The sequence below is a fragment of the Psychromonas arctica genome, from assembly GCF_036697365.1.
In the GTDB taxonomy this organism is placed as follows: Bacteria; Pseudomonadota; Gammaproteobacteria; order Enterobacterales; family Psychromonadaceae; genus Psychromonas; species Psychromonas arctica_A.
On the sequence record NZ_JBAHZA010000005.1, the window covers coordinates 173,015 to 288,357 of the forward strand.

The window sequence follows — 115,343 nt, forward strand, 5'->3', positions numbered from 1 at the left end:
TACAGATTATACCGATAACTAATGCTATTTTGTTTACGTTCATACTTACCTTCTTTTTATTATTATTGTGTTGAATACTTTTCATTATTTTTAGCTAGATTGATTTTTCATTGTAGCATTTAATAACTGCGCTAAATATATTAACGATTTAGGTCATTTGTAAAATGATGTATGACAGGTTTTCCTTCCACCTTTTTAAAACCAAAATTAGATAATTTAATCGTTTTATTACCCTTCTTCCAATAAACCTCAGCTCTGTGATTTCGTATTTCATGCATGATCACATCGTAACTTAAGCTTAATGAAAACGGTGGCTCCTGCGGTACTTTTTCGGCTAATAATTCCACAGCCAAAGAACGAAAATGCCCAAGATGCTGATTGTACACCACATCTATCTCAGCCTGCTGCGGTAACAACTTTAACTTTTCAGTTCCACTTAACATGAACATATGCGCTTGAAGATACTGGCTCAATTGCTTTAGTAATTTCGGAGGTATCTTTTGCTCAACATCAACCTTAGCTAACACTTCAAGTTCGGGAGCTGCGATAATAAGATCTTCTAAAGGAAAACTAATCTCTACTTTTAATGCACCATATTGCTGTTCCGATAATGTAATAACACTCCCAGGAAGTGCGTGGGCGTTCACAGTTGAAGAAATACTAAATAGACATAATAATGCAAATAAACCTACTCGTATTGTCTTGTTTAACGTCGCCCAAACAAACATAAACCGGTTAAAAATCATTCCTGTTGACCACCGTAATCATCAGTTTTATCTCGCCATACAGAGTGTGGGTGATTGCCTTTTTCATTAGTTGATTTATTAGATTGTAGCGAAAACTCAATCCATAAAGATGGACCATCTACACGCACATAGTCGTCTTCACTATTTAAATCGGTTGTACCTGAATACCCGATCACTGTTTCTGACAATTGCGAGCGGTATTTATCCATGTATTTCTTCGCATCTGCAGCATTAAGGTCTTCTACATAGGTCGCGATCGCTTTTAACAGCAATACCTTTTGAGTATCACTAAGTTTTTCGACACTCATCCCTTCCTGTTGTTCAGGGATAGCATCGTCAGCCTGTGGCCCAGCTAAAATATCGCGATAAGTACCTTCTAGCTTGGCTTCTTCTAGCTGCGCAGGTGTTAAGGAGTTAAGTAAAGCAGCAAAAGTATCTCGTTCTTGCAACATTGGAATATTCGTTCTGCTATTCATTTCAAAAGCATGAAAAGGCTCTATCCCCCTGAATGAAGGAGTTGCTCCGATTAACTCTCCATCCTTATAGGTATTTGATAAAGCTAAGTGATGACCTCCATAATACAGTTCCCAAACACCTGTTTTTGAAGGTGTACCTAAGAAAGCAAGTTTAGAGTTAAATGAGGAGTAACCTGCTTTGTAATCATCGCTTACTGTACCAATATAATCATCAGCATTTAGTGTTTGCAATAACTCATCAAAGCCTTCATTTTCTTTGAGGCCAGTCGCTTCCATTAGAATTGCTTTTACCACACCACGTTGCTCAACCTTTAACTCACCTAAAAATACACCAGGTCTAGAAGGAAAAGCTCCCGCAGGCAGATTGCTCCATTTTTTAGCTTCCGCAACAGAGTAATCTAACTGCATTAACGCTAAAACGTCATCAGAGACGCTGGTTTTCAACAAATCAATTAAACAAAGTAAACGTGTGACACCAGGTTGCTCCCCACAACTTTCCACAGATTCTGGAATAGCAATGGTTCCCATTAGAGTACTTGTATCGCCCAGTCGAGCTTGTATAGCTGCATTTTCAGCACTATTCTCAGGCGATGGAGGGTGGCCAGCTCCTGGACCATGCTCTTGGTCAGATTGAGAATAAGCGTTGGAACTACTTAACACACCAGTTAATAATGCCCCAATTAAAACTGATAAAGTCGTTTTCTTTCTGCTCATATATCTCTCCAATGATAAAGTAATCAAAGTATTTTTATTCACAACGTTTAAACGATATATTTTTCAGCAAGTTGCATTACCACTTCACTTGTAAGGTCTGATAACAGAGACTGATCAATAAAAGTAAAAGCCTCGGTACCAGCTTCTCCTGTGCCTATCCCAACAATATCAGGATGGGCATCTAAGATAATAAACATTAATTTTAGGTTACGTTTAATGTTGTTAATAGTCACTGCATTTGAAGCCTGTAGGCTTTGCTCTAATAACCCAACAGTACTAGATAGCTCTGGGTATTTTTCTATTAATAGATCATTTGTTTCTGCCACTAAGGTTAATAGCTGCTCAATATTTTTATCCAAGATAGTTCCTTTTTCTCTGTTATTGGTCAGCTAATAAAGCCTTTAGTTGCTCAATACGTTTTTTATTTGCACCAAAATCTTTACGTCCTACACGCGATGATGATCTGAAATGCAATTGTTGATCATTGGTTACTCTAAATTCTACGTCATCGACAAAACGAAAAATTCCCGAGCTAAAGGTGCTAGCAATGTAGGAAGAGTCGGACGTTACAATTTCGCCTCCCATTGTTCCAATAGCTTCCTTTAGTCTATCCATAAACACTGGCTTTGGCTCACTAAATATTAAGGGTTCGATGGTAGCAGAAGAGCCGTCAATATCTTCGCTGATTACGCAATTATCAGTGCTACTACAAGCTTGTAAGTGACCATCTTTTAGACCTAATGCTTTGCCTTTTTGGGAGATCATCCCCATCACAAAAAATGCAAGAATGATAATAACAGCAATAACAATGAGGATATAAAGTAACTTATTCATAATTTTAACCTTATTTAATATATTCAATGTAAATATGCGTATTGTTACATTAAAGATCATAGCTATGATCCTATTTTAAGCTGCCACTTTGAAGCATTTAGCACTTTTAAAAACGATTTCATCTTCTATGATTGATGCCTAACCTAAAAAATTTAAACTTTGTAAGCAATAGCCAGTTCTTTGCTCAGGTAAACAAACCTTAATTCTTATTATTCAAAAACGACTCTAACAAACAAAAAATAACGATACAATTCTGTGTTATTTCAATGGAAGCATAGAATACAGCCTAAAAATGATACTTTTATTTAAGTACAATTAATTTTTCTGACAAATGTTGTTTCATGAATTGGTTGGCTTTCCAAATATTAGCCAAATCATGACCCGTTGTAGGATGTACATGAGCATAGGGGAATGGGCCAAACTCAGGTGTGATAGTGAATGCTTCTTGTTCACGAGCTAATGCATTATCGATCACCTTCTGCCAACATTGAGTATGATTTATAAGGTGTTCTTGCCAACACGCTTGTTGAGGATCGGTTACCTGCGGCCCTTCCTCAAATCCCACTCGACCATGAATATGATGTACAGATTTAAATAACTTATCTAATCGTTCTTGTTGATCTGTTAAATCAGACTCATGTACAACCATCCAATGACTTATATCTAAATTTAACTTCAATTCAGGTAATGCATCAATAATTTGCTCTGTACCAAAGGTGCTAAAAGTGGGTCTAAAGCGATGCGTTTCATGCGTAATGGTAATGCCATATTTTTGCTCTAATTCAAGTGCCGTTTTAAATAAAGTGAGGTTATCCTCCAAACTAAAGATATCTCGTCCAGTATGACAGTTGATTAACTTAGGAAAAAATAATGATGCATACTCGACTTGCTCCACTAGACTCGCTATATGCGCTTGTATATCTTTCCCATCGGTTGCAATACCCGTTATGATATCCAACCCTTTCAATGCGTGTGCTTCAAGGGTTGTATTGAGATCTATATTATAAAAAGGTAAAAATAGCTCAGTTCCTTGATACCCTTCATCTTTAATAGCCGCTAAGTGATGGTATAATTCATTTGGATTTTTACACTCTACTTCCCAAAGTGATTTATGAAAATTAAGCTTCATGTTGAGCCTCTCTTGTTAATATTGATTTCTTTATCGTTTTAACTTTTCAGCTTAATTACTTTTCTCTTTCTGGTCGAAAAAACAATTAAATTCAAATAAGTAAGAATAGAATACCGTTGTTATCTGTTTATTTAATATTCCTATTTGGAAAAATGGATATTCGATTTACTCAATATTAGAAATGTTTGGTTAAGGTTATATTTGTTAAATAAAAGTAAAAGCCTACTCTATTTATATTGACCAATATTTGAATTTATCAGCAAGGAAATGACCTATGTTATCAGCGGAACAAATAAAACATTATAATGAGCAAGGTTTCATCGTGATGGATCAAGTGATTCCTTTAGATGAAATAGAGGCCATAAAATCACGTGCAAATGAAATGGTGGAACAATGGGCTGAAGATAGTCCAGATCATGTATTTACCACCAATGATAATGACCGCAGTGATGACTCTTACTTTTTAGACTCAGCTGAACAAATTAAATGCTTTTTTGAAGAAGAAGCATTTAATGAACAAGGTCAATTAGTACAAGATCGTGCATTATGCATCAATAAAATTGGTCATGCTTTACACGAGTTAGATCCTGTATTTAGTGCCTTTAGTCATCAAAAACTACTTGGTAATATCCTCTCAGATATTGGCATGATTACGCCACAAATTCGTCAATCCATGTATATTTTTAAACAACCGAATATAGGTGGCGTTGTTAATTGGCACCAAGATGCTAGTTTCTTTTTTACTACCCCTCAGAGTGTTGTAACGTTATGGTTTGCGGTTGAAGACGCCACCCTAGAGAATGGGTGTCTTTGGGTTGAACCTAGTGGCCATTTAGGTCCCTTGCGAGAACGCTTTAATTTAGAAGGCAAGCAAACCACCATGGTTCAATTAAATGATATGCCATGGCCAACAGAAAAAAGTGGAAAAAGTGTTGAGGTAAAAGCAGGTAGTTTAGTCGTATTTCAAGGACAGCTACCTCATTACAGTGCGCCTAATCGCTCATCCAAATCTCGCCAAGCATTTACATTACATGTGACAGATGGGGAATGTGAGTATGCAGCTGAAAATTGGCTGCAAGCTAAAACATTACCTTTACGAGGATTTAATACCAATCCCAATAAATAGCTGGTCTATTTTACTGGTTAAAGCGCCCCACTTCCTCGTTATAAATTTTGTAACGGGGACAGCAATTGAACAATTAATATCTTTTAGTTATATCAAGGTTTAATCTTGAAGCAGACTTTAAAACCTAACTTTACTTACTGGCAATAAGTGAAAAAAGTTAAGTTTTAAAGAGGCTTAATAACTGTGCTCTTAACCAACTGTGTGCATGGTTTGATTCACTACGCTGATGCCAAATCAACGAATAAACTACAGGCTCAGATGGACAAGGTAGATTAAGTTTAACTACCCCCTTAGACTTTAAAACCGAATTAGCCCAATTTTTAGTTGTGGTAAATACCAAATCGGAATGACAACATAAACTCGTTGCTGCATTAAAGTCAGGTACTTGTACTATCACATTTCTTTGAAAACCTAGTTTAGATAAAGACTGATCAAATATCGGTAACCCCAACTCATTATCTTTAACATGAATATGTTTACTATTTAAATAGGCCTGTTGATCCCACTTTTTTTGTAAAATAGGGTTTTTATCTCTTACTAAACAAACCAATTCGTCTCTGTATAACTCGTCAATATTAAGTTGGTTGTTTAAATTAATTTGCTGTCCAACATCATGAGGGATAATCACAAAATCCAAGCGGCCTTGGTTTAGTTGCTCAATACTAATATTGTCTTTAACCCAAGTATTAATTCTCATATTCGGTGCTTCATCTAATACTCGTTGCATCACTTTGGATAATACAAATTCAAAAGCACTTTCTTGCATCGAAAGATTAAAACTGCCTTTATATTCTTTAAGATCAAACTCAGAGGGAGAAAATATTTCGTTAATTGCATTAACCGCGAGATTTAATTTGGGCTCTAATTCTTGCGCTAATGGAGTTGGCATTAAACCGTGAGAAATTCGGTGAAATAAAGGGTCTCCAAAAATATGCCTTAATTGCGACAAGTTTTTACTAATAGTCGACTGACTTAAGTTCAATCTTATCGCCGCAGATGACGCATTTCGCTCCTGTAATAGGACTTGTAATGTGACTAATAAATTAATATTAATACGCGTTAACTGTGAAATTTCCATATTTTACTTCAACGACCTGATATTCAAATAAGTGAAATAGATTCTACAACCCATTATCTTTATGGACAATCCACAATACCATTGGTTGTATTATTGGCTTACCCACTTACTGAACATCAATTAAACTCAATAGTTACACTTCTGCTGGTGACGACTCAATTTGCTTTAATACTTCCACTGCTTTTGGAAACTGCTCGATATTAAATAGTTTATCTCTTACCTGCCAAAATCGTCCAACTTTATGTGCAATCACGATTTCTGGCGGTTGTAATCTATGTTCATTTTGAATCACCTTAGTTACTGACGAATCAGTAAAAGGACGGAAACGGTCAATCAAATGCGGCTGAATAAAGCGCTGCAAAAACATCGCTTTTTGCTTAGCAGTAGTTAGCTGCCAAAATTCACTGATTTGCCCTTGTCCGCCACGGTAGGTCACCTTTAATTGATTTTTACCGTGCTTATTTTTAGTCCCTTCAAGTTGCATATCGTCACAACGAATAATCATTGCATCTTTTAGTTTTAATGCTTCACGTAGTTTTTTATCTGGGTCAACGAGTACTGCTTCACAGTGACCACAAACTCGCGCAGCAATATCATTATCTAACCCACACTGGTCACAAAATTTAGCTCGAAAGCGATAATCACAATGGACACGTTCTTCAAACTTATTGCCCTGTTCATCTTCGGTTATTTTTAAAGAATATCCTTGGCATTTACGACCATAATGTTCAATCACAAAACCGGCTGGGTCGACTTTTCCCCAAAAGTTATTATTAAACTGGCAAGCAGGACAAGGAATAGTCACGATTTCACTACCACTCTCAGGCTTTTCTTGCCCTACTTCTGGCTGATATAAGTCGTAACAGTTCCCTGCAAACTCCATCACTAAACAATCTTCTTTACCTTCCGACAAGCGTAATCCTCGTCCGACAATTTGTTGATATAAACTAATTGACTCTGTGGGACGTAAAATAGCAATAAGGTCAACATGTGGTGCGTCAAAACCGGTCGTTAAAACGGAGACATTCACTAGGTACTTAATTTTTTTAAGTTTAAAATCTTGGATAATTTGGTCACGATCTTTACTGGCAGTATCGCCAATAATCAAAGCAGCACTTTGCTCTGATAAGTAGCCCATGATCTCCTGTGCATGTTTCACCGTTGAAGCAAAAATCATCACTCCTTGGCGATCTTCTGCATGTGCAATCACAGACTTAATAATTTCAGGTGTGGCACGGCCAGATTTTTCAATGACTTTGTTTAAATCAGATTCTTTATAAGCGCCAGTATTCGCTGGCGATATTTGTGAGAAATCATAACTTAATACCGCCATGTCCATCACTTTGGGTTCAGTTAAGAACTTTTCATCTAATAAGAAACGGATTGGTAAATCAAAGATACAATCACGAAAAAAACGGGGGGCTTCACTGCGTACTTGGCCACGCGTATGATATTGATAAATCCAACCTAACCCTAATCGATATGGAGTAGCCGTTAATCCTAAAACCTTTAAGTTTGGGTTGATAGATTGTAAGTGTTTAATCACTTTTTGATAGCTTGAGTCGCCCTGCATAGGTACGCGATGGCACTCATCAATGACTAATAGTGAAAAAGCATCGTCAAACAAATCCAGGTTATTCACTATCGACTGTACCGATGCAAACACTACCTGCTGTGATGTTTCTTTACGCCCTAACCCTGCTGAGAAAATAGAAGCTTCAACCCCATAGCTTTCATATTTAGCATGGTTTTGTTCTACCAGCTCTTTAACGTGAGCAAGTACTAACACACGCCCTTTGGCTATTCTTGCCAGCTCTGCAATGATCAGGCTTTTGCCCGCTCCTGTAGATAAAGCCAACACAGCCGGTGAACTAAAACGACGAAAATAATGCAAAGTCGCATTCACAGCATCTTGTTGATAAGGACGAAGTGTAAACATAAAGAACCGTTATAAATCCATTAATAAGGCGTAAATAAAAGAGAAGTTTACCATGATTTACTGCCCTTTAAATTAGCTTGGTATTAGCTGTTTAAAAGGCGAGTAAACACTTATTTATTCATTCTCTGCGAATAACTACTTGTGCTTCCATCACCACCTTTTGTTGTAACTGCGATTCAATACTGTCTTTAATCTTATCGAGTTTCTCGCTATTTAAGGTTTCTGGCGTCACAATTTTTAATGAGATTTCGATAGGTTCAATTGCCCTTGCATAAACTTCTCGAAGCACTACTTGCCCTATTTCTTTACCTTCTAACTGCTGCATTATTTTTGCTTCCTGGGATAAACGTAAGAAACTAAATATTAATGGTATAGATACTAATACAACGCCAATAAAAGCAATCATTAGGCCTTTTTTAGCTCGAGTAAAAGGTGCAAAGCCAAGCGCCAGAAAGGTTAACGCAGCAGCAAAAACGATACCTGCTAAGTTAGTTAAAAATAATAATAATGCTCCCCAAGCGACATGAGAATCTAGCCAGCCTATACCGATGCCAGTAACTGATAAAGGAGGAACTAAGGCAACGGCAATGGCAACACCAGCTAGGCTCTTAGCAGCCCCTACACGCGCATGAGCATAGGCACCCGCAATACCTGAAATAACTGCCACACCTAAATCTAATAAGCTCGGGCTTAATCGTGCTGCAATTTCAGGCGTGGTGATTTCCATAGGAATAATAAAACTAGCAATAGAAGAAAAACCTAAGGACACCAATATACCAATACTTAGGGTACGTGCACTTGCGGTTAATAGTGACGGGTCTTGTCGCGCAAGTGCCATCGATAATGAAATAATAGGCCCCATTAACGGTGCTAAAATCATCGCGCCAATGATGACCGGCGCAGAGCTAGCAAAAAGCCCAACACTGGCTAATAAGGTCGACAATGCCATTAAAGTTAAGAAAGCAGAAGATGCGGTCGCATTGTCTCTGAGCAATTGGTATAAATCTTTGAACTCATCAGTTGCCGCATGGGCAATAAACGCCAATGGTTTAGAGGCGATCTCAGAAACTGCACCACCTGATGGTAAACGTGTGGTTTTGATCTGTTCTTTTTTTGCACTTGAGGCATTAATTATTGGTAATGACTCACCCACTAGCAGTGTTAATTGTTCCGGTTCAGTTTCAATAGTAAGTGTTTCAGCTTTACGCGTTTGGCCATCAATTGAATATTCAAATTTATCGCCATTAGTAATCGTTAAGGTTGTGCTTTTGATTAAGCCTAAAAAGCTCGGTAAGGAATAGTATTTTATTACTGAGGTCATAATAAAAAAGCGCAATAATTCCATTACACTTCGCGGGGCAATAATCATTGCATGACACATACCATCGTTAATATGGCTATTAGGTAAAATATGTTTTGATAACCAAGAGTCATGAACATGGCCAGCAATCACAACACCTAATGCAGCAGTAGTCACAGTGCTTTCATTCGCTGTGATAAACGTCATCTTTTTAGGGCAAGCTTGACGAATTTTAGTGATGTTATGCCAACCAAGTTTAACTCTATCAATAAAACCTAAGCTTTTAGCGGTAGGGATTAAGTTAAAGCTTTCCCCTAACACTAATGAAGATAATAGAATATCACCATTACAGCGGACTATATCAACTTGTTTCGCTTCACTTTTTTCAGCATCTTGAATGGCTTTTTTTAGACTACTCTGAGCGCAAAATCCACGTTTCGCATATAGCGCATCTGGATGAGGCAAAATTGCTAAGTGCCAACCGCCTTCAATTGCAGCTTCAATTGCTGCAGGTACTTGTAAGTCACTAAGATAAGCGTATACACGACTACCTTCAGCAAAAGTTAGTGTTTGATCATCCCATGCTCTGGGTAGGATACTTTCTTCAAAATAAGGCAACACGTCATCAGCAAGCTGGTCTTTTTGTTGAATATCAAAAAGTAGGAAACTATCGGCCATCTTGTATTCTCACAGAAACAATTGATAAAAATACAGTATGCGTTTAGGTTTGGGGAAGTGCAAGTTAAGGAAATAAAAAGGGAATATGTCAAAAACACATCCCCCTTTTAATTTAGATCTTAAAAAACTTTTAGCCTTGCAGCTGTTTTTCTATATCTGCCACAATACTTTGTGGGTTACTCAAGTATTGAGCATGATTTAACAGTACGGCGTTATCATTGTGTACCAACAATAAAGCAGGGAAAGAAGCCGTTCCCATAAAGCCTTGTAATTCACTAATGTCTGATTGGACAAACATCGCATCTTTACTTAACTCTTCTTTAAATACTTTATTCGGTATAGACAGTTTTAACGTTTCAGCTAATTCCGTAAAATCGATTTTTTTACCTAAAGAGTTACCTTCAACAAAGTGAGCATGTTGTAATGCCTGTAATACTGGCAACAATTTCTCTGGTTGCTTAGCAGCAATCCAGGTTAATAAGTTTGCACTGATGATGCTATTTTTAGGGCTATCTACGAAACGTACATAATCCTGTGAAAAAGCAACATCACTCTCTTGCTCTACAGACTTAAGGGTATTAAATCCAACGCTGTTACCACCATCATAATGTGCACAGTGCCATGCATTTATTTCCATATCAGGAAATGCATTTTCCAGTGCAAGCACTAATGGTGTAGCAGCATAACTCCATGGGCAATGAGAGTCGTAAATAAAATATAGTTCTGAACTCATAAATATTACCTTTACCCGATACTTTATTGTTCGAGTTCTAAATTAATCTGGGTACAACCTTTACTACATTGTACGCCACTTTCGCCTTCACTGAGCACCGTCAAGGTTAATGGCTTATCACAGGCTTCACAAAGCACCGTCTGTCCTTTAGCGATACGTTTTATCACGTTACGTTGCTGATTAAAGGAATCAGCGGCAGTTTTATTAATCTGAGAAAAATCTATTTTAGTCATATTGATACCCATTCACTAGAAATACAATTAAGAAAGATCTAAGTTTGCTAATCGTTTCGGCGCAATTAAGCCATCATCGTTCATTTGCCCGACACCAATAAAGGTTTTTTGATCGCCGACTGTAATCCTAACAATTGTGTTATCTGGTGCACCAAAAACTTGAACTGGTTGACCATGCAATACATAAGCACCCATTTCATCTGAAATGTTCACTTCTGGATAATTTTTCACTGCTGTATCCATCTCTAATAAGAGAGGATCTAATAAGTCGTACGGGCTAATATCTTCTGTTTTCGCTTTTACAATCAATGCTTCAAGCTCTTCGATAGTGACCATGCGTTGATATGGGTAATCAGCAACTTGTGTTCTACGCAACATAGAAACATGTGCCCCACAGCCTAATAACTCCCCTAAATCATCTACAATGGTACGAATATAAGTACCTTTGCTTACATGTATATCGAGATCAACTTCATTACCTTCAAAGCGCAATTGGTTAATTTCATAAACTGTAATTGGACGAGCCGGACGATCAATGGTGATCCCTTCACGTGCATATTTATATAGAGGCTTACCTTCAAATTTCAAGGCTGAGTACATAGAAGGCACTTGCTCAATATCACCACGAAAAGTATCTAAAGCAGTATCAAGTTGCTCTTGCGTCACTGAAACAGGCTTTTCACAGACAACATCACCCTGTGAATCACTGGTATCGGTTCTTACACCTAATGTTGCGGTCACTGTATAACGTTTATCAGAATCTAATAAAAACTGTGAAAACTTAGTCGCTTCTCCTAAGCAAACAGGCAACATACCAGTCGCAAGTGGATCTAGAGCGCCAGTATGTCCTGCTTTTTGTGCAAAGAAGATACGTTTAACACGTTGTAATGCATGATTGGAACTGATGTCCGTAGGTTTATCTAATAAAACGATGCCATTAATCGGGCGACCCTTTCCACGTTTTGCCATTACTGTGCTTCCTCTTCTTGCTCGTCTTCACGACCCGCTTCTTTCAATTTAACTTTATCGTTTTTCACTGCACCGCTAACTAACTCTGAAATACGTAAACCTTCAGTTAATGTTTCATCAAAGGTAAAACGGATTTCCGGCACAATACGTAAACGCATTGCTTTGCCTAGTAAACGACGAATGTAACCAGAAGCAGCATTTAAGCCTTTTAGTGATTCTTCGTTTGTTTGGTCACCAATTGTTAAAAAGGTAACAAATACCGTTGCGTAAGCTAGGTCACGAGTGATATCTACACCAGAGATAGTCACCATGCCAATACGTGGATCTTTTACTTCTTGTTGTAGAATTCGTGCAAGTTCTTTTTGTACTTGCTGAGAAACTCGAGAAGTACGGCTATATTCTTTTGCCATTTGTAACTCCTAATCAGCACCCTTTTAAGTGCTGTTTAAATAAGAATGGAGGCAAAAGCCCCCATTCGTCATCATTATTCAGATATTAAAACTAAAGAGTACGTTTAACTTCAATAGTTTCAAATACTTCGATTTGGTCGCCTACGCGTACATCGTTGTAGTTCTTAACACCGATACCACACTCAACACCGTTACGAACTTCGTTTGCGTCATCTTTAAAGCGACGTAGTGACTCAAGTACACCTTCGTAGATAACCACGTTTTCACGTAGTACACGAATTGGGTTGTTACGTTTAATAGTACCTTCCGTCACCATACAACCAGCGATTGCGCCAATCTTAGGTGATTTAAATACTTCACGTACATCAGCAATACCTGTGATTTCTTGTTTGAACTCAGGTGCTAATAAACCACTCATTGCAGAGCGTACTTCATCAATTAGATCATAGATGATGCTGTAGTAGCGTAATTCAACCGCTTCGTTATCAATTAATTTACGCGCAGATGCATCAGCACGTACGTTAAAGCCGATTACGATTGCGCCAGACGCTGAAGCAAGAGATGCATCAGTTTCCGTAATACCACCAACACCACGACCGATGATGTTCACTTTAACTTCATCTGTAGATAGTTTGTTTAATGATTCACAAATCGCTTCAAGTGAACCTTGAACGTCAGACTTAAGTACAACGTTAAGTTCAGATACTTCACCCGCTTCCATGTTAGAGAACATGTTTTCAAGTTTCGCTTTCTGTTGACGAGCTAGTTTGATATCACGGAATTTACCTTGACGGTATAATGCAACTTCACGTGCTTTCTTCTCATCTTTAACAACTGTCGCTTCATCACCCGCTTGTGGAACACCTGATAAACCAAGTACTTCAACAGGAATAGATGGACCAGCAGACTCAATTGGCTTACCGTTTTCATCACGCATTGCACGAACACGTCCGTACTCAAGACCACATAATACGATATCGCCTTGTTTAAGTTCACCTTGTTGTACCAAGATAGAAGCAACTGGACCACGACCTTTATCAAGACGAGATTCAATAACCACACCAGATGCAGGACCTGTAGAAACCGCTTCCAAATCTAACATTTCAGCTTGTAATAAGATGCTGTCTAGTAATTCATCAACACCAGTACCTACTTTTGCAGAAACGTATGAGAAGATGTTTTCACCACCCCATTCTTCTGAAATAACATCATGTTGTGAAAGTTCCGTTTTAACACGGTCAAAATCAACACCTTCTTTATCGATTTTGTTCACTGCAACCATTAACGGTACACCAGCTGCTTTAGCATGTTGAATCGCTTCAACAGTTTGTGGCATAACACCATCATCTGCTGCAACTACAAGGATAACGATATCCGTTGCTTTAGCACCACGTGAACGCATTGACGTAAACGCCGCGTGTCCTGGTGTATCTAAGAACGAAATCATACCTTTATCAGTATCTACATGGTAAGCACCGATATGCTGTGTAATGCCGCCGGCTTCACCGTCAGCAACTTTTGCACGACGAATGTAATCAAGTAGTGACGTTTTACCGTGGTCAACATGACCCATGATAGTTACAACTGGTGCACGAGATGTTTTCGCTCCACCTTGTTGTGCTTCAGCTAGTACTGATTCTTCTAACTCATTTTCTTTTGTTAGGATAACTTTGTGACCCATTTCTTCAGCAACGATAGTCGCTGTCTCTTGGTCGATCACTTGGTTGATAGTTGCCATTGCACCCATCTTCATCATAACTTTAATAACTTCAGTTGCTTTTACAGCCATTTTGCTTGCTAGCTCTGCAACTGAAATTGTTTCACCAATTTTAACGTCACGTTCAACTTTGGCAGCTGGCTTTTCAAATGCTTGTTGAAGTGCAGAAGGAGTTGCTGTTGCGCCTTTCTTACCACGACGGTTGTTACGACCATTGCGACGAGAATAAGGTGTTTCAAGAGGCTTATCAGCTACTGCTTTCTTTTTCTTTTTACGGTGAGTTGGACCTTCCGCTTTTGCATCAACAGAATCTTCTGCTGCACGTGCTTCCGAAGAAGTTGTTACGTGGTAATCAGCGCCTTCAGCTGCTTTACGGTCAGCTTCTTCTTTTGCCCAACGCGCTGCATTTTCTTCAGCTAATTTTTTAGCGTTTTCAGCTTGTAATGCCGCTTCTTTCTCAACTTTAGCTAAAGCTTCAGCTTCTGCTTTTTTCTGCAAGTCAGCCGCTTCTTTTTCTAATTGAAGTTGCTCTTCTGTTTTAGTTGATTTAGATGCCGCTTGTTTTTGCTTGTTTGCTGCAGCTGCTGCTTTCGCTTTTGCTTCAGCTTCTTTCTTAGCTGCTAATTTTTCAGCTAGTACTTTTTCAGCTTGCTCTTTCTTCGCATCTAATTCAGCTTGAATTTTTGCTTCAGCTTCTGCTTTGATTGCTTGCTCTGCCGCTTTTTCAGCTTGAATCTCTTCATCAGTACGCTTAACAAAAGTACGTTTTTTACGTACCTCTACATTTACTGCGTTTGATTGACCTTTTACGTTTAACGTCGTTTTTGTTTTACGTTGTAAAGTCATTTTTTGTTTTTGCTCACCACCGTGTTGCTTTTGTAGATGAGTCGTTAATTTCTCTTTTTCTTCAACGCTTACTGTGTCGCTAGCTTTTTTAGTAATACCGGCAGCCGCAAACTGCTGAACTAACGCATCTTCAGATTTATTTAGGTCTTTTGCGAGGTCTTTTAATAGAATTTCTGACATTATTTATTTCTCCATACTGACGCTATTATGCATCTTCACTAAACCAACAGATGTTACGAGCAGACATGATCAGTGCCGCTGCTTTATCTGCATCTAGTTTTTCATCAATCTCTAGTAGATCATCAACAGCTTGTTCTGCTAAGTCTTCTAACGTAACTACACCTTTACTTGCCATTACAAATGCAAGGTGAGCTTCTAAGCCTTCAAGTGCTAATAAATCATCAGCTGGTTTTGCACCTTCAAGGCTTTCTTCTTCAGCAAGCGCTTTTGTTGCTAATACATCTTTCGCGCGAGTACGTAGCTCTTCAACCATATCTTCATCAAGACCGTCGATAGCTAATAACTCCTCAGCAGGAACGTAAGCAATCTCTTCTAGAGAACTAAAACCTTCCTCAACTAACACACCAGCAAAGTCATCATCAATCTCTAATGCAGATGTAAATACTGAAATAACATTATCAGTTTCAGCTTGATGCTTAGCTTGTAACTCTGCAACCGTCATTACATTTAATACCCAACCTGTTAGTTGTGATGCTAAACGAATGTTTTGACCATTACGGCCAATAGCTTGTGCTAGATTATCTTCTTCTACCGCGATATCCATACTGTGTGAATCTTCATCAACAACAATAGAAGCTACTTCAGCAGGTGCCATTGCATTAATAGCAAATTGCGCTGGGTTTTCATCCCAAAGGATAATATCAACACGCTCACCACCAAGTTCGTTTGATACTGCTTGAACACGTGCACCACGCATACCAACACATGCACCGATTGGGTCAATACGTTGGTCGTTTGATTTAACAGCAATTTTCGCACGAGAACCTGGATCACGAGCAGCGCCCATTAAATCAATCATCTCTTCAGCAATTTCAGGCACTTCCAAACGGAACAATTCAACCAAGACTTCAGGCTGTGTACGCGTCATAAATAATTGTGCACCGCGAGCTTCAGGGCTTACTTTGAATAGTAAACCACGTAGACGATCGCCCGGACGGAAGTTTTCACGTGGTAGCATTTCGTCACGGAAAATAACTGCTTCAGCATTGTTACCAAGGTCTAACAAAATACTATCACGAGTCATGCGCTTAACTACACCAGTGATTAACTCACCTTCTTTTTCAGCATACTGTGCAACAACTTGTGCACGTTCTGCTTCACGTACTTTTTGTACGATAACTTGTTTTGCCGTTTGTGTGGTAATACGGTCAAATGTTACTGAATCGATTTCATCTTCAATGAACTCACCCACTTGAATTTCTGGGTTATCGTATTGAGCAGCTTCAAAAGTCATCTCTTTTGCTGGGTTTTCCATTTCAGCATCAGTCGCAAGTACTAACCAACGACGGTATGTATCAAAATGTCCCGTTTCACGATCAATATCAACACGCACTTCAATTTCTAATTCGTATTTCTTTTTAGTTGCGATAGACAATGCACTTTCTAATGCTTCAAAAATTGCTTCTCTCGGTAAGCCTTTTTCATTTGAAACCGCTTCAACAACCAATAAAATTTCTTTATTATTCATTTTTAACGCCTTAATTAATCAAATTTTGGAACTATATTCGCTTTTTGGATATTACTCAGCGCAAAGCGCTCTTCTTTACCCTCAACAGAGATGGAAACAATTTCCCCATCCACATTACTAATGACACCTTTCCATCTGCGGCGATTTTGAATCGGCATACGCAATTGGATTTTTACTTCTTCACCTACAAATGCAGCATATTGAGCAGCATTAAATAGGGGTCTTTCCATACCTGGAGATGAAACTTCTAATGTGTATTCATTGGTGATTGGATCTTCAACATCCATAATCGCACTTACTTGACGACTTACCGCAGCACAGTCATCAACTAAAATACCTTCTTCTTGGTCAATATAAATACGTAACGTTGAATGCTTTCCTGCACGAACATATTCAATACCAACCAATTCGTAGCCAAGATCTTCCACACTTGGCGCTAACATTTCAGTTAGACGCTCTTCTAAACTTGCCAAATCTATCCCCTTTCAGAAACAAAAAAAGGGCATATAGCCCTATTTAAATAACAACTTATGTTTATTTTTCATAAACATAAGTTGTCAGTAAACGCACTTAAAAATAAATTTCAAATACGCAAATAACAAAAAAGCCCCAATAAATTGGAGCTTCATTCGTTTTGTTTGAATAAATCAAACAAGATATTGCCATTGAGCACTGCAATATCGAATGTAGTAATAAAGTAAAAACTTACTTTATTCACCTTAACAAGCTAATCATAAACTACCTTGTAGAAAGTGTTGCGAATGCAGGATTTAACCTACGACCTTCGCCAGTGTTTTATTAAGAGTTGAGCCCGACGAGCTTTTCTTAAAACATACACTAAAATGTGGTTGCGAGAGCTGGATTTGAACCAACGACCTTCGGGTTATGAGCCCGACGAGCTACCAAGCTGCTCCATCTCGCGTCCGAACTGTTGTTTAAACATTATAACAATATTCAAACTAAAATCTTTTATTCGAGGCTTAAAAAAAGAAACTTACATGCAGTTCTTTTGATTGCCTTGAAAACGCGCATAGTATAGCGAATCTGTAATATTAGCGCAATCAAAAAACATAATTTGGTGCGGATAGAGAGACTTGAACTCTCACGGCCTAAGCCACAGCCCCCTCAAGGCTGCGTGTCTACCAATTCCACCATATCCGCTTAAAAATATTACTCAGGAATTTGAGTAGAAGTATCAACTTCAACAGGCACTTCAGAAACCTGTTCAACTTCTAAGTTTGAAAACTCTTCGTTTGCTGATACGTGATGTGAAGACAAGTTACCTAATACTAAGCTAAGTACAAAAAATACTAACGCTAAGATACCAGTAGTACGAGTCATAAAGTTACCTGAACCACTTGCACCAAATACTGTGTTAGAACCACCAGAGCCAAAAGATGCACCCATGCCTGCTCCTTTACCTTGTTGGATTAATACAAAACCAACTAAAATAATTGAAACAATTAAATAAACAACTAACAGTATTTCATACATATTCACATTACCTAATTTATCTTATTAAAACTTCCTGTGCTCCCACAAAGAAGCGGACGAATACTACCCAATGCTGGTGCAGATCACAAGTGAATATTAATACAAATTAATTACTTGTTATTACAACAGACTAAACCGTTTAAAAAAACATCAAATAGCTTCACATATAAAACAAGCCTAATATAAATATGGTAATTAGGCTTGTTTAACTTCTTAGCTTAAACTTTGACTTTACTAGCAAGAGATTTAGCATAACCGAGTACTTTTTCTTCACTTTCATCAGCTTCAACCATGACTCTAAATACTGGTTCAGTACCTGATTTACGTAATAATACGCGGCCTCTTTCCCCAAGTAAGCCTTCGATTCTAGCTAATTCTTTTAATACATCTTCATCTTGCAATGGATCTATTTCATTATTATAACGAATACTTTCAAGTATCTGTGGGTACTTTCTCATGCCTTGACGCAAATCGTGTAAACTCATACGGCTACCTTGCATCGCGCCCATTACTTGCAAACCGGAAACAATGCCATCACCTGTAGCTAAATGCTCTGCACAAATTACATGCCCTGAGTTTTCAGCACCAATTGACCAGCCATTTTTCTTCATTAATTCCATTACATGTCGATCACCAACATCAGAGCGATCGAATGGAATGCCTAAGGTTTTAAGCGCTTGCTCTAGACCTAAATTAGACATTTTAGTACCTACTGCGCCGCCTTTTAACTTACCTTTACGTAATTTATCACGAGCAATAATATATAATAATTCATCACCGTCTAATACATGGCCAGTATGATCAACCATCATCACACGGTCTCCATCGCCGTCAAAGGCAACACCAAAGTCCGCTTTTTCTTCAATGACACGTTTTGCAATGGCATCCATACTGGTCGCACCACAATTAAGGTTAATATTAACGCCATTTGGCTCAACGCCCATGGCGATAACTTCTGCACCTAATTCACTGATCACTGAAGGGGCAATATGATAAGTAGCACCATTTGCACAATCGACAACCACTTTTAAACCTGCCAGGCTAAACTCAGAAGGGAAAGTACTCTTACAAAACTCTATATAACGACCTGCTGCATCATTAATACGGTACGCTTTACCCATTTCGCTGCTATCAACACACTTTAATTCTTTATCAATTTCAGCTTCAATTTCTAACTCTACTTTTTCAGATAACTTAATACCTTCATCAGAAAAGAATTTAATGCCATTATCATAATATGGATTATGAGATGCACTAATGACAATACCAGCCGTTGCACGGAAAGTATGCGTTAGGTAAGCAATAGCCGGGGTTGGCATAGGTCCCATCAATACAGGGATAATACCTGCTGAGGTCAAGCCTGCTTGTAAAGCAGCTTCTAACATGTAACCAGAAATACGTGGATCTTTACCTATGAGTACTTTTTTATTACCAGATTTAGCTAATACACGTCCTGCCGCCCAACCAAGTTTTAAAGCAAACTCAGGGGTAATTAAAGACTCACCTACTTTGCCGCGAATACCATCGGTACCAAAATACTTTTTATTCATAAAATAACTTTTACCATTATCGGAGATACCTTGCCTATTTGAAGGTATTTATTTGCTGTAATACTTTCATGACATCAACGGTTTCTCGGACATCGTGAACACGGATAATTTTTGAGCCTTGCTGCATTGCAATCATAGCCCCAGCTAGGCTTCCTGCTAAACGGTCATTTATATCACGATTTAGTAGTTGACCAAACATTGATTTGCGAGAAACACCGGTTAATACCGGAAATCCTAGATTAATAAAATTTTGAGTTGCATTAAGTAAGTCAAAATTATGCTCTAAAGACTTACCAAAGCCAAAACCGAGATCGATAATAATATGCTCTCGCTTAATACCTTGGTCAATGCACTGATTACTACGTTCAATTAAAAATGCTTTCACTTCTTCAACAACATCCTGATAATCAGGCGCACTTTGCATACTTCTTGGTTGACCTTGCATGTGCATTAAGCAAACAGGAACATCAGCTTCAACTGCTGCAGCTAAAGCCCCTTCTTCTTGCAGCGCTCTTACATCATTAATAATATCAGCACCCGCTTTTACTGCTTCACGCATCACTTGAGCTTTACTCGTATCAATAGAGATCCAACAATCTAAGTGTTGTTTAATAGCTTTAATAACAGGAATAACTCTTTCTAATTCATCAACTAATACCACATCATCGGCACCTGGACGAGTCGATTCACCGCCTATATCAATGATAGTGGCACCTTGATCAAGCATTTCTCTTGCACGTTCAACGGCAAGCTCTACATCAGCAAATTTACCACCGTCTGAGAATGAATCCGGCGTGACATTCAAAATGCCCATAATTTGTGGTTGGTTAAGGTCGAGGCGTTTATGTCGGCTAGTTAATATCATGGCTTCACACTTAATTTTTTAATAAAAAAAACCTAAGCAAGCTTAGGTTTTTTAGAGGGAGAGTAGAAACAATATAATTATTTATTGTCTTTGTCTTGCTCACTTTCTGTTGATTCTGTTTCAGTTGTCGTTTCAGCTTTATCTTGCTCAACAAAATCTTCAACTTTATCAGCAGTCACAGGATCTTTAACTGACTCTAACTCTTTCTCATCATCCCAATCACTTGGTGGACGAACAGTAACACGCGCCATCAAATCATCTACTTGCTCAGTATCAATGGTTTCATATTTAACCAAAGCATCTTTCATTGCATGTAAAATATCGATGTTATCTGTTAATAACTGGTATGCACGTTTGTAGTTAGTATCGATAAGTACTTTTACTTCATCATCAATCACTTTACCTGTTTCGTGAGAAACAACATTAGAACGCAAACTACCTTGCTCACCCGTTAATAAGATAGGACCTAGTTTTTCAGAGAAACCCCATTCCGTTACCATTGCTCGTGCAATTGCGGAAGCTTGTTTGATATCTTGTGACGCGCCGGTTGATACCTTTTGAGCGCCATAAATAAGTTCTTCAGCAATACGGCCACCATAAGCAACCGAAATACTACTTTCTAACTCATCTTTATTTTGCGAAATCTGGTCACCTTCAGGTAAGAACTGAGTTACACCAAGTGCTCGCCCACGAGGAATAATAGTTACTTTATGAATTGGGTGATGCTGCGGCACTAATTTAGCAACAATTGCATGCCCTGCTTCATGGTAAGCTGTAGACTCTTTATCTTTGTCTGTCATCACTAAACTACGACGTTCAGCACCCATTAGGATTTTATCGCGCGCTTGCTCAAAGTCTTCTCTTGAAACTGTGCGTTTGTTACCACGTGCAGCAAACAATGCAGCCTCGTTTACTAGATTTGATAGATCAGCACCAGAGAAACCAGGTGTACCACGAGCAAGTACAGAAGCTTTCACTGCATCATCTAGTGGAATTTTACGCATGTGTACTTTTAAGATTTGCTCACGACCACGTACATCCGGTAAGCCAACAACTACTTGACGGTCAAAACGACCAGGACGAAGTAATGCAGCATCTAATACATCAGGACGGTTAGTTGCGGCAATAACGATAATACCTTCATTACCTTCAAAACCATCCATTTCTACTAGCATTTGGTTTAATGTTTGCTCACGCTCATCATTACCACCACCCATGCCAGCGCCACGTTGACGACCTACAGCATCTATCTCATCGATGAAGATAATACAAGGTGCAGATTTTTTAGCTTGCTCAAACATGTCACGTACACGAGAAGCACCAACACCAACGAACATTTCAACAAAATCAGAACCTGAAATTGAGAAGAATGGTACTTTTGCTTCACCAGCAATGGCTTTTGCTAATAACGTTTTACCAGTACCTGGAGGGCCTACTAATAAAACACCTGTAGGAATACGACCACCAAGTTTCTGGAACTTGCTTGAATCTTTTAGGTAATCAACCAATTCAACAACGTCTTCTTTAGCTTCATCACAACCAGCAACATCAGCAAACGTTGTTTTAATTTGGTCTTCGCTCATCAATTTGGCTTTACTCTTACCAAATGACATTGCACCACCTTTACCGCCACCTTGCATGTTACGCATAAAGAAGATCCAAACACCGATCAGTAACAGCATTGGGAACCATGAAACAAAAATAGACGCTAAGAAACTAGTTTCTTCTGGTGGCGTACCTTCTACTTTTACGTCGTTTTTAATAAGGTAGTTAACTAAATCCAAATCTGGTGCTGGGATGTAAGTAACAAACGGCGTTTGATTACTTTTTAAGCCCTTAATTTCTTGACCATTGATTTGTACTTGTTGGATCAGCCCTTGGCTTACTTCTTTGTTAAAACTGGTATAGTCGATTTGTGATTTATTGGTATCGTCTGATCCAAAGCCTTGGAATAAAGACATTAAGACTACTGCGATGACTAACCACAATATCAGGTTTTTTGCCATATCGTTCAAGATGTAAACCTCATGTTTAAAATGAATAGAATATAATAGTAAATCAGATTACTACAGTTTAAAACCGGTCGCCACTAAATAAACCTCGCGAGATCTCGCTCTTGAAGAATCGGGTTTTCTTGTTTTAACTGATTTGAATAGTTTTCGTACTTCACTCAGGTAAGCTTCGTATTCCGCTCCCATGAAAACTTTGACGATAAAGCTGCCATCTTTCACTAAAACATCACGACACATATCCAAAGCAAGTTCAACTAAATACATTGATTTCGGTTGATCAATACCAGCATTACCACTCATATTAGGAGCCATATCAGATAACACAACATCAACTTTGTTATCACCAATACGTTGCAATAAAGCATTCAAGACCACTTCCTCACGGAAATCGCCTTGTAAAAAGTCAACACCCGCAATGGAATCCATCGGTAAAATATCACAAGCAATGACTTTACCTTTCATGCCCACTTTATCAACCGCCCATTGTGACCAACTCCCCGGTGCAGCACCTAAATCAACCACCGTCATACCTGGGCGGATCAGTTTATCTTTACCGTTAATTTCATCGAGTTTAAATACCGCACGAGAGCGAAGTCCTTGCTTATTAGCTTCTTTTACATACTTATCATTCACATGTTCCTGCATCCAACGTTTTGAGCTGCCTGATGCACTTTTTTTAAGACGATTTGTACTGTCTGGTTTTGCCACAATGACTTCCTTAGCGAACGAATATTAGGATAAATAATAATCTAAATAGTAAAGGTTAATATTTAAGGGTAGAATGAATCGTTTTCAACCCTTAATGAAAGATATTTGCATGAAATTATCAAACAAACAGAAACAATTTTTAAAAGGTTTAGCTCATCCTTTGAAACCAGTAGTACTACTAGGACAAAATGGCTTAACCGAAGGTGTATTAGCTGAGATCGAAAATGCGATCAGCTTCCACGAATTAATTAAAGTAAAAGTAGCAACGGATGACCGTGAAACTAAACAACTTATTATTGATGCCATTGTACGTGAAACAGAAGCGTTAGCGATTGCAAAAATTGGTCATATCGTTGTTTTATACCGTCCAAGCGAAGCTAAGAAGATAGAATTACCACGTAAATAATGACGTTTTAATCTTATTTTCAATAAAAAGCCCAGTAAATCTGGGCTTTTTATTATCTTGATTTTGTTCAGTTTTGTGAACTAAGCAATGTATTCAACTTTAGTAATATCGTAATCAACCACACCACCCGGTGTAGTAATTGAGATTTCATCATCTAATTTCTTACCGATTAATCCACGCGCAATAGGAGAATTAATAGAAATAAGATTACTTTTGATATCTGATTCATCATCACCAACGATTTGGTAAGTCACTTCTTCTTCAGTATCAACATTGACAATCGTTACCGTAGCTCCAAATATAACTTTACCGTTATTGGCAATTTTAGTTACATCGATTATTTGAGCATTTGAAAGCTTAGCTTCGATATCTTGAATACGACCTTCACAAAAACCTTGTTGCTCTCGAGCTGCATGGTACTCAGCATTTTCTTTTAAATCGCCATGTTCACGAGCTTCAGCAATAGCATGTACAATCTCTGGGCGTTTAACTGTTTTTAACTGCTCTAATTCAGCACGTAAAATTTCAGCGCCTTTTGCTGTCATTGGGTATTGAGTCATTAACCATCACCTTATTCTGGAAACAATGTTTCACTAACTATATTTAGAAAAGCGAGCATTTTACGCTAATTACTGACGTTAGTCATTTATTATAGAAAAAATGCTTTTGCTATTGTTATAAATTTGTTGTGCGATCACGTCTCGTGACTCTTCACGCAGAGCACATAATGCCTCAAAAATGACAGTTATATTCAAAGGTGAATTATGCGCTGATTGTTGCTTATAAATAGGCATGTCCGGCGCATCTGTTTCTAACACTAAGCTTTTTAAGGGTAAGTGCCTCAGTGTATTTTGTGTTTTCTTAGCAGTTGGATGAGTGATCACGCCACCAATGCCTAACTTAAAACCTAACTTAATAAACTCATTGGCAATTTCTTCACTGCCCGAGAAAGCATGGTAAACCCCACCATAAGAGAATTTAGTTTGTTTGAGTAGTTGTAAAATACGCGATTGAGTTTTAACCACATGCAAAATAACAGGCAATTGTAAACGCTGTGCGATAGCGAGCTGCGTTAAAAAAATAGCTTCTTGGGTTTCCATATCTGTTTCTATTAACTTATCTAACCCAATCTCCCCCAACGCGACACAATGACTTTGCCCCTGCTTCTGTAAGCGAGTCAGAGTCGACTCAAGTAATGCAAAATCCTCAGCTTCAACGTTCGCTAAAAAATGCGGATGAATACCTAACGCGAAATATAATCTAGGATATTGTTCACAAAGAGCCATTATCTCAGGCCAGCGTTGTGCATCAGTTGCAGGAATAATTACGTGATTGATATTAGCTTGATTCAAATCGGCTAATAAATGTGTGAAGCCTTCTTTAAAGCAATCAAAATTTAAATGGCAATGGCTATCTATAAACATATTTCTACGCCCTTTAAAACTTATAAAAAAAGCGCCCGAAGACGCTTTATTATAAACACTTAACACATAATATTAACGATTAATGCTCTCGTGTTTTACGGAATTTAACGTCTGGGTAACGTTCCATCGCTAGATTTAAGTTAACCATAGTAGGAGCCACGTAAGTTAAGTTGTTACTTCCATCTAATGCTAGATTGTCATACGCTTTTTTCTCAAATTCAGCCATTTTAATTGGATCTTCACAATCAACCCAAAGTGCTGTTGCTACGCTGATACCTTCATAAATAGCATCGACTTTGTATTCAGATTTTAAACGTTGAACAACTACTTCAAACTGTAGAACACCGACTGCACCAACAATCAGGTCATTACTACGTAATGGGCGGAATACTTGTACAGCGCCCTCTTCAGATAGCTGCATTAACCCTTTCAACAATTGTTTTTGTTTTAATGGATCTTTTAAACGAATACGACGGAACATTTCTGGTGCGAAGTTCGGAATACCCGTAAATTTCAGATCTTCACCAACGGTAAATGTATCACCGATTTGAATTGTGCCGTGGTTGTGCAAACCAATGATGTCGCCAGAGTATGACTCTTCAGATGCCGTTCTATCACCCGCCATAAAAGTTACAGCATCAGAAATGCTGACCATTTTACCTGTACGTACATGGTGCATTTTCATGCCTTTTTCATATTTACCTGAACAGATACGCATGAAAGCAATACGGTCGCGATGTTTTGGATCCATATTCGCTTGAATTTTGAAAACAAAACCAGAGAACACTTCTTCAGTTGGTTCAACTACACGTTGCACTGTGGCTCTTGGTAATGGTTTTGGAGCCCATTCCACTAATCCATCTAGCACATGGTCAACACCAAAGTTACCTAATGCTGTACCAAAATAAACCGGCGTTAATTCCCCTGATAAAAACATCTCTTCATCAAACTCATTAGATGCGCCTACCACTAACTCCATCTCATCACGTAGATCGTCAGCATGGTTTGGTAAGGCTTTATCTAATTCAGGATTATCTAGCCCTTTAATAATACGAACTTCTTGAATTGTGTGACCTTGACCTGATTCATATAAAATCACTTCATCGCGTAAAATATGGTAAACACCTTTAAACTCTTTACCCATACCAATTGGCCAAGTAATTGGCGCACATGCGATATTCAGGACTTCTTCAACTTCATCCATCAACTCGATTGGATCACGAGTATCACGGTCACATTTATTCATAAACGTGATAATTGGTGTATCACGCAGACGTGTTACTTCCATAAGCTTAATGGTACGTTGCTCAACACCTTTAGCGGCATCAATTACCATTAAACAAGAATCAACAGCTGTTAATGTACGGTAAGTATCTTCAGAGAAATCTTCATGTCCAGGTGTATCCAGTAAGTTTACTAGACCATCATTGTATGGGAACTGCATTACCGATGTGGTAATCGAAATACCACGATCTTTTTCCATCTCCATCCAGTCAGATTTAGCATGTTGGCCTGATTTTTTACCTTTTACTGTACCCGCTTTTTGTAACGCGTTTCCGAATAATAATACTTTCTCAGTAATGGTTGTTTTACCCGCATCAGGGTGAGAGATGATTGCGAATGTACGTCTAGAGTTGACTGCCTCTAGAAATTTAGCGTCTGCCATATTTAGTTTTCTCTTTATATACGCATCAAACTGCGCACAATAATTTTTCTACGAAATGAGTGATTTATAAATTTGGCAGAACTATAGCAAATTGCCTAGATGAATTCATTTCCTATTATCTTAATTAGCATAAATTTGTTGTTTGTATTTCACTCAAAAGACAATAGATAAGGTGTTAGATACCGAATTAAAATTACCGTTTACACCTAAACTAAGTTGCACTCGCCAAGGCTAGTTTTACAGCAAAGCCAACGAACCCAATACCTACACTACCACCAGAAATAGCACTGATTCTTTTACGCTTTTTAAAACCTTCAGCCAATGTTGAACCGGCATAAATTAAAGTTGCTAAATACAACAAACTAAAAGTTTGAATAGTAACTGCAAGTATTAAAAAAGGCACAACAGGTTGCGGATAAGTCGGATCAACAAACTGGGCAAAAAATGATAAGAAAAATAAAATGGCTTTGGGATTTAATAAGCTAACTAACAATGCTTTTCTAAAAGCTTGTGATGCACTGGTCTTCTTTATTTCAACGGCTTGCTTTAGATTGACCTGACCTAATTGACGCCAAGACTTTATTGCCCCACTAATAAGTTGATAACCGATATACACAAGGTAACCTGCTCCCGCATACTTAATAAACATAAAAACTGCAGGATAAGAGGTCAAAATAGTGACTGCCCCTAATGCAGTGGCAATAATCAATAACGAGTCACCAATTAATACAGCAGAAACCGCGGCCCAACCTATACGTCTACCTTGCTGTGCAGCCAAGGCCAAGACATACAAAGAATTTGGGCCTGGTAATAAAATAACAAATAATGCCCCAAAAAAATAAGTAATGTAATTAACTACGCCGAATGCTTCCATGGTCCCTCTTCACTTAATACCTTGCCAATAAATATATAACCAATCCAAATTGGTAATTGTTACCAATACATTATCTAATTACTTAATGTTTACACTCTTTCTTAAGCTTATATTATTTAAGCTATTACACTTTCTTCTGATAAATATCAGGTCGGTGTAATTCCATAAAAAGTTCCGGTGATGCTAAGGCAGAAAAGCCAAATTTTTTATATAAATTATGTGCATCACTAGTAGCAAGTAACATACGACGAAGTCCCTGTAATTTAGGATCATCAACAATAGCCTGTATAAGCCATTTACTTAAACCTTTACCGCGGTGTTCCGGTAACACAAACACATCGGCCAAATAAGCAGAAGTTGCATAATCAGTAATCATACGCGCAAAAGCCACTTGTTGACCTTCATCAGTAAAAATACCAAAGCAAAACGAGTTATTAACTGCGGTTTGCATTGTCGATAAAGGAACACCTTTCGCCCAATAAGAGCCAGATAAATAGCCATGTATAACAGATAAATCCATCTGTTTTGTATCAGAGCTGATTTTATATCCAGCTACCATAACGCTCTCCAATATCCATCACTCATTGTGAACAGGCTAGTTGCACATAATAATACTAGCTTTGTTTGCATCTAAGCTTCAGCTCTAGATAAAGCGATGCCCATCCCTATGAATAAAGTACCAAAGATTTTATTTACAAACTCCATTATCTTTTGGCTTGTTAAATAAGGTTTCATAAAAACACCCAATAAGGCATAACCAAGCATTACTAGGCTATCAATACTCACTACCGTTAGGCCTAATATTGAATATTGTTCAAATAAAGGTTGCTGTGTGCTAATGAATTGAGGCAAAAATGCAGCAAGAAAAACAATAGACTTCGGGTTCATTAAGTTAACCACAAAACCTTGTTTTATTAGTTTGCTGTAACCTTTAACGTTAGCGGCCTCTTGAATATCTAGCATTCCTTTATCGCGCCATTTTTTTATACCTAAATATATTAAATAAGCAGCACCAGTGTATTTAACAACCTCAAAAAACACCGCTGACGAAGCCAACAAAGCACCCAGACCACATGAAACAATAATAATGTGCAAAGCCAATGCTAACTGCAAACCAATTAACCCTTGAAGAGCAGACTTCAAGCCGCCCATCATTGAGTTATTAATTGAGGCAATAGTACCCGCGCCTGGCGCTAAACTAAATACGACACAAGCTGCGACGAACACACTCCAAATTCCTAAATCCATTTTAACTTCTCCATTTTATTACTAGCTATAATAAGAGTATTACTTGAAAACTAATGAATCATTTTATAGTTTAAGGCAAAAAATCACTCATCTTCGCGTTTTTTTAACCTTTTACTTAAAGCAGGTTGTGAAATGCCCAATATTCTAGCTGCCAATGATTGTTTACCTTCTGCACGCAGCAAAGCTTCTTCTATTAATAAGTTATTTGCTTGTTTTAAGGTTGGTAAAGTCGTTAAGTTTTGAAATAAAGGAGCTGTAAATGTACGAGGGAGTGAGCTTTGTTTGGCACCACCAATAATTTTCTCAAATGCATTAAGGGGCAAAGAGTCTACTTCACAAGTACTCATCGCATCATAAACCATTGATCTCAACTCTCTGACATTACCAGGGAAGTCATAGTTACTTAGTAAAAAGTGTAATTCAGATGAAACGGTAGGGCATGATTTAGAAAACTCTTCAGCAGCTAAGGTTAAAAAGTGCTCTAATAATAGAGAAATATCTGATTTTCGGTCTCTCAGTGCAGGTACTTCTATATGATGAATTTTCAGTCGATAATAAAGGTCATTGCGAAAATTATGCTCTTCTTTTTTCTTTTCTAAATCTTGATGTGTAGCTGCAATCACCCGGCTATTAATTTTTTTAGGTGTATCGCTACCAATCGGGTAATACTCACCTTCTTGCAACAAGCGTAATAGCTTAACTTGTGAAGCTAGACTTAAATCACCTATTTCATCTAAAAAAAGAGTACCACCAGAAGCCCTTTCGATCATACCTTGTCGACTTTGATTCGCTCCGGTAAATGCTCCTCTTCTGTGGCCAAATAACGTATCAGAAAACATGTTGTCATCTAATCCAGCCACATTAATGCATACTAGTTCGCCAGCACATTGGCTTGTTTCATGAATAGCTCGAGCAATTAGCTCTTTACCGACGCCACTTTCTCCAGTAACTAAAATAGGCTGCTTACTTTTTGAAATGGATTCAATATATCTAAAAATAGAGTGCATTTGGCTGTCTGCACTAATTATCTTGGAAAAAGCAGGATCTAAAGTTGTTTTATTGTTTAACAACTGTTGGCGCATTGCCTCATTTTCTATCCCTAGCTCTTGAAATTGAACCACCCTGAAAATACCACTAGCAAGTCGTTCAGGTTCTTCAGTTTTAACATGATAATCATAAGCCCCTAATTTAATACACTGAACGGCCGTTGTAACTTGGTTTAATCCGCTAATAATAATCACTGAAATATGGGGATAAAGCTCAATAATTTGTGGTAATAACTCTTCTCCAGAAATATGTGGCATATTTAAATCAAGTAAAACAACTCTAATATTCCCTTCAGCTAAATGCTCTAGTACCTTTCTGCTATCAGAACATTGAACGGTATTATTTATTCCACAATAACGCTCTATCGCAAAACTAATACTACGCAAAAACGTCGTATCATCATCACAAATTAATATTTGAAAGTTGGGGTATAAACTAACAGTCACGAATGTTCCTCTGTTTGTACTAAAGGCAAAGATAAGGTCACAGTCGTGCCTTTTCCTTGGGTAGATTTAAAATCAAGAGAGCCTTGATGGTCTCTTACTATACCTGCTGAAATTGAAAGACCTAAGCCCATTCCGCCTTGTTCTCTTTTACTGGTATAAAATGGATCTGTTAATTTACTCAAATCATTTTTATGGATGCCAACACCGTGGTCTTTGATAGTGAAAATCACAAGCTTTAATTCTTTCTGGTAATAAGTAGTAATTTTAATTTTTTGCTCTTTACCATCTAATGCTTGGCAGGCATTAAGGATTAAATTAATCAATACTTGTTCTATTCGTTGAACACTCCCCTTAATTAATGGCAAATCATCGCCGTAATCAACTGTAAAGTGATCTGTTGCATGTTTAATTTGATTGATTACTAAACGGATTGATGTACTGACAAGTTCATTTAAATCAACCATTTCATTTAACTCTAAATGCGCTTTATCATTACTTGCGAAGTGTTTCAGATCATCAACAATACCTCGTATTTTACGACTTGCAATATGCATATCATCTAGAATACTCGGAAAAACGTCTTTAAATTGTGTATACCTAACTCCAGCAATAGTTAAACTACCACTTTCTTTACCGAGTTCATCTATTAGATCGGTTAACTCCTCAGAAGCATCTTTAATAAATGGGAAATTCATAGTTAATATACCACAAGGGTTATTAATTTCATGGGCGACCCCTGATACTAATACACCTAGTGATGCCATTTTATCTGCATGTAATAACTGCAACTGCTGATCTTTTAACTCTTTTGTTCGTCTTTCTACCTTTTTTCGCAATGAACGATTCCAAATAATAATAACAATGCTAATTAATAAAGAAACAACAGCAACAACCCCAGTGAATATAACTAGTCTCGTCCAAGGAGATGCATTTAAGCCTCCCAACCACTTCTGATAAATAGCTTGTTGTCGCCCAGTATTTTTTAAAATGGCTAATCCCTGAGAAAACTTAGCTAATAGCTCTTCATTGCCTTTTTTTACAGCGTAACCGTATTTATTGCGCCCTTCTATATTAAAAACTGGCTTGATATTAGACAGCCCAAGCTCTTTACTTAGATACAAACCGGGTAAGTTAGAAACTAAGGCATAATCATATTGCCCTGAAGCTAATAGACGTAAAGCCGCAACGTGTGTATCGGTAGGGATTAACGTAATATCTTGACTAGTATTATTCAACAGGTCATACATTAACCCATTACGTTGAACAATCACTTGGTGACCATTTAAATCAGATAGTGAGTTAATACTCGGGGAGCCACTTCGCGCAAAGACAGACTGATCTACGTAAGTATAAGGACTAAAATCATATAAGTGTTCACGCTCTTTTGAATTAGCCATACCTTGCAGAATATCTACTTCTCCTGCATTTAAAGATTCTCTAGCTGAACTCCATTTATTTAATCTAATTTCAATTTCAAAGCCCATGACGTCAGCAATAGCATGACTTAATTCAACTGAGTAACCATCTGGCTTACCTTCTTTATTAATAAACTCATAGGGAGGATAATCATAGTCTCCTCCAATGATAATTACCTTATTAGTATTAAAATTATCTTCAGATAAAACAGAGGAAACAATACACCAAAAAAAAATGTTTATTTTTAATATAAAAATGAGAACCTTCGAATCTCTTCTATGCATTATTTTCACTAAGCAACTTTCCTTAAATCAAGCATAATACGAACAGTAAATCTGATTTTCTAAATAAAAGGGGTGGTGTTAAAAAGGTGATATGTTCAGATGTATTCGGTAAACCTTACAACTAAACTAATTGACTATTTTTGAGTAACTATTAAAAATAATTATTCAAAAAATTTAACAGTGCCACTACCAATAACTACGGATAATAACGTTTTTAATAGTTGTAAGGTGAATTTTTATAATGTTTCTGCGTGCTGTATAAGTTGGCTTGCCAATACCTTAGTTGCATCAAGGCAAGGAACTCCTTGATAAGTTTGGACTGTTATCGCTAATGGAATTTCAGTACAACCCAGAATAATGACTTCTGCACCTTTACCTATTAGCTCATCCGCAGCAAACAATAATTTTTGCTGCGCATTCTCAGTGACGGGGTTAGAGTACGCTTTAACACCATAATTAGGTGAGTAAATAGCAGGCATAACGTACTCTTCTTGTACACTATCACTAGGATGTATAGCTTGTAATCCTCGTTTTTCTAAAGCATCACGATATACGCTTGTAGAAATAGTGCCTGTCGTCCCTAACACTCCCACTTTTTTAAGGCTAGGATAATAAGTAACAATATGCTCTACAACACTATCAATTAAGTGAACGAGTACAACCCCTTTAGGCAGATATTTAATAACTTCATCTAAAATCGGTTTAGCATGGGCTGTATTACATGGGATGCCAATAATATTAGCCCCTTCAGAAGAAAGTCTTTCTATAATATCTAATATTCCAACACTTGGGTTTTCCTTTACCTTACCAATTAAAAATTCTGTTCTATCTATCATTTTATGAGGAGTAGAGATAAGCACCACAGGGAAATGTTCACTATCGCCTTTAACAGGCGTTAAATCATACACTTTACGCAATAGGTCTAATCCAGCATAGCTTCCCATGCCACCTACAATACCAATGGATTTTTTTGTCATTTTTGAAACCTTGAAGATAAGCTTTACTCAGCAATAGTGAGTATTTAATGAAAACTGAGCTTATGATGAGGTTAAAATAGCTTTTAACCTCATATAAACATCTAACTAATTGAGCTTTGTGAGGAAGTTAATCATTGATAGGTGCATTAGTTTGCTTATTGTTAAAGCGTTCTAGGTCAAGTTCACCTTCGCTCTTACCTATTAACAATGTCACCATTAAGTCACCAGTTACATTAACTGTTGTACGAGCCATATCTAGGATTCTGTCTATACCAGCCACGATAGCAATACCTTCTAAAGGTAAGCCTACTGTTGATAGAACAAGTGATAACATGATTAAACCAGCACCAGGAACACCCGCAGTTCCTATAGAGGCTAAAGTTGCTGTAGCAATGATAGTCAGATAATCAGCAGTAGAAAGATCTACACCAAACGCTTGCGCAATGAAAAGAGCTAAGACACCTTGATAAAGAGCAGTACCATCCATATTAATAGTTGCGCCCATTGGCAATACAAAGCTTGAAATACTACGAGACACACCTAAATTTTCTGTCGCACATTTAATACTCGCAGGCAAAGTACCTGAACTACTTGTAGTGGTAAACGCAATAACTTGAGCTTCAATAATGCCTTTATAGAATCTTTTAGGATTTAATTTACCAAACAGACCTACTAAACCGCCACCTAGGAATAAAACATGAAGAATACAACCTAAATAAACCAAACCGATAACTTTAATTAATGGTAGTAAAAGCTCTAAACCATATTTACCAGATACCCAAGCCATTAAAGCGAAGACTCCATATGGGGCAAACTTCATGACCAATTCAGTCATTTTATACATAGCTTCAGCTAAGCCTTCGAAAAACTTAACAACGGGCTCAGACTTTTCACCAACTAGGTTTAATGCAATGCCTAGCCCTAATGCAAATACTATTATTTGTAAGATATTTCCTGCAGCCAATGCACCAATAGGGTTTTTAGGGATTAAGCCAACGAGTGTATCCACTAAACTAGGAGAAGCCTTAACTTCATTAGTTGTAGAAGCAACCATGTTAAGCGCAGCACCTGGCTCAAAGAAGATACCTAAGCCAAGACCAATACTAATTGCAACAGCAGTCGTCGTAAGATAAAAAACAATTGACTTTAAACCAATACGTCCCATCTTAGTAGTATCCTTCATGGAAGTAACACCAACGACTAACGAACAAAATATTAAAGGAACGATTAACATTTTTATCGCACTGATAAATAAAGTACCAATAGGTTTGATTAGCTCTGAAGACTCTCCAAAAACAGCGCCTACAATGACACCAGCTACCATACCTATTAATATTTTAAACCATAGTGGCATACCCTTAGCTGAACTAACCCCATCTTTTATTTTATTTTCCATATATATCTATCCTTTTTATTTTTTATCAAATTGAGTAAAACAAAGGCTAACTCCAACATTACTTTTAAAAAAAGAACTAAACTGACATTTGATGTAGCCAAATCAGCATATTAAAAGAGCGCACCAACTTGATTTTGCATTATTAGTGCCAACCCAAAATAATATAAGCAATTGAAAAATAAGGAGATATTTTAAAAAAAAACACAAGGATTTATAACTTAAGTTCAAACTAACAATAAAAAAAACAAAAAAGAATTAAATATCAATAACTTAAAATATATAATAAAAGTTATAACAATTACTTTTGTTATAACTGTTTCGCTATTAAAATTTATTATCTATTGGAACAGTAATCATTGGTACTTCCTGTTAATATATTGGAAATTATTGATTAAGTGAGTTCCCATGAAATTATTAGTACGTAACCTTGCCAAGGCAACAACAGAAGACAAATTACTGAGTTTATTTAAAGAGTACGGCAACGTTCAATCTTGTAATCTTGTTCTAGATAAAGAAACAGGTGCATCAAAAGGTTTTGCTTTTGTTGAGATGCCTAAAGTAGGTGAAGCAAAAGCTGCTATTAAACAATTAAATAGCTATAAATTGGCAGGTAATATAATTCGAGTTAAAAAAGCAGATACAAAAAAAGAAGCGACACCTGAAACTCCAGCACCGAAAACAGAAACGGTAAAGAAAGCCGTAGAAACAAGCTCAACGGAGACTGCTGAAATGGTTGACCCGGCAAAAGTTTGGGGTGAAGTAAAAGAATAATTTAAACATTCGCTTTAAGCTCAGAGAACTTAATCGCATTAACTACCTAACCTTTAGCGCTATTAAGCTTAGCTTCATAGTATTGGCGAGATACTGAGTCGAATCGATGTAAACAGAGCTGGTATAAACCAGCACTGTTTATTTTACTTAACAACAAAGTTCCTTTCTCATACTCACTGTTAATATAAGCCCTTTCAACGTCATTATAAGCGCTATTTTCAGTTAAAGTAGTTTGTTTGATATCTTGATAATAATAAGCCATCACAGAATCACCTTCACTCTCAGCTAATTCCTGACATTTATCGTAATTAGCTAACGTATCACCAATCGCTTTTAAAGCTTCTTGATTCGGCAACATAGATTGCTCCTTTGCCAAAGCAAAGAAGCTAAATAAAGAAATTAACAATATAATAGAATATTTCATCAGCACCAAACAAAAAGGAACTTGCCCTTTATTGCTTAACCTAAAGCTTGTTCAAAGTCAGCAATGAGATCGGCGGTGTTTTCAATACCAATTGAACAACGGATCATATTTTCGCTAATACCCATCTCTTGGCGAAGTTTTAATCCCATTTCAAAATAAATAGTAGGCGCAACAGGTAATGCCAAAGTACGGTTATCGCCTAAATGTGTTGCACTAATCACTAGATTTAATTTATTCAAAAATTCACAGCAATCAACGCCATCAACTAAATCAAAACTTAAGAGAGCACCAAAACCACTAAATAACGATTTCGCGCGTTGATGTTGAGGATGATCACTTAAACCAGGGTAATACACTTTGGCAACTTTAGGGTGTGCTTGTAATAGCTCAGCTAAAGCCATGCTATTCACAGCTTGACGCTCCATACGTAGTTCCATGGTTTCACTGCCAACAGAGATAAGATGTGCGCCTTGAGAGCTCAAACAAGCGCCCATATCACGTAAGCCTTTTTTCTTAATTTGGCTGATACCCCATAAATTACTGTCACCTTTACGGTAACCTTCGTAAATATTTGGATATTTCTCCCAGTTAAACAAACCAGTGTCTGTAACTGAACCACCCAAAGCATTACCATGCCCAGCAACATATTTAGATAATGAAGTTACAATTAAGCTAGCTTTAACGTCTTTCGCATCAAATAAATAACTTGAAGTAATGGTGTTATCGATAACATAAACGAGCTCATTTTCTTCACAGAACTCACCAATTTCATCCAACGCACTTATTTGAGTAACAGGGTTAGCAATAGTTTCTACGAACACCATCTTGGTATTAGCTTTTAAAGCAGCACTTACGTCAGCAATATCTGTTGCATCAACTAAAGTCACTTCAATACCGTAACCTTCTAATGTACCCAATAAAGAAGTAGTATTACCAAACAAGAAACGGCTACAAATAAGGTGGTCACCAGATTTTAATAGGGTTAAGAAAGTAGCGACAATAGCGGACATTCCACAAGAGAAAACAGCAGTTGCAACGCCGTTATCCATCTTTTGAATTTTTTTACATAAAGCGTCTAAGGTCGGCGTTGAAGATCGTGCATATGCATGACCAGGTTGACCTTGGAAAACATCAATTAATCCTTGTACATCTTTAAACCCGTATGGGACAGAATTGTGTATTGGAGCATGAACTGCACCTGCTTCAAGGCCTAACTGATGATCTGAATGCACTATTTTTGTGGTAAAACCTAACGCTGTCATTTAAATTCCTTGCTTTTATTCTCAATAATGATCGCTTTGATCTAAAATGTCGTAAATTTAACGTATTATGCCTAATCTAGATGGATTTAGCATTAGGTGTATTAAGGAAATAAATTGAAGTCGAATATATACAGTGTTTTGGTCTTTTTATTAGGGGTTGCCTGCTCGTACCTTATCTCACTGCACCTGACTGAAAAAGAAAAAATACAGCAGCAACAAAACATACAGTTAGAGAGTAAAAGCATCGCCTTTAATATTCTCAATAGTATTGAGAGCAATGCAGAGCAAATTCAGCTATTAATCAGCCATTGGATTTCCATTGATGATCTTAATAGCCATTGGAAAACCGACACAAACTTACTTATTAATAGAAATCGCTTCATTAATACCATTAAACTATTTCCATTAGTCGACGACTCTTTATTCGATTTACCTCCTAAAACCTTGATTAAAGCTGATAGTGAAATAGAAAAAAGAAGGCAACTACGGGCTCGTGAGCACCTACCTAAAAATGCAAACCAAGTAATATCTAACTTTGTTTATACTACCCGAGCATCTTATCTCCCTGATAATAATATTGAGTTAAAATTACAGTTTCCCATTGTCATTGATAGACAACTTATCGCCTATGTAGAAGTGCCAATGAAGCTAGGTATGTTATTGAAACATAAGCTAGATACTTACCAAATTACTAAGCCATTTGCTATATCAGAGAATGGAACTGTTTTATTCAATTACTTACCTGAAAAGCTGCACATCAATAATATTACCAAAGAAACAACCATTCATGTTTTTGGGCACACTTGGAAACTGATGGTTTGGTCTAACATAGTACATCAAGAGAAAGGTTTATTTTTAATTCTGTCATTACTTGTCTCTTTACTGGCAGCTATTGCAGTTAAACTAGGTATGTTAAACCTTGATTTATATAAGAAGGATCTTAAGAATAAAAATTTAATAAGGAAAGTGGACGATGAGTGTAAAAGCAGTCAGGCCAAACTTATCCAATCAAATAAACTAGCGTCATTAGGAGAAATAGCCGCTGGAATTGCACATGAAATTAACCAGCCTTTACAAGTTATTTGTATTCATACGGACATTTGCCAAGAAAACATTAAAAAAGGTAATTACCATTTAATAGAAAAAAGCTTTAAGGCTATTACTGCACAAAGTGAGCGTATTGAAAATATCGTTAAGCAGGTAGGTAGTTTTGGGCGAGATAGTGAATTAGATAATTATCAGAAAGAAGAACCAAATCGTATCTTTAATAACGTTATTTCAATCGTAATTAATCAATACAAGCAAGACCAAGTAGAATTAAGACAAGTTATTCCAAGCTCTTTACCGTTATTGTTTTGTAATAAGACACAAATAGAGCAAGTATTAGTTAACCTCTTGATTAACGCTAAGGACTCCGTTGAAACTTCAGAAAGAAAAGTCGTATTTTTCAAAGCACACGCTCAAGATCATAAACTATATATTCAAGTTTCAGACTCTGGAACAGGTATTGATCCTACTAAAGTTAATGATATCTTCACGCCTTTCTATACGACCAAACCACTAGGTAAAGGTACAGGGTTAGGGTTATCTATTAGTTATTCGATCATTCATCAACATCAAGGACATATTAAAGTTTCCAGTGAAATAGGCCATGGCAGTGTATTCACCGTGATCCTTCCTTTCGATAAACCCAAAAAACATATAAATGAAAGCATATAAAAAATAGTAAAAACATCATTTGTAATGCTAGTGGATTTGAAGAAAAGCGTCTGAATAAAGTTGGCTCAGTAACGAACCAATCATCCTAATGAGCACAAATAGCTTTACTGATTATATGTTGAAACACATAACACAAGCATGTAATTAGGATGATTTGATTTGGGTATAGCTTGGAAAGAGTTGTTACTAGGGTAAATCTACAAATATATTTTTTACAAACGCATAAAAAAAGGCAAGTCATAACCTACCTTTTTTTCAATCAGAATGAGCATTTACATGCTCATCGAAGCAATATTAAAGAGCTACGATGTTTTCTGCTTGAGGACCTTTTTGACCTTGAGTTACAGTGAACTGTACTTTTTGGCCTTCAGCAAGAGTTTTAAAACCAGTGCTTGCGATAGCAGAGAAATGTGCGAAAACGTCAGGACCGTTTTCTTGCTCGATGAAACCAAAACCTTTAGATTCGTTGAACCATTTAACTGTACCAGTAGTAGTAGACATGTGTATATCCTAATATATTTGAGTAATTTAACCTTAAAAATTAAGGCAGTTGGCTAGAAGTGTTGCTATTACTTATGATGTATAGGATTCGGTACATAAATACGGAACAAAGAACATAAATATCAAACGAACTTTCAAGCTAAAAAATATTATATATAGGTTTATTTCGCTGTCAATAGCTATTTAACTTTAATATAAAAAAAACATTAATATAGATATCAACTTTAAAGCATTTCTATATATTTCAGTTAGTTAAGGTTAAAATTTAATTTAACGATTCATTAACACTTTAATATTTTTATAGTAATTACATTATATATATTGTCTAAATTTCGAACTAAAGGAACAGTTCAAATCAAAGATAAAGTTAACATAACTTACTGTTTACTTTGCTAAATATAAAAAAATACTAGACACTTTTTACAATTAAAATAAATCAGTTAATTAGCGTGATTGGTATTATCACTGCTATTATATTTCGACTATTAAAAACGAGGTAAATATGACAATTTGGATTGATGCAGATGCCTGCCCTGTGGCAGTAAGAGAAATGGTATTAAGAGCAAGTACAAGAACCCAAACACCATTGGTATTCGTTGCAAACTCCCCTTTACCCGTTCGAAGAACGCCCCTAGTAAAAACAATACAAGTTTCGCAAGGATTTGATGTAGCAGATAACTACATTAGCCAACATGTAGAACTGAAGGACTTAGTCGTTACTCAAGACATCCCTCTCGCGGCAGAATTAGTTGAAAAGGGAATAATAGCGCTTAACCCTAGAGGTGAGCTGTATACACCAGATAACGTTCGACAGAGGCTAGCAATGCGTAATATGGCTGAAGAATTAAGAAGTATTGGGCAAATCAGTGGTGGTCCAAATAAGTTTTCAGACAAAGATAAACAAAACTTTGCTAACTCACTAGACAAATGGTTACAAAAAGCAAAAAGGTAAGCGCTCGCTTACCTTTTAATAAAAGAAATTCAAATACAAACTTAGATGATGCGCGTTTCAGCTTGAAGTTTCTTTAATCTAAGTTCTTCTGCTTCCTTTTTCTTACGTGTATCGCAAGGATCCGGACAGTCACATTCTTTATCAATGCCGACAGATGCAAGTCCACCACAGCTACCGCCAATAGTCTTTTGATTGACAATATAACCGATTGCCATAGCAACGATAACTAATAAGAAAACAACAAAGGTAGCAATAAAATAGATCATTATTTTTCCTCTACAAGGTATTGTTCAAACTCAGGAGTGAAAGATTCAATAAATCCGTCGCCCTGCTTGGTCAATAAAAAAACAGGCTGCTTTAATTTAGTTGCAAATTCTAAGCCGTCTTTAGGTCCTAATACAGTAATCGCAGTAGCTAATCCATCTGCAACCATACTACTTTCGTCAATCACAGTTACAGATACTAACTTATGATTGATAGGACGACCAGTTTTTGGATCAATCGTATGGGAATAACGTATGCCATCTGCTTCAAAGTAATTACGATAATCACCCGAAGTAGCGATAGCACTATTACCAATATGTAACAAACGTTGTACATTTTGGCCGTTACCAGGACGTTCAATAGCGAGTGTCCAAGGCTGTTGATTTAACTTAGTCCCACTGGCTCTTAACTCACCACCAATATCAACCAGGTAGTTATTGATACCTTTTGCTTCCATAAACTCAGCAATGGCATCAACACCATAACCTTTAGCAATTGATGATAGATCAACATACAAATCAGGTTTAGCTTTGATCAGCTTGTTGCCTTCAATTGACAGATATTGGCTGCCAACACCTTGTTTGGTTTGCTCAATTAATTCTGCATCAGGTATTTTATTAGGCTTTTTATCTGGACCAAATCCCCATAAGTTAACCAAAGGGCCGACTGTTACATCAAAAGCACCACCACTTTGTTGATATATTTCAAGCGCTTTAGATACCACTTTAACAGTTGCATCTGATACTTCTAATGAAGAATTACTTTTATTAAATAAAGACAACTCAGAGTTAGGACGATAAGTTGACATTTGATCATTAACTAATTCCAATTGCAGATCAATTAACTCTTTTAACTCATTGCTTAATAGTTGTTTATTCGAAGTTTGTTCACTCGACAAAACATAAGTCACTTGATAATAAGTGCCCATAGTTTGCCCCTGAACTTTTAATAAAGCAGGCTCAGGTTTAGTGCACGATGAAATAAAAAAGGCTAGCCCTATTAAGGCTAGCCATTTAATCGATGCGTTAATCATCGGGGTTAACCGCCGAAGTCATCAAGTAAGATATTTTCGTCTTCTACACCTAAATCTTTAAGCATAGCAATAACCGCAGCATTCATCACTGGTGGACCACACATGTAGAACTCACAATCTTCTGGAGCTTCATGGTCTTTCAGGTAGTTTTCATACAATACGTTATGAATAAACCCTGTATGTCCATCCCAATCATCTTCAGGCTGTGGATCACTTAGTGCAACATGCCATTCAAAGTTTTCATTTTCAGCTGCAATAGCATCAAAATCTTCAACGTAGAACATTTCACGCTTAGAACGTGCACCGTACCAGAAACTAGCTTTACGTTTAGTATGTAAACGACGGAATTGGTCAAAGATATGAGAACGCATTGGCGCCATACCAGCACCACCACCAACAAATACCATTTCGTTTTCAGTTTCTTTTGCGAAGAACTCACCAAATGGACCAGAAATCGTTACTTTATCGCCTGCTTTCAGACTAAAGATAAACGAAGACATTTTACCACAAGGCAATGATAGATCACGTGGCGGTGGCGTAGCGATACGCACGTTCAACATGATAATACCTTCTTCACCTGGGTAGTTAGCCATTGAATAAGCTCGAATAGTCTCTTCATCAACTTTTGACTCTAAATCAAAAAACTTGAAGTGTTCCCAATCGCCACGGTACTGCTCTTCGATATCAAAATCTTTATATTTGATATGGTGTGCAGGCGCTTCGATTTGAATGTAACCACCGGCTTTAAATGGTACAGATTCACCATCAGGAATTTGTAGTTTAAGCTCTTTAATGAATGTAGCTTCATTTCCGTTAGAGATAACAGTACATTCCCACTTCTTAACACCAAAGATCTCTTCAGGAAGTTCGATATCCATGTCTTCTTTAACATTAACCTGACATGACAAACGCTCGCCTTCTTTTGCTTCACGTTTAGTAATGTGGTCAAGTTCTGTCGGTAAGATATCACCGCCACCTGATTTAATTTTCACACGACATTGGCCACAAGTACCACCGCCGCCACAAGCAGAAGAAACAAATACACCAGCGTTTGCTAATGCACCTAATAACTTGCCACCCGCTTGGGTTTTGATGCTTTTATCTGCATCATCATTAATAGAAATTGTAATATCACCCGTGCTTACAAGTTTTGCTTTTGCCGATAAAATAATAACGACTAGAGCTAAAACGATAATTGTAAACATGGCAACGCCGAGAAAGATTTCCATCGACTTTTTCCTTGTTTTGGGGAGGGAATAAATTCCCTCGAATTCATCTAAGCTAAAACAGTAACAACTACAGCTGGATACCAGAGAATGACATAAAACCTAATGCCATTAATCCAGCCGTTACAAATGTAATACCTAAACCACGTAAACCATCTGGTACGTCAGAGTATTTCATTTTTTCACGGATACCCGCTAATGCTACGATTGCTAATGTCCAACCAACACCACTACCCACACCGTAAACAACAGACTCTAATAAGTTGTATTCACGTTGAACCATAAACGAGACACCACCAAAGATGGCACAGTTAACGGTAATAAGTGGTAGGAAGATACCAAGTGCTTGGTACAACGCCGGGAAGTATTTATCTAAAATCATTTCCAAGATTTGTACTAATGCTGCAATAACACCAATGAAAGTGATAAAGCCTAAGAAGCTTAAGTCAGCATCAGGAAAACCTGCCCAACCAAGCGCACCAGGTGCTAGTAGGTTAAAATAGATAACTTGGTTAACCGGTACCGAAATACCTAATACCACTATTACCGCAATACCTAGACCGATTGACGTTTTTACTTTCTTAGAAACAGCAAGGAAAGTACACATGCCTAAGAAGAAAGCCAGTGCCATATTTTCCATGAAAATAGAACGCACAAATAAACTAAGATAATGTTCCATTCAAATTACTCCTTTGGCTCAACTTGTTCTGGTTTAATAACGCGAATAGCCCAGATAATGCCACCAATAATAAAGAAAGCACTAGGAGGTAATAGCAATAGACCATTACTTTGGTACCAACCACCATTAGATACTAACGGTAAGATCTCGAATCCAAATAAAGCACCTGAACCGAATAACTCACGGAAACCACCTACTAAAACAAGGATTAAGCCGTAACCTAAACCATTACCTATACCATCCATAAAGCTTGGGAATGGTGCATTTTTCATAGCAAATGCTTCAGCACGTCCCATAACGATACAGTTAGTGATAATAAGACCAACATAAACCGATAACTGTGTAGATAGTCCGTATGCATAAGCTCTCAATACTTGGTCAACAACGATTACCAACGATGCGATAATGGCCATCTGTACAATGATACGTACACTATTAGGAATATAGTTACGAATCATCGAAATGAACAAGTTAGAAAAAGCTGTTACAAATAATACAGCTAATGTCATTACCACAGCAGTTTGTAGTGTTGCTGTTACCGCTAAAGCAGAACAAACACCAAGAATTTGCAATGCTATCGGGTTATTACTTACAACCGGGGAAGTAAGTACTTCTTTTAATTCAGTTGATTTAGCCATTGTTTAGCGCTCCTTCACGAACTTTGCTAAGAAATGGACCAAACCCTTGCTCACCTAACCAAAAAGTAAAGGTATGCTCAACCCCAACACTCGTGAGTGTTGCGCCTGATAAACCATCAATTTTATGTTTAGAGCCAGCAGGTGCTTGACCTTTAACGATTTCAATAGCAGGGTCACCATTCTCGTCGTACAACTCTTTACCTTTGAACAGTTTAGTCCAACGAGGGTTTTGTACTTCACCACCTAATCCAGGTGTTTCACCTTGCTCGTAATAAGTAATCGCTTCGATAGTATTACCATCAGGTTGTACTGCAACAAATGCATACATAGTTGACCATAAACCAGCACCATGTACTGGTAAAATGATACGTTGCAGCTCACCTTGATCGTTAGATACTAAGTAAACCGTTGCAATATTTGCACGACGACCAATTTTAGCAACATTTTCATCTGCACTAAGCTTGATGCTTGTTTCAGGATCTTTTGCTGCTTTACGTTGGTCATAAGCTATTGGATCAGATGATGAAACAAACTCACCAGTTGCTAAATCAACTAACTTTGTTTCAATGTTAGAATTAAAAATTTCAGACACTGTTTTGTTAGTTGTTAAACCAGCAACATCAAGAATTTTGTTTTGTTTATCAATCGCTTTATTTTCGATTTGTAGCGGACGCAAACCAACTGCAGCCCCTGCAACAATAATTGAACAAACTAGACAAACTGCTAGTACAACAAGTATTGTTTTGCCGAATGTTTCCTGTTGATTAGACATTACGTGCTAGCCTCCGTTTGATGTTTCCTTGCACAACAAAATAATCGAATAACGGTGCAAACAGGTTAGCAAATAAGATAGCTAACATAATACCTTCAGGGAAGGCAGGGTTTACAACACGAATCAATACCGTCATTAATCCAATTAATATGCCGTATGCCCATTTACTTTTGTTAGTAAATGCAGCTGACACCGGATCTGTAGCCATAAAGATCATACCAAAAGCAAAACCACCCATTACTAAATGCCAATACCAAGGTAATTGGAACATGTGGTTAGTATCGCTACCAATCACATTAAATAATAATGACGTTGCAATCATACCGATCATGACACCAGCAATAATTCGCCATGAAGCAATACCAGTAATAACAATAAATGCACCACCGATAAGAATAGCCAATGTAGACACTTCACCAACACTACCTTGCATGTTACCGATAAAGGCATCCATCCAAGACATTTGTGATTGTAAAGCTTCTAAGCCACCTTGTGACATTACACTTAATGATGTTGCACCAGAGAAGCCATCTACAGCAGTCCATACCGCATCACCTGAAATATCAGTTGGGTATGCAAAATATAGGAATGCACGACCAGCTAATGCAGGATTTAAGAAATTACGTCCTGTGCCACCAAAGATCTCTTTAGCGACTACAACACCAAACGTAATACCTAAAGCAACTTGCCATAATGGCAGTGTTGCAGGCACGATTAACGCAAACAGTACAGAAGAAACAAAGAAACCTTCATTTACTTCATGTTTACGAACACTTGCAAATAACACTTCCCAGAAACCACCGACAACAAAAGTCACCGCATAGATAGGTAAGAAGTAAGCAGCACCAAATAACAAGTTATCAAAGATACCTGCACCGGAGCCAAGCGTTACGCCTAACATATCCAACAGTGCAACTCGCCAGTCTTCTAGAGCAGAGTAACCCGCAACAATCGCATCATTAGCTTGAACACCTGTGTTGTACATACCGTAAAACATTGCAGGAAAAGTTGCTAACCAAACAAAAATCATAATTCGTTTTAAGTCAAGACTATCACGAACATGTGTAAGGCCTTTGGTTACATAGCCAGGAGTATAGAAGAAGGTCGCAGCAGCTTCGTACAGAGCGTACCATTTTTCATGACGTCCCCCTGCCTCAAAATGCGGCTCCATTTTTTCAATTATATGTTTAAGACCCATGATTTAGCCTTCCTTCTCTATTTTGCTTAAGTTAGAACGTAAATATAAACCGTAATCATACTTACCAGGACAAGCATAAGTACATAACGCTAAATCCTCTTCATCTAACTCTAAGCAGCCTAATGTTTGTGCACTATCACTATCACCAACAATTAAGTCACGTAATAACAAAGTTGGCAGAATATCAAGCGGCATAATGCGCTCATATTGGCCAATTGGCACCATTGCTCGCTTACTTCCACCTGTTGTAGTTGTAAAGGCAAAACGTTTAGCTTTGTTTAAAACAGACAAGAATGCACGTGATACAGAGTGTTTATTTGTACCCGGAGCACCCCAGCCAAATAGTTCTTTCTCATAACCTTCTAGTAATGCAGAAACTTGGTTATGGTAACGCCCTAAATAAGCATGTGGACCAGTAGCAGTAACTCCGCAAAGTACAGAACCCGAAATAACACGTACTTGACCAGCAGCAAGTTGGTCAGCAGTTAGTTGAGCAATAGAAGCACCGACAACAGTACGAACTAAGCGCGGTTTTGTCACAGCAGGACCCGCTAAAGAGATCACTTTTTCACTGTAAACTTCACCTGATACAAATAATTTACCAAACGCAATGACATCTTGGTAATTGATTGACCAAACTTGCTTAGTAGCAGATACAGGGTCAATAAAATGTATATGAGTACCTGCTAATCCAGCTGGATGTACGCCAGTGAAGATCTTTTCTTCTACGCGCGCAACATCTGAAGTAGGTAATACTGTTTGATCTTTACAAACGTAAACCTTGCCTTCAGTTAACTGAGATAAAACAGCCAAACCGTCAGTGAATGCTTTTTGATTATCATTAATGATAAGGCTTGCATCAGCCGCTAATGGATTAGTATCCATTGCAGTAACGAAAATAGAAGCTGGCTGAGCATCAATTGCTGGCACTTTACTAAATGGTCGAGTGCGTAATGCAGTCCACGCACCTGATGCAACTAGGTTCTCAACAACCTTGCTTCGCTCAACGCTAGCTAGTTGCTGGCTTTCATACTTAGCAAATTGCACACTATCATTGCCTTGTATTGAAATAACCACAGATTGCAGCACACGTTTAGCGCCACGGTTAATTTCTTTAACTACACCAGATGCTGGAGCGGTAAAAAGCACACCTTCATTTTTCTTATCAGAAAATAAAGTTTGGCCTTTTTTCACCACATCTCCGACTTTGACAGCCATTGATGGGCGCATTCCAACATATTCTTCACCCAGTATAGCAACTTCTGAAATGGCAGGACCATTTTGAATGACTTGCTCTGGCGCTCCTGAAATCGGGAGGTCCAGTCCTTTTTTTATAGTAATCATATTCTCTTGCACTATGTTACGGGAGGAAAAAGTTAAATGCCTTTCGGCGATAAAACATTACACGCAATAAATTGAAGTTAACAATTGATTAACATGTACACTAAAAAATTCGGTGAAATATTAACATTAGAGAGGGGTTAATTGCTATATCAAATCAAAAAGCTTACTGCTGTTAGTTCAAATTTAAATAAAAAAGAAAACAAAGTTTACAAAAAGCATTTACATTTTAAATTCTAGTTACTTGATATAGTGATCTTACCATCTGTTGTTGCTATTTCTTACTTACTTTCCACCGCCTAAACATTTTGCTGATTCAGGCGAAGATTGACTTTTTTCTGCCCATTGAGTAGGCGTGTAAGTATGTAAAGCTAATGCATGAACAGGACCTGCAATTTCTTCTGCAAGCAGTTCATTAATTAAACGATGTCGCATAATTAAACGGACTCCCTCAAATTCATCACAAACAATTGTAACTTTAAAATGGGTCTCAGAATTTGGTGGAACAGAATGATTATGGCTTTCGTTGATAACTTGCAGGTAATCAGCTTGAAAGCGTCCTACCAGTTTATCTTCGATAATTTTTTGAACGATCATATTACCTCTATTGACGTGTACACCAGCCTAGGAAAAGCTAGATAAGTACAACTTAATTAGATGGGACACATATGTTACCGTATTTCTCAGTTTTTTTTCTACAAATTTAACATTTAATTTACTTATTAATACTCTATAAACAATTTCTATTGTACCGCCTACCAACAGGGTTAAATCTAATCGATATTAGCCACTCTATAAGCAATAAATAAGTACGTTAATAGACAAGTTAGACGAATATTATTACCCTTAATGAACAGTAGGCTCTGATTGCGTAGCGTGAGCCGATATCTTCTACTATCATTTTTAATTATAATAGGTAACGTGTGTCTCAAACCTCCGAACTTAAAGTTGGCCTTACTGCAGCCTTTCCTTGCTCTTATTTAGCAGATAAAGAAGAACAACTAATTATGTTGTTAGACCCGGAACAGAATGCAAAAGTCCATTACGCTTCTTTAATGGCAATAGGGTTTAGACGCAGTGGTGAGCAAGTATATCGACCACACTGTTCTGGTTGCGATGGCTGTGAGTCATTACGAATTAACAGTAATGACTTTCGATTATCTAAGAGCCAAAAACGTTTAATTAATAAAAATAAACATTTTACAACGGTTACTTCTAACGTCATTAGTGAAGCTTATTACCCTTTATACGAAAGATATATTAATCAGGTTCATCGAGATGGTGTAATGTTTCCAGCGACAAAAGATCAGTTTGATTCTTTTATCGCATGCTCTTGGGGAGATATTATGTTCGTTGAGGTTTATGATCAAGATAGGCTTATTGCAGTCAGTGTGACAGATGTATTAACTAATCGGCAATCCAGCGCATGGAGTGCTTTTTATTGCTTTTATGACCCTGACTATCACTATGCTTCATTAGGTAAATATGCCGTTTTGCAACAATTAGCCTTGGCTAAAAAACACAATATTGATTTTTTATACTTAGGCTATTACATTAAAAACTGTCAAAAAATGAATTATAAAAATCAATTTAATCCGCATCAACGTTTCATAAACCAGTGCTGGAAGGACTTTGATTAGCTTTTTAGTGTGAATTATGAACAACAATCCTTTACCACTCTCAATTATTCTGGCATTATGCGCCGATTGAAATTAGCACTACTTACCTATTACAAAGGATCCATCGCCAATGGCAAAAGAAGACAGTATTGAAATGCAAGGCACTATCTTAGATACGCTGCCTAATACAATGTTCCGTGTGGAATTAGAAAACGGTCACGTTGTTACTGCACATATCTCAGGAAAAATGCGTAAAAACTACATCCGTATTCTAACTGGCGATAAAGTGACAGTTCAGCTTACACCTTATGACTTATCTAAAGGTCGTATTGTTTTCCGTGCTCGTTAATTACTAGCCGGTAACAAAATCAGGCTTTTATTAGCCATAAAAAAACCAGCTTAATGCTGGTTTTTTTATACTCTAAACAAAATGAATAATTAATTACTCATTTCTAGTTTTTTCTCGTAATTAAACTCAATATCGTTACCATCGCTATTCAGGTTCACACGAACACTGCCACCGTCCTGCAAACTACCAAATAAGATTTCATTAGCTAATGGTTTTTTCAGTTTTTCTTGAATTAAACGTCCCATTGGTCGAGCGCCCATTGCTTTATCATAACCATGTTCTGCTAACCAATTTCTAGCATCACTGCCTACTTCAAGTGATACTTGTTTTTTATCCAACTGTACCTGTAACTGAACAATAAACTTATCCACAACTTGACTAATAACATTAAGATCTAAATGGTTAAACCAAATAATATTATCAAGACGGTTTCTAAACTCAGGTGAGAAAGTCTTATTGATCTCATCCATTGCTTTAGCGCCCTCTTTTTGTTCTTTGAAACCAATGCTCTGTTTCACCGTTTCTTGAACGCCTGCATTTGTTGTCATAACCAAAATAACATTTCTAAAGTCTACTTTACGACCGTTACTATCGGTTAACGTCCCGTGATCCATTACTTGTAACAAAATGTTATAGACATCGCTATGCGCCTTTTCTATTTCATCTAGTAACACTACAGAGTATGGGTGTTTAACAACCGCATCTGTTAATAGACCAGCTTGCTCGTAACCGACATATCCAGGTGGTGCACCAATTAAACGAGATACCGTATGTTTTTCCATGTATTCAGACATATCAAAACGCAATAACTCAATACCAAGCGCTTTTGCAAGCTGTTGTGTTACTTCTGTTTTACCTACCCCTGTAGGGCCGGCAAACAAGAATGAACCTATCGGCTTTAATTCATCCGATAAACCTGAACGATTTAAATGGATAGCATCTGTTAATGCATCAATTGCACTGTCTTGCCCAAATACAGTCATTTTCAAACGTTGATGTAACTTAGCTAATGCATCTTTATCTGAGCTAGAAACAGATTTTTGGGGAATACGCGCTATTTTAGCAATTATGTTTTCAATTTCAGTCACGCCAATGGTTTTCTTACGTTTGCTAACTGGTAACAAACGCATTTGTGAACCAGCTTCATCAATTACATCGATTGCTTTATCAGGTAGATGGCGATCATTAATATATTTAGCACTTAACTCTGCTGCTGCAATTAAGGCTTTGTTGGTATAACGAATATTATGATGCTCTTCGTAACGTGTACGTAGCCCTAATAATATTTGCCCTGTTTCTTTCACTGACGGTTCAAGTACGTCAATTTTTTGGAAACGGCGCGCTAAGGCATGCTCTTTTTCAAAGATTTGCCCAAACTCTTTATAAGTCGTAGAGCCAATACAGCGTAATTTACCGCTGCTTAGTAATGGTTTTAATAAATTTGCCGCATCGAGTTGCCCACCGGTTGCAGCACCTGCACCTATAATGGTATGAATTTCATCAATAAACAGAATCGCATTATCCTGTGACTGCAATTTCTTCAGTACATCTTTAAAACGTTGCTCAAATTCACCACGATATTTTGTACCTGCAAGCAATGCCCCCATATCTAATGAATAAATAATATGGTCTTCAATAACATCCGGCACATTATTATTTACAATTTGATACGCCAACCCTTCTGCGATTGCTGTTTTACCAACCCCAGACTCACCAACTAATAGTGGATTATTTTTACGACGACGACAAAGAATTTGAACACAACGTTCTACCTCTTTTTCACGTCCAATTAGAGGATCAATACTTCCAGCAACAACCTGTTCGTTTAGATTGACAGCGAAAGGCATTTCATTACTTTCTTGTTCTGCCATTTCAGCTTGCTCTGGCTCATGAAAAGTAATGCTATCAGGATGCTTCTCAGTACCGTGAGATAAGTAATTAACGACGTCTAATCGTGATAAGTTAGATTTTTTAAGCAGATAAGTCGCTTGTGATTCTTGCTCACTAAAAATAGCCACCAACACATTAGATGCACTAACTTCTGATTTACCTGATGATTGAACGTGGAAAATAGCACGCTGTAAAACTCGCTCAAAGGCAATGGTAGGCTGAACTTCTAGCTTTTCTGTTTTCACGTCAGACAGACTAGGATTAGTCTCTAAGAAATTAGTTAATTCGATATGTAAAGAAACGATGTCTACTGAACAAGCCTGCAGAATTTTTTTTACTTCTTCATTCTCTAATAAGGCTAATAGTAGATGCTCTAATGTCATGAACTCATGATATTTTTCGTAAGCAATTCGAAAAGCTAAGTCAAGGCTATGTTCTAAAGGTTTATCTAGCATGGAGACTCCTTATGAGAGTGTAAATGAATAATCTCGTAAAATTGTTAACTCTCTTTTTCCATTGTACATTTCAATGGATGTTGATTGTCTTTAGCGTATTGAACTACTTGCATCACTTTTGTTTCTGCAATCTCAGCTGTAAAGGTCCCACAAATACCAATCCCTTTATAGTGAACGTTCAACATAACTTCTGTTGCTGCTTCATGATCTAATCGGAAAAAACGTTGTAACACATCAATAACAAAGTCCATTGGCGAATAATCATCGTTATGTAGTAATACGTTATACATAGATGGCGGCACTAATTTTGTTTGTTCAGATTCAATTGTTGCCGATTCATTGTCCGTTTTTGGAGAATTTTTATCACTCATTTTTTAGTCTAGTCTTCATTATTAAGGTTGTTGAAATAATTAGTTTTTTCTTTCGAATAACGTTATGAATCTCTCAATATTAATCATATAAAAAGGCATAACGCTAGTCATTTATATGTCACACCAGTCATATTGAATATACGCAGTACATACGCATCAGGAAAGAAAAAAATGTTCTAAGTAAGTAATCTATTGATATAAGAAGTAATTCTTACTACCTACGACACTTACAAAGATCAGAGTAAAGCTTAATTCTATAGAGTGCAAATCACAGTGATTTAAACATTTGATAAGAAGAAATAAACCATCTAGCTCATGTAATTTAAATAAGTATACTTATAACTCTATTTTTTCTTTCAAGCGACTTTGTACGACTTCAACTAAACGGTCAGGCTGGAATTTAGACAAAAACTCATTACAGCCAACTTTTTCCACCATGGCTTTATTAAAGTCACCGCTCAACGAGGTATTGAGTACAACAAACATATCCGACATACGAGGATCATTTCGGATTTCAGAGGTGAGTTTATAACCGTCCATCATTGGCATTTCAGCATCAGTAATCACCATCAAAAGTTCATCTTGAATCTTTTTACCTTGATCTAGCCAACCTTTTAGTAGATTTAATGCTTCAAGACCATTCTTAGCTGGAACAATCTCAACACCGAGTTGCTCTAGCGTATTCGCAACTTGTTTACGAGCAGTATATGAGTCATCAACATGAAGAATACGCTGCCCCGCAAATTCAGACAGAATATTAGGGTCAACAATCCCCTCTGATATATCAACTTTATAATCCAAGATTTCCGCAAGCACCTTTTCAACATCAATAATTTCAATTAAACCAGTTAACTCACCTCTTGTTTCTTCTTTAAGTTTGGTAATAGCAGTTAAGTAATGGTGTCGACCTACCGTTGAAGGAGGCTCCATTATTTCGCCCCAAGTCATATTCACAATATGCTCAACTTTCCCAACTAAAAAGCCCTGAATGGTTCGATTGTATTCAGTAATAATAAGGTTAGACTCACTATCAGGTACTAAAGGCTGTAAGCCAATAGCTGCTTTTAAGTTAATTACAGGGATAGATTCACCACGAATCGCAACAACACCATCAATATGAGGGTGAGAGTTAGGTAGCTTATTAAAACGAGGTAATTTTACGACCTCTTTTACTTTAAACACATTTAGAGCAAAGAGTTGTCTTCCAGACAAATGGAATAGTAATAGCTCTAAACGGTTCTCACCCACTAAATTGGTGCGCTTATCGATATTTTCCAATAAGTTAGTCATTTTTATATCCCTATGAATCAAGTTATATATTTAATCATTATCACGTTTAATATAATCACTAAAATACAGAGATAATAAACGGTTTACTTATACCTATTATAATAATTAGGTACATCGAATAAGAGTAACTGCTATTAGCGTTTTATTTGGTCACTCTTTTTTTATGTTACGTGTTCATTTTTTGATAACCCACTTAACAAAGTAGATAATCGCTGTATTTTAACGTTTGATAGCTGCCTATAATCAAAATAAGGGCATACGATGACTCGTTGATTTACATTGATCGCAAACTCTTCATCTAGCCACAATAACGAATCTGTTAATTGCCCCGTTTTGATTAACTGCTTTGCATAAGTTCTACCACAGATAATATGCACAATTTGAACACTTTTTTTACTATTATAGTCGTTATCTATAGTTAAGCTTGTTGCATTAAACAGTAATGCTGTTTGACTACCTTCCTGCAATAGATATTGATCTCGATAAGCTTGCCACGTGGGTGCTGATAAAGAGAATTTAAAATATTCTTTATCTAAGGCGTAAAGTAATTTGGCATAAACATTAAACACCTTCCTCCAACCATTTCCGCATGCTTTACCAATGCTATCAACATCAGTTTTTTGCAGTGGAACCACCCTATTTAGTTCTTGCCATTGCGGCATATTAGGTTGATTTTGAATATATACAGCAAAAGTAAAATCCACATCTCCTAGACCAATACAAACCTGTTTTTTATCTAACACTTCATCGTTGTCCTATTAAACCAAAAAACCACTAAAAAAACACCTCATTAGAGATAGAAAAGAGACTTATAACAATGTTATTATCCGCGCAATTTATATCTATCCCATAAAGGTAGCCACACGCATTGATAATTTATTAATGCCAACTCTAACTTTCAAACCACTCAAGAGCCACTACATGTATCTTAACTTCAAAGGTCGAATCGTTTCTGCTGCAATTATAATGTTAACCGTTGCAACAGCTACACTCTCTTTTATTTCTTATACACAACAGTCAAACATTACTATAGATAATGTTGATCGTTACTCTATGCTAAATTTATCCAGTAACGGTGATAAAATTCATGAGTTTATCGATAAAATAAATAGAAGTATCAGTACATCAGCGGAGTTATTTTCCACCAGAAGTGACGATATAAATACCATTACTAATCTTATGTTATTGCAACGCTCAACAGAGGCATCTGCTATTGTAGTCGGTTATGAAGATGGCTTGGCCTTTAACAGCAATAAAGGTAAATATGCAGCTAGTTATGATCCCCGCACTCGAGGTTGGTACCAACAAGCAAAACGTAAAGGTGCAGCAATTATTACGGATATCTATACAGGAAGTAGCACAGGCCGATTAATGATCAGTATTGCAGCGCCCTTTTATTATAAGAATACGATACAAGGAGTATTACTGGCAGACGTGGAGTTAAACGGTTTACAGCCTATGGTTGATAACACCGTTTTTTCTGGCGCTACAGCAACGCTTTATACAGATTCAGGCTTAGTATTGGCCTCTTCTAATCGCACTTTAACAGCAGGTAAAAGTAGTATTGCAGATACCAAAGCTTTATTACCTTTTAAAAGCCAGCTATTGAATGACCAACAAGGCACATTCTCATTCCAAACCGATCATCAAAATAACGTTAATTACTTTGGAGCGATTCAAATTAATGACGCAACACATTGGCACCTATTAATTACGCTTGATGAATCAGTCGTATACCAAGTTGTTGACCAATCATTAAAAACTAGTTTACTTAGTACTATCAGCTTAATTATTATTGGCTCACTGTTTATATTTTTACTCTTGAGTTACACCTATAAACCAGTACTCGCGTTAAAAAATACCGTGCAAGCTCTTTCAAGTGGCCATGGTGATTTAACTAAACGTTTACCCGTAACAAGCCAAGATGACTTAGGACAAATATCCACAAACATTAATACCTTTATCGATAACCTACAGCATATGATGTTAGATATCGCAAAGGCATCTTCTCGTATTGATTCAAGTATTGATGGTTTACAAACATTAACAGAAGAAAACAAGCAGACTTTTAACCAACATAAAATTGAAACAGAGCAAGCGGTGACAGCTTTAGAAGAGATGAACGCAACCTCTCAAGATGTGGCTCAAAACACCTCTGGTGCAGTTGAATTTACTAGTAAAACCAATGCACAAACAGAACAATCAAAAATGGTCGTACGTAATGCAACACAAACGGTGACTGAACTAGTTGAAAGCGTTGATGATGTTTCACAAAATATCAGCGAGATGGGATTACAAATATCTGAAATTGCAAAAGTATTAAGTATTATTGGTGAAATAGCTGATCAAACAAATCTACTGGCATTGAACGCAGCAATTGAAGCAGCACGAGCGGGCGAACATGGTCGAGGTTTTGCAGTTGTAGCAGACGAAGTCCGTGCATTAGCATCAAGAACTCAACAAAGTACCACTGAGATTCAACATACTATTAATAGACTTACCGCCAGCGGTAATACAGTGACGCAAACAATGAAAGCTACAAGAACTAGTTGTGAAGAAACTTCATTACAAATTAATCTAGTCGTAACCGATCTAGATGATATTAGCTTATCCGTTGAAGAGCTAAACGCAATTAATGTACAAATAGCCACTGCAGCCGAAGAACAAAGTGCCGTATCCCATGAAATAAATAAGAATATGGCAAAGATTAGCGAAATGGTGGAGCGAATTGCCACAAGTGGTGATGATGTAAATCATGAGGCGGTTAACTTAGCCGACGCCAACTTACATCTCGCAGATATAGTTAAGAAATTCAAACTGCAATAAATAATTATTTAGTTTGATTAAATGAAAAAGAAGAGCTTATTAGGCTCTTCTTTTGTTTCTGCCACAGAATTATTTACAAGTAATGAATAACCTGGTTAGCACTGCCTCGCCAAGCCAATGAAGGATCAGCAAGATCTTTTTCAAACTTACCATCGATCAATACATCCACCAGCTCAATAACTTGTTTCTGTTTAACATTAAGTTCCGCTAACAAATATCCAGTCCACATCCAAATATCCTTACCTTCACATTCACGTTTGACTCGTTTTAAAAGTGCTAAAACCTGATCAACGTTCGCAGGGTGTAAGGGGTCTCCTCCAGACAAAGTAAGCCCTTGCTTTACAATACGTTGATCATTTAAATCATCAATAATCTGCTGCTCAAGCTGCTCGGTAAATAACTGCCCCGCAGTTAAAGACCAAGTTGATTGGTTGTAACAGCCTTTACACTGATGTACACAACCAGAGACAAATAAGGTACAACGAGTACCTTCGCCATTAACCACGTCGACTGGGTAATATTTTGAGTAGTTCATAAGCAATACTTAATATTTAGTTTGTTAATAACGAGTGCCTGCTTCGTAAAAGGTGATCGATACAGTAAGCACTACTTTTAACCTGTTTATGCTCACAGCCAGAAAACATCTAAACTGAAATACCTCGAAAATTAAACCGATTAAAAAGAAGTTTATGTATTAGGGAGAACCAACCATCATGACACCAAGTCCAGCTAACTTTATCAAAACAGGGTTCCTCGCAACCTTCCAATGCATAATCGTAAACACAATTCCCAATGGATATATAAAAACACAAGCAATTCCCCAAGCCACACTTGTTCGAAATACTTCGACAATATAAAAAATAAACCCAACAACAAAAATTAACATTCCAATCTTAAAAACAATATCCACCTTTAAACTTCCTTTTAATATTAATTACTTCTTAAGATAAATTTTCTTACCAAACATAATAACTAGACTAAATGGCTACGTGTCCTTCTCCATTGCGCTCTTCTGAATTAATGAAGCCTTCAAGCAAGGTAAGTGCTCGTCACAGGGATATGACTTCTTAACTGCACGTCAGAAGCCAGTCATTAATTCAGATTAAAAACGAATTGGAGCGATTTTTATTTACTTCTTTTTCCTTTGCTAGTGCAAAGAAAATGAAGTCGCCGTCAGGACGAAACACCAAGCAATGAATGATCAAACAGCTTCGATGAGCGTAGACGAAAGCAATTTAAGTTTTAATTACAAATTTTGCTCGCCTCAATTTTAAATTCACAACTATTTCGTTGTATATTTTTCCATAAGATTTGGTCCACCTTTGCATTACAACCAACATCTTCAATTAAGGCTATATCCTCATCACACAGAAGCAAAACAGCGTTGTCAGATTGAATATCAACTTTTATGTCATAACCAACAAAATCATCAACTTTATTAGGATATTCTTTTGAAACTAAATCTAAAAGTTCAGCGCCATCTTTAAATTCCATATCACTAAATTTCAAATAACCATCAACAGTTTGCGATAGATCTTTCAACTCAGATGCTAAATCATACATTTCTTCATCATTATATTGGTTTGTAGTGCAACCAACTGATAATGAAACCATTAAAATTACGAATATAAATTTCATATTTAATTCCAAGCAGTTAGCTCATTTAATTCTGACAACCCAGTATCTAAATTCCAATTTAAAAACATATTATCATCGCCTTCACTAAAAATAGCATTTGATAAATACTCCCAATACAAACATATATTACTAACAGCTAAATCAAAGATTTCATCATAATTTTTTAGTCCAGTAGGAGTTTCAAGATTTTTTATATAGCCCATATCAACGTCCTCTCGACTTGGATAAACTATCCCTATTTTAGCAGCTACATGTCTAGCAAAAGGAAATAGTCTGTAACCTTCTTCCACATTATCAACGATAAATTGAAAGCCTTTATGCCATCCATCTATTTCAGGTTTACATTTTTTCACTTGTTCGGGAAATACGCTTGTTAAGCAAGATAGCCATAATTGACTGATCACAATATCAACTTTAGAAGGATCTGATTTTTCTACACAAGAACCTATGTTAGCTCTAACCCTATCAGCAAGGCCTTGTTCTCCAAGGTTAAGTCTCTCCCAAATATAAGTATCTTGATTCATTTCGCAAATACGATGCTCTTTCGCATTTTCATGGTAGGGACCGACTTTTAATTCCACGACAGGATGAATAGTAATGTCAGCGATAACATGACCTACATATCCGCAAAGCCAAGCAAATGTTTTTTCTTTTTCTATTCCATCTAACTCTTTAATTAAGGCTATTGCTTTACGAATGAACACTCCAACATTGCTATAATGCATTTTGTCAGCCCATCCGTTTTGCCCTTTATCACCAATTTTCAGATAAGGATAATCAGGACTAACACAACCTAACTCTATAAATTCAATATTTTTAGATAATATAAATTTAGCTTGATTAGGTATATTTAGTTTTGTTAGTTTTTTGTTTTCTGATGCTAAATTTACCGCTGTAATATGTGCAAAAGCTCCCGGCATAATCATTCCTTAATATAATTAATAGCAATAAAAGATAAAACAATAGACTTTTCTAATTAATTTAGCATTAATAATATTTAGAAAGACATAAAGAAAAACTACAAATGCTTAACCCTTCTTTTAACCTCTTCTTGCTTCCCTTCATTAAAAGGCCGAGCATCAGGGCTTCCTAAATACCCGCAAACACGTCGAGTTACGGCTACTTTTTCAGGATCAGAATTGCCACAACTGGGGCAAACAAACCCCTTACTGGTACAATCAAATTCGCCGGTAAAGTCACACTCATAACATTCATCAATCGGAGTATTAGTTCCGTAGTAAGGAACGCGCGTATAACTATAATCCCAGACATTCTCTAATGCTTTAAGGTTATGCTGCATATTTGGATACTCCCCATAGCAGATAAAACCACCGTTACTGATTGCAGGGTAAACCATTTCAAAATCAATTTTATCGTAAGGGTTTACCGACTTTTCAACATCTAAATGAAATGAATTGGTGTAGTAACCTTTGTCAGTCACACCACTAATGACCCCAAACTCTTTTGTATCTAATCGACAAAAACGATCACATAAGTTTTCAGAAGGAGTGGAATATAAACTAAAGGCATAGCCTGATTCTGCTGACCAATCTTGCACTGCTTGTTTTAATACCTGGAGTATTTGTTGAGACTTTTTCTGCTTAAGAGCATTATCGAAAATATGCTGATCATGACCAAATAAAGCATTTACTGTTTCATGTAAACCAATATATCCCAAAGAAATAGAAGCTCGACCATGCTTAAATACATCAGCGACACAATCATCGGCTTTTAGCCTGACCCCGCAAGCCCCTTCCATATATAAAATAGGCGCGACACTTGCTTTAACTTCGCTTAATCTTTCAATGCGTGTATTCAACGCTTTTTTTAATAGACAAAGACGTTCAACTAATAACGCATCAAATATTTTTTGGTCGCCCTTTGCCTGCAAGGCTATACGGGGTAAGTTAATACTTACAACCCCTAAATTACCTCTGCCATCGTGAATCAACTCAGAGTCGGTTTCGCCATCCTCTGTTACCGAAGTCTGTTGATAACGGTCAAGGAAACTTCGACACCCCATTGGCGTTTTAAATGAGCCAGTCACCTCTACTACTTTGTCATAGTTTAAAATATCGGGATACATACGCTTAGAGGCGCAACGTAACGCAAGTTGCTTGATATCGTAGTTTTGATCGTCTTCTTTTAGATTGATGCCGTCTTTAATAGCAAACACTAACTTCGGAAAGATAGCGGTCTTCCTATTCTTACCTAAACCTGCAATGCGATTTTTTAAAATAGCACGTTGGATTAAACGAGATTGCCAATCCACACCTAACCCAAAACCAAAGGTAACAAAGGGAGTTTGCCCATTAGCCGTATGCAAAGTGTTCACTTCGTATTCTAAGGATTGAAACGCGTTATAACATTCAATTTCAGTTTGTTGTGTTGCATAGGCGTGAGCATCTTCAATCCCCCATTGTTTCGCAATCAATAAATGCTTTTCAAAACTTTTTGTGACATAAGGAGCTAGGGTTGTATCGATCCCATTGATTGTAGTTCCCCCGTAAATATGGCTTGCCACCTGTGCAATAATTTGAGCAGTTACCGCAGTAGCTGTTGAGATTGATTTAGGATCTTCAATCTCTGCATTACCCATTTTAAAACCTTGGATAAACATTCCCTTAATATCAATTAACATACAGTTAAACATAGGAAAAAATGGTGCATAGTCTAGGTCATGGTAATGTATTTCACCGCGATCATGTGCTTGAACTACATCGCGAGGCAACATATAAGATTTGGCATAATGCTTAGCAATAATCCCCGCTAGTAAATCACGTTGAGTGGGGATCACCTTGCCATCTTTATTAGCATTTTCATTCAATAAAGAAGCATTACTTTGTTCAATTAATCCATTAATTTCATGGTTTAATTTACTTTTTCGCTCTCTTGCAATATCGCGATCATGGCGATATTCAATATAAACCCGCGCTAATTCAATATGGCCATTTTTCATTAGACTCGCTTCAACAGCATCTTGAATATGGTGAATATCCACTTCTTCTAACATTGACAAGGATCCACAAACCTCCTGAACAATTAGCTCTGGTTGTATTTTATTATCTTTAATTACCAGTGCTGCTTTACTTATCGCCGCTTTAATACGCGCTCCATCAAAGGCAACTTGGCTACCATCACGCTTAATCACAACAGGTTTCATTAACCACTCCAAAACACAATATATAGTGATAAAGCACTATACTTAACACCAGATATAGATCATTGATGCAAATCAAGTTTGTAAAAAGAGTCTCATTAATGGTAAAAAAGTAGAAGATGACGCAACAAAAAAACCTTTTAGCTCCTTTGTTCGTAAGATAAATGGATAAATCACTAAAATAGTCTGCATTTTCACACTGAAATAGGCTGATTTTATTGTTACAATGCCCCTCTTTTTTTATGCATAAAATAACCTACAGTTTGTAGTGGAATCATTATTTATGAGCGATTACTTTTTACTCTTTTTTGGCACAGTATTAGTTAACAACTTTGTGCTCGTAAAGTTTTTAGGTCTATGCCCATTCCTAGGCGTATCTAATAAAATTGAAACAGCGGTTGGTATGTCTTTGGCAACGACCTTTGTTCTAACATTAACAGCAGCGCTTTCTTATATTGTAAATACTTACTTACTTGTGCCACTAGGCTTACATTATTTACAAACATTGAGCTTTATCTTAGTCATTGCCGTAGTAGTACAATTTACTGAAATGGTAATGAATAAAACTAGCCCGACTCTATATCGTTTACTGGGTATATTTTTACCGCTAATCACCACCAACTGTGCCATTTTAGGTTTAGCTTTATTAAACTTAACTGAGCAACATAATTTTGCACAGTCAGTCATCTATGGATTAGGCGCGGGCGTAGGTTTTTCATTAGTACTTATTTTGTTTTCTTCTATTCGTGAGCGTCTCAGCGCTGCGGATATTCCGTTACCTTTTAAAGGAGCATCCATCGCAATGATCACAGCAGGTTTAATGTCGTTAGCATTCATGGGCTTTACTGGGTTAATTAAATGATCATCAGTATTATTATTGCCATTGTTACTTTAGGTGTTTTAGGGCTAATTTTTGGCTCCCTATTAGGTTACTCGTCGATTCGTTTTAAAGTAAAAGAAGATCCGATCGTAGAAGAGTTAGATGCGATGTTGCCACAGACCCAATGTGGACAGTGTGGCTACCCGGGTTGTAAACCTTATGCTAAGGCCATTGCTGAAGGCGATGATATTAATAAATGCCCGCCAGGCGGCGAAGCCGTTATGCAGCAACTTGCAGATCGCATGGGAATAGAGCCTAAACAACTAGAAGGCGAAGAAAAACCTAAACTCATCGCTTTTATTCGCGAAGATGAATGTATTGGTTGTACTAAATGTATTCAGGCATGCCCAGTTGATGCGATTTTAGGCGCAACAAGACAAATGCACACAGTGATCACAGACGAATGTACTGGCTGTGAACTATGTGTTGCACCATGCCCAACAGACTGTATTGATATGCTACCTATCCAAATTACAACACAGAACTGGCAATGGAATTTACAAACTATCCCAACGAAAACTATCTCAACAGACAGCAGTAACGAGCCGTAACATGACACAAAAAAGCAATTTATTAAGTGATAAAAAATTAGAGCAGATTGCGGCTGGTAAAATGTGGGATTTTCACGGTGGTGTGCACCCTGAACAAAATAAACTACAAAGTAACCAAAGCGCAATTACTGACGCAGGTATTCCAGAAGAATTAATCATTGCCGTTGAGCAAAAAGGACATATTCCACAATTACTCGTGGAAGTCGGCGATACCGTTTTAAAAGGCCAACCTTTAACTAAAGTGTACGGTGCGTTAGTAGTACAACATGCAAGTAGTTCAGGTGTCGTAAAAGCAATAGAACCAAGAACAGACTGCCACCCTTCTGGCCTGCCTGTATTATCTGTAGTAATAGAAACCGATGGCTTAGATAGACCTTTTCCTACTCAAGGATTTAGCGACTATCGTCAAGAAATGCCAGCAACCTTAATCGAAGCATCACAGCAAGCCGGTATTGTTGGGTTAGGTGGTGCAGGTTTTGCTACTCATTTAAAATTAGCACATAGAGAAAATCGCCTATTAATTATCAATGCCATTGAATGTGAACCTTACATCACAGCTGATGATCGTTTAATTCAAGAACATGCCGATGAAATAATCGAAGGCGTTAATATACTGCAACACATTTTGCAGCCTAAATTGACAATATTTGCTATTGAAGATAATAAACCTGAAGCCATTGAAGCATTCACTAAGTCACTGCAAAGTATTCCCGGTGCGGCTGACAATATCTTATTGCGTGTTATTCCTACTCGTTACCCTTCTGGTAGTGCTAAGCAACTAATCGAAGTGTTAACAGGAGAGCAAACCCCAATTAACAAACATTCCTCAGAATTAGGCATCTCTATGTTTAATGTTGGGACTGCTTTTGCTGTCAAAGAAGCAATCATCAATGGTAAACCACTGGTTTCACGTATCGTAACTATCACTGGAGATGCTTTTGCGCGCAAAGGTAATGCCAGCGTGCGTATCGGTACACCAATTCAACACCTGTTAGACACTTACTGGTTAAACGCACTTCATCACCAACAGTTAATTATTGGTGGTCCAATGATGGGCTTTACCGTTAGTGATCCAAGCATGCCAGTGACCAAAACTTGTAACTGTATTCTCGCACCGACAGAGAAAGAACTACCTCAGCCAGAGTCTGAGATGAACTGTATTCGTTGCAGTGAATGTGCAGAGGCTTGTCCAGTAGAGCTATTACCACAACAGTTACTGTGGTACTCGCAAAGTGAAGACCATAAAAAACTAGAAGAGTATGATTTATCTTCTTGTATCGAATGTGGTGCCTGTGCATTTGTTTGTCCAAGTCATATTCCATTAGTTGAATATTACCGCGTCTCTAAATCACAAATTAAAGCCGCTAAGTTCGAAGCAGAAAAAGCAGCGATTGCCCGTAAACGCCATGAAGATAGAGAATTACGTTTAGAAACTGAAAAACAGCAACGTCAATTAAAACACAAACTAGCTGCTGAAAAACGTAAACAACAAATGCAAGATAAGAATGGTGGCGAAGACTTAGTAGCTGCAGCATTAGCACGTGCTAAAGCCAAAAAACAAGCGAATAGCGAAGCTGAAGCTCCAGCAGAGTCAAACAGCAAACCGACAGCTGCTAATAGCCAAGTGGCAGCAGCCATTGCTCGCGCTAAAGCTAAAAAACAAGGCGCTACAGAATCAACACCTGCAGAGTCTGAAACAGATCCAAAGAAAGCTGCAGTAGCGGCTGCTATTGCACGTGCTAAAGCTAAAAAACAAGCCGCTGCGGAATCAGCACCTGCAGAGGCTGAAACAGATCCAAAGAAAGCTGCAGTAGCGGCTGCCATTGCACGTGCTAAAGCTAAAAAACAGGCTGCGGCAGAATCAGCACCTGTTGATACTGAAGCAGATCCAAAGAAAGCTGCGGTAGCTGCTGCAGTTGCTCGTGCTAAAGCTAAAAAACAGGCTGCGGCAGAAGCTAAGGGGCAAGCGGCAACATCAGATACACCAGACAATGACGTCAAAGCTGAAGCAGAAGTCGATCCTAAAAAAGCAGCAATCGCAGCTGCAGTTGCTCGCGCTAAAGCCAAAAAGCAGGCTGCGGCAGAAGCTAATGGACAAGCGGCAACATCAGATACACCTGACAATGACGTCAAAGCTGAATCAGAAGTCGATCCTAAAAAAGCAGCAATTGCAGCTGCTGTTGCTCGCGCTAAAGCCAAAAAACAGGCTGCCGCAGAAGCTAAGGAACAAGCTGTAACATCAGATGCATCAGAGAATGACGTCAAAGTTGAAGCTGAAGTTGATCCAAAAAAAGCTGCAGTCGCAGCTGCCGTTGCTCGCGCTAAAGCCAAAAAACAAGCTGCCGCAGAAGCTAAAGATCAACCACCAGCATCAAAATCGGATGATACAACGGAAAATAATCCTGCAGACGATAAAAAAGCAAGAATAGCGGCAGCCATTGCCAAAGCAAAAGCCAAAAAACAGGCAGAGAAGGATTAATAAGTTATGGCATTTTTCAGTTCGACCTCACCGCACCAACGTATAAAACGTCGTACGCCTGAAATCATGAAAATGGTTGTATTGGCGTTAATACCTGGCGTGCTAGTACATAGCTACCTGTTCGGTCTAGGCATCTATGTACAAATCGCTCTAGCGATAGCAACAGCTGTTGCATCGGAAGCTATTTTTCTTACGTTACGTAAACGTCCTTTTATTAATAGCATCAAAGATTATACCGCGATTGTCACCGCTGTATTACTAGCAATCTCTATCCCTTCTCTTGCGCCATGGTGGGTAATTGTTATTGGTACTGCTTTTTCTATCGTGATAGTTAAACAACTTTACGGCGGTCTTGGTCAAAACATTTTTAATCCTGCCATGGCTGGTTATGTTTTACTGTTAATCTCATTCCCGGTACAAATGACAGCTTGGTTGCCTATTGAATCAATGCAAGCATTTCCTGTAACCATTATGGATACGTTGAGCTTAATCTTTACTGGTTACAGCATTGATGGTTATAGCGTGACGCAGATTAAGACATCTATTGATGGCATTACCTTAGCGACGCCATTAGAAACGATCCGTAATGCGCTGCACGTAGGTGACACGATTTCTGAAACATTGAAAACAACATTATTCAGTCCAGATTCATTACAAGGCAGTCAATGGGTTAATTTAGCCTTCTTAGCAGGCGGACTTTACCTACTCAAAAAACAAGTTATTTTATGGTACATCCCAGGTAGCTTTTTAGTCGGTATGATCGTTTTTTCTTTCATTCCTTTTGCCACTGATCCAGAGCTATTCCCTTCTCCGCTTTATCACTTATTCTCGGGTGCAACCATGTTGGGAGCTTTCTTTATTTTAACCGACCCTGTTACTGCGAGTACCACAGTGAAAGGACGCATTGCCTATGGTTTATTATGTGCGTTACTGGTTGTTATCATTCGAGACTTTGGTGGTTACCCAGACGCCGTAGCCTTTGCTGTTTTATTAGCAAATATATGTGTGCCATTAATTGATTACTACTTGAAACCTAAAGTTTATGGGAGAAGACGCTCATGATGATGCCTGCAGTTAGCCGTAATGCGCTATTACTCGGTATATTTGCAGTATTGTGTACAGGTGCTATCGCTCTAGTGAATGTATTAACACAACCTGTGATTTTGCAGCAAGAACAAATTGCATTGCAAAATAATATCAACGAGTTAATCAAACCAGATCGTTATGACAATAACATCATTGAAAGTTGTTTCACCGTTGTCGACAGTGAATTGCTAGGAGATTCAACACCTAAACAAGTGTTTATCGCCAAACAATACAACCAACCAGTAGCGGCTTTAATACAAACAAATACCTTTAAAGGCTACTCAGGTGAAATCAAATTACTCGTTGGCATTTACGCTGATGGCACTGTTGCTGGTGTGCGTATTAATAGCCACACAGAAACACCTGGGTTAGGTGATAAAATACAAACCAACAAATCAGATTGGATCTATTCATTTGATGGCACTAGCTACCAAGCAGATCAAGATGATAAATGGGAAGTGAAAAAGAATGGCGGGAGCTTCGATGCTTTCACTGGTGCGACTATTACACCACGTGCAGTAGTATTTGCTGTTAAAAATACACTTATGTATTTTAACCAGCATAAATCAACCCTATTCAATACAGCAGCAACTTGTGGAGACCTATAATGACACAAGAAAATAAAGCTAATGCCACTATCGCAAATGATATGACTGAAGAGATAGATGCAGAAGAAGTAGCACCTCAAGCAAGTGATGCAGCAATTTATAAAGACCTAAGTTTACAAGGCTTATGGAAAAACAACCCCGGCATAGTGCAGTTATTAGGGCTATGTCCATTATTGGCTGTCACCAATACGTTAACCAACGCACTGGGGTTAGGGTTAGCAACATTGTTTGTAGTAATAGCATCTAACGTATTGATTTCACTAATTCGACACTATGTGCCTAAAGCAATCCGAATTCCTGTATTTGTATTGATCATCGCCTCTTTAGTAAGCTGTATTCAGCTATTAATGAATGCTTATACTTATCAGCTTTACCTGTCGCTAGGTATCTTCATTCCATTAATTGTAACCAACTGTATGATCATTGGTCGTGCAGAAGCATTCGCCTCAAAAAACAATGTTAAACATTCTGCCTTTGATGGCTTAATGATGGGTTTAGGTTTCACTGCCGTACTAATTATATTAGGTGCAGCACGTGAAATACTGGCTCAAGGTACGCTATTTGATGGCATCGAAACTCTATTAGGCGACTGGGCAAGCTTCATGACTATTAGCCTATATAATACCGACACTAGCTTTTTAATAGCAGCATTACCGCCAGGTGCTTTTATCCTGATGGGTTTAATCATCGCTTTTAAAAATAGCATTGATAACATGTTGAAAAAATAATGAATACTATAAAACGTAAACAAATCTTAACCCGCTTAAGAGACAACAACCCTCACCCAGAAACGGAACTAAATTTCAGTTCTCCTTTTGAGTTGCTAGTTGCAGTGACTTTATCGGCACAAGCAACCGACGTCAGTGTTAATAAAGCCACTGATAAGTTGTTTCCCGTAGCCAATACACCAGAAGCGATTTATGCATTAGGCGTCGATGGCTTAAAAAGCTATATTAGAACCATTGGCTTATATAACAGCAAAGCCGAAAATGTCATTAAAGCATGTAAAATGTTAATCGATCTTCATAACAGTGAAGTACCGCAAGACAGAGACGCACTTGTCGCTTTACCAGGCGTCGGTAGGAAAACAGCTAACGTAGTCTTAAACACCGCCTTTGGTTGGCCAACCATTGCTGTCGATACACATATCTTCCGTGTTTCTAACCGCACTAAGTTAGCCATGGGTAAGAATGTTGATGATGTAGAAAAGAAGCTATTAAAAGTTGTTCCAGCGGAATTCAAAGTAGATGTACATCACTGGCTTATACTCCATGGCCGTTATACCTGTATTGCTAGAAAACCACGCTGTGGCTCATGCTTGATAGAAGACCTATGTGAGTTTAAAGAAAAAACCAATTATTAAATTTAACCGCAACCTAATATTAGTGGGTTGCGGTCAGGCTCTCTTCAACAAACTCAATATCTCTTCAAAACGATTTAAAACTTCAGACTTAAAACAATGAATACTAAAACATAAAGGCCACTTGCCTTTATCCAACAGAAAGATATTCTGTGTTAAATCAAACAATAAAAAGTTGAAACTTATGCATTTTCGTCACCTACAGCACACACTATTTATCCTATTCAGTTCAGCGTCTTTTGGACTCTCAGCAGCAAGCATTGGCACCGTAACATTAGATAATGGCGCCACAGTTCAATTAAACGATGACCACACCTGGGAATATATCGCGGTTAATACTGAGCCAACTACAAAAGTTGATAATACAATTGCACCAGCCGTCATCGCCTCGACGACAGTAATACCTGCTAGCACAGAAAAAACAGCAAAAGATAAATCATCACTAGTGCGTTCAGGCTTGTTAAATACTGCCGTAAAAAGTGATATCAAAGTGACCTTTAGTGAAGCCATTTGGCGAGAACAATCCCTTGGTTTGAAGTTTGCCTTATCCAGCAATAACTCAGAGGGTGTGGTAATAGTAAAAGTTGCAGCCACTTTTTATAATGATGAAGCTAAACAAATTTCCGAGCAAACCTTCAACGTATGGCAAGCCAGCTACAGATTGCCAGATACTTACTTACGCAAAGGTGAAACACGAGACAGTCGAATAATTTGGGTTGATGGTATCGACAAAGCTAACTGGACAGATAAATTACTCAGCCTGAAAATCGTTGAAATAGAAACTCGTTAGGTTTTCTTCTTAAAAGCGATGAATATTCAATGGGAAAGTTGCGTTCGTATAGCGAGTTTCCCTTTGGAGAGGTTCTACAAGCTAATGGCGCATAATAAGAAATTTATCGTTAACTAAAACACTGAGTGTAGTGAAGATAGCTAACTCTAGGTTTTCCGACTTGTTAACTGTACTTGCTAAGAAGGCTGCTTATCGAAAGTTTTAACGCCCTCAGGAACCTGATACCAATCTTGCTTTTCACTAAGCCATACATGCACAGTTGGCTTTATTATACGAGTGTCTGCTAAGTTGCTTGGTTTTAATTTTAGCTTGTCAGGATCATTGGGATCGAAATGATAAAGCCTATTGCCGCATGACGGACAAAATTTAGCGCCATTAATATTTCCACTATCCGAGGGACGACTCCATTCTTTCATTGCCCCACTAAACTTAACACTTTTAGTTGTCACCACAGCCGTAATACTAAATGCGCTAGTAGATAACTTTTGACACTCTTTACAATGACAAGCAACAACCATTAAAGGCGGCTCAAGAAGATCATAAGTTACTTCGCCACATTGACAAGAACCTTTAATAGGGTATTTAACGCTTTCCATGATCGACTCCAATGTTTAGGTGCAGCTTAGGCCGCTTAAACAGACAAAAATTGATTTGTTAGGTAACTATACATAAGAACCAACATAAGCTGATCCAATAGTAAATATTGCCATTAGCCCCAGCCGAATAAACCACTTTGATCGATTGCCAAACACCATATTTATGATAAACAATATTATTGAAATAAAACCGAACAATAAAGCTACACCAACAACAACTCCTCCAATATGATCTCCTCTAAAAAAGTCGAGAAAATACAAAGGTAAATATTGGTGGCTGAATAATACAATAAGCTGGAAAAGCACAGCCACAATGCCTATTACAACCCCTGATATTTCTATTTTAGTTAGCATACTCATTACATATAACGAGACTGTAGAACTTATAATTCTTAGCCTGATTATTTAAAATAACAAACACATTAATTTACATTTACCTGACATTCAAATAGATTATTCACTTTAAAATAAATGATTGATTAAATTGAGTTGTAAGAGTGTTTATAAGGTTAATTTGCTCACAGGACGATACTCGATATTTACACAAGTCTTCATTTTTTAAATGCAGTAGAAGGCGCTTCAATCAACAGGCATAAAAAAGCCGAGTTAATTAACTCGGCTTTGGTATTAGATTGAAGCTAAACATGTTTACTCAGCATCAACTGCGTCAGTACTTGGTTTAGTTCCACGGAACTGCACTGTGATACCGTCAATAAAGCGACGTAGTAGTTGATCGCCACAAGGCTTATAATTACGGTGATCAGACTTTCTAAATAATGCTGATAATTCACCTTTCGATACAGGAAAATTAGCAAGTGATAATGCATTTAGCATATCTTCATCTTTAAAGTTTAACGCGATACGTAACTTACGAAGAATATCGTTGTTAGATAAAATCGCTTTAGCAGGCAATACAGCTGGTACTGCGCCCTCTTTACGGCCACGTTTTTCATAGATTAAGCCGTCAAGAAACAACGATAAAACGCTATCACGACAAAGTACAAAACCTTCTGCGTCTTCTTTTGCAATAATGCTATGTAAAAAATCAACGCTCATTTCGTTATCGACAGAAGCAAAGATGGCTAGCATTTTTGTATCATTTAATTGCAGTGCATAACGTACACGGCGTAAAACATCATTAGTAATCATAAATTCTCAATAAGTTGAGTGATAGTAAGCTCATTATGTCAGAGCTTACAATAAAACGCTTACGCGTTACCTTTAACTTTTAACTGTTGCTCAGCGGCAAAGTTTAACATTCTATCTAGCGATACTAACGCGCCTTTAGCAACGTTAGGATCAACATCTATCTCATGCCCTGAAGCATCAGTTAATGAATCATATATTGCCTTGAGGCCATTCATAGCCATCCAAGGACAGTGTGCACAACTACGGCACGTTGCGCCGTTACCAGCAGTTGGTGCAGCCATCATCTCTTTATCTGGACATGCTTGCTGCATTTTATAAAAGATGCCTGTATCAGTAGCTACAATTAATTTTTTATTAGGTAATGTTTGCGCAGCTTTAATTAGTTGGCTTGTAGAGCCTACTGCATCAGCTAATTTTACTACACTCTCAGGCGACTCTGGATGCACTAGTATAGCAGCATCAGGGTGGATTGCTTTCATATCGCGTAATGCACTAGCTTTAAACTCATCGTGAACAATACAGTCACCTTGCCACATAATCATGTCAGCTTGAGTTTTACGCTCAATATAACTACCTAAATGGCGATCTGGTCCCCATATAATCTTTTTACCTTCGCTATCTAAGTGTTCAACGATCTCTAAAGCAATGCTCGATGTTACTACCCAATCTGCGCGCGCTTTAACAGCAGCTGAAGTATTTGCATAAACAACCACAGCACGTTCCGGGTGTTCATCACAAAAAGCAGAAAACTCGTCCACAGGACAACCCACATCTAAAGAACAAGTAGCGGCAAGTTCAGGCATTAATACCGTTTTATGTGGGGTTAAGATTTTTGCTGTTTCTCCCATAAAGCGAACACCAGCAATAATTAATGTTTTTGCTTTATGATCTCGACCAAAGCGAGCCATCTCTAAAGAGTCTGCAACATAACCGCCCGTTTCTTCAGCCAGCGCTTGGATTTCAGGGTCGGTATAATAATGAGCGACAAGTACCGCATCTTTTTCAACAAGTAGTTGTTTGATTTTAACTTTGTAATCAATCTTTTCCTGTGAAGTTAATTCAACAGGTTTACCAGGAAATGGATAATCAGATCCAACAAGCGGGGAAAATTGGCTCATTATTAACTCTTAGATATAGAAAAATGGGTGCAGATTATAGCAACATAGAAGAAAAAAAGTAATGAAATATTTGCTAGGAATTAGATATATAAAGGGGATTTAAAAGGTGGTGGGCCGTGAAGGATTTGAACCTTCGACAAATGGATTAAAAGTCCACTGCTCTACCAACTGAGCTAACGGCCCATATAATTTATATATGGTTATGGTTTTAATTTTCAATTCACTTTTAGATTAAAAGTGTATCAATAGCTCTACCAACTGAGCTAACGGCCCATATAATTTACATATGGTTATGGTTTTAATTTTCAATTCACTTTTAGATTAAAAGTGTATCAGTAGCTCTACCAACTGAGCTTATATAAAAGTGGTGGGCCGTGAAGGATTTGAACCTTCGACAAATGGATTAAAAGTCCACTGCTCTACCAACTGAGCTAACGGCCCATATAATTTTATATGGTTTTGGTTTTTTTAATGAAATCGCTTTTAAATTAAAAGTGCTTCAACCGCTCTACCAACTGAGCTAATCACCAATAGTTAATTGGTTTGTTTTTAACTCTACAACTGAGCTTATATAAAAGTGGTGGGCCGTGAAGGATTTGAACCTTCGACAAATGGATTAAAAGTCCACTGCTCTACCAACTGAGCTAACGGCCCATATAATTTTATATGGTTTGTTTTTAACTCTACAACTGAGCTTATATAAAAGTGGTGGGCCGTGAAGGATTTGAACCTTCGACAAATGGATTAAAAGTCCACTGCTCTACCAACTGAGCTAACGGCCCATATAATTTTATATGGTTATGGTTTTGTCTAATGAAGTCGCTTTTAAATTAAAAGTTATTCAACAGCTCTACCAACTGAGCTACATACGTATTTAATAACGTTTTGGTTTTGTTTAATCTTAAAATAGATTAAAAGCTCTACCAACTGAGCTTTGGTTTAAAGCTAGAACATGATTTGCGTCACGTGTTGCTCTCAACTGCGGCGTATAATATACAAATATTTTCAGAGCGCAACAAAAAAATGCGACTTTTATTTCATGTGCTGAGAAATTAAACAAAAATAGATTTAAGCACAATTATTCTAAATAAAATATGTGCTTAAAGTGCCTTTAAACGTTTAGCAGCTAAGTTTGCTGCAGATGAATTTGGATACTCAGTGACGGTTTTCTGATAGAAAGATTTCGCAGAATCAATCGCACCAGTATATTCATCAATGATACCAATTTTAAGCAATGCGTCGGGGCGTTTATTAGAGTCAGGATATTTATCCGTAACAACTAAGAATGCGACTTTAGCTTCATCTCGTTTTTTCTCTTTGTAAAGGAGTTGTCCTAACCAATACTGAGCATTTGGAACATAGCTTGATTCAGGATGATCAATAACAAACGCTTCAAAAGCAGTAATAGCCTGCTGATACTGTTTGTCATTAAGTACTAGATCAACAGCAGCTTGGTAAGCAGCTTTATCTGTACCTGGAGCAGCTGGTGTTGCAGATGCAGCAACAGGTTTTGAAGTTTGCTGGCGCTCATCTAACATTTGGTAGAGATTACGTTGGCGTTCTTCAATTTGCTCTAAATCGTTGGAAAATACTTCCATAGAGCCTTTTATTTGATTTATCTCTTGGCCTAGCTGATCTAACTGAGTTTGGAAACGAATTTGCAATTTATTGCGCACCGTCATAACTCTTGTTAATTCATCCATACGTTTTAGTAATTCAGCATTACTAGCGGTACTTACCGTTGCATCTGAAACAGGAGCAGCAGCATAGCTTGGGAAAGAGAAAAAAGCGGTCATAAGCATGACCGCTGATAGGTTACGTTTTTTCATATAGAAATTAGTAAACTAGTTCTGCACGACGGTTTTCAGCGCGAGCAGCTTCATTATGACCTAGGTTTACAGGCTTCTCTTCACCGTAGCTTACTACTGTGATTTGGCTTGCAGAAACACCCATGTTTTCTAGGTAAGTAGACACAGCTAGACCACGACGTTCGCCAAGTGCGATGTTGTACTCAGGTGTACCTAGTTCATCAGCATGACCTTCAACAGTGATTGATTTATCAGTGTTGTTCACTAAGTATTTAGCATGTGCGTCTAAAATTGTTGCGTATTTAGGAGAGATAACAGACTTATCAAATTCAAAGTTGATTGTTGTCTCTAAAATCGCGCTAGTGTATTGCTCAACTAATTTTTCTTCAGCAGTTAATGCAATTGCTTGGATTGTATCTGTTTGTACTGCATCTTCAGCTGCTTTTTTCGCTGCTGCCGCTGCTTGCTCTGCTTGTAGCTTCGCTGCCGCTTCTGCGTCTGCATCTGTAGTTGAAGAACAAGCACCTAATGCTAGCATTGGTAGTGCAATTAATAAGCCTTTTGAAATCATAGAACGATTCATTTTATTTCCTTAGTACGTTTTAATTAAATTATTGTAAAAATGGTGACCATGCCGGTGATTTAACCTCACCATTATTCGCTGGTATATTCGCTTTAAATCGACCATCCATCGAAACTAGTGCTAAGCCTTGTTTACCTTGGTAAACAGTGCTGTAAATAATCATACTGCCGTTTGGAGCAATACTTGGTGATTCATCTAACTGTGTTTTTGTTAGTGTTCTTAACTCACCAGATTCAAGGTCTTGCACCGCAATCATATAATTCCCATTATGACGACTTACAAGTACAAGATTATCACCATCTGGGGTCATTGTACCACCTAAATTAATTTCACCTTCCCAAGTTAAGCGTTTCGCTTTACCCGTAGCTAAAGACACTTGGTAAATTTGTGGTCTTCCGCCTCGTTCAGATGAAAATATAATCGACTTTCCGTCGGGTGTCCAACTAGGTTCAGTATCTATGACACGATTATTTGTTAATCGTTTCAATGCTTTTGTCTTTATATTAAAAGTATATATCTCTGGTTGTCCATCTTTCGACAACACTAATGCTAATTGAGTTCCATCTGGTGACCAAGTTGGCGAACCATTAATTTTTGGAAAAGAAGTCATTAGTTCACGTTTCTGAGTATAAAGGTCTTGAATATATACTTGGGAACGACGTTTTTCAAAACTTACATACGCTAGTTTACGCCCATCTGGAGACCAAGAAGGAGACATGATCGGCTGTTTTGAACGCAAAACTAGTTTTTCACCTTCACCATCATAATCAGAAATGCGTAATTGATATGGGTGCGAGCTATTTCTGTCAATTGCAACATAAGCGATGCGAGTTAAGAACGCACCACGCTCGCCGGTTAATTTTTCATACACAATGTCACTGATGCGATGTGCATATTGTCTTAACTGACTTGTCGATATAGTACTACGACGCTTATCCATCACGGGATCAAAATTAGGCATATTAACGTTACCTGTTAATACGTCTAATAACTCAAAGGTAACTATATACTTACCAGCAGTAGTGTCCGGTTTTACTTCACCCATCACAATAGCTTCAACACCTAACTCAGTCCACGCTGAGTAATCAATATCTTTACTGTTAGAAGGTGTTTTTGGCATTTTTTCAATTGATAAAGGGCTGAACTTACCGCTACGCTGTAAATCAGCAGCAACAATTTCAGAGAAATTCTGTGGCTTATTGCCTTTGCCTAGCCATTTAAAAGGCACAACAGCAATAGGACGTGCGCTATTAACACCTTCTGTAATTAAAATTTCTAAACGTGCTGACGCATTGCTTGAGGCGGCGATCAGTATTATTAAACTAATTAATCGAACAAACATGTTCATTCCTTATAGGTCTGGCTCTAATGTAATATCGAAATCCCTAAACTGACTGCTAATTTGAGGATCTTTAGGAATAGGTAACGTTTTAGCCTGCAGTGTTGCTCGACGAGCAGAGTCACATAACAACTTGTCACCTTTACTCATCGTTGCACTTAATACTAAGCCGTTAGAAGCTAATTTAATTGCTAATGTACAAGTTTGACCGCTCATGCTTTGATCAACTTTCCAGTTACGACTTATTTTAGAGCGAATCAGTGCTTGGTATCTTGCGATCTCTGATGTTTGCTTTGCACTTCTTGCACTTGAGAAATCATCAGAAAACTCAGCTTCCATTTGTCTATCTAACTCTTCTTGTCTTAAACGTTCTTTTTCAGCGGCTGCTTTTTCCCTAGCAATTTTTGCAGCTTTTTCTTTAGCCGCCTTTTCTTTCGCTGCTTTCTCAGCAGCTAGCTTTTTAGCCTTCTCTTTGGCAGCCTTTTCAGCAGCTAGTTTTTCAGCTTTCTCTTTCGCAGCCTTCTCTGCAGCTAATTTATCCGCTTTTTCTTTCTCAGCTTTCTCTTTGGCCGCTTTTTCAGCAGCTAATTTGCTCGCTTTTTCTTTCGCCGCCTTTTCAGCGGCTAGTTTGTCAGCTTTTTGCTTAGCAGCTTTAGCGGCATCATCCGCTTTTTTCTTTTCAGCTGCGGCGATAGCTGCTTGTTCAGCTTGTTTTTGTTCTTCCGCTGCTTTTGCTGCTGCTAGTTTTTCATTTTCAATACGCTTTTGTTCTTCTTGCTGGCGAACTGCTTCTGCTTTTTCGGCCTTTAGCTTGTCATCTTTTTGCTTTTGCACCAGCGCTTGTTGACGTAACTTTTCAGCTTCTTGTTCTTTTTGAAGTTCACGTTGTTGATCTATTATTTTTTGCTGTGCTTGTTTTTGTTGCTCTGAATGCTTTGCCATACTATCAAGCATATCTTGATTAATAACAGTGGCATCAATAATTGACGCTGCCTCAGGTTTATCTTTAGGCAGCGAAAATTCAATATTCATCAGCAACACACCTCCAATAATGAGGTGCAAAGCTAATGCTGTTATAAATGCAATAATATTTGTGCTATTTTTCATCTATTCATCGGGCTCTGTCATTAAACCTAAAGAAGGCACGCCTGCTTGTTGCAGCAATACCATCAATTTCACAACACTTTTATAATCAACATCACCATCACCTTTCACAATAAATTGTGCATCAGGATCAAGCTCTATTTGTCCCGCTACAAGCGAAGACATTTGCGACGCGTCTAACGGTGTATCAGAATCATCGCCAACACTTAAATAGTAGCGCCCTTGTTTATCAATTGAAGCAATTAAAGGCGGTTTAGTGTCTTCAGGTAATGACTCGGCAGCAGCTTGTGGTAAGTCAACTTTAACACCTTGTGTTACTAAGGGTGCCGTTACCATGAAGATAATCAGTAGTACCAACATAACATCGATATAAGGCACTACATTGATTTCCGCAATAACGCGTTTTCGTCTAGGCGTTCGATAAGAATGTCGCATAATAGTTACTCACTCTCAGTCATTGCTTGGCGCTGTAATATCGAGGTGAACTCTTCCATTAAGTTAATGTATGAAGCTTCTAAATGACCAACTTGAGTAGAAAACTTGTTGTAAGCCATTACAGCAGGGATTGCAGCAAATAGACCCATTGCTGTCGCAATAAGTGCTTCCGCGATACCAGGTGCAACCATAGATAAAGTCGCTTGTTGTACTTCACCTAAAGCGATAAATGAGTTCATAATCCCCCAAACCGTACCGAATAGACCGATATATGGGCTGATAGAACCAATTGTTGCTAACGCCGGTAAACCAGATTCTAGTTCATCCATTTCACGTGATAAGGTAACACGCATTGAACGATGTGCTCCTTCAATAACGCTATCAACATTGCGACCAGGCATACGGTGCAAACGAGAGAACTCTTTAAAGCCCATGTAGAATATTTTTTCACCGCCGTTAACTCGCTCACTGCGAGCAGAAGTTTCTTTGTATAAGCGGCTTAAGTCATGACCTGACCAAAAGCGATCTTCGAAATGTTTTAGTGCTAACTTAGAAGCCTTTAACATTCTTGCACGTGAAAAAATCAACGTCCAAGAATAGATAGACATGCCTAAGAGCAATAACATAACCGTTTTTACAAGCAAGCTAGCTTGTAGGAATAACCCTAAAAATGACATATCAGCGTGCACGAGTAATTACCTCAATTATTTCTGTTGGAATAGCGGTTGGTTTCATTTTATTTAAATTTACGCAAGCGATTAGAGTGTCCGCCTGACAAAGAAGTTCCCTGTTTTCATCAAAAACTTTTTGTGTGAATAATAAGCTAGCTTTACGATACGATGCAACCTCTGTTTCAATTGTAAGTAGTTGATTAAATCGAGCAGACTTAATACAGTCCATATCGACCTTTTTAACCATAAAAGCAATGCCTTCAGCTAAAAGCGTATCCTGTTGAATATCAAAATCGCGTAAAAACTCTGTTCGGCCACGTTCAAAGAATTTCAGGTAATTGGCATAATAAACAACGCCTCCTGCATCCGTATCTTCATAATATATTCGAACTGGTAAAGTTGAGGTTAACAAACTGTTTTCCTTATACTAATTCTATTAAAAATTTAGCGTGATAATAATCGATCTAGCAATAAATTAATATGGCTATAAATGATGATTGAAAACGCTCATTTTCATCACCCAATTATGTTATATATAAAGGTCTATTTTACACAGATATCATGAAGTTGCATGTTGCTTAATAGTTGATTAAAAACAAGGTTGCCTCACTAAGCTGTAATTACTATTGAATTTACTGGATGCTCTCAGTATTGTGTGTCCTCACTTCAAAAGGTTAGGTGTACTCAGGCTAGTAATCATTACGTTATAGTTTTTTATTATGCAGTGCAGCTATTTTTGTATAGTTCAATCTAGGAGTTCACAAAATAAGCGTAACATTCGCTTTTTTACCGAGAACAGAAGTGAGTAAATAAGTCCAAAAGAGCAGATTCAACGTACAACTAATTTGATTCTAGAATAAGCAAAAGGTGATCGCCTAAGCATCTACTTTTGCTTAATTATGCACAACATGACAATGAGCTACATAAATGAACATCCCTTTAGAAAAGCAATTAACAAAATGGTTAAAACAACAGAAAAAATCCTGTGGTTTCTTCCTTAATTTAACCGTTACTTTTGGTGTATTAACAGGCTTGTCTCTATTAGTACAAGCCTATTTAATTGCCTCTATCATTCATGGCATTGTAATCCTTGAACTACCAACTCAAGCCCTTAACCACCATTTTATTGGCCTTTTGTGTTTAATTCCGGTCAGAGCAGCTTTGGCCTTTGCTCGCGAGCGTAGCAGTTTTGAGGCAGGTAAACGCTTACGCTTGCAAATCCGTCAGCAGGTATTAGACAAATTATGCGAATTAGGTCCTGCTTACATTAAAGGTAAGCCTGCAGGAAGTTGGGCGACTATCGTGTTAGAGCAGATTGAAGACTTACACGATTTTTATGCTCGTTATTTGCCGCAAATGTTATTAGCTGGCTTTATTCCTTTAACCATTTTAATTGCAGTTTTCCCATTAAATTGGGCTGCAGGATTAATTTTATTAACCACCGCCCCACTCATTCCTATTTTTATGATTTTAGTAGGTAAAGGCGCTGCTGATGCTAACCGTAAAAACTTTAAAGTATTAACCCAATTGAGTGGCCACTTTATGGACCGCTTAAAAGGTTTAAAAACGCTTAAGCTATTTAATCAAGGTGAAACAGAATTAAAGAATATTGAGTCAGCTTCTGAATCATTTAGATCAGGAACCATGGCAGTCCTACGTTTGGCTTTTTTGAGTTCAGCTGTATTAGAGTTTTTTGCCGCAATTTCTATTGCTGTATTAGCCGTTTATTTTGGGTTCAGCTTTTTAGAAGAACTGAATTTTGGGCATTACGGGGAAAGTATTACGCTGTTTATTGGTGTATTTGTATTAATGCTCGCTCCTGAGTTTTATCAACCTTTGCGAGATATGGGGACGCATTATCATGCTAAAGCACAGGCGATTGGTGCTGCTGAAGCCCTTAAAGAATTATTAGATTATGAAGTTCCACATCAACAACAAAACAGCACAACACCTTCTCAGTCAGTTCAAACTAACCAAGCGTTAACACTGCAAGCAGCAGACCTTTGCGTTTATAGCTTAGATGGTAGCTTATTGGTTGGCCCAATTAGTTTTACTGTAGAACAAAATCAAAATGTTGCTTTAGTGGGCCCTAGTGGCTCAGGGAAAACCAGCTTACTAAATGCTTTATTAGGTTTTTTACCTTACCAAGGTTCACTACTGGTTAACGGAGTTGAGTTATCCAGTATCGATAAACCACAATGGCGTAAAAACTTAGCTTGGTTGGGTCAAGACCCTCAGCTTTTTTATGGTACTGTGCGCGAAAATATTACTATGGGTGATACCACGCTAACAGATGAAACAATTAAAGCTCATCTACAACAAGTGGCTATCTGGGACTTTATTGAGCAAAAAACTCTCGGCCTAGCACATCCAATTGGGGAGCAAATGTCTGGTCTTTCAGTGGGACAGGCACAACGTATTGCGCTCGCGCGTGCATTAACTAAAAATGCACAGTTGTTCTTACTAGATGAACCTACGGCAAGTTTAGATCAAGACAGCGAAAGAGTCATTTTCAGTACGATTCAAGATGCGACGCAAGATATGACGAGCCTGATGATCAGTCACCGTTTAGATCAACTACAGCACATGCACAATATCATCGTCATGGATCAAGGAAAGATAGTACAACAAGGTGACTTCGACACTCTCAATAAAGCACCAGGCCTATTTAACGATATGCAACAAGATATGAGTCATCTCGATAATACAATTTCAATGAACTCTCAGGCGGAAATATAATGACAGTATTACTTCCCTTTATTCGACTATTCAAAAAACAATGGTTAATGATGTCAGTAGGTTTGCTGCTGAGTATTATTGCCCTGCTTTCTGGGATTGGCTTGTTATCTTTATCGGGCTGGTTTTTATCGGCGTCAGCAATTGCAGGTTTAACCTTGTTAGCGACGCAAAGCTTTAACTATTTCACACCTGCAGGTGGTGTTCGTTTTTTATCTATCCTACGTACGGCAAGTCGTTATGGGGAACGCTTAGCAACTCACCAAGCAACATTCAAATTATTAACTCAATTACGAGTGTGGGCATGGCAGAAATTATTGCCGCTTAGCGCTTCCAATATGCAAGGCAAACGACAAGGCGAAATACTTAATCGTTTAGTATCGGATATTGATACGTTAGATCACTTATATTTACGCTTACTAACCCCACTATTCAGTGCTTTCTTTGTGCTGCTTGCGATGTTTTTCTTCTTAGCATGGTTTGACCTACACCTTGCTATCATTTTAACATCTAGCTTATTAGTACTATGGCTGGTATTGCCGGTTTTATTTTACTTCTTAGGGCGTAAACCAGGTGTTGAGCAACTACAAAATAAACGCCAATACCGTGTACAACTCTTATCTTTTTTACAGGGATTTTCTGAAATATCCCTATTTTCAGCTACGGATCGTTTTCGTCAGCAGTTAGCTGAGTCTGAACAAAAACTATTGGCTAGCCAACAGATGACCTCCAATGTTATGGCATTCAGCCAAGCATTACTGATCTTATGCCATGGCTTTATTGTATTAAGTATTTTATACATTGCCTCATCAGGTGTCGGGGAGTATCAACCACCGGGCGCACTATTAGCCATGGTTGGCTTTATGGCTTTAGCGAGTATTGAAATACTCTTGCCTATCTCAGGAGCCTTCCAACATTTATCATCATGTATTAATGCTGCGACACGTGTAAATGATCTATTAGAACAAACACCCGACATTGTATTTAATGAACAAAGCACTCAATCCATTACTCGGGGTAATATTCATTTTAAAGATATTCAATTTGCTTACCAAGATGAGACATCACCACAAGCAAGTACGGCAGTATTAAATGATATTAACCTGACGATAAAAGCTGGTGAGAAAGTCGCTTTATTAGGAAAAACCGGTTGTGGTAAATCGACTTTATTATCGCTAATCACACGTGAATGGGAAGCAAACTCGGGCAGCATAATGCTCGATGGTACTGCCATCGAACAATATTCTCAGTCTGCACTTACCACTGGTATTTCAGTAGTGAGTCAACGCGTATACATTTTCTCGGGTACATTACGCGATAACTTAACTCTTGCTCAACCTAACACAGGCCAACGAACCTTTAATAATGCTGCAGAGCAAAAGGCAGCTCGAGATATTAACGACCAAGTATTAGCGTCTGTATTGAACAAGGTTGGACTGAGTGCATTAACGAAGGGTGAAGAACCTTTTGATATGTGGTTAGGAGAAGGTGGTAGACAATTATCAGGTGGTGAACAAAGACGTATTGGTGTGGCTCGCGCTTTATTACACGATGCGCCAATTTTATTACTAGATGAACCTACAGAAGGTCTAGATAAACGTACAGAGCGCGATATATTAAAGCTGTTATTTGAGTTTGCTGAGCATAAGACACTTTTAATGATCAGTCATCGCTTAACCGCTATGGATAAAATGGATAATATTTACTTAATGGAGCAAGGTACGTTGCGCAATCAAGGCACACATCAGATTCTGATTAAGACAGATGATTATTACGCTTGTTTACATAAACACTTGTGCTAATTCTACTAATAGGGTTTAGGTTGGCAGCAGTCAACTTAAACCCTGCTTTAAACACTTTTCTGTACTAATACCAATAACACTAATTAACTGATCTATTTTACTTGTTAAAACAACTTATTTCTTCGTTGTAATTTTCGCAAATAGAACAACTATTTAACTTAAATTACGCCTTGAACTCAGTCATTTTCCCGGTGTAAAATTTAGATCACTTATTTAATGTAATTGGTATAACACACTAATTCTTCAGGCTCTCAACTTTAAAGAGCACTTAAACTAGCCATTGAGATATCGCTTGATACTTCGATTCATGCCTCCTGCTCTTAATTACCTAATCTAGTAGCAAAGGCTTACTTTTCACAAGCGCTATAAATTGAGCTAACTCGCGCCAGAAAAAAGACAAAAAAAAGCGGTTACTTAAAAAGTAACCGCTTAATTTAAAGACCTATTTTATTGGTCTTTTTCATCCTGCTCATTGGCTTCAGTTTGTTCATACCAAAGTCCATTGATAATGCCCAATGAACAAGCCAGTAACACACCTAAAATCCATGCAAAATACCACATAATATAATTCCTTAATTAGTACGCTGAATGTTTATATTTAACTAAAAACTCTTTACCTACACGACCAAACATCTTGATGTAACCGAAGCTGGTGTAAAGTAAAATGATAGGTAAAAATATCGCTGCAGCAATTGTCATAATGTTTAATGTTAACTCGCTTGAAGTCGCATCCCATACAGTCAAACTATGACTTGGGTTTAAACTTGAAGGCATAATGAACGGGAACATGCTAACCGCACACGTTAACAGCACACCAAATTGTGTAATACTAGTTGCAAAGAAAGCAAACCCACTGCGTTTAAAGATGCTCATTACAAACGCAATTAATGGGAACAGTAAACCAACAATAGGTGCTAGCATCGAAATTGGGTAATCGCTGTAATTCTGTAGCCAAGCACCTGGTTGTACTTCTACAACTTTCGCTAATGGGTTAGATACACCGTTCAAATCAATCGCAGAGGTAATAACAAACCCATCAATACCTTTCGCTAACCAAAGGCCAGCAAGAGCAAATAATAAGGTTGTTAATGGAGCAACAATTAATGTCACTTTTCGTGCACGCTCGTATAACGCTCCTTCGGTTTTCATTTGTAGCCAAGTTGAACCTTGCAATACAAATAGACACAAAGTGAATACACCCACTAATAATGCAAATGGGTTCAATAGCGCAAAGAAACCACCTTGGTAATTAGCACGTAGAAATTCATCTAATACAAAAGGAACACCTTGTAATAAGTTACCAAATGCAACACCGATTACGATTGGCGGAACGGTACTACCAACAAAGATTCCCCAGTCCCAACTTGATTTCCAACGAGGGTCTGCCACTTTACCTCGGTAATCAAAGCCAACTGGTCTGAAGAATAATGCGAAGAGTGTCAACATCATTGCCACATAGAAGCCTGAAAATGCTGTTGCATAAACAGCAGGCCAAGCTGCGAAAATGGCACCAGCAGCTAATACTAGCCAAACCTGATTCCCTTCCCAGTGAGGGGCAATACTGTTAATCATCATACGACGTTCATCATCACTTTTACCAATCACAGGTAAAAGCGTACCAACGCCCATATCAAAGCCATCAGTTACCACAAAACCAATTAGCAATACGCTAATCAACACCCACCAAATTAATCTTAACGTTTCGTAATCAAACATTATTTTAACTCCTGTTGGTTTTCAAGCTGCTCGAAATGATACTTACCTGTTTTTAAACTACTTGGACCTAAACGTGCAAACTTAAACATTAAATAAGTCTCAACAATCAGTAATACAGTGTAGAAACCGATAATAGATAGAATACTAAACCAAATTTGATCCGTTGAAAGTGAAGATACCGCCATATGTGTAGGTAACACTTCTGCAATAGCCCAAGGTTGACGACCATATTCCGCAACAAACCAACCAGCTTCGATAGCAACCCAAGGTAATGGCAAGCTGTACAAACAAATACGAGCAAATAGTTTACTTTGACCAATGCGGTTAGTTGCTGATTGGTATAGAGCAAACAGGAATATACCTAACATTGCGATACCCGCGCCCACCATGATTCTGAACGACCAGAACATTGGAGCAACACCAGGGATACTGTCATCAACGGCCATTTGAATTTGTTCATCGGTAGCATCAACTACATTTGGAGCATAACGTTTAACTAATAAGCCGTAGCCTAAGTCAACTTTAAGCGCTTCAAACTGCTCAATATTTTCAGGCGTTTCATCACCAGCACGTAATTTTTCAAGCAAGCCATAAGCAATCATACCGTTACGAATACGTACATCATGCTCATCCATTAACTCTTTTAAGCCTTTTACTTCACCATCAAGAGAACGTGTCGCAATAATACCTAGTGCATAAGGAATTTTAACTGCGTAATCAGTACGCTGCTCTTCTTGGTTTGGTAGGCCAATCATAGTAAATGAAGCTGGAGCAGGATGAGTTTCCCATTCTGATTCGATAGCAGCTAATTTCACTTTCTGTACGTCACCAACTTCATAACCACTTTCATCCCCCAGTACAATAGTACATAAGATACCAGCAGTACCGAATGCAGCTGCAATCGCAAATGAACGCTTAGCAAATGGTAAATCACGACCTTTTAATAAGTAGTATGAGCTGATTGCTAATACAAACATCGCACCCGCAACATAACCAGAAGCTACTGTATGAACGAATTTAACCTGAGCAACAGGATTAAATACAACATCTGCAAAGTTAACCATTTCCATACGCATACTTTCATAGTTGAACTCTGCGCCTACTGGGTTTTGCATCCAAGCATTTGCCACCAGAATCCATAACGCAGACATGCTCGACCCAAAGGCAACGAAGAATGTTGCTGCAAGATGCTGTAGCTTAGAAAGCCTATCCCAACCGAAGAAGAATAAACCTACAAAAGTTGACTCTAAGAAGAATGCCATCAAGCCTTCAATGGCTAAAGGTGCCCCAAATACATCACCCACGTAGTGAGAATAGTATGCCCAGTTAGTACCAAATTGGAACTCCATGGTTAAACCAGTAGCGACACCTATTGCGAAGTTAATCGCAAATAACTTTCCCCAGAACTTAGTCATGTCTTTATAGATCTCTTTCTTAGTCATCACATATAGTGATTCCATAATCAATAAGATCCATGCTAACCCGAGGGTTAAAGGCACAAATAAAAAGTGATACATCGCAGTCATGGCAAACTGAAATCGCGATAAATCAACTATATCGTCCATTATATTCTCCTAAACGTATAAAAATAAAATCTGTAAGTGAGTCAACCAGTAAACTCTTGCACTTTATTACTTGTTAAACCCTTGAGTATTTTGCACTGTTAAAATACCGGGCTGGCTAGGGGAAGCCGGGTATTCTAAATGGTGATTAGCTTATCTTTCTTATCCTAGATCAAAGAATAGTTTTAAATAATGCAGAAACTTTAGGTAAGAATATTAACGACTTAAAGTTACACCATTTTGATTGTTAACCTGATGTAAATATCCCCTTAAAATGAGTAAAAAATCGTGTTAAAAAATAAAAAATTTAAACTTTTATAGGAGAGTGTAAATTAAAAACTTAAAACACATTTTACGGCTTGTTTGTTAACTTAATGTTGCGTGTAAAGGTTAACAACTTGTTGCGTTAACCCTTGTAAAACAAGCATGTAACCTAGCATTAACATCTAGCTTGAATAGCCTAAACTTACTCATTTATACTGCTAATAATGATCGAGATCAAGCTTAGTAAGCCATTTTTAAAGGTTGTTTTTGAAGATTTTAAGAAAAATATACAGACTAAAAAACACGCTAAATTTTTACTTTATAATTACGCGATTTAAAGTAGGAAATGTCGTAAAAAAGAGATGACTTAAAAACAAAAACAGCCCTGACATTAAAATGTGAGGGCTGTTTAAATGAGTGACAGAAATTAAATGAATTGAGTTGCTAGCTTTTCGGCTTATCAAAGCCAAAATGTAAATAGGTACGATTAGTAGCAATACGCCCACGCGGTGTTCTTTGTAAAAAACCTTGTTGGATTAAATAAGGCTCTAAAACATCTTCGATAGTTTCTTTCTCTTCGCCAATTGCTGCCGCTAAGTTATCTAAACCTACTGGACCACCTTGAAAGGTATCTAAAATAGCCATAAGTAACTTACGATCCATGTAGTCGAAGCCTTGTTGGTCAACTTCAAGCATATCTAAAGCTTGTTGCGCAATAGCGGCATCAATCGCTGTGGCTTTCTTTACTTGTGCATAATCTCGTACACGACGTAGTAATCTGTTGGCGATACGTGGAGTACCACGAGAACGCCTAGCTACCTCTACAGCACCCGACTCCTCCATCGCTAATCCTAGATGGGTTGCACTGCGCATTACAATTTTGGTCAATGATGGTAAGTCATAATATTCTAAACGTTGCACAATACCAAAACGATCGCGTAATGGTGATGTTAAGGAGCCCGCTCGTGTGGTCGCGCCAATTAATGTAAAAGCGGGTAAGTCTAGTTTAATAGAGCGTGCTGCTGGGCCTTCGCCTATCATGATATCTAATTGATAGTCTTCCATAGCAGGATATAAAATCTCTTCCACCAGCGGGCTTAAACGATGTATTTCATCAATAAATAGCACATCATTTTCTTCAAGATTAGTTAATAAGGCAGCAAGATCACCGGCTTTTTCTAAAATAGGCCCAGAGGTGGTTTTAATATTTACATCTAATTCATTGGCAACAATATGTGACAAAGTCGTTTTACCAAGACCGGGAGGACCAAAGATAAGTAAATGATCTAAAGCTTCTTCACGCTGTCTAGCCGCCTCAATAAAGATCTCCATTTGAGCATTAACTTGAGGCTGCCCTTCATAATCAGCTAATAATTTAGGACGGATTGCTCTGTCTATTAAACTATCATCAATTTTTTGGGTACCTGAAATCAGGCGATCTTCTTCAATCATGGAGTTACTCTATTAGTTTTAGAAATTCAGCTAGCTTAATGGGCTATGATTACATCATATTCTTTAATGAACTACGAATGATGGCTTCACAATCCATCCCTTCTTGATATACACCCTGCACAGTTTTCTCTGCAATTGCTGGTTTATAACCTAGTGCAATTAATGCACTAATAGCTTCATCTTTGGCATTACCACTAACAAACGTATTCTCAAAATCATTAGTAAGTGACAGTTTATCTGACTCAGGTGTCAATAGATCTGAGCCACCCCAGTTTTTCAGGCGATCCTTCATTTCTACAACTAGGCGCTCAGCTGTTTTCTTGCCAACACCAGGAAGTTTAACCAAAGTGGTTACTGCATCATTATTAATGCATTGTACAAATTGGTTTGCAGACATACCTGATAAAATAGCTAAAGCTAATTTAGGGCCAACACCATTAACTTTAATTAGCTCACGAAACATTGCTCTTTCATGCTTATCAGCAAAACCGTATAACAATTGAGCATCTTCACGCACAACGAAGTGCGTATAAACAATCGCTTCTTCACCTACTGCCGGTAAAGGGTAAAATGAGCTCATCGGTAATTGGATTTCATAACCCACACCAGACACATCTAACAATATTTCTGGCGGTTGTTTTTCTAATAAAATGCCACGCAATAATCCAATCATAATACCTTTACCTTATCTCAATCGATCTCAACGTAATAATAGTCACAAGCATAAAAAACAACTGAGTAAATATCCAGTATTAGTTTCAATTTATTTTAACCATCGTGTGATTGTATTTTCAAAAACAAAGACTAATATTCCAGTCCATATACAGGCAAAAGTGAATAATTTAATCAATGAAACAGGCTCTTTATATAGAAACACTGCCAAAATGAACATTAATGAAGGACCTAAATATTGGAAAAAACCAAGTGTAGATAATGGCAAGCGTAACGCAGCTTGTCCGAAACATATTAAGGGCAGTGCCGTAACAACGCCTGCTAGCATCAGAAACACATTTAATGACCATTCATTATTGAACAGATTAGATGTTTCACTGTGAGCAACTGTAAGTAAATAAATCATAGCAATTGGCAACACCACCAGCGTCTCTAAAAATAAACCAGTGATAGCCTTAACTTTTACTTTTTTACGTAATAAGCCATAGAAAGCAAACGTGAAAGGCAATACTAAAGAAACCCAAGGTAATTCACCTAATTGCCATGCTTGTGCCGAAACCCCAATAAAAGCTAAGAAGACCGCAAACCATTTTAATCGTGATAAGCGTTCACTCAGAAACACCAATCCTAGAACGACATTAACAATAGGGTTAATGAAATAGCCCAAGCTCGCTTCAAGCATTTTTCCGTTATTAATTGCCCAAATAAACACTAACCAATTACAGCTGATCAATAATGAAGTGACTACTAACATCAATAAACTTTTATACTGACGACATACAGATAACACATTCGGCCAATCTTTTAGGTAACTGACTAATAGTGCAGTAACGACCACAGACCAAATTACACGATGCGATAAAATTTCATAGACAGAAATGAAGTCTAAATACTTAAAATAAAGTGGTGCAATACCCCAAATAAAATAAGCAGATAGCGCATATAACACACCTATCTTAGTCTCTGATAGTTTATTCATCTGTTTTATTGTGTCCGAGCCTTATTCTCAATCCTTGAAAATAAAACCAATATAAGGAGATTAACGGAAACGTCCACGCACCGTTTTTTTTACTTGTCCTGCCATTGCCACCAATGATTGAGCGGTATGAGCGTGGCAAATAGCAACAGCTAAGCCATCGGCAGCATCTGCCTGTGGTCGACCTGACAGATTCAATACCTGCATCACCATTGATTGCACTTGTTCTTTTGTTGCTCCACCTGTTCCCACAACAGCCTGTTTAATCTGGCGAGCAGAGTATTCGCAAACATATAAGTCAGACTGAGTGGCAGCAACAATTGCCGCACCTCTTGCTTGCCCCAGCTTTAGCGCTGAATCAGGGTTCTTAGCCATAAACACTTGCTCAATAGCAAACTCTGTTGGTTGATACTGTTTAATTATTTCAGCTACACCATCAAAAATCATATTAAGTTTAGGTGCTAAGCTTTCGCCTTTAGTACGAATACACCCACTGGCTATATAGCTACAACGACTACCCTTTTGTTCGATAACCCCATAACCAGTAATACGCGACCCAGGGTCGATACCTAATATAATACTCAAAAAGACTCCATACCTTTATTATTAGCTCTGAAAATACAGCCTGAAATAACCAACATCAATAATAAATCATTTGATTTTGGCCATCATAAACTATTTACTCTTAACGCGGCATGTTCAAATAGCATTATTATTTAAAATCAAAATATTACTAATAGTATCATTACACTTAGCAATCACTTAATGATAAACATAGACTTAAGATTTTTTGACAAAGTGATGCGCCAGAAAACGATTACATAATGCAGGAACATTTTCTTCAGGCGACAAAACAAACTCAACAAAAGCTTTCGCGATAGGTGATAGGTGTTTACTTTCATGATGCACTAAAGACCAACTTTTTTGTAAAGGGAACCCCTCAATGTCTATCTCTTTAAGCACACCGGTTGCAAGCTCTAATGTGACACTATGTCGAGACACCACAGAAATACCTAGATCTGCCATTACTGCTTGTTTAATTGTTTCACTGTTACCTAATGTCATATTCACTTTTAATTTCACATTATTCGCTTTAATTTCTTGTTCAAAGGCCTTTCGTGTTCCAGACCCTTGCTCTCGGTGAATAAAAGCGTGCTCTGCTAATTCTGACAATGGGATATTTTCCTTTTTCACGAGCGGATGCTGTGGACTAGCAATCACGATAATTGGATTATCAACAAAAGAGTGTTTTGCTAACGCCATGGTTTCAGGTACTAAGCCCATGATCACTAAGTCATCTTTATTGTCATGAAGGCGTTTAATAATTTGCTCACGGTTAACAATATCTAAATGAAAATTAACTTTAGGGTAACGTTTATGAAAAGCCCCCAATAGATGTGGCGTAAAGTACTTAGCGCTGGTCACTGCTGATAAATATAGATCACCAGCTAACTCCCCTTTTAAGCCACTTAATGTCATATCGATATTATCAAAACTGATAAACAACTGATCACAAAACACCTTTAGCTCTTTACCTGCTGGTGTTAAAAATAGCGTTTTACCTATTTTCTCAAATAGAAAAATATCTAAATTATTCTCTAGTTGTTTTAATTGAATACTGACTGCTGGTTGAGATAGACCTAACTCATCTGCTGCTTTTGTGTAGTTCATGGATATCGCCACTTGGCGGAAGACTTTTAACTGATGGAGAGTAGCGCGCATTTAACATTAACCTTTATTTATGGTAAAAATAAAATATATTAATTTTTATTAATGTTATTTATCCTTTATTATCTGCTTAATGTCAATTATAAGGAAAATCCAATGTTAGCTACTGATAAGTTAATTGCAGGCTACCAACGCTTTCGTCAAGGTTATTACAAAGAACATCAAGAACAATTGTCAAAGCTGTCTGAAGAAGGGCAGTTCCCTAAAATAGCGATTGTTAGTTGTTCCGATTCACGTGTTGAGCCTACGCTAATTTTAGACTGTGAGCCGGGTGATCTTTTTGTTATTCGAAATGTGGCCAACTTAGTGCCGCCTTGTGAAATTGATGATAATTATCACGGTACCAGTGCTGCATTAGAGTTTGCTGTAACAGGGTTAGAAGTAGAAAGCATTATTGTACTAGGCCATACACAATGTGGTGGCATCAAAGCATTAATGGATGGTGCAGGCAAACAAATAGATAAAAGCTTTATTTCAAAATGGATGATGCAGTTAGAAGATGTTCGTGATGAAATTTTAGCAGATACTGAGTTAACGGATAAAACAGCACATTACGACTGTTGTGAGAAAAAGGGTATTGAACAATCATTAACGAACTTGATGACTTTCCCTTGGATCAAAGAGCGTGTAGAAGCGGGGACATTAAAGCTTCACGGCTGGCGTTACGACCTTTCAAGCTCTGAATTATGTGCTTTAGAAGAAAAAACAGGTCGCTTTTTCCGAATTAGCTAAGTGAAATAAACCTTAGTTTAGTTCATAACGTAGAAACGATAATATTTTACGTTTTATCTGAGCAAAGGCTTGTTGTATAAATAGTTATCAATGGCCAGTGTTAAAGTAGTATTTTCCCCACTCTTTGCACTGGCCTTCTTTTACCTAATAGCCATTATTCAAAACGATTAATCATCATAACCGTCATCATAGCCATACTCGCTATCACTATCATAATCGTCTTCATCTGCATTAATGTATAAACCATCTTCCAACTCTTCATAACCCGCTGGCATTTGCACAACAAACTCTTCTGCATCAACGTCAAAAGTCGCTACCACTTCTGGCAAGTCTTCTGTTTCAACATGGATAAAGCGATATTGCTCACCCGATTGGTTTGCATCTTCCCAAATAAAGTCATCAGCATCTAACGTGTACTCTTCTTCCGTATCTTCGTTACGAATTGCATAAAAACCCATTAATGACATAACTGCCCTTCCTTAATAATCACAACTTTTAAAACTAATACCAACCATTTATTTATAGTATTGGTATAACAAGATTCGATGGCATTTTTATGACACCTAATATGGCTTCACAGACCAATACAAACATTCACCTAAAATAGATGAGAGTGCTGATTTTGTCAAAAACTACCAGATACTTTACAGTACTTTACCGCGTAAGGCTTTATTAGTACCAACACGTTTTTTTTCATCAACACGACGTTTCTTAGCATTACGTGAAGGTTTAGTTGCTTTGCGTGACTTTTTAATTTTTACAGCCTCTAAAATCATCGCTTTTAAACGACTCAATGCCTCTTCTCGGTTTTTCTCTTGCGTGCGGTGCTCCTGCGACTTCAACACAATGACACCATCTTCTGTCACACGATGATCTGACAATGCTAATAAACGTTGTTTATAAAAATCCGGCAACGTAGAACTTTTTATGTCAAAACGTAAATGAATCGCAGAATTCACTTTATTGACGTTTTGTCCACCTGCACCTTGAGAACGAATCGCGGTTAATTGTAATTGCCAATCTGGAATAGTCACGCCAGCGGAAATAGCTAATGGCATTAAAGGTCATCCTGTGTTGTTTTATTGAGGTAGTGCTGTTGGTAGATTTCAGCAGGCATACTAGCAATTTGAAAGTCGATCATCTGTTTAAACACATCCAATAAAGGTAAAAATTTATCGTAATTATTTTCTAATTCAGATAATAAATAATAACCTGCTTCAACTGTTGATAACCCATCTTCTCGAGGGGATTTACGAATGCGATAACGACTTTGCTCTTGAACATTAATGGTTAACTTAGGTAATGACTGTAAAAAAGGGTTGGTCATTAATAGTTTATACGCTTTCTTCCAGCTACCATCGAGTAGAATAAACTGTGAATCGTTATTTAGCTTTGCTGTTTGCTTTAAAGAATCAATCGTTTCAGATTGATCATCAGGAAACACTAAAAACGTATTACTTAAATCAAATTGTGCAGCATCAAATGTATCAGCAACAGTTAATTTTACCTTAGATAAGGATAAGTCTAAGATACGTGCCGTCCCTATCGCTTTATTTTGCTCACTGGGGTCTTGTAATATATGCAAAAAGTGTTGATTATCAAGTGCACAAATTGCATCGCAAATACAGGCAGTTAGCGCTTTATTACACTCAGTGCAGAATGCTCGTTTTGTCATTTATCAGTTTCATCTTCTATTAAGGTTTGCTCAATGCGCACTGTATGGGTCCACACTGCTATTATTTTGACGCTCAGTACACTATTGTTTTTATTCCAAGATAATAGTAACCAATGGTTAGCATATTATCACAATGGCATTGCAAAGGGACAAATCTGGCGTTTACTAACGGCGCACTTTTGCCATACCAATGGTTATCACCTATTACTGAATGGTACAGGTTTGCTAGTCGTTACAGCCTTATTTTTAGATACCTTCAAACATTACTCGATGTTGACCATGATGATCTCTGTCGGTTTATTTATTAGCTTATGTCTATATTGGATTGAACCTGAATTACAATGGTATGTTGGGTTATCAGGCGTATTACATGGTTTGTTTGCTTTTGGTGTTTGCGATGAATTGAAAAAAAGAGATAAATGGGGAGTTATTTTAGGTTTAGGCTTTATTGCTAAAGTAGCCTATGAACAGATTCTTGGCCCTTCGGCGGCAACTGAAGCTTTAATTGATGCAACGGTCTTAATTAATGCTCATTTATACGGGGCAATTGCAGGTGTGATTTACTTTTTTTTAATGCAAGGCTATCAAAAATTGGTAAATAAATAATAAGTGCTAAGTCGCTAAAACAAAAAAGGTAGCCGAAGCTACCTTTAAATGAACTGAAATAGAGGAGATCATGAGAGTAAAAAACCAAGATATTTCATTTCATCTACCTTAGGAGTTCAAAGAACTCTTTATTCCAATTACTGTTGTAATAATGACAATACGTTTTGCGTACTTGCATTTGCCTGTGACAACATTGAAGTACCCGCTTGCTGTAAGATCTGCGCTTTACTCATATTCGATGTCTCAGCTGCGAAGTCTGCATCTTGAATACGTGAGTTAGAAGCTGATAGATTTTGCGATACATTCTCTAAGTTAGAGATTGTTGAATCTAAACGGTTTTGAATCGCACCTAAATTTGCACGTGATGAAGAGATACTTGCCAAGGCATTATCTACTTTTGCTAAGCTATCACTTGCACTTCTTGTCGTCGTTACGTTTAATTTAAGTTCAGTAACCGCAGTACCACCTACATCAATTACACCTAATTTAGCTAACGCAGCTGTTTTACCTGCATCACTATTAGCCGCACTTGCAATGGTAATATCGCCACCTGTTTCATTGGTAAATAAAATACCACCTGAAGCATCTTGTACTGCAGATACACCTGTTTGTTCAGTTAATCGGTTAATACCTGTAATTTTCTCTTCCAGTGTCAATGAACCGGCAGATGCACCTTTAATATCTAATTCAACACCATTAATCGTTAATGCATCCGCTTCAGTAATCGCAGTTGAATCTGAAATAGAATCACCTGTTACTGCTGCGCCATTAGTGACCATGAAACCAATATTTTTAGTATCTCCAACAGCACCATTTGTACCAATATCAACACTAATTGGCTCACCTGATTGGCTTGTTAGTCCTAAATAACCTTCGTAACGAACATCTTCGCCAGCTGTTGCACCTGATTGCAAGCCTGCGTTTGAACGCATGCTGTCTGGTCCACCAACAATAATCGTTTCACCAGTATCATTATTCAGAATAAGCTGACCATCGTCACCGACATTAGCCTGTAAGCCAGCTACGTCACGGTTAATTGTTTCTGCTAAGTTTTCCATTGATGATGTTGGCCCTAAAGTCACTGTCTGGTTATCACCTACAGTAAATTCTAATCCATTAGTGACACCTGATAATGCGACACCATTATCATCTAAAGCTCGACCTTCAACGATATTATAAGCATCAGCCACTACTCCTGTTGATGCAGTTTGTAAATTAACTGATTTTGCAATTTCAACTGCACCGCCACCTTCTTCTACCGCAGATAAATCGATACCATTAATAGCAATTTGCCCATCAACCATGGCACTTGCACTGACTCGACCACTGTTTAAGTCACCTTTATTTACGCCGCCGTCTAAACCAAGAGCAGCGGTCGTTACAGGGTCAATAGAAAAAGTTAAGTTTTGTCCTGCGTTAGCACCAATTTGTAGTGTCGTAGAGGCATTTGAACCATCTAATAAATTGCTGCCGTTAAATTGTGTTGTATTCGCAATACGATCTAATTCAGAGTAAAGCTGATCCACCTCTTCTTGGATGAAGGCTTTGTTTTCTGCAGAGTTAGTATCGTTGGCTGCTTGAACAGATAACTCACGCATACGTTGTAGTATGTTTGTCATCTCATCCATTGCCCCCTCAGCTGTTTGTGCCATCGAAATACCATCATTCGAGTTACGAACAGCTTGTGTTAGACCTTTGATCTGAGATTGCATCGCAGTAGAGATCGCAAGACCCGCTGCGTCATCTTTAGCGCTGTTAATACGCAGGCCAGATGATAAACGCTCCATTGCCTCATTTTGCATTGATTGCGTTTTATTGAGCTGACGTTGTGCATTCAGCGACATTATATTCGTATTAATGACTTGAGCCATGATGTAATCCTTTTATGTCTTGGTAACCCCGATAAGGGAGTGTGGCAATACACCTCAAAGTGTTATAATTTGCCGTCAATTTTTACTCTCACGGTTAATAATGCGATTAATGTGCCAACTTTTTAAATAAAAATATCCATTACATTTCAGTAACTTAATGACAAATACCTTAGAGTCATTAAATAGTCATGCTCAGTTCACAAAATAATTAAAATTAATAGGCAAAAAAAAGAGGCAAACAATTGCCTCTTTTTTTTAATGCGATTTTAAGTCTTGCCTAACCTTTACATATGATTAAATAAACTCAATTTTTGCAATTGTACAAATGTTTGCTGAGAGACTTCTAACATGCTGTGTTGTTGTTGATATTCACTGATTGCTGCGGCCATATCTAAATCTTCTAGAGAGGATAAAGTCGTTTGGATGGTTAAGTTAAAATCCAATGTAGATTCATATTGATTATCAATACTTCTCAATCTTGCCCCTACCGCACTTTGTACATTTGATACTTTATCCAAAGCACCATCAATTTGTAATAAAGACATATCAAAGGCGGTATTCTGTTTGGCTAAAGTAGTTTTATCTGTTCCCGGCATACGCAGTGCATCAATAGCTGTTTGAATAGAAGCAAAGATATCTTTCTCTTCACTTTGACGTAATGTGAAAGAGTCTAAGTTTTCCACATCGCCCTTAATTTGAGTTTTAATCCCGTTAAAGGCAATCGCTTGATCTTCTTCATAAGGTGTTGGTGCAATAAATTTAGTTAACCCATAATTATCGCCATCAGCAGGTAACCCATCCACTTCTAATGTAATACCGTTAATAGCTAATAACTGTGGATCGGCATTATTTGCATCAAAAGTTGTCGATGCCGTTTGACCATTTATTGCCACATTAAACTGCTTACTGCCAGGACTTGTTTCAGTAAACTGAATACCCATTGTGCTATTTACACTAGGATTAACGCTATTAATGCCACCAGCTTCTAAATCAACACTACTAATAGTAACTTTGGCATCACCTTTTACAGCTTCCTCTTTCACTCCATAAACAGAGTACTCTGGGCCTTCTTCGTTTGTGTTAATTGAAATAGTATAATCTTGGTCTAAAAAATCACGTGCAGCATCTTTATCAACAACATGCCCAGCACTAATCACGCCACCGCCCATATTGCCCACACCTAACTCAGAAACAAAAGTGCCATTACCTTCAGGGATATCCATGAAGATCTTGGCACCAGAATCATTACCTTGTACCAATACGCCAGTACCGATGCGATATTCACGCTCACCGTTATCCCCGTGGTAAACTACCTCACCAAATTCATTTTTTTGGAAAGGAGCGACATCAACCTCATAACCACCATAGATATATTGGTTATTACCATCTTTAGTATTGGCTACGCCCATTAACTCTTCACGTAGTCCGTCTAATTCAATAGCAATTGCTTCACGATTTCCCTCGTTCATAGTGCCATTACTACCACTGACCATTAACTCTCGTACACGCTGAATAATATGCGTACTTTGTGATAATGCGGTATCCGATAAACTATTACTTGATTTAGCTGTTTCGCCGTTTTTAATGTATTGCTCACCAACTGAAAGATCCTGCTTTAAACGCTGGATCGTAGCAATGGCGACAGGATCGTCACTACCGTTCATCACTCGCTTGGTGCTGGATAAATGTAAGTTTTTATCACTCAATGAAGCTTGCTGCTCCATCATTGAAGTGGTATTTCGCATAAAAAATAGTGGCGATGAAACGCGCATATAACCTCTCTATAAACCCTGAATAGGCTGACGCCAACTTACACTTAAAAAAATCAAATAAGAATTATTAACGAGATGCATTTAAAATACTCTCGAAGACTTCATTTGCTACCGTAATAACACGCGCCGCAGCACTATAATATTGTTGATATTTTAATAAATTAGCGGCTTCTTCATCCATATTGACGCCACTCACTAACTGAATTCTTTCAAAGGATTGGTCTTTTAAAATCGAAGCTGATTGCATCGCAACATCTGCATTCGCTGTTTTTGCCCCGACTTCAGATATCATGCCGTTATAAACATCTTGGAAAGTCGCTTTCTTACCATTCATGATTTTTGCATCTTGTAAATCAGTCATGGCTAACATATTGCGGTTATCACTATCACCCGTTTCATTAAAGACTAAGGTGAACTCATCATTCGGTAAGGCAGTGCCTTTGGTTAGTTCTACCTCAACGCCACCAGCAATAAGAGTCGCTTTACCGCTTAATGGATCTACAGGGGCAGTTAACTCAGCAGTATTTACTTGAGATCCATTTTTATCAAATACGTTATATGCCAACATACTGTTACTACTATTAGCAGAAACTCTAATAGTTAACGGATTATCTTGGTTAACGTAGTGAGGATGAGATTTATTCACCAGCGCACTAACTCGCAATTCAGCAGTGCCTGTATTTAGGTCTCCGCCTGATGCTTTTACTTCAGCTTCAGCAGCAGCTACTTTCTTAGGATTAGTTTCTTGCATACTTGCTTCTAGGGCACCATAGCGAGTTGGGCGTAAGGTAAATGTTTTACCCTCTTGCAATGGCGTCATCATTGAGTCAATGCCAACGCTAATACCCGCGCCTGGTATATCAAAACGATTATCAGTCGCTAAGTCATCGATTGCGACTTGGTTAGTTTCACCAGTTCTATTATTAGTAACAGAAAAAGCGATAGAGGTACCCGGAACGTGCTCTGTTACTTTTAGCGTTAACTCATCTGGTGATAACGTCGTTAAATCATCAATACGCACACTTAATACCGCTTTTCCTAAATCATCTTTATGACTCAGTACACGACTCTCCATTGAATCTTTACTGTTAATATCATTAAATAAATTTTGACCAATTTGGCCATCCAATGTTTGACCTTGTTTCTGCTGTTCGTTAAGCGCATGAGTCAAACCGATGACACTTTGCCCTAGTTGATTCATTGCCACTTCTAGGTCGTTATCACGACTATTAAACAGCCCTGCAACTTCTCCACCCAATTGATTACCATTAATCACAGCAGCTTTGCCATTAAATTCAAGAGCTAACTGTTTACGAGCAGGATCTGGGTCTCCATCAACAGCTAATACCTGTTGTGCATTTTGCCCCATGACTAAGCCTTGACCACTTCCAATATAAACATTAACCATATGATTATCGGTTGCAACCACTGACGTATTCACATATTTACTTAGCTCTGTGATGGCTAAGTTACGTTTATCTAATAAATCATTGGCTCCGGCACCATTTCCAGGACCACCGACAGAAGCAATTTGATCATTTAAACTAGCTATACTCGCGGCTAGCTCTGACATTACCGATGCAGAGTTCTCGATATCTGCATTAATCCCTTTGTATTGGTTATCTAGATGCTTATAAAGTGTGTTGTATTGATTCACCATGCTGCCAGCATCTTCTAAAAATACAGTGCGCGCTTCTAATAGATTTGGATTGTCAGCAACACTAGATAAAGATGAAAACATATTAATAACAGGTGCAGTTGCAGAGGTACTTTCATTGGATAACAAGCTATCCATTTGATTTGCCTGTGTGTACTTTTCTTTGTAATAAGCATGATTAGTGGTGTTAATCATATTTTCAGTAAAAGCAAATTGATCGTAAGCACGGTCAATACTGCTCACCATTGAGCCAGTGCCAATAAAGTGAGAACTTAAACGCTGCGCACCTGTTGTACTCACATCTACACTTTGACGCGAATAACCTTCAGTGCTTACGTTACTGATATTGTGACTGGTTGTTGCTAAGTTAGCTTGTGATGTATAAACGCCAGACAGTCCAATTTGTAGTAGATCAGCCATTATTATCTCCTGCAACAACTGCTTTAAAGCTATTGCTATTCATAATTTTTTTCACTTTATCTGCATATTGCGGATCCGTTGCATAACCTGCATTTTGCAACTCCTCAATATAACGATCTGCATTACCACCTTGCTGTAAAGCTTGTTCATAGCGTTTATTGTTTTTAATGAAGTGAGTATAATCATTAAAACTTTCTTGTAGCCCTTCGTAGACACGAAAGTTAGAGCGGCGTTTAATGCCTACACCGTTTTCTACCTCAAGGCTGCTTTTATTGACGCTATCACCTTGCCAACCGCCATGAGATTTAATATTAAAGAGATTAAAGCTACTACCTTGATCTGAAGTTTGTAATATCTTCTTACCCCAACCTGTTTCTAACGCTGATTGAGCAACTAAAACTTCCGGTGTAACGCCCAAGGCTTTGGCCGCTTTCTTAGCATAAGGTAATAACGACTCTATAAATGAAGAAGGTGAACTAAAATCAATAGACGAATTAGATTTACTTTGGCTTATATTTTCACCAATACCACCGCCAGTACTTAACTGGTTTTGTCTCGTACTATCATTCACTCTAGTGATTGATAATTCTCTTAACTGATCAGGTTTATTAAATTGAATATTAGCTGGAGCCGGATTTAAATCATGCATTGCCAATGCTTTATCTTGATTAGGCATAATCAATTTATCTTGATCTACGGATTGCAAGCGCGTCATTGAAGAAGGATCAAGCTGCCTTACTAAAGCATCAGCTAAGCCTAATGAGCCATGTCGACTAATATCAACAGCGAGCTGCTTATCTTGCATATCTGTATAAAACTTAGTTTGTTGGTTATTGAATGGGCTTTCTGTTTCAAAGGCCTCATTTGCTTGACGCATTGATTTAATGAGCATGCTCGCAAACATCGACTCGAATTGATTCGCCACTTCTCGAATCGTTTCTTTATCGTTTGTTTTGGTTTTTTGACGCAACTGCTCCAACCCTTGTAAATCAAAGTAATTGCTTGCTTGCGTTATTGTTTGACTGCTCATTAACCAACCTCATTTATGCCGTAATATTAATAAAGCAAAAAAAATGCCACTTATTTAATTTTCATAAATAAGTGGCATTTACTAATTAATCATCAAAGCAGATGCAGTTTTTTAAGCAAAGCGTTGTCGCATCGAGTAGAATGCCTGCGGATTTTTGACCCTACCACAAGGAATAATTATGTTTAACCCTGTTTTATTGGCGGTATGTATCATGCTCATACTGTCCATGATGCGTATTAATGTTGTTATTGCGCTGACACTGAGTGCATTAGTTGGCGGTTTAACCGCTGGTTTATCTTTACCTGATACTATTTCAGCTTTTGAAAGTGGTTTAGGTGGCGGAGCAACTATTGCCTTAAGCTATGCGATGCTTGGAGCATTTGCTGTTGCTATCTCGAAGTCAGGTATTACAGATCTTTTATCGCAAGCAATTATTAAACGATTAAATGCACAACAAGCTCAAAATACTTCACAGTTTATTAAATATGGTGTGTTTTCAGTTATTTTATTAATGACTATCTCTTCACAAAATATTATTCCTGTACATATCGCATTTATTCCAATTCTAATTCCACCACTATTAGGCGTATTTAACCGTTTGCGTGTTGATAGACGTTTAACAGCTTGTATCCTAACCTTTGGTTTAGTAACGCCTTACATGGTATTACCTGTTGGTTTTGGTGGTATTTTCTTAAACAATATCCTGTTAAAAAACTTGCATGATAATGGCTTAGACGTAACCGCTAGCCAAGTACCTACAGCAATGATCTTACCTGCATTAGGCATGGTAACTGGTTTATTAATTGCAATTTTCATTAGTTACCGTAAGCCACGTGAATATCAAGAAACAACGGAAACCAATAATACAACTGAATTTAAAACTCTTAACAAACGTCATATTATTGTCGCATTAGTTGCCATTGTCGCGACGTTAACAGTACAGCTTATTACCGGATCTATGATTGTAGGCTCACTCGCTGGTTTTAGTGTATTCACTTTCGGTGGCGTAATTGCTTGGAAAGAAACCCATGATGTATTCACTAAAGGTGTTCACATGATGGCAATGATCGGCTTTATTATGATTGCAGCAGCCGGTTTTGCTGCGGTAATGAAAGCAACTGGCAGTGTTGATACGTTGGTATCTGCATTATCATCAGGCATTGGTGATAACAAAGCGTTAGCTGCATTATTGATGTTAGTGATTGGTTTATTAGTGACGATGGGGATAGGTTCTTCATTCTCAACGATTCCAATCATTGCGACTATTTATGTACCATTAGCGATTGCCTTTGGTTTTTCTCCGATGGCAATTATTGCCTTAGTAGGTACGGCAGCGGCACTAGGAGATGCTGGTTCTCCAGCTTCTGATTCAACATTAGGGCCAACATCAGGTCTTAATGCAGATGGTCAACACGACCACATTAGAGATACTGTTATCCCAACCTTCTTACATTACAATATCCCTGTTATCACCTTTGGTTGGATAGCAGCAATGACCTTATAACTCGCTATTTAAGTTGTAAGTTATCACCATAGTTAAAAAGGAAAGCATCAGCTTTCCTTTTCTATATTTGGCGGATAAAGCTTCAGCTTAAATAATAATTAACTCGCCTTCTAATGCCCCTGCTTGTTTAAGCGCTTCTAATATGGCCATTAAATCACCGGGAGCAAGGCCGACTTCATTCACGGCTCTCACCAGATCATTAAGGTTCACACCTGGGTCAAATCTAAACATACGACTATCAGCTTGAGTAACATCAATAGTGCTATTATCAATCACTTCAGTGTTACCGTTAGCAAATGCATTCGGCTGAGAAACGGTTTTGTTTTCACTGATGGTGACACTAATACCACCATGAGTAATAGCTGTTGGTAACAATTTCACATCCTGGCCAATGACAATTGTACCTGTGCGTGAATTAACAATAATTTTTGCACTCGAACGTGCTGGTTCAAACTCTAAGTTTTCTAAAGTGGATAAGTATGACACTCGCTGTGACACATCACGTGGCGCTAATACTTGTACTGACGTCGCATCTAACATGCTCGCAGTATGAGGCCCCACTAAGTTATTAATAGTATCAGCCATTTTTTTGGCTGTAGTAAAATCCGCTTTGTGTAAGTTAAAGGTAATTGTATCGCCCTGTCCAAAAGGTGATAACACCTCTCTTTCAACAATTGCACCATTTGAAATACGCCCTACTGTAGGTGTGTTGATAACGACTTTAGATCCGTCAGCACCTTCTGCACCTAAACCACCTACCACTAAACTTCCTTGAGCCAATGCATACACTTTACCATCAACCCCCTTCAAGAAAGTTTGTAGCAATTCACCGCCACGTAAACTTTTAGCTTCGCCAATAGCAGATACTGTAATATCAATAGTTTGACCTGGCTTGGTAAACGGTTTTAGTTCCGCTGTAATAGCTACAGGAGCAACATTTTTAATTTTTAAGGTTTCACCCGGTGGGACGTTGATACCAAAATTTCGTAACATAGTAGAGAAAGCTTGCTCAGTAAAAGCACTACTTTTTTCACCTGTTCCAGGTAAACCAACCACTAGACCATAACCAACCAATTGGTTACTACGTACCCCTTGCACACTAGCGATATCTTTAATTCTTGCTGCATCAACGACGCTAGTAAACAATACGATGCAAATTACAAGACAGGTATTGAGCAGTAATTTAGTGTTGTTCAATATAGTAAATGGCATAAATCTCTCCAGTACATCACCCATTAAAGTAATATTCACGTTATAACTGTTGGCTAATGTAAGACAACATTTCATCAACGGCAGAAACGACTTTTGAGTTCATTTCATAAACACGTTGGCTTTCGATCAAGTTCACTAACTCTTCTGTCACGTTTACATTGGAAGTTTCCAACATGCCTTGACGAATAAAGCCTAACCCATCGGCCCCTGGTACTCCTTCAATTGGCGCTCCAGATGCGCCAGTCTCTGCAAATAAGTTTTCACCGAGTGGCTCTAAGCCTGATGCATTAATAAAAGCATTTACATTTAATTGTCCAACGACTTGGTTAGCCGCTTGACCTGCAATACTGACGGATACTTCACCCTGTGCGCCAATACTAATGGATTGGGCATCATCGGGTATTTGTACTTGCGGTACTAGAGGATAACCAGACCCAGGAGTTACCATCACACCTTCTTCATTTAGCATAAACTGACCATTACGAGTAAATGCAGAACTTCCATCGGGCATTTCGATTTCAAAAAAACCTTTACCGTCAATCATCACATCTAATGAGTTATTGGTAGTTAACGCATTACCTTGTGAAAAGTTCTTTTGTACAGCAACAACTTTTGCGCCCGAACCAATCATCAAGCCAGAAGGTAACTTGGTATCTTGCGTTGCATTAGCGCCAGGTTGATTAACATTTTGGTAGAGTAAATCTTCAAAAATAGCTCTACTTTTCTTAAAACCAACGGTACTTGCATTGGCTAAGTTATTTGAAATGGTGGCGACGTTAGTTTGCTGTGCATCTAACCCTGTTTTACTAATCCATAAAGCGGAATGCATACACTTCTCCTTAAACTTTTAATTTATAATCGATGATTTAAACAACTTTCAATAGAGACTCAGAACTCTGATCTATCTCTTCCGCTTTTTTCATCATCTTGACCTGCATTTCAAAATTACGCTGCAGGTTGATTAAACTCGTCAACTCACCGCTTAAATTTACGTTCGATGCTTCTAAGGCACCACTGGTAACAACAACCTCATCAGATACTGATGGTTGTTGCCCATCTATACGTCGAAAATAACCATCTTCTCCACGCATTAAGTCTTGGATATTAGGGTTCACTAATTTTAACTGTGCGACCTCTTCCATACCGTCAGCTGGCGCACCTTCTGGACGAATTACAATAACGCCATCTTGACGAATAGAAAATTTTTCAATAGGCATCGGCACAAAAATACTATTGCCTACGCTATCCAATACCTCTTGCCCATTTGCATCAATCAAAAAGCCATCAGCAGTAATATTAAAGTCACCACTACGTGTTAAACCTTCATCTCCTGCATCAGCTCTCACCACAAACCAGCCTTCACCTTCTACGGCAACATCTAACTCTCGGCCCGTCTCATGCACTATGCCGCTGTCAAAATTTTGTCCTGGCGATTCTGCTAATGAAAAAACGCGAGTCGGTAACCCATCACCATGCACCTGCATACTGCGGGCTTGCTCAAAGCTAGCTTTAAACCCTGTTTTACTAGCGTTAGCTAAGTTATTACTGTGAATCGCTAAGGCATTCATGTTCTCTTTAGCGCCGGACATTGATACATAAAGAAAATTATCCATTTTGACTTCCTTAGCAATTTATAAGTAAATAACAGTTAACAAACGTTTACTGTGTCGATAAATATATAATTGCAATCATTGTGCCAACAAAGTATTTAGGTTAAAGAAAGTAGATAGAGAGGAGATACAGAAAGGGAGTAGAAACAAAAATGCGCCCAAATGGACGCATCTAATATAATAAAAATTAGCTTTGATTAACGAATTTGTAAGATTGTTTCTTGTAATGAAGAACTAATCTCTAATGAACGAGAGTTCGCTTGGAAGTTACGTTGAGCACTAATTAAATCAACTAGCTCAGTGGTTAAATCAACATTTGATTGCTCTATAGCACCCGAGCTAATGCTACCGAACGTACCTGAACCTGCTTCTCCTGTGAGTGGGCCACCAGAACTTTGAGACTCAGTCCAATTAGAACCAGTTTGTGATAAACCTTGTTCATTTCTAAAACGCACCATCGCTACTCGCGCTAATGGATCAGAAGTACCATTACTATAAGAAACTTGCACCAGACCGTCAGATCCAATTTCAATCCCTGTTAAACGACCAACCGTTAAACCATTTTGCTCTAATCCCGTTACTTGGAAAGCAGAAGCAAATTGAGTAGGCTCTTCAAAATCTAATGTAATAGCTTGAGTACCATCAGCACCTGCAGATAAAACGTCTGCGCCATCAACCCCCAGGCTTTCAAAGGCCAATTCTTCGGGGCTTGAATTAATATAACCACCATTTTCATCAAAGTTAAGTACGATACCATTATGAACAGCTCCATCAGCATCCGTATAACTTGCTGAAGTACCAATTGCATCATCAAAAGCACCATCGCCATTAGCATCTTGGAAATAATTTGCCGCGGTTGTGCTATCGACTGGTTTATTATCCACAGTAACAAATGAAACCCATTGGTTAGTACCTGCAGCAGAACCATTTTCTGGTTTTACATAGTAAGTGTTTAATACATGCGGCTCACCTAACGAGTCATAAATAGTAACCGAAGTCGCATTATTATAGGTATCAGGATCTGAAGGGTCGAAATCAGCCAGTGGCTTTTCTTCGTCTCCAGCAGGTAAATTCAGGCTAAGACTAACCGCGTCAGTTTTTACTGGTGTTCCGGCTGTTTCAGGAATTTTAATAGGCTGTGTTGTTGCCAAACTAAGTGAAGAAGAACTTCCGTCAGGGTTAACAGGGAACGCTTGTAAATAGTTGCCACTGTTATCAACAACGTAGTTTTCTGAGTTTAATTTGAATGTACCAGAACGCGTATAATTAACATTATTATCGTCAAGGCCAGGTGCAGTAGCAAAAAAGCCACTACCAGTAATAGCTAAATCTAATGGGTTATCAGTAAACTTAAGGCTACCTTGATGGAATTGTTGCGCTACAGCTGATACTGAAGCACCATCTCCCACTTTTGTTGCGCTATTAGTGAATAAAGAGTTAGCGTAAACACTATCAAACTCAGCTCGTGACTCTTTAAAACCAGCAGTACTGACGTTAGAGATGTTATTAGCAGTTGCATCTAAATCTGTTTGTGCAGCTGAAATTCCGCTTAATGCTATATTAAATGACATAGTAATTTCCTTTAATTATATATTCTCAGCAACTTCAATTGCTTCATCCAGTTCGATACCGCCCAACCCTTTCAGGTTTAAGTAGACGCTTGCAGAACCACCACCTAAACTGACACTTTCAACATGCGCGTAACTTGCTGTTGTTAATGCCTCTCCATTTCCGTTTACTGAACCAAAAGCTTCGAAAGTATAAGTACCTTGAGGAGCGGGTTTGCCGTCGGCATCTAAACCATCCCAATCAAATCGTTGGTTACCAACACCAATCTCACCTAGTTGAATAGTGTTAACCACATTGCCAGTACTATCTTTAACAGACACAGTTGTATTGATTGCCCCTGTGTTACTAGTAATTGAACCTGATGCAGTCCCTCCTTCAGGAAGGAAGGTTTGATTATTTGGCACTAATACTTTTTTACCGACAAGCGAAGAAGCTTCTAATGCTTGACTAGAATTTAGTACCTCTTTTATTCCGGCAAATTCAGTCCCCAATGTGGCAATACCTTCTGCAGTGGTAAATGATGACATCTGCGAAATCATTTCTGCATTTTCAACGGGTGAAAATGGGTCTTGATATGCAAGCTGTTGTGAAAGCAAGGAGAAAAAATCTTCTTGATCTAACTGTTGCTCAGCATCGATATCTGTATTTTTCTTAATTTGTTCTTCAGTTAATGGCTTGGTTAAACTGAGACCTGATGAAGTTATAGTAGTCATCTAATTATCCTTATTTACCCATTTGCAATGTACGACTCAACATCTGCTTTGCCGCATCCGCGATTTGCACATTAGTTTGATACGAACGGGAGGCACTGATCATATTCGCCATCTCTTCCATTACATTGACATTAGAGTGAAAAATAAAACCATCTTCATCCGCTTTAGGGTGATTAGGTGCATATTCTCGATTTAATTCGGCAGTACTTTCAACAATCCCCTGCACTTTCACTCCTACACTACTATCGAGTCCACCCATTGCTCGATCTAACTCTGCCGCAAAAACAGGGTGACGCGCTTTATAGGTTTCATCAATGTTACTACTAACACTATTGGCATTGGCTAAGTTACTAGCAGTGGTATTTAATCGCACAGATTGCGCACTCATCCCAGTGCCGGCAACATCTAATACTTTTAATAAACTCATGATTTTTCTCCCACTAGCAATTATTGACCTTTAATGGCCATGCGTAACCCTGAAATCTTACTATTCAAAAAATCTAAACTAGCTTGATATTCCATACTATTTTTCATAAATAAATTTCGCTCAACTTCTAAATCAACAGAGTTACCGTCACCAGTATCTGGCTGATTAGAGGTGCGGTATAACACCCCATTTTGAGCCATTGAACTTGAGAAACCAGGCTTATGAAGTGTGTCAGTACGATTTAATGACATACCACTTCCTGACTTAGCTGCGTTTAAAGCATCTTTGAAATTAATATCTTTTGCTTTGTAATTAGGTGTATCAGCATTAGTGATATTAGACGCTAAAATCTCAGTACGACGAGAGCGAATACCTAATGTGTGTTGATGAATGCCTAATGCTTTTTCAAAGTTAAGTGCCATAAATTTCTCCTTTGCTTATACAAATGCAAAGCTTGTGCCAAAAGAATAATTAAAGGAAAAAGTTAGGTTTATTTTTGTTAAGAGAGGTAACTTGGAGGTTATGGTATCGAGTACATTAAACATATCATCTAAATTTCGCACTATAAAATAGTTAAATTCATGATGTAAACGGTTGTTATATTTACGAAAATAGACAACAAGAAGGTAGGCAGTTTTAATAAAAAGTAAGCGATTTATGTTGGTAAGTAAAAAATGGATATTATCTTAATGAAATAAGAGTAATAAAAACTGACTCTATCTGACTTTAATCGATGTAGGCATAAAAATTAATAATGCCTCAATAAAACATGGTATAAAAATAAAGCACAAAAAAAGAGGCAATAGTTGCCCCTTTAATATTTAACAAAAAATCGCTGTATTATTACTTCTTCAATTTATAAATAATACCTGGATTACAACGTACCATTTCAAATTTATCAGTTAACCCATTTAACGATTCAGAGGCACCTAAAATAAGATAACCACCTGGATTTAAAGCACCAGCAAACTGATTCAATATTTTAGCTTTAACGTCGTTAGAAAAATAGATCAATACATTACGGCAAAAGATTAAATCAAACTTACCCAATGATGCATAGCTATCTAATAAATTAAGACGCCTAAAAGAAGTCAATTTTTTGACCTCTGGTTTTACTTGCATTTTATTACTTAAACCGTGTACAGGAATAAAAAACTGACGCTTGCGAGTCTCAGATAAACCACGAGATAACGCTAACAGATCATACTGTCCAAGGTTACATTGCGCCAACATTGAGTCAGAAATGTCAGTGCCGATGATTTGTGTTGTTAGTTTACTTGTTGGTTTAGCCTTTACATATTCAAGGGCAGTCATTGCAATCGAGTATGCTTCTTGGCCGGATGAACTAGCCGAAGACCAAATTTTAATATTTTTCTTTGTCTCTAACAATTCAGGGAAAAGTTTATGAGTCAATAATTCAAAAGGATAAGTATCACGAAACCAAAGAGTTTCATTAGTCGTCATAGCATCAACTACAGCACTACGTAACTGCGAATTCATACTATTAATCACTTTCTCTATTAATTCATCTAAATCAGCCAAGTTAAATTGAGCTATAAGTGGACTTAAACGACTTTTAACTAAATATTGCTTATTATCCCCTAATACAATGCCACATTGTTTTTCTAGAAAAAGAGCAAATTTTTTATAAAGTTGTTCAGACAAAATTTTCACTAATAATTACCTGCATTCCATTGTGTGAGTTGAATTGATACTTTTTAAATAATAAAAATATTCTAATAAACTTACCATTAAAAATTATCTGAGTTAACTATACTTTTAACAGTTAATGACTTTTTGTACCGCTATCGCAAGTTCGTCCGGATTAAATTTAGCAATAAAGTCATTGGCACCGACTTTTTCAACCATTGCCTGATTAAAAATACCACTAAGAGATGTATGCAATATAATATATAAATCCTTCATATCAGGATGATTTTTAATCTCAGAAGTTAACGTATATCCATCCATTTCAGGCATTTCTACATCTGAAATCATTAAAGCGTATTTTTCAAATACAGGTTGAGTTTTAGAAACCTCTTGCAACATTTGAAGTGCTTCTTTACCATTTTTAGCAAGGTCACATTCTAACCCAAGCGCTGTTAAAGTACGTTGTATCTGCTTGCGGGCTACCGAAGAATCATCTGCTACCAGGATTTTTTTATTTTCCATATTCTCAATAGTAATTTGCTCTGTGACTTCGGTGTTAACAGGGGCAATTTCATCTAATATTTTTTCAACATCCAGCACTTCGACCAGTGAGTTATCGACTTCTGTTACCGCTGTTAAATAACTGTAGCGACTGCTACCAGCTGGTGGCGGTAAAATATCTTCCCAGTTGATATTAATGATTCGTTCAACTGAACCTACCAAGAAGCCTTGCACTGAACGGTTGTATTCCGTCACAATAATAAAACGGTTTTCTATGTCATCAATTGCTCGACCACCAGTTGCCAAATTCATGTCAATAATAGAAATTGCTTGTCCACGGACATATGCGACACCACGAATGGCTCCATTTAATTTAGGAAGCACAGTTAAAGGAGGACATTGTAAGACTTCTCTTACTTTAAATACGTTAATACCATAACGTTGAATTCCACCTAACTTAAAAAGCAATAGCTCAAGTCTATTTTGTCCTACCAACTGGGTACGTTGGTTAACTGAGTCTAAAACTCCTGCCATATTCTATTCCTTTTTGTTATGGTTATTACTAAGTAAAAAGCATCTATAATATTTTTACTACGTTATTTCGTCATGAAACAAATTCACTTAACCTAAGGTGAGCAAATTGCTTCGATTTATTTTCATACTCCTAAGTCTAGGTACTTCTCATATTTTTGCATCATCTAATTACTCAAAAGAGGTAGAAAAATTTGCTGAAACGCTTATTTTTGATAAATACCAAGCAACTTTCGAATTAACAGATGAGCAAAAGCTCTATATAAAAGCAAACCCCATTACCAACCGAATTAATTTTACTGAATGTAAAGTCCCTTTAGAGGGGTATATTGTTGGTGACAAAATAAAAAGTAAAACCGCAGTAAAAGTTTCCTGTAAAGACAAAACACCATGGGATTTATATGTGCGAGTTAAAGTACAAACACTGATTCCATTAATTGTTAGTAGCCGCCCACTCAGTAAAGGCGAAACATTAGATGAAGATAATATAGAGCTGATTTACAAAGCTAAGTCACAAGTCAGAGGCAGCACATTCTCTGAGCTAGATCTGTTAAACGGTGTCAGACTTAAACGAAATGTATCATCTAAAAGAAGCATACGCTTTAAAGATGTTTGTTACGTCTGCAAAGGCGATAAAGTGACTATTACAGCAAACCAAAGCGGACTCAAAATAAAAGCCTCGGGTATTGCTTTAACAGATGGTAATATAGGCAGTACTGTAAGAGTTAAAAATACTAGAACCCAACGTGAAGTAGTTGGTACAGTATATGCTTTAAAAGAAGTACAAGTTTCTTTTTAAAAAGGCTGATTTTTGCTAATTTTAACTAAAGTTATTTAATCCTTTGCCGATACATTAACTGTGTAAACTAATTGGAATACGATTATGAGTATAAATATCAACCGTCAATCATTGCAAAATAGTATTGCGATTGACCAGAATAACTCACTCAAGAAAAATAATGGCAACATCGGTGATAAAAAAGAAGTACAAAATCCTCATAAAGATTCTGTACAACTAACATCACAAGCAGTGAATTTAAATAAAATGCAAAAACAAGCTTCAAGTGAGTCTCAAGTGGATATGAAACGTGTTGAAACACTAAAGGCAGCTATCTTACAAGGTGATTACAAAATTAACTCTACTCAGTTAGCTGAAAATATTAGCAAGTTTGAGAGCAACTTTAGCGATACTTACCCAAGTTAGTTCACCAGCTAAAAAGAATATGCAATGTTACAAGATCAGTTAAATGAACTACTCGACTCAATCAAAAAACTTCATCAATTACTTGATGATGAAAGAGCCTGCCTTAAAGAAAAATCCTTCGATAATCTCAGTTTAATATTATCCAACAAACAAAAGCAGTTACAAAGTATTGCTGGCTTAAATAAAGCGATTAGTAGTGAAGATAACTTATATTTAATCGAAAATAACAGCGAATTACTATCTCTTAAGCAAGATATAGAAACCCGCTTGATAACCTGTCAAAAAGATAATGATATCAATGGACGTTTGATTGAATTAAGCATGCAGAGTAATAAACACTTAATGCAAGTTTTAACACAGGCTAAAGGAAAAAACACAGTAACCTATGATCAAAAAGGTGTGTTGAGTAGTGCGAGTTTATTAGGAAAAAATATTCAAGCCTAACGTATCTGAATGCCTCTCTTACCTCTATACTCAGTTATCAATAAAGACCAAGCTAGTAATATATTTGACTCGGCACTCTAATAACCTCACTTCTATCGGTGAATTCAGCACTTTTAAGATACGGTAACGTCTCCATATTTAAACCAAGCTCAGTTATATATAAGTCTTTTTCATGGTAACTACGCAATACCTTCGCGCCTCTAACGAGACCTTTCACCTTGGTACTCATACCATCGTTGCGTAATTGATATTGTTGTACACTATTTTCAGAGCTCAACATAACCCCATAAACCTGCTCAGCAAGCTCTTTATAAGCTTCTAGCTTTGAAGCTTTAATAGCATTCAACATTTTTATATCATCGGTAGCTCCAGTCTGGGCGCTCATGGTTGCATATCCAATAGCGACAAATTTATAAGTATCGACTTTTTCAACTTCTACGACCTCTTTCTTAAATAAGGAGCAGCCACTTAATAACACGCTAGATAACAGCGCAGTTAATAAATATCTATGTGAATTTACCTTAAACATCAAAAACTCCTTATATAAACTGACGGACAAAACTAGTATTAATCCAGATAATTTATAACAAGCAATAATTGAACCAAGAAAGTTACATATCAATTATTTTAATATGTAACTAGGCCTTCGAAGATTAATTTAGTTAATAGTTGTTTTATTTCCGAACATTACAACAAAGGAATAAGCAATTTTAACGAGTAAAAAGTTAATTAGTTTCAACTTTAGAAGGTTAACTTGCTTGATCATTTTCCGAAATATTTATGACAAAATATTAGCGCTTGTAATGTGTATTACTTTGATAAAATATTCAATGAAATAACTTGGAAGGAACTACTTTGGATAATTATTTTCTGCTTTAGTGTCAGACAAGTAAATGTATCGAGCCAATTACCTGTCTAACACAAAATACGAACTATTCTACTAAGCGTACTAATACTCGATTATTATTACCACTATTGCGTGATATATAATTTCTAGGGCGGTAATCGTAAACTCCGCCAACAAACATACGTTCTGGAATAAATGCACTAGTAGTTGACTCGACTGCATTATCTATAGCATTAACGATTCTAACATTAACGATCACGCCTTCTTCGTTTCGAGAGATAGTGCCAGTCAATATACGTCCAACATCAACATTTTTGTTTAACTTTTTCCAATCTCGAGTCACAGCAAACTCACCAGCCGGTGTTACTTGAATACTGCCTGTTAATTTGTAGTCCACCACACGTAATTGCCTAATATGTAGCTCATGGATAAACTGCTCTGAAATAGTTTGTCCTAACCAACTAGTATTATTGTAGTCATTGAGATCGACTAAAGAAGTTAACGCTAGAGAACTGTTATGGTATTGGTCGTTATAATTATAGAGTAATTGATCTGCCATTTTACTGACGATTTCAGACAGGATTAATGATTTTTTACCTTGGAAAGTATACAAATGCCCATAGCCGTTAGAGCCAGTTTTCACTCCACCTGTATCGCTATCATGATCTGATAAATAATTATTACTAGTTGAATGAGCAATGTAGTAATAAAGATAATTTTCACTATTACGTGCAATTTCTTTTTCTTTTATCGCTTCATACTCTTTAGCCGACATAAGCTTTACAGAGGCACAGCCTTGAAGCATAAAAATCAATGTTGAAATAATAAATAGTATTTTCATTCAGACCTGCCTTGGTAATAAAATGTTATCTAATTATAACTATCGGCAAGATTAATTATAACTTTAGGGATAAAAGGAAACTTATTACAGATGAACGATAAACTAATTTGATAAAATCAAGCACAAAATACTTAAGAGAATTTAACTAAAGCGCTATCAATATCATCAGTGATTTAAATCAATAAGTAATATATACAACTCACCATTGACTAAGTTAATAAACTAACAGAAAATTACATACTTATATCGATTATGCTACACAAGAGATGTAAATTTTGCGCAAGGAAAATAACTTAATTTGAGTTAAATAGGCCAGCAAATCAGTACGATCGATATTATATAACTCTCTATAGCTCAACAGGATAGAGCACCCGCCTCCTAAGCGGATGATCGGGGTTCGAGTCCCTGTGGAGAGACCAATTCAAATATGCTTGTATAATATTACCTAACAAGCCCTATATAGCTTTCATATTAAGGCTTCTTAAATATCTTCAATATCACTAAATAAGAGTAATAAATGAGTCGATTAAGTCATAATTTTATAGGTAAACACTTCTCTATTTTATACTCAGAGCCTAAAGCTTAACCAACTAAAAATACTAGTTAAGTGAGATAACTTCTTCCCATTGAAATGGCTTCGTAAAATAAAAACCTTGTACTGTTACACCTGGTAACTTTTGGACGTGTTCGAAGTCACTCTTAGTCTCAATTCCTTCGATAATTACTTCTAGCTCATAAATTTTTGCCAGTTCATAAATAATATCTAAAGTAGGTTTTTTACCCGCAGCAGTGTCACCCAGACTTTGTACAAAAGAACGATCTATTTTAAGTGTATCTAAAGGGTAGTTAACTAGCTGATTAAATGAAGTATAGCCGGTACCAAAGTCATCTATTGCAATGCTAACGCCTAGAGATTTTAACTGCTTAAGAGATTCAATTGCTTGATAATCATCAGGCATTAAACAAGTTTCAGTTATTTCTAATTCTATTTGTGTAACATCTATATCGTATTCTTTAATGAGTGCTTTTAAACGCACATAAAAGTCATCATTTCTAAGTGATTTAGATGAGACATTGATGGCAAAAAAACCTTTAAAGCCGGTTTTATTTATAAGCTCTTTTAATTTGATGAAAGCATTTTCGGTTACCCATAAATCAATCATTAAAATGAGGTCTGTTTTCTCTGCGATAGGAATAAATATATCAGGTCCAACACTAGTATTGGCTAAATTAGGGCATCTCAATAAGACTTCGTAACCGGTTAGTACTTTTTCTTGAGCAGTATAAGCTGGCATGAATACTAATACGAATTGATCATTTTTGAGAGACTCAATTAATTGGTTTTCAATTTTGAGTTCGTTGTTTATTTTATCTTCTATCTCTGGAGTAAATAACTTGTAATTATTCTTCCCTAATTTTTTAGCTAAATACATTGCACTATCCGCTTGGCTTAAAAGGGTTTCTCCATCTTTTATTTTATTGATAGTATAAGAAATGCCAACGCTTGCATGAATATTAAACTTATTAACCCCTATATCAAAACTATCATGAAACAGAGCACAAACCTTCTCCCCCAATTTTTCTATTTCTAACAGAGAAGGAAAGCCATTAATTAGAACAACGAACTCATCACCGCCTAATCTTGCTATACTTTCAATTTTTTCATTATAAGTAGCATGATCACTCTCCTTTTTTAACATTACTTTTAAACGTCGACTAAAAATAATAAGCAAAAGATCGCCAACCTCATGACCATACGTATCATTAACATATTTAAAGTTATCTAAATCAATGAAAAATAAAGCCGTATAGTCACTGTTTTTTTTATCATTAATAATATCAAACAAAGTAGATAAAGAATTATTAAAGCTTCTTCTATTTGAAAGCCCTGTTAAAGGGTCATTGTTAGCAAGGTTATTAATTTTCTTAATAAGTGATATGTAACTTTCATTGAGCGCAGATACTTCATCTTCTGTTTTTAAGGGCTTTAATTCAATGGTCAACGATGCTTCAACTTCTTTTATACTCTTAGCAAGCTTAGTAACAGGAAATATGATTTGATTATCAATTAGCTTAACAACTATAAAATAACTAACCCCCATCAGTACAAAACTTAAAAATAAAAGCTTAATAAGAACAAGATTTAAAGTTTCAGAAAAATATTCATCATCAAGCTCAATGATGATTTCAAACAACTCAGTTTTAATCGTCGCATTATAATTATTGATTAATGAG

At 37.5% G+C, this 115,343-nt stretch carries 114 protein-coding genes and 7 tRNA genes (2 of these 121 running past the window's edge); 25 read left to right on the forward strand and 96 right to left on the reverse strand.

Features of this window, described 5'->3' with window-relative positions; all coding sequences use genetic code 11:
• From V5290_RS07590 to V5290_RS07615, 6 genes are all read right to left on the reverse strand, one after another.
• Nucleotides 1–43 carry the 5' portion of a hypothetical protein gene (locus tag V5290_RS07590; RefSeq protein ID WP_333383577.1) on the reverse strand. It extends 155 nt beyond the left edge of the window, so the window shows 43 of its 198 coding nt (coding positions 1–43); its start codon is at nucleotides 41–43; its stop codon lies off the left edge, out of view.
• 97 nt (nucleotides 44–140) lie between these two features.
• The gene (locus V5290_RS07595; RefSeq protein WP_333383579.1) at nucleotides 141–746 is read right to left on the reverse strand and encodes a hypothetical protein; all 606 of its coding nucleotides are present in this window, start codon (nucleotides 744–746) and stop codon (nucleotides 141–143) included.
• Nucleotides 743–1,936: a DUF3500 domain-containing protein gene (locus tag V5290_RS07600; RefSeq protein WP_333383581.1), complete on the reverse strand. Its 1,194-nt coding sequence runs from the start codon at nucleotides 1,934–1,936 to the stop codon at nucleotides 743–745. Before V5290_RS07600 ends, V5290_RS07595 begins: the two co-directional genes overlap by 4 nt.
• 47 nt (nucleotides 1,937–1,983) lie before the next feature.
• On the reverse strand, nucleotides 1,984–2,295 hold the full coding sequence (locus V5290_RS07605) for a hypothetical protein (RefSeq protein WP_333383584.1): 312 nt from the start codon (nucleotides 2,293–2,295) through the stop codon (nucleotides 1,984–1,986).
• 19 nt (nucleotides 2,296–2,314) lie between these two features.
• Nucleotides 2,315–2,770, reverse strand: coding sequence for a DUF1499 domain-containing protein (locus tag V5290_RS07610; RefSeq protein WP_333383587.1), 456 nt, complete (start codon nucleotides 2,768–2,770; stop codon nucleotides 2,315–2,317).
• Nucleotides 2,771–3,071: 301 nt separating this feature from the next.
• The gene (locus V5290_RS07615) at nucleotides 3,072–3,899 is read right to left on the reverse strand and encodes a sugar phosphate isomerase/epimerase family protein (RefSeq protein WP_333383590.1); all 828 of its coding nucleotides are present in this window, start codon (nucleotides 3,897–3,899) and stop codon (nucleotides 3,072–3,074) included.
• Nucleotides 3,900–4,173: 274 nt separating this feature from the next.
• Between V5290_RS07615 and V5290_RS07620 the strand changes: the two genes are divergently transcribed.
• Nucleotides 4,174–5,025 (forward strand): phytanoyl-CoA dioxygenase family protein, encoded by an 852-nt coding sequence (locus V5290_RS07620; RefSeq protein WP_333383594.1) that lies wholly within the window; start codon nucleotides 4,174–4,176, stop codon nucleotides 5,023–5,025.
• Nucleotides 5,026–5,182: 157 nt separating this feature from the next.
• On the opposite strand, the gene V5290_RS07625 is transcribed toward V5290_RS07620, so the two are convergent.
• The 17 genes from V5290_RS07625 to rlmE all read right to left on the reverse strand — a co-directional run bounded on the left by V5290_RS07625 (nucleotide 5,183) and on the right by rlmE (nucleotide 23,265).
• Complete coding sequence (locus tag V5290_RS07625; protein ID WP_333383596.1) at nucleotides 5,183–6,103, reverse strand: LysR family transcriptional regulator; 921 nt, start codon at nucleotides 6,101–6,103, stop codon at nucleotides 5,183–5,185.
• 133 nt (nucleotides 6,104–6,236) lie between these two features.
• Nucleotides 6,237–8,042, reverse strand: a complete 1,806-nt coding sequence (locus V5290_RS07630) for a DEAD/DEAH box helicase (protein WP_333383599.1) — start codon at nucleotides 8,040–8,042, stop codon at nucleotides 6,237–6,239.
• 118 nt (nucleotides 8,043–8,160) lie between these two features.
• Entirely contained in the window at nucleotides 8,161–10,020 is a 1,860-nt protein-coding gene (locus V5290_RS07635; protein WP_333383602.1) for a TIGR00341 family protein, read from the reverse strand.
• A gap of 130 nt (nucleotides 10,021–10,150) precedes the next feature.
• On the reverse strand, nucleotides 10,151–10,753 hold the full coding sequence (locus tag V5290_RS07640) for a protein-disulfide isomerase (RefSeq protein ID WP_333383604.1): 603 nt from the start codon (nucleotides 10,751–10,753) through the stop codon (nucleotides 10,151–10,153).
• Nucleotides 10,754–10,776: 23 nt separating this feature from the next.
• The gene (locus tag V5290_RS07645) at nucleotides 10,777–10,986 is read right to left on the reverse strand and encodes a hypothetical protein (RefSeq protein WP_333383607.1); all 210 of its coding nucleotides are present in this window, start codon (nucleotides 10,984–10,986) and stop codon (nucleotides 10,777–10,779) included.
• A 27-nt stretch (nucleotides 10,987–11,013) separates the two neighbouring features.
• Complete coding sequence (gene truB, locus V5290_RS07650; RefSeq protein ID WP_333383610.1) at nucleotides 11,014–11,955, reverse strand: tRNA pseudouridine(55) synthase TruB; 942 nt, start codon at nucleotides 11,953–11,955, stop codon at nucleotides 11,014–11,016.
• Entirely contained in the window at nucleotides 11,955–12,365 is a 411-nt protein-coding gene (gene rbfA / locus V5290_RS07655; RefSeq protein ID WP_333383613.1) for a 30S ribosome-binding factor RbfA, read from the reverse strand. Before rbfA ends, truB begins: the two co-directional genes overlap by 1 nt.
• Before the next feature lie 91 nt (nucleotides 12,366–12,456).
• Nucleotides 12,457–15,108 (reverse strand): translation initiation factor IF-2, encoded by a 2,652-nt coding sequence (gene infB, locus V5290_RS07660; RefSeq protein ID WP_290039983.1) that lies wholly within the window; start codon nucleotides 15,106–15,108, stop codon nucleotides 12,457–12,459.
• 25 nt (nucleotides 15,109–15,133) lie between these two features.
• Nucleotides 15,134–16,636 carry a transcription termination factor NusA gene (nusA, locus tag V5290_RS07665; protein WP_333383616.1) on the reverse strand — a complete coding sequence of 501 codons (1,503 nt, stop codon included), beginning with the start codon at nucleotides 16,634–16,636 and terminating at the stop codon, nucleotides 15,134–15,136.
• Between the two features lie 14 nt (nucleotides 16,637–16,650).
• Complete coding sequence (gene rimP / locus V5290_RS07670) at nucleotides 16,651–17,109, reverse strand: ribosome maturation factor RimP (RefSeq protein ID WP_333383619.1); 459 nt, start codon at nucleotides 17,107–17,109, stop codon at nucleotides 16,651–16,653.
• A gap of 372 nt (nucleotides 17,110–17,481) precedes the next feature.
• Nucleotides 17,482–17,558, reverse strand: a tRNA-Met gene (locus V5290_RS07675).
• A gap of 154 nt (nucleotides 17,559–17,712) precedes the next feature.
• Nucleotides 17,713–17,797: transfer RNA gene (locus V5290_RS07680), tRNA-Leu, on the reverse strand.
• A gap of 9 nt (nucleotides 17,798–17,806) precedes the next feature.
• Complete coding sequence (gene secG, locus V5290_RS07685) at nucleotides 17,807–18,130, reverse strand: preprotein translocase subunit SecG (protein WP_333383623.1); 324 nt, start codon at nucleotides 18,128–18,130, stop codon at nucleotides 17,807–17,809.
• A gap of 218 nt (nucleotides 18,131–18,348) precedes the next feature.
• Nucleotides 18,349–19,680 (reverse strand): phosphoglucosamine mutase, encoded by a 1,332-nt coding sequence (glmM, locus tag V5290_RS07690; protein WP_333383626.1) that lies wholly within the window; start codon nucleotides 19,678–19,680, stop codon nucleotides 18,349–18,351.
• Nucleotides 19,681–19,714: 34 nt separating this feature from the next.
• Nucleotides 19,715–20,545 carry a dihydropteroate synthase gene (gene folP, locus V5290_RS07695; RefSeq protein ID WP_333383628.1) on the reverse strand — a complete coding sequence of 277 codons (831 nt, stop codon included), beginning with the start codon at nucleotides 20,543–20,545 and terminating at the stop codon, nucleotides 19,715–19,717.
• Between the two features lie 77 nt (nucleotides 20,546–20,622).
• Nucleotides 20,623–22,560: an ATP-dependent zinc metalloprotease FtsH gene (gene ftsH, locus V5290_RS07700; RefSeq protein WP_333383632.1), complete on the reverse strand. Its 1,938-nt coding sequence runs from the start codon at nucleotides 22,558–22,560 to the stop codon at nucleotides 20,623–20,625.
• A 51-nt stretch (nucleotides 22,561–22,611) separates the two neighbouring features.
• Nucleotides 22,612–23,265 carry a 23S rRNA (uridine(2552)-2'-O)-methyltransferase RlmE gene (rlmE, locus tag V5290_RS07705; RefSeq protein ID WP_333383635.1) on the reverse strand — a complete coding sequence of 218 codons (654 nt, stop codon included), beginning with the start codon at nucleotides 23,263–23,265 and terminating at the stop codon, nucleotides 22,612–22,614.
• A gap of 109 nt (nucleotides 23,266–23,374) precedes the next feature.
• Between rlmE and yhbY the strand changes: the two genes are divergently transcribed.
• A complete protein-coding gene (gene yhbY, locus V5290_RS07710; protein WP_113818288.1) occupies nucleotides 23,375–23,671 on the forward strand; it encodes a ribosome assembly RNA-binding protein YhbY in 297 nt (98 codons plus the stop codon).
• Between the two features lie 80 nt (nucleotides 23,672–23,751).
• On the opposite strand, the gene greA is transcribed toward yhbY, so the two are convergent.
• The 10 genes from greA to V5290_RS07760 all read right to left on the reverse strand — a co-directional run bounded on the left by greA (nucleotide 23,752) and on the right by V5290_RS07760 (nucleotide 34,449).
• On the reverse strand, nucleotides 23,752–24,231 hold the full coding sequence (greA, locus tag V5290_RS07715) for a transcription elongation factor GreA (protein ID WP_333383639.1): 480 nt from the start codon (nucleotides 24,229–24,231) through the stop codon (nucleotides 23,752–23,754).
• Nucleotides 24,232–24,309: 78 nt separating this feature from the next.
• A complete protein-coding gene (locus V5290_RS07720; RefSeq protein WP_333383642.1) occupies nucleotides 24,310–25,095 on the reverse strand; it encodes a TatD family hydrolase in 786 nt (261 codons plus the stop codon).
• A 79-nt stretch (nucleotides 25,096–25,174) separates the two neighbouring features.
• Nucleotides 25,175–26,761 (reverse strand): peptide chain release factor 3, encoded by a 1,587-nt coding sequence (gene prfC, locus V5290_RS07725; protein WP_333383645.1) that lies wholly within the window; start codon nucleotides 26,759–26,761, stop codon nucleotides 25,175–25,177.
• A 211-nt stretch (nucleotides 26,762–26,972) separates the two neighbouring features.
• Nucleotides 26,973–27,635, reverse strand: coding sequence for a leucine efflux protein LeuE (leuE, locus tag V5290_RS07730; RefSeq protein ID WP_333383648.1), 663 nt, complete (start codon nucleotides 27,633–27,635; stop codon nucleotides 26,973–26,975).
• 124 nt (nucleotides 27,636–27,759) lie between these two features.
• Complete coding sequence (locus V5290_RS07735) at nucleotides 27,760–28,194, reverse strand: GNAT family N-acetyltransferase (protein WP_333383651.1); 435 nt, start codon at nucleotides 28,192–28,194, stop codon at nucleotides 27,760–27,762.
• 71 nt (nucleotides 28,195–28,265) lie between these two features.
• Complete coding sequence (gene rhtB, locus V5290_RS07740) at nucleotides 28,266–28,883, reverse strand: homoserine/homoserine lactone efflux protein (protein ID WP_333383653.1); 618 nt, start codon at nucleotides 28,881–28,883, stop codon at nucleotides 28,266–28,268.
• 83 nt (nucleotides 28,884–28,966) lie between these two features.
• Entirely contained in the window at nucleotides 28,967–30,376 is a 1,410-nt protein-coding gene (locus V5290_RS07745) for a sigma-54 dependent transcriptional regulator (RefSeq protein WP_333383656.1), read from the reverse strand.
• A complete protein-coding gene (locus V5290_RS07750) occupies nucleotides 30,373–32,076 on the reverse strand; it encodes a transporter substrate-binding domain-containing protein (RefSeq protein WP_333383885.1) in 1,704 nt (567 codons plus the stop codon). Before V5290_RS07750 ends, V5290_RS07745 begins: the two co-directional genes overlap by 4 nt.
• 236 nt (nucleotides 32,077–32,312) lie before the next feature.
• Entirely contained in the window at nucleotides 32,313–33,053 is a 741-nt protein-coding gene (locus tag V5290_RS07755) for an aspartate/glutamate racemase family protein (RefSeq protein WP_333383658.1), read from the reverse strand.
• Nucleotides 33,054–33,180: 127 nt separating this feature from the next.
• Complete coding sequence (locus V5290_RS07760; protein WP_333383660.1) at nucleotides 33,181–34,449, reverse strand: dicarboxylate/amino acid:cation symporter; 1,269 nt, start codon at nucleotides 34,447–34,449, stop codon at nucleotides 33,181–33,183.
• A 405-nt stretch (nucleotides 34,450–34,854) separates the two neighbouring features.
• On the opposite strand from V5290_RS07760, the gene V5290_RS07765 reads away from it, so the two are divergent.
• Nucleotides 34,855–35,220: an RNA-binding protein gene (locus V5290_RS07765; protein ID WP_333383662.1), complete on the forward strand. Its 366-nt coding sequence runs from the start codon at nucleotides 34,855–34,857 to the stop codon at nucleotides 35,218–35,220.
• Between the two features lie 46 nt (nucleotides 35,221–35,266).
• On the opposite strand, the gene V5290_RS07770 is transcribed toward V5290_RS07765, so the two are convergent.
• Nucleotides 35,267–35,578: a hypothetical protein gene (locus V5290_RS07770; RefSeq protein ID WP_333383665.1), complete on the reverse strand. Its 312-nt coding sequence runs from the start codon at nucleotides 35,576–35,578 to the stop codon at nucleotides 35,267–35,269.
• A 101-nt stretch (nucleotides 35,579–35,679) separates the two neighbouring features.
• A complete protein-coding gene (locus V5290_RS07775; RefSeq protein WP_333383667.1) occupies nucleotides 35,680–36,906 on the reverse strand; it encodes a cystathionine gamma-synthase family protein in 1,227 nt (408 codons plus the stop codon).
• 114 nt (nucleotides 36,907–37,020) lie between these two features.
• Here V5290_RS07775 and V5290_RS07780 point away from each other — a divergent pair, with 114 nt between their 5' ends.
• Complete coding sequence (locus tag V5290_RS07780; protein WP_333383670.1) at nucleotides 37,021–38,625, forward strand: sensor histidine kinase; 1,605 nt, start codon at nucleotides 37,021–37,023, stop codon at nucleotides 38,623–38,625.
• Between the two features lie 294 nt (nucleotides 38,626–38,919).
• On the opposite strand, the gene cspE is transcribed toward V5290_RS07780, so the two are convergent.
• On the reverse strand, nucleotides 38,920–39,126 hold the full coding sequence (gene cspE / locus V5290_RS07785; protein ID WP_019613006.1) for a transcription antiterminator/RNA stability regulator CspE: 207 nt from the start codon (nucleotides 39,124–39,126) through the stop codon (nucleotides 38,920–38,922).
• 502 nt (nucleotides 39,127–39,628) lie between these two features.
• Here cspE and V5290_RS07790 point away from each other — a divergent pair.
• Nucleotides 39,629–40,078 carry a YaiI/YqxD family protein gene (locus V5290_RS07790; protein ID WP_333383676.1) on the forward strand — a complete coding sequence of 150 codons (450 nt, stop codon included), beginning with the start codon at nucleotides 39,629–39,631 and terminating at the stop codon, nucleotides 40,076–40,078.
• 41 nt (nucleotides 40,079–40,119) lie between these two features.
• On the opposite strand, the gene nqrM is transcribed toward V5290_RS07790, so the two are convergent.
• From nqrM to V5290_RS07835, 9 genes are all read right to left on the reverse strand, one after another.
• Nucleotides 40,120–40,344 (reverse strand): (Na+)-NQR maturation NqrM, encoded by a 225-nt coding sequence (gene nqrM / locus V5290_RS07795; RefSeq protein WP_113820155.1) that lies wholly within the window; start codon nucleotides 40,342–40,344, stop codon nucleotides 40,120–40,122.
• The gene (locus V5290_RS07800; RefSeq protein WP_333383681.1) at nucleotides 40,344–41,375 is read right to left on the reverse strand and encodes an FAD:protein FMN transferase; all 1,032 of its coding nucleotides are present in this window, start codon (nucleotides 41,373–41,375) and stop codon (nucleotides 40,344–40,346) included. Before V5290_RS07800 ends, nqrM begins: the two co-directional genes overlap by 1 nt.
• A gap of 5 nt (nucleotides 41,376–41,380) precedes the next feature.
• Nucleotides 41,381–42,604: an NADH:ubiquinone reductase (Na(+)-transporting) subunit F gene (gene nqrF / locus V5290_RS07805; protein ID WP_333383684.1), complete on the reverse strand. Its 1,224-nt coding sequence runs from the start codon at nucleotides 42,602–42,604 to the stop codon at nucleotides 41,381–41,383.
• Between the two features lie 67 nt (nucleotides 42,605–42,671).
• Nucleotides 42,672–43,280, reverse strand: a complete 609-nt coding sequence (gene nqrE, locus V5290_RS07810) for an NADH:ubiquinone reductase (Na(+)-transporting) subunit E (protein ID WP_113820158.1) — start codon at nucleotides 43,278–43,280, stop codon at nucleotides 42,672–42,674.
• A gap of 5 nt (nucleotides 43,281–43,285) precedes the next feature.
• Nucleotides 43,286–43,918, reverse strand: a complete 633-nt coding sequence (locus tag V5290_RS07815) for an NADH:ubiquinone reductase (Na(+)-transporting) subunit D (protein ID WP_333383688.1) — start codon at nucleotides 43,916–43,918, stop codon at nucleotides 43,286–43,288.
• Nucleotides 43,911–44,690, reverse strand: coding sequence for a Na(+)-translocating NADH-quinone reductase subunit C (locus V5290_RS07820; RefSeq protein WP_333383690.1), 780 nt, complete (start codon nucleotides 44,688–44,690; stop codon nucleotides 43,911–43,913). The genes V5290_RS07815 and V5290_RS07820 overlap by 8 nt, the downstream gene beginning before the upstream one ends.
• Nucleotides 44,683–45,888 carry an NADH:ubiquinone reductase (Na(+)-transporting) subunit B gene (locus V5290_RS07825; protein ID WP_333383693.1) on the reverse strand — a complete coding sequence of 402 codons (1,206 nt, stop codon included), beginning with the start codon at nucleotides 45,886–45,888 and terminating at the stop codon, nucleotides 44,683–44,685. Before V5290_RS07825 ends, V5290_RS07820 begins: the two co-directional genes overlap by 8 nt.
• A gap of 3 nt (nucleotides 45,889–45,891) precedes the next feature.
• On the reverse strand, nucleotides 45,892–47,232 hold the full coding sequence (locus V5290_RS07830) for a Na(+)-translocating NADH-quinone reductase subunit A (protein WP_333383696.1): 1,341 nt from the start codon (nucleotides 47,230–47,232) through the stop codon (nucleotides 45,892–45,894).
• A gap of 282 nt (nucleotides 47,233–47,514) precedes the next feature.
• Entirely contained in the window at nucleotides 47,515–47,826 is a 312-nt protein-coding gene (locus V5290_RS07835; RefSeq protein WP_333383699.1) for a BolA family protein, read from the reverse strand.
• 326 nt (nucleotides 47,827–48,152) lie between these two features.
• On the opposite strand from V5290_RS07835, the gene V5290_RS07840 reads away from it, so the two are divergent.
• Together V5290_RS07840 and infA are read left to right on the forward strand one after the other, a co-directional pair.
• The gene (locus V5290_RS07840) at nucleotides 48,153–48,869 is read left to right on the forward strand and encodes an arginyltransferase (RefSeq protein WP_333383700.1); all 717 of its coding nucleotides are present in this window, start codon (nucleotides 48,153–48,155) and stop codon (nucleotides 48,867–48,869) included.
• A 109-nt stretch (nucleotides 48,870–48,978) separates the two neighbouring features.
• A complete protein-coding gene (gene infA, locus V5290_RS07845; protein WP_007419779.1) occupies nucleotides 48,979–49,197 on the forward strand; it encodes a translation initiation factor IF-1 in 219 nt (72 codons plus the stop codon).
• 89 nt (nucleotides 49,198–49,286) lie between these two features.
• On the opposite strand, the gene clpA is transcribed toward infA, so the two are convergent.
• From clpA to V5290_RS07865, 4 genes are all read right to left on the reverse strand, one after another.
• Nucleotides 49,287–51,542 (reverse strand): ATP-dependent Clp protease ATP-binding subunit ClpA, encoded by a 2,256-nt coding sequence (clpA, locus tag V5290_RS07850; RefSeq protein WP_333383710.1) that lies wholly within the window; start codon nucleotides 51,540–51,542, stop codon nucleotides 49,287–49,289.
• Between the two features lie 44 nt (nucleotides 51,543–51,586).
• On the reverse strand, nucleotides 51,587–51,913 hold the full coding sequence (gene clpS, locus V5290_RS07855) for an ATP-dependent Clp protease adapter ClpS (protein ID WP_333383713.1): 327 nt from the start codon (nucleotides 51,911–51,913) through the stop codon (nucleotides 51,587–51,589).
• A gap of 336 nt (nucleotides 51,914–52,249) precedes the next feature.
• On the reverse strand, nucleotides 52,250–53,203 hold the full coding sequence (locus tag V5290_RS07860; protein ID WP_333383716.1) for a chemotaxis protein CheV: 954 nt from the start codon (nucleotides 53,201–53,203) through the stop codon (nucleotides 52,250–52,252).
• Between the two features lie 161 nt (nucleotides 53,204–53,364).
• Entirely contained in the window at nucleotides 53,365–53,946 is a 582-nt protein-coding gene (locus V5290_RS07865) for a DUF6942 family protein (RefSeq protein WP_333383719.1), read from the reverse strand.
• A gap of 178 nt (nucleotides 53,947–54,124) precedes the next feature.
• On the opposite strand from V5290_RS07865, the gene V5290_RS07870 reads away from it, so the two are divergent.
• Nucleotides 54,125–56,029 (forward strand): methyl-accepting chemotaxis protein, encoded by a 1,905-nt coding sequence (locus V5290_RS07870; RefSeq protein ID WP_333383722.1) that lies wholly within the window; start codon nucleotides 54,125–54,127, stop codon nucleotides 56,027–56,029.
• Nucleotides 56,030–56,102: 73 nt separating this feature from the next.
• Here the strand turns inward: V5290_RS07870 and nrdG are convergent, their stop codons facing one another.
• From nrdG to nrdD, 5 genes are all read right to left on the reverse strand, one after another.
• A complete protein-coding gene (nrdG, locus tag V5290_RS07875; protein WP_333383725.1) occupies nucleotides 56,103–56,564 on the reverse strand; it encodes an anaerobic ribonucleoside-triphosphate reductase-activating protein in 462 nt (153 codons plus the stop codon).
• Between the two features lie 159 nt (nucleotides 56,565–56,723).
• The gene (locus tag V5290_RS07880) at nucleotides 56,724–56,939 is read right to left on the reverse strand and encodes a hypothetical protein (protein WP_333383727.1); all 216 of its coding nucleotides are present in this window, start codon (nucleotides 56,937–56,939) and stop codon (nucleotides 56,724–56,726) included.
• Between the two features lie 332 nt (nucleotides 56,940–57,271).
• Nucleotides 57,272–57,667 carry a hypothetical protein gene (locus V5290_RS07885; RefSeq protein WP_333383730.1) on the reverse strand — a complete coding sequence of 132 codons (396 nt, stop codon included), beginning with the start codon at nucleotides 57,665–57,667 and terminating at the stop codon, nucleotides 57,272–57,274.
• A gap of 2 nt (nucleotides 57,668–57,669) precedes the next feature.
• Nucleotides 57,670–58,587, reverse strand: a complete 918-nt coding sequence (locus tag V5290_RS07890; protein WP_333383732.1) for a zinc dependent phospholipase C family protein — start codon at nucleotides 58,585–58,587, stop codon at nucleotides 57,670–57,672.
• Between the two features lie 98 nt (nucleotides 58,588–58,685).
• Nucleotides 58,686–60,830, reverse strand: coding sequence for an anaerobic ribonucleoside-triphosphate reductase (nrdD, locus tag V5290_RS07895; protein WP_333383735.1), 2,145 nt, complete (start codon nucleotides 60,828–60,830; stop codon nucleotides 58,686–58,688).
• 280 nt (nucleotides 60,831–61,110) lie between these two features.
• Here nrdD and rsxA point away from each other — a divergent pair, with 280 nt between their 5' ends.
• The 8 genes from rsxA (at nucleotide 61,111) to V5290_RS07935 (ending at nucleotide 68,581) form a co-directional block, all read left to right on the forward strand.
• A complete protein-coding gene (gene rsxA, locus V5290_RS07900; protein WP_333383738.1) occupies nucleotides 61,111–61,689 on the forward strand; it encodes an electron transport complex subunit RsxA in 579 nt (192 codons plus the stop codon).
• Nucleotides 61,686–62,258: an electron transport complex subunit RsxB gene (gene rsxB, locus V5290_RS07905; RefSeq protein ID WP_333383741.1), complete on the forward strand. Its 573-nt coding sequence runs from the start codon at nucleotides 61,686–61,688 to the stop codon at nucleotides 62,256–62,258. The genes rsxA and rsxB overlap by 4 nt, the downstream gene beginning before the upstream one ends.
• A gap of 1 nt (nucleotide 62,259) precedes the next feature.
• A complete protein-coding gene (rsxC, locus tag V5290_RS07910) occupies nucleotides 62,260–64,737 on the forward strand; it encodes an electron transport complex subunit RsxC (RefSeq protein ID WP_333383744.1) in 2,478 nt (825 codons plus the stop codon).
• Nucleotides 64,738–64,743: 6 nt separating this feature from the next.
• Nucleotides 64,744–65,799 carry an electron transport complex subunit RsxD gene (gene rsxD, locus V5290_RS07915; protein ID WP_333383747.1) on the forward strand — a complete coding sequence of 352 codons (1,056 nt, stop codon included), beginning with the start codon at nucleotides 64,744–64,746 and terminating at the stop codon, nucleotides 65,797–65,799.
• The gene (rsxG, locus tag V5290_RS07920) at nucleotides 65,796–66,431 is read left to right on the forward strand and encodes an electron transport complex subunit RsxG (protein ID WP_333383750.1); all 636 of its coding nucleotides are present in this window, start codon (nucleotides 65,796–65,798) and stop codon (nucleotides 66,429–66,431) included. Before rsxD ends, rsxG begins: the two co-directional genes overlap by 4 nt.
• 41 nt (nucleotides 66,432–66,472) lie before the next feature.
• On the forward strand, nucleotides 66,473–67,159 hold the full coding sequence (locus tag V5290_RS07925; RefSeq protein ID WP_333383887.1) for an electron transport complex subunit E: 687 nt from the start codon (nucleotides 66,473–66,475) through the stop codon (nucleotides 67,157–67,159).
• On the forward strand, nucleotides 67,159–67,794 hold the full coding sequence (nth, locus tag V5290_RS07930) for an endonuclease III (RefSeq protein WP_333383753.1): 636 nt from the start codon (nucleotides 67,159–67,161) through the stop codon (nucleotides 67,792–67,794). Before V5290_RS07925 ends, nth begins: the two co-directional genes overlap by 1 nt.
• 181 nt (nucleotides 67,795–67,975) lie before the next feature.
• A complete protein-coding gene (locus V5290_RS07935; protein WP_333383756.1) occupies nucleotides 67,976–68,581 on the forward strand; it encodes a DUF3157 family protein in 606 nt (201 codons plus the stop codon).
• A gap of 176 nt (nucleotides 68,582–68,757) precedes the next feature.
• Here the strand turns inward: V5290_RS07935 and V5290_RS07940 are convergent, their stop codons facing one another.
• The 15 genes from V5290_RS07940 to ybgC all read right to left on the reverse strand — a co-directional run bounded on the left by V5290_RS07940 (nucleotide 68,758) and on the right by ybgC (nucleotide 77,796).
• A complete protein-coding gene (locus V5290_RS07940) occupies nucleotides 68,758–69,177 on the reverse strand; it encodes a GFA family protein (protein WP_333383758.1) in 420 nt (139 codons plus the stop codon).
• A 66-nt stretch (nucleotides 69,178–69,243) separates the two neighbouring features.
• Nucleotides 69,244–69,531 carry a hypothetical protein gene (locus tag V5290_RS07945; protein WP_333383761.1) on the reverse strand — a complete coding sequence of 96 codons (288 nt, stop codon included), beginning with the start codon at nucleotides 69,529–69,531 and terminating at the stop codon, nucleotides 69,244–69,246.
• A 294-nt stretch (nucleotides 69,532–69,825) separates the two neighbouring features.
• Nucleotides 69,826–70,326 (reverse strand): DUF1456 family protein, encoded by a 501-nt coding sequence (locus V5290_RS07950; RefSeq protein ID WP_290040027.1) that lies wholly within the window; start codon nucleotides 70,324–70,326, stop codon nucleotides 69,826–69,828.
• A gap of 59 nt (nucleotides 70,327–70,385) precedes the next feature.
• Entirely contained in the window at nucleotides 70,386–71,444 is a 1,059-nt protein-coding gene (nadA, locus tag V5290_RS07955) for a quinolinate synthase NadA (RefSeq protein ID WP_333383766.1), read from the reverse strand.
• Nucleotides 71,445–71,551: 107 nt separating this feature from the next.
• A tRNA-Lys gene (locus V5290_RS07960) sits at nucleotides 71,552–71,627 on the reverse strand.
• 182 nt (nucleotides 71,628–71,809) lie between these two features.
• Nucleotides 71,810–71,885 (reverse strand) — tRNA-Lys (locus V5290_RS07965).
• Between the two features lie 137 nt (nucleotides 71,886–72,022).
• Nucleotides 72,023–72,098 (reverse strand) — tRNA-Lys (locus tag V5290_RS07970).
• A gap of 52 nt (nucleotides 72,099–72,150) precedes the next feature.
• A tRNA-Lys gene (locus tag V5290_RS07975) sits at nucleotides 72,151–72,226 on the reverse strand.
• A 318-nt stretch (nucleotides 72,227–72,544) separates the two neighbouring features.
• The gene (gene ybgF / locus V5290_RS07980; RefSeq protein ID WP_333383768.1) at nucleotides 72,545–73,273 is read right to left on the reverse strand and encodes a tol-pal system protein YbgF; all 729 of its coding nucleotides are present in this window, start codon (nucleotides 73,271–73,273) and stop codon (nucleotides 72,545–72,547) included.
• Between the two features lie 7 nt (nucleotides 73,274–73,280).
• Nucleotides 73,281–73,835: a peptidoglycan-associated lipoprotein Pal gene (gene pal / locus V5290_RS07985; protein ID WP_333383771.1), complete on the reverse strand. Its 555-nt coding sequence runs from the start codon at nucleotides 73,833–73,835 to the stop codon at nucleotides 73,281–73,283.
• 28 nt (nucleotides 73,836–73,863) lie between these two features.
• Complete coding sequence (gene tolB / locus V5290_RS07990; RefSeq protein ID WP_416351604.1) at nucleotides 73,864–75,183, reverse strand: Tol-Pal system beta propeller repeat protein TolB; 1,320 nt, start codon at nucleotides 75,181–75,183, stop codon at nucleotides 73,864–73,866.
• A 3-nt stretch (nucleotides 75,184–75,186) separates the two neighbouring features.
• Entirely contained in the window at nucleotides 75,187–76,281 is a 1,095-nt protein-coding gene (gene tolA, locus V5290_RS07995; protein WP_333383776.1) for a cell envelope integrity protein TolA, read from the reverse strand.
• Complete coding sequence (tolR, locus tag V5290_RS08000) at nucleotides 76,282–76,713, reverse strand: protein TolR (protein WP_333383779.1); 432 nt, start codon at nucleotides 76,711–76,713, stop codon at nucleotides 76,282–76,284. It abuts the gene before it with no gap.
• A 5-nt stretch (nucleotides 76,714–76,718) separates the two neighbouring features.
• A complete protein-coding gene (gene tolQ, locus V5290_RS08005; protein WP_333383782.1) occupies nucleotides 76,719–77,402 on the reverse strand; it encodes a protein TolQ in 684 nt (227 codons plus the stop codon).
• Nucleotides 77,392–77,796 carry a tol-pal system-associated acyl-CoA thioesterase gene (ybgC, locus tag V5290_RS08010; RefSeq protein WP_333383785.1) on the reverse strand — a complete coding sequence of 135 codons (405 nt, stop codon included), beginning with the start codon at nucleotides 77,794–77,796 and terminating at the stop codon, nucleotides 77,392–77,394. Before ybgC ends, tolQ begins: the two co-directional genes overlap by 11 nt.
• 515 nt (nucleotides 77,797–78,311) lie before the next feature.
• Between ybgC and cydD the strand changes: the two genes are divergently transcribed.
• The gene (gene cydD, locus V5290_RS08015; RefSeq protein WP_333383786.1) at nucleotides 78,312–80,123 is read left to right on the forward strand and encodes a heme ABC transporter permease/ATP-binding protein CydD; all 1,812 of its coding nucleotides are present in this window, start codon (nucleotides 78,312–78,314) and stop codon (nucleotides 80,121–80,123) included.
• A complete protein-coding gene (cydC, locus tag V5290_RS08020; RefSeq protein WP_333383789.1) occupies nucleotides 80,123–81,922 on the forward strand; it encodes a heme ABC transporter ATP-binding protein/permease CydC in 1,800 nt (599 codons plus the stop codon). The genes cydD and cydC overlap by 1 nt, the downstream gene beginning before the upstream one ends.
• Nucleotides 81,923–82,369: 447 nt before the next feature.
• On the opposite strand, the gene cydX is transcribed toward cydC, so the two are convergent.
• From cydX to V5290_RS08060, 8 genes are all read right to left on the reverse strand, one after another.
• Nucleotides 82,370–82,483 (reverse strand): cytochrome bd-I oxidase subunit CydX, encoded by a 114-nt coding sequence (gene cydX, locus V5290_RS08025; RefSeq protein WP_290040038.1) that lies wholly within the window; start codon nucleotides 82,481–82,483, stop codon nucleotides 82,370–82,372.
• Nucleotides 82,484–82,498: 15 nt separating this feature from the next.
• Entirely contained in the window at nucleotides 82,499–83,638 is a 1,140-nt protein-coding gene (cydB, locus tag V5290_RS08030) for a cytochrome d ubiquinol oxidase subunit II (RefSeq protein ID WP_290040039.1), read from the reverse strand.
• Nucleotides 83,638–85,203 (reverse strand): cytochrome ubiquinol oxidase subunit I, encoded by a 1,566-nt coding sequence (locus tag V5290_RS08035; protein ID WP_290040040.1) that lies wholly within the window; start codon nucleotides 85,201–85,203, stop codon nucleotides 83,638–83,640. Before V5290_RS08035 ends, cydB begins: the two co-directional genes overlap by 1 nt.
• A 705-nt stretch (nucleotides 85,204–85,908) precedes the next feature.
• A complete protein-coding gene (gene ruvB / locus V5290_RS08040) occupies nucleotides 85,909–86,916 on the reverse strand; it encodes a Holliday junction branch migration DNA helicase RuvB (protein WP_333383802.1) in 1,008 nt (335 codons plus the stop codon).
• A 49-nt stretch (nucleotides 86,917–86,965) separates the two neighbouring features.
• Nucleotides 86,966–87,589 carry a Holliday junction branch migration protein RuvA gene (gene ruvA, locus V5290_RS08045; protein WP_290040042.1) on the reverse strand — a complete coding sequence of 208 codons (624 nt, stop codon included), beginning with the start codon at nucleotides 87,587–87,589 and terminating at the stop codon, nucleotides 86,966–86,968.
• A 90-nt stretch (nucleotides 87,590–87,679) separates the two neighbouring features.
• The gene (gene rarD, locus V5290_RS08050; RefSeq protein ID WP_333383805.1) at nucleotides 87,680–88,567 is read right to left on the reverse strand and encodes an EamA family transporter RarD; all 888 of its coding nucleotides are present in this window, start codon (nucleotides 88,565–88,567) and stop codon (nucleotides 87,680–87,682) included.
• 60 nt (nucleotides 88,568–88,627) lie between these two features.
• Nucleotides 88,628–89,149, reverse strand: a complete 522-nt coding sequence (gene ruvC, locus V5290_RS08055) for a crossover junction endodeoxyribonuclease RuvC (protein ID WP_290040044.1) — start codon at nucleotides 89,147–89,149, stop codon at nucleotides 88,628–88,630.
• A 195-nt stretch (nucleotides 89,150–89,344) separates the two neighbouring features.
• Nucleotides 89,345–90,286, reverse strand: coding sequence for a LysR family transcriptional regulator (locus V5290_RS08060; RefSeq protein ID WP_333383809.1), 942 nt, complete (start codon nucleotides 90,284–90,286; stop codon nucleotides 89,345–89,347).
• 102 nt (nucleotides 90,287–90,388) lie between these two features.
• On the opposite strand from V5290_RS08060, the gene V5290_RS08065 reads away from it, so the two are divergent.
• Complete coding sequence (locus V5290_RS08065) at nucleotides 90,389–91,024, forward strand: carbonic anhydrase (RefSeq protein ID WP_333383812.1); 636 nt, start codon at nucleotides 90,389–90,391, stop codon at nucleotides 91,022–91,024.
• 167 nt (nucleotides 91,025–91,191) lie between these two features.
• On the opposite strand, the gene V5290_RS08070 is transcribed toward V5290_RS08065, so the two are convergent.
• The 3 genes from V5290_RS08070 to V5290_RS08080 form a co-directional block, all read right to left on the reverse strand.
• Nucleotides 91,192–91,491, reverse strand: coding sequence for a hypothetical protein (locus V5290_RS08070; protein ID WP_333383815.1), 300 nt, complete (start codon nucleotides 91,489–91,491; stop codon nucleotides 91,192–91,194).
• A gap of 177 nt (nucleotides 91,492–91,668) precedes the next feature.
• Nucleotides 91,669–92,082, reverse strand: a complete 414-nt coding sequence (gene arfB / locus V5290_RS08075) for an alternative ribosome rescue aminoacyl-tRNA hydrolase ArfB (protein ID WP_333383817.1) — start codon at nucleotides 92,080–92,082, stop codon at nucleotides 91,669–91,671.
• Nucleotides 92,082–92,699: a tRNA-uridine aminocarboxypropyltransferase gene (locus V5290_RS08080; protein ID WP_333383820.1), complete on the reverse strand. Its 618-nt coding sequence runs from the start codon at nucleotides 92,697–92,699 to the stop codon at nucleotides 92,082–92,084. Before V5290_RS08080 ends, arfB begins: the two co-directional genes overlap by 1 nt.
• A 33-nt stretch (nucleotides 92,700–92,732) precedes the next feature.
• Here V5290_RS08080 and rrtA point away from each other — a divergent pair, with 33 nt between their 5' ends.
• On the forward strand, nucleotides 92,733–93,305 hold the full coding sequence (rrtA, locus tag V5290_RS08085; protein ID WP_333383822.1) for a rhombosortase: 573 nt from the start codon (nucleotides 92,733–92,735) through the stop codon (nucleotides 93,303–93,305).
• 137 nt (nucleotides 93,306–93,442) lie between these two features.
• On the opposite strand, the gene V5290_RS08090 is transcribed toward rrtA, so the two are convergent.
• The 4 genes from V5290_RS08090 to flgJ form a co-directional block, all read right to left on the reverse strand.
• Nucleotides 93,443–95,176: a flagellin gene (locus V5290_RS08090; protein WP_333383825.1), complete on the reverse strand. Its 1,734-nt coding sequence runs from the start codon at nucleotides 95,174–95,176 to the stop codon at nucleotides 93,443–93,445.
• Nucleotides 95,177–95,460: 284 nt separating this feature from the next.
• Nucleotides 95,461–96,948 carry a flagellar hook-associated protein FlgL gene (gene flgL, locus V5290_RS08095; RefSeq protein ID WP_333383827.1) on the reverse strand — a complete coding sequence of 496 codons (1,488 nt, stop codon included), beginning with the start codon at nucleotides 96,946–96,948 and terminating at the stop codon, nucleotides 95,461–95,463.
• A 67-nt stretch (nucleotides 96,949–97,015) separates the two neighbouring features.
• A complete protein-coding gene (gene flgK, locus V5290_RS08100; protein WP_333383830.1) occupies nucleotides 97,016–99,025 on the reverse strand; it encodes a flagellar hook-associated protein FlgK in 2,010 nt (669 codons plus the stop codon).
• Entirely contained in the window at nucleotides 99,018–100,055 is a 1,038-nt protein-coding gene (gene flgJ / locus V5290_RS08105) for a flagellar assembly peptidoglycan hydrolase FlgJ (protein ID WP_333383833.1), read from the reverse strand. The genes flgK and flgJ overlap by 8 nt, the downstream gene beginning before the upstream one ends.
• Before the next feature lie 178 nt (nucleotides 100,056–100,233).
• Here flgJ and V5290_RS08110 point away from each other — a divergent pair, with 178 nt between their 5' ends.
• Nucleotides 100,234–101,559, forward strand: a complete 1,326-nt coding sequence (locus tag V5290_RS08110) for a Na+/H+ antiporter family protein (protein WP_333383835.1) — start codon at nucleotides 100,234–100,236, stop codon at nucleotides 101,557–101,559.
• A gap of 87 nt (nucleotides 101,560–101,646) precedes the next feature.
• On the opposite strand, the gene V5290_RS08115 is transcribed toward V5290_RS08110, so the two are convergent.
• The 9 genes from V5290_RS08115 to V5290_RS08155 form a co-directional block, all read right to left on the reverse strand.
• On the reverse strand, nucleotides 101,647–102,771 hold the full coding sequence (locus tag V5290_RS08115; RefSeq protein ID WP_333383838.1) for a flagellar basal body P-ring protein FlgI: 1,125 nt from the start codon (nucleotides 102,769–102,771) through the stop codon (nucleotides 101,647–101,649).
• A 40-nt stretch (nucleotides 102,772–102,811) separates the two neighbouring features.
• Nucleotides 102,812–103,600, reverse strand: coding sequence for a flagellar basal-body rod protein FlgG (gene flgG, locus V5290_RS08120; RefSeq protein WP_290040057.1), 789 nt, complete (start codon nucleotides 103,598–103,600; stop codon nucleotides 102,812–102,814).
• Nucleotides 103,601–103,637: 37 nt separating this feature from the next.
• Nucleotides 103,638–104,384 carry a flagellar basal body rod protein FlgF gene (locus tag V5290_RS08125; protein ID WP_333383841.1) on the reverse strand — a complete coding sequence of 249 codons (747 nt, stop codon included), beginning with the start codon at nucleotides 104,382–104,384 and terminating at the stop codon, nucleotides 103,638–103,640.
• A 194-nt stretch (nucleotides 104,385–104,578) separates the two neighbouring features.
• Entirely contained in the window at nucleotides 104,579–105,952 is a 1,374-nt protein-coding gene (gene flgE / locus V5290_RS08130; protein WP_333383844.1) for a flagellar hook protein FlgE, read from the reverse strand.
• Nucleotides 105,953–105,967: 15 nt separating this feature from the next.
• Complete coding sequence (locus V5290_RS08135) at nucleotides 105,968–106,663, reverse strand: flagellar hook assembly protein FlgD (RefSeq protein ID WP_333383847.1); 696 nt, start codon at nucleotides 106,661–106,663, stop codon at nucleotides 105,968–105,970.
• Between the two features lie 10 nt (nucleotides 106,664–106,673).
• Nucleotides 106,674–107,090 carry a flagellar basal body rod protein FlgC gene (gene flgC / locus V5290_RS08140; protein WP_113820364.1) on the reverse strand — a complete coding sequence of 139 codons (417 nt, stop codon included), beginning with the start codon at nucleotides 107,088–107,090 and terminating at the stop codon, nucleotides 106,674–106,676.
• Between the two features lie 20 nt (nucleotides 107,091–107,110).
• The gene (gene flgB, locus V5290_RS08145) at nucleotides 107,111–107,512 is read right to left on the reverse strand and encodes a flagellar basal body rod protein FlgB (protein WP_333383851.1); all 402 of its coding nucleotides are present in this window, start codon (nucleotides 107,510–107,512) and stop codon (nucleotides 107,111–107,113) included.
• 421 nt (nucleotides 107,513–107,933) lie between these two features.
• Nucleotides 107,934–108,764, reverse strand: a complete 831-nt coding sequence (locus V5290_RS08150) for a protein-glutamate O-methyltransferase CheR (protein ID WP_333383853.1) — start codon at nucleotides 108,762–108,764, stop codon at nucleotides 107,934–107,936.
• A gap of 105 nt (nucleotides 108,765–108,869) precedes the next feature.
• The gene (locus tag V5290_RS08155; protein WP_333383856.1) at nucleotides 108,870–109,775 is read right to left on the reverse strand and encodes a chemotaxis protein CheV; all 906 of its coding nucleotides are present in this window, start codon (nucleotides 109,773–109,775) and stop codon (nucleotides 108,870–108,872) included.
• 97 nt (nucleotides 109,776–109,872) lie between these two features.
• Between V5290_RS08155 and flgA the strand changes: the two genes are divergently transcribed.
• The 3 genes from flgA (at nucleotide 109,873) to V5290_RS08170 (ending at nucleotide 111,420) form a co-directional block, all read left to right on the forward strand.
• The gene (flgA, locus tag V5290_RS08160) at nucleotides 109,873–110,571 is read left to right on the forward strand and encodes a flagellar basal body P-ring formation chaperone FlgA (protein WP_333383857.1); all 699 of its coding nucleotides are present in this window, start codon (nucleotides 109,873–109,875) and stop codon (nucleotides 110,569–110,571) included.
• An 84-nt stretch (nucleotides 110,572–110,655) separates the two neighbouring features.
• A complete protein-coding gene (flgM, locus tag V5290_RS08165) occupies nucleotides 110,656–110,976 on the forward strand; it encodes a flagellar biosynthesis anti-sigma factor FlgM (RefSeq protein WP_333383860.1) in 321 nt (106 codons plus the stop codon).
• 24 nt (nucleotides 110,977–111,000) lie between these two features.
• Nucleotides 111,001–111,420, forward strand: coding sequence for a flagellar protein FlgN (locus V5290_RS08170; RefSeq protein WP_333383862.1), 420 nt, complete (start codon nucleotides 111,001–111,003; stop codon nucleotides 111,418–111,420).
• A 52-nt stretch (nucleotides 111,421–111,472) separates the two neighbouring features.
• Here V5290_RS08170 and V5290_RS08175 read toward each other — a convergent pair whose 3' ends face one another.
• Together V5290_RS08175 and V5290_RS08180 are read right to left on the reverse strand one after the other, a co-directional pair.
• The gene (locus V5290_RS08175; RefSeq protein ID WP_333383865.1) at nucleotides 111,473–111,949 is read right to left on the reverse strand and encodes a hypothetical protein; all 477 of its coding nucleotides are present in this window, start codon (nucleotides 111,947–111,949) and stop codon (nucleotides 111,473–111,475) included.
• A gap of 403 nt (nucleotides 111,950–112,352) precedes the next feature.
• Nucleotides 112,353–113,108, reverse strand: coding sequence for a FlgO family outer membrane protein (locus V5290_RS08180; RefSeq protein WP_333383868.1), 756 nt, complete (start codon nucleotides 113,106–113,108; stop codon nucleotides 112,353–112,355).
• A gap of 343 nt (nucleotides 113,109–113,451) precedes the next feature.
• Between V5290_RS08180 and V5290_RS08185 the strand changes: the two genes are divergently transcribed.
• Nucleotides 113,452–113,527, forward strand: a tRNA-Arg gene (locus V5290_RS08185).
• Nucleotides 113,528–113,707: 180 nt separating this feature from the next.
• Here the strand turns inward: V5290_RS08185 and V5290_RS08190 are convergent.
• A protein-coding gene (locus tag V5290_RS08190; protein WP_333383870.1) for a putative bifunctional diguanylate cyclase/phosphodiesterase crosses the window boundary here: on the reverse strand, nucleotides 113,708–115,343 show its 3' portion. Its footprint extends 737 nt past the window's final position; 1,636 of the gene's 2,373 nt are visible here — the last part of the coding sequence; its start codon lies beyond the right edge, outside the window; its stop codon occupies nucleotides 113,708–113,710.

Bases quoted from the DNA above. Each gene is read 5' to 3' on its own strand.
- V5290_RS07595 (WP_333383579.1), bottom strand. From the start codon at position 746: ATGATTTTTAACCGGTTTATGTTTGTTTGGGCGACGTTAAACAAGACA.
- V5290_RS07600 (WP_333383581.1), bottom strand. From the start codon at position 1,936: ATGAGCAGAAAGAAAACGACTTTATCAGTTTTAATTGGGGCATTATTA.
- V5290_RS07610 (WP_333383587.1), bottom strand. From the start codon at position 2,770: ATGAATAAGTTACTTTATATCCTCATTGTTATTGCTGTTATTATCATT.
- V5290_RS07615 (WP_333383590.1), bottom strand. From the start codon at position 3,899: ATGAAGCTTAATTTTCATAAATCACTTTGGGAAGTAGAGTGTAAAAAT.
- V5290_RS07620 (WP_333383594.1), top strand. From the start codon at position 4,174: ATGTTATCAGCGGAACAAATAAAACATTATAATGAGCAAGGTTTCATC.
- V5290_RS07625 (WP_333383596.1), bottom strand. From the start codon at position 6,103: ATGGAAATTTCACAGTTAACGCGTATTAATATTAATTTATTAGTCACA.
- V5290_RS07630 (WP_333383599.1), bottom strand. From the start codon at position 8,042: ATGTTTACACTTCGTCCTTATCAACAAGATGCTGTGAATGCGACTTTG.
- V5290_RS07635 (WP_333383602.1), bottom strand. From the start codon at position 10,020: ATGGCCGATAGTTTCCTACTTTTTGATATTCAACAAAAAGACCAGCTT.
- V5290_RS07640 (WP_333383604.1), bottom strand. From the start codon at position 10,753: ATGAGTTCAGAACTATATTTTATTTACGACTCTCATTGCCCATGGAGT.
- V5290_RS07645 (WP_333383607.1), bottom strand. From the start codon at position 10,986: ATGACTAAAATAGATTTTTCTCAGATTAATAAAACTGCCGCTGATTCC.
- truB (WP_333383610.1), bottom strand. From the start codon at position 11,955: ATGGCAAAACGTGGAAAGGGTCGCCCGATTAATGGCATCGTTTTATTA.
- rbfA (WP_333383613.1), bottom strand. From the start codon at position 12,365: ATGGCAAAAGAATATAGCCGTACTTCTCGAGTTTCTCAGCAAGTACAA.
- infB (WP_290039983.1), bottom strand. From the start codon at position 15,108: ATGTCAGAAATTCTATTAAAAGACCTCGCAAAAGACCTAAATAAATCT.
- nusA (WP_333383616.1), bottom strand. From the start codon at position 16,636: ATGAATAATAAAGAAATTTTATTGGTTGTTGAAGCGGTTTCAAATGAA.
- secG (WP_333383623.1), bottom strand. From the start codon at position 18,130: ATGTATGAAATACTGTTAGTTGTTTATTTAATTGTTTCAATTATTTTA.
- glmM (WP_333383626.1), bottom strand. From the start codon at position 19,680: ATGAATAAAAAGTATTTTGGTACCGATGGTATTCGCGGCAAAGTAGGT.
- folP (WP_333383628.1), bottom strand. From the start codon at position 20,545: ATGATATTAACTAGCCGACATAAACGCCTCGACCTTAACCAACCACAA.
- yhbY (WP_113818288.1), top strand. From the start codon at position 23,375: ATGAAATTATCAAACAAACAGAAACAATTTTTAAAAGGTTTAGCTCAT.
- greA (WP_333383639.1), bottom strand. From the start codon at position 24,231: ATGACTCAATACCCAATGACAGCAAAAGGCGCTGAAATTTTACGTGCT.
- V5290_RS07720 (WP_333383642.1), bottom strand. From the start codon at position 25,095: ATGTTTATAGATAGCCATTGCCATTTAAATTTTGATTGCTTTAAAGAA.
- prfC (WP_333383645.1), bottom strand. From the start codon at position 26,761: ATGGCAGACGCTAAATTTCTAGAGGCAGTCAACTCTAGACGTACATTC.
- leuE (WP_333383648.1), bottom strand. From the start codon at position 27,635: ATGGAAGCATTCGGCGTAGTTAATTACATTACTTATTTTTTTGGGGCA.
- V5290_RS07735 (WP_333383651.1), bottom strand. From the start codon at position 28,194: ATGGTAGCTGGATATAAAATCAGCTCTGATACAAAACAGATGGATTTA.
- rhtB (WP_333383653.1), bottom strand. From the start codon at position 28,883: ATGGATTTAGGAATTTGGAGTGTGTTCGTCGCAGCTTGTGTCGTATTT.
- V5290_RS07750 (WP_333383885.1), bottom strand. From the start codon at position 32,076: ATGCATAGAAGAGATTCGAAGGTTCTCATTTTTATATTAAAAATAAAC.
- V5290_RS07755 (WP_333383658.1), bottom strand. From the start codon at position 33,053: ATGACAAAAAAATCCATTGGTATTGTAGGTGGCATGGGAAGCTATGCT.
- V5290_RS07760 (WP_333383660.1), bottom strand. From the start codon at position 34,449: ATGGAAAATAAAATAAAAGATGGGGTTAGTTCAGCTAAGGGTATGCCA.
- V5290_RS07765 (WP_333383662.1), top strand. From the start codon at position 34,855: ATGAAATTATTAGTACGTAACCTTGCCAAGGCAACAACAGAAGACAAA.
- V5290_RS07770 (WP_333383665.1), bottom strand. From the start codon at position 35,578: ATGTTGCCGAATCAAGAAGCTTTAAAAGCGATTGGTGATACGTTAGCT.
- V5290_RS07775 (WP_333383667.1), bottom strand. From the start codon at position 36,906: ATGACAGCGTTAGGTTTTACCACAAAAATAGTGCATTCAGATCATCAG.
- cspE (WP_019613006.1), bottom strand. From the start codon at position 39,126: ATGTCTACTACTACTGGTACAGTTAAATGGTTCAACGAATCTAAAGGT.
- V5290_RS07790 (WP_333383676.1), top strand. From the start codon at position 39,629: ATGACAATTTGGATTGATGCAGATGCCTGCCCTGTGGCAGTAAGAGAA.
- nqrM (WP_113820155.1), bottom strand. From the start codon at position 40,344: ATGATCTATTTTATTGCTACCTTTGTTGTTTTCTTATTAGTTATCGTT.
- V5290_RS07800 (WP_333383681.1), bottom strand. From the start codon at position 41,375: ATGATTAACGCATCGATTAAATGGCTAGCCTTAATAGGGCTAGCCTTT.
- nqrF (WP_333383684.1), bottom strand. From the start codon at position 42,604: ATGGAAATCTTTCTCGGCGTTGCCATGTTTACAATTATCGTTTTAGCT.
- nqrE (WP_113820158.1), bottom strand. From the start codon at position 43,280: ATGGAACATTATCTTAGTTTATTTGTGCGTTCTATTTTCATGGAAAAT.
- V5290_RS07815 (WP_333383688.1), bottom strand. From the start codon at position 43,918: ATGGCTAAATCAACTGAATTAAAAGAAGTACTTACTTCCCCGGTTGTA.
- V5290_RS07820 (WP_333383690.1), bottom strand. From the start codon at position 44,690: ATGTCTAATCAACAGGAAACATTCGGCAAAACAATACTTGTTGTACTA.
- V5290_RS07825 (WP_333383693.1), bottom strand. From the start codon at position 45,888: ATGGGTCTTAAACATATAATTGAAAAAATGGAGCCGCATTTTGAGGCA.
- V5290_RS07830 (WP_333383696.1), bottom strand. From the start codon at position 47,232: ATGATTACTATAAAAAAAGGACTGGACCTCCCGATTTCAGGAGCGCCA.
- V5290_RS07835 (WP_333383699.1), bottom strand. From the start codon at position 47,826: ATGATCGTTCAAAAAATTATCGAAGATAAACTGGTAGGACGCTTTCAA.
- infA (WP_007419779.1), top strand. From the start codon at position 48,979: ATGGCAAAAGAAGACAGTATTGAAATGCAAGGCACTATCTTAGATACG.
- clpA (WP_333383710.1), bottom strand. From the start codon at position 51,542: ATGCTAGATAAACCTTTAGAACATAGCCTTGACTTAGCTTTTCGAATT.
- clpS (WP_333383713.1), bottom strand. From the start codon at position 51,913: ATGAGTGATAAAAATTCTCCAAAAACGGACAATGAATCGGCAACAATT.
- V5290_RS07860 (WP_333383716.1), bottom strand. From the start codon at position 53,203: ATGACTAACTTATTGGAAAATATCGATAAGCGCACCAATTTAGTGGGT.
- V5290_RS07870 (WP_333383722.1), top strand. From the start codon at position 54,125: ATGTATCTTAACTTCAAAGGTCGAATCGTTTCTGCTGCAATTATAATG.
- nrdG (WP_333383725.1), bottom strand. From the start codon at position 56,564: ATGAACTACTCAAAATATTACCCAGTCGACGTGGTTAATGGCGAAGGT.
- V5290_RS07885 (WP_333383730.1), bottom strand. From the start codon at position 57,667: ATGAAATTTATATTCGTAATTTTAATGGTTTCATTATCAGTTGGTTGC.
- V5290_RS07890 (WP_333383732.1), bottom strand. From the start codon at position 58,587: ATGCCGGGAGCTTTTGCACATATTACAGCGGTAAATTTAGCATCAGAA.
- nrdD (WP_333383735.1), bottom strand. From the start codon at position 60,830: ATGAAACCTGTTGTGATTAAGCGTGATGGTAGCCAAGTTGCCTTTGAT.
- rsxA (WP_333383738.1), top strand. From the start codon at position 61,111: ATGAGCGATTACTTTTTACTCTTTTTTGGCACAGTATTAGTTAACAAC.
- rsxB (WP_333383741.1), top strand. From the start codon at position 61,686: ATGATCATCAGTATTATTATTGCCATTGTTACTTTAGGTGTTTTAGGG.
- rsxC (WP_333383744.1), top strand. From the start codon at position 62,260: ATGACACAAAAAAGCAATTTATTAAGTGATAAAAAATTAGAGCAGATT.
- rsxD (WP_333383747.1), top strand. From the start codon at position 64,744: ATGGCATTTTTCAGTTCGACCTCACCGCACCAACGTATAAAACGTCGT.
- rsxG (WP_333383750.1), top strand. From the start codon at position 65,796: ATGATGATGCCTGCAGTTAGCCGTAATGCGCTATTACTCGGTATATTT.
- V5290_RS07925 (WP_333383887.1), top strand. From the start codon at position 66,473: ATGACTGAAGAGATAGATGCAGAAGAAGTAGCACCTCAAGCAAGTGAT.
- nth (WP_333383753.1), top strand. From the start codon at position 67,159: ATGAATACTATAAAACGTAAACAAATCTTAACCCGCTTAAGAGACAAC.
- V5290_RS07935 (WP_333383756.1), top strand. From the start codon at position 67,976: ATGCATTTTCGTCACCTACAGCACACACTATTTATCCTATTCAGTTCA.
- V5290_RS07940 (WP_333383758.1), bottom strand. From the start codon at position 69,177: ATGGAAAGCGTTAAATACCCTATTAAAGGTTCTTGTCAATGTGGCGAA.
- V5290_RS07945 (WP_333383761.1), bottom strand. From the start codon at position 69,531: ATGCTAACTAAAATAGAAATATCAGGGGTTGTAATAGGCATTGTGGCT.
- V5290_RS07950 (WP_290040027.1), bottom strand. From the start codon at position 70,326: ATGATTACTAATGATGTTTTACGCCGTGTACGTTATGCACTGCAATTA.
- nadA (WP_333383766.1), bottom strand. From the start codon at position 71,444: ATGAGCCAATTTTCCCCGCTTGTTGGATCTGATTATCCATTTCCTGGT.
- ybgF (WP_333383768.1), bottom strand. From the start codon at position 73,273: ATGAAAAAACGTAACCTATCAGCGGTCATGCTTATGACCGCTTTTTTC.
- pal (WP_333383771.1), bottom strand. From the start codon at position 73,835: ATGAATCGTTCTATGATTTCAAAAGGCTTATTAATTGCACTACCAATG.
- tolB (WP_416351604.1), bottom strand. From the start codon at position 75,183: ATGAACATGTTTGTTCGATTAATTAGTTTAATAATACTGATCGCCGCC.
- tolA (WP_333383776.1), bottom strand. From the start codon at position 76,281: ATGAAAAATAGCACAAATATTATTGCATTTATAACAGCATTAGCTTTG.
- tolR (WP_333383779.1), bottom strand. From the start codon at position 76,713: ATGCGACATTCTTATCGAACGCCTAGACGAAAACGCGTTATTGCGGAA.
- cydD (WP_333383786.1), top strand. From the start codon at position 78,312: ATGAACATCCCTTTAGAAAAGCAATTAACAAAATGGTTAAAACAACAG.
- cydC (WP_333383789.1), top strand. From the start codon at position 80,123: ATGACAGTATTACTTCCCTTTATTCGACTATTCAAAAAACAATGGTTA.
- cydX (WP_290040038.1), bottom strand. From the start codon at position 82,483: ATGTGGTATTTTGCATGGATTTTAGGTGTGTTACTGGCTTGTTCATTG.
- cydB (WP_290040039.1), bottom strand. From the start codon at position 83,638: ATGTTTGATTACGAAACGTTAAGATTAATTTGGTGGGTGTTGATTAGC.
- V5290_RS08035 (WP_290040040.1), bottom strand. From the start codon at position 85,203: ATGGACGATATAGTTGATTTATCGCGATTTCAGTTTGCCATGACTGCG.
- ruvB (WP_333383802.1), bottom strand. From the start codon at position 86,916: ATGATTGAAGAAGATCGCCTGATTTCAGGTACCCAAAAAATTGATGAT.
- ruvA (WP_290040042.1), bottom strand. From the start codon at position 87,589: ATGATTGGATTATTGCGTGGCATTTTATTAGAAAAACAACCGCCAGAA.
- rarD (WP_333383805.1), bottom strand. From the start codon at position 88,567: ATGAATAAACTATCAGAGACTAAGATAGGTGTGTTATATGCGCTATCT.
- V5290_RS08060 (WP_333383809.1), bottom strand. From the start codon at position 90,286: ATGCGCGCTACTCTCCATCAGTTAAAAGTCTTCCGCCAAGTGGCGATA.
- V5290_RS08065 (WP_333383812.1), top strand. From the start codon at position 90,389: ATGTTAGCTACTGATAAGTTAATTGCAGGCTACCAACGCTTTCGTCAA.
- V5290_RS08070 (WP_333383815.1), bottom strand. From the start codon at position 91,491: ATGTCATTAATGGGTTTTTATGCAATTCGTAACGAAGATACGGAAGAA.
- arfB (WP_333383817.1), bottom strand. From the start codon at position 92,082: ATGCCATTAGCTATTTCCGCTGGCGTGACTATTCCAGATTGGCAATTA.
- V5290_RS08080 (WP_333383820.1), bottom strand. From the start codon at position 92,699: ATGACAAAACGAGCATTCTGCACTGAGTGTAATAAAGCGCTAACTGCC.
- rrtA (WP_333383822.1), top strand. From the start codon at position 92,733: ATGCGCACTGTATGGGTCCACACTGCTATTATTTTGACGCTCAGTACA.
- V5290_RS08090 (WP_333383825.1), bottom strand. From the start codon at position 95,176: ATGGCTCAAGTCATTAATACGAATATAATGTCGCTGAATGCACAACGT.
- flgL (WP_333383827.1), bottom strand. From the start codon at position 96,948: ATGCGCGTTTCATCGCCACTATTTTTTATGCGAAATACCACTTCAATG.
- flgK (WP_333383830.1), bottom strand. From the start codon at position 99,025: ATGGCTGATCTACTACAAATTGGACTGTCTGGCGTTTATACATCACAA.
- flgJ (WP_333383833.1), bottom strand. From the start codon at position 100,055: ATGAGCAGTCAAACAATAACGCAAGCAAGCAATTACTTTGATTTACAA.
- V5290_RS08110 (WP_333383835.1), top strand. From the start codon at position 100,234: ATGTTTAACCCTGTTTTATTGGCGGTATGTATCATGCTCATACTGTCC.
- V5290_RS08115 (WP_333383838.1), bottom strand. From the start codon at position 102,771: ATGCCATTTACTATATTGAACAACACTAAATTACTGCTCAATACCTGT.
- flgG (WP_290040057.1), bottom strand. From the start codon at position 103,600: ATGCATTCCGCTTTATGGATTAGTAAAACAGGGTTAGATGCACAGCAA.
- V5290_RS08125 (WP_333383841.1), bottom strand. From the start codon at position 104,384: ATGGATAATTTTCTTTATGTATCAATGTCCGGCGCTAAAGAGAACATG.
- flgE (WP_333383844.1), bottom strand. From the start codon at position 105,952: ATGTCATTTAATATAGCATTAAGCGGAATTTCAGCTGCACAAACAGAT.
- V5290_RS08135 (WP_333383847.1), bottom strand. From the start codon at position 106,663: ATGACTACTATAACTTCATCAGGTCTCAGTTTAACCAAGCCATTAACT.
- flgC (WP_113820364.1), bottom strand. From the start codon at position 107,090: ATGAGTTTATTAAAAGTATTAGATGTTGCCGGCACTGGGATGAGTGCG.
- flgB (WP_333383851.1), bottom strand. From the start codon at position 107,512: ATGGCACTTAACTTTGAAAAAGCATTAGGCATTCATCAACACACATTA.
- V5290_RS08155 (WP_333383856.1), bottom strand. From the start codon at position 109,775: ATGGCAGGAGTTTTAGACTCAGTTAACCAACGTACCCAGTTGGTAGGA.
- flgM (WP_333383860.1), top strand. From the start codon at position 110,656: ATGAGTATAAATATCAACCGTCAATCATTGCAAAATAGTATTGCGATT.
- V5290_RS08170 (WP_333383862.1), top strand. From the start codon at position 111,001: ATGTTACAAGATCAGTTAAATGAACTACTCGACTCAATCAAAAAACTT.
- V5290_RS08175 (WP_333383865.1), bottom strand. From the start codon at position 111,949: ATGTTTAAGGTAAATTCACATAGATATTTATTAACTGCGCTGTTATCT.
- V5290_RS08180 (WP_333383868.1), bottom strand. From the start codon at position 113,108: ATGAAAATACTATTTATTATTTCAACATTGATTTTTATGCTTCAAGGC.